This window comes from Erwinia sp. PME.40.26/001 (assembly GCF_055556675.1).
Genome location: NZ_JBVHNP010000005.1, coordinates 113,252 through 228,594 on the forward strand (window position 1 = coordinate 113,252; position 115,343 = coordinate 228,594).

Annotated in this window: 97 protein-coding genes (2 of these 97 running past the window's edge); 59 read left to right on the forward strand and 38 right to left on the reverse strand. The window is 55.5% G+C overall.

Features of this window, described 5'->3' with window-relative positions; genetic code table 11:
- Positions 1-252 carry the end of an outer membrane protein OmpX gene (gene ompX / locus ACZ3HG_RS15575; protein ID WP_062746618.1) on the forward strand. 258 nt of this gene lie to the left of the window's left edge, so only the last 252 of its 510 coding nucleotides appear in the window; its start codon lies beyond the left edge, outside the window; its stop codon occupies positions 250-252.
- A 91-nt stretch (positions 253-343) separates the two neighbouring features.
- On the opposite strand, the gene ACZ3HG_RS15580 is transcribed toward ompX, so the two are convergent.
- Both ACZ3HG_RS15580 and ACZ3HG_RS15585 read right to left on the reverse strand, forming a co-directional pair.
- Entirely contained in the window at positions 344-1,924 is a 1,581-nt protein-coding gene (locus tag ACZ3HG_RS15580) for a phosphoethanolamine transferase (RefSeq protein WP_465333308.1), read from the reverse strand.
- Positions 1,925-2,155: 231 nt separating this feature from the next.
- Positions 2,156-2,263, reverse strand: coding sequence for a hypothetical protein (locus ACZ3HG_RS15585; RefSeq protein WP_465333310.1), 108 nt, complete (start codon positions 2,261-2,263; stop codon positions 2,156-2,158).
- 187 nt (positions 2,264-2,450) lie between these two features.
- Here ACZ3HG_RS15585 and mntR point away from each other — a divergent pair, with 187 nt between their 5' ends.
- The 7 genes from mntR (at position 2,451) to ACZ3HG_RS15620 (ending at position 12,319) form a co-directional block, all read left to right on the forward strand.
- Positions 2,451-2,900 carry a manganese-binding transcriptional regulator MntR gene (gene mntR / locus ACZ3HG_RS15590; RefSeq protein WP_062746622.1) on the forward strand — a complete coding sequence of 150 codons (450 nt, stop codon included), beginning with the start codon at positions 2,451-2,453 and terminating at the stop codon, positions 2,898-2,900.
- Between the two features lie 117 nt (positions 2,901-3,017).
- Positions 3,018-4,133 (forward strand): SLC13 family permease, encoded by a 1,116-nt coding sequence (locus ACZ3HG_RS15595; protein ID WP_191933352.1) that lies wholly within the window; start codon positions 3,018-3,020, stop codon positions 4,131-4,133.
- A 109-nt stretch (positions 4,134-4,242) separates the two neighbouring features.
- Entirely contained in the window at positions 4,243-5,373 is a 1,131-nt protein-coding gene (locus ACZ3HG_RS15600; protein ID WP_191933351.1) for an HlyD family secretion protein, read from the forward strand.
- Positions 5,370-6,938, forward strand: a complete 1,569-nt coding sequence (locus ACZ3HG_RS15605) for a DHA2 family efflux MFS transporter permease subunit (RefSeq protein ID WP_062746629.1) — start codon at positions 5,370-5,372, stop codon at positions 6,936-6,938. The genes ACZ3HG_RS15600 and ACZ3HG_RS15605 overlap by 4 nt, the downstream gene beginning before the upstream one ends.
- 1 nt (position 6,939) lies before the next feature.
- Positions 6,940-8,490 (forward strand): efflux transporter outer membrane subunit, encoded by a 1,551-nt coding sequence (locus ACZ3HG_RS15610; RefSeq protein ID WP_191933350.1) that lies wholly within the window; start codon positions 6,940-6,942, stop codon positions 8,488-8,490.
- A gap of 606 nt (positions 8,491-9,096) precedes the next feature.
- Positions 9,097-10,587 carry a sugar porter family MFS transporter gene (locus ACZ3HG_RS15615; protein ID WP_191933349.1) on the forward strand — a complete coding sequence of 497 codons (1,491 nt, stop codon included), beginning with the start codon at positions 9,097-9,099 and terminating at the stop codon, positions 10,585-10,587.
- Between the two features lie 139 nt (positions 10,588-10,726).
- The gene (locus ACZ3HG_RS15620) at positions 10,727-12,319 is read left to right on the forward strand and encodes an ABC-F family ATPase (protein ID WP_062746635.1); all 1,593 of its coding nucleotides are present in this window, start codon (positions 10,727-10,729) and stop codon (positions 12,317-12,319) included.
- 98 nt (positions 12,320-12,417) lie between these two features.
- On the opposite strand, the gene ACZ3HG_RS15625 is transcribed toward ACZ3HG_RS15620, so the two are convergent.
- Genes ACZ3HG_RS15625 through moeA form a run of 3 tightly spaced genes read right to left on the reverse strand, consistent with a single transcriptional unit; the run spans position 12,418 to position 16,008 of the window.
- Positions 12,418-13,965 (reverse strand): sensor domain-containing diguanylate cyclase, encoded by a 1,548-nt coding sequence (locus ACZ3HG_RS15625; protein WP_465333315.1) that lies wholly within the window; start codon positions 13,963-13,965, stop codon positions 12,418-12,420.
- Positions 13,966-14,000: 35 nt separating this feature from the next.
- Positions 14,001-14,771, reverse strand: a complete 771-nt coding sequence (gene moeB, locus ACZ3HG_RS15630) for a molybdopterin-synthase adenylyltransferase MoeB (RefSeq protein WP_465333317.1) — start codon at positions 14,769-14,771, stop codon at positions 14,001-14,003.
- A 1-nt stretch (position 14,772) separates the two neighbouring features.
- Positions 14,773-16,008 carry a molybdopterin molybdotransferase MoeA gene (gene moeA, locus ACZ3HG_RS15635; RefSeq protein ID WP_465333319.1) on the reverse strand — a complete coding sequence of 412 codons (1,236 nt, stop codon included), beginning with the start codon at positions 16,006-16,008 and terminating at the stop codon, positions 14,773-14,775.
- Between the two features lie 262 nt (positions 16,009-16,270).
- Here moeA and ACZ3HG_RS15640 point away from each other — a divergent pair, with 262 nt between their 5' ends.
- The 6 genes from ACZ3HG_RS15640 (at position 16,271) to ACZ3HG_RS15665 (ending at position 23,275) form a co-directional block, all read left to right on the forward strand.
- Positions 16,271-17,212, forward strand: a complete 942-nt coding sequence (locus tag ACZ3HG_RS15640) for an isoaspartyl peptidase/L-asparaginase family protein (RefSeq protein WP_465333321.1) — start codon at positions 16,271-16,273, stop codon at positions 17,210-17,212.
- Positions 17,212-19,062: a glutathione ABC transporter ATP-binding protein GsiA gene (gene gsiA, locus ACZ3HG_RS15645; protein ID WP_191933344.1), complete on the forward strand. Its 1,851-nt coding sequence runs from the start codon at positions 17,212-17,214 to the stop codon at positions 19,060-19,062. The genes ACZ3HG_RS15640 and gsiA overlap by 1 nt, the downstream gene beginning before the upstream one ends.
- A 33-nt stretch (positions 19,063-19,095) precedes the next feature.
- Positions 19,096-20,634 (forward strand): glutathione ABC transporter substrate-binding protein GsiB, encoded by a 1,539-nt coding sequence (gene gsiB / locus ACZ3HG_RS15650; RefSeq protein WP_191933343.1) that lies wholly within the window; start codon positions 19,096-19,098, stop codon positions 20,632-20,634.
- A 42-nt stretch (positions 20,635-20,676) separates the two neighbouring features.
- Positions 20,677-21,597: a glutathione ABC transporter permease GsiC gene (gsiC, locus tag ACZ3HG_RS15655; protein WP_465333324.1), complete on the forward strand. Its 921-nt coding sequence runs from the start codon at positions 20,677-20,679 to the stop codon at positions 21,595-21,597.
- Between the two features lie 9 nt (positions 21,598-21,606).
- Complete coding sequence (gene gsiD / locus ACZ3HG_RS15660; protein WP_191933341.1) at positions 21,607-22,512, forward strand: glutathione ABC transporter permease GsiD; 906 nt, start codon at positions 21,607-21,609, stop codon at positions 22,510-22,512.
- A 97-nt stretch (positions 22,513-22,609) separates the two neighbouring features.
- Positions 22,610-23,275 carry a DUF3313 domain-containing protein gene (locus tag ACZ3HG_RS15665; RefSeq protein ID WP_191933340.1) on the forward strand — a complete coding sequence of 222 codons (666 nt, stop codon included), beginning with the start codon at positions 22,610-22,612 and terminating at the stop codon, positions 23,273-23,275.
- A gap of 48 nt (positions 23,276-23,323) precedes the next feature.
- Here ACZ3HG_RS15665 and ACZ3HG_RS15670 read toward each other — a convergent pair whose 3' ends face one another.
- Complete coding sequence (locus ACZ3HG_RS15670; RefSeq protein ID WP_465333327.1) at positions 23,324-24,049, reverse strand: DUF3053 domain-containing protein; 726 nt, start codon at positions 24,047-24,049, stop codon at positions 23,324-23,326.
- A gap of 139 nt (positions 24,050-24,188) precedes the next feature.
- Here ACZ3HG_RS15670 and ACZ3HG_RS15675 point away from each other — a divergent pair, with 139 nt between their 5' ends.
- Positions 24,189-25,301, forward strand: coding sequence for a PQQ-dependent sugar dehydrogenase (locus tag ACZ3HG_RS15675; RefSeq protein WP_465333329.1), 1,113 nt, complete (start codon positions 24,189-24,191; stop codon positions 25,299-25,301).
- Between the two features lie 38 nt (positions 25,302-25,339).
- Here the strand turns inward: ACZ3HG_RS15675 and ACZ3HG_RS15680 are convergent, their stop codons facing one another.
- Complete coding sequence (locus tag ACZ3HG_RS15680; protein WP_191933658.1) at positions 25,340-25,996, reverse strand: HAD family hydrolase; 657 nt, start codon at positions 25,994-25,996, stop codon at positions 25,340-25,342.
- A gap of 273 nt (positions 25,997-26,269) precedes the next feature.
- Here ACZ3HG_RS15680 and ACZ3HG_RS15685 point away from each other — a divergent pair, with 273 nt between their 5' ends.
- Positions 26,270-27,475, forward strand: a complete 1,206-nt coding sequence (locus ACZ3HG_RS15685; protein ID WP_465333331.1) for a serine hydrolase — start codon at positions 26,270-26,272, stop codon at positions 27,473-27,475.
- 40 nt (positions 27,476-27,515) lie between these two features.
- Here the strand turns inward: ACZ3HG_RS15685 and ACZ3HG_RS15690 are convergent, their stop codons facing one another.
- The 4 genes from ACZ3HG_RS15690 to ACZ3HG_RS15705 form a co-directional block, all read right to left on the reverse strand.
- Positions 27,516-28,799 (reverse strand): HAAAP family serine/threonine permease, encoded by a 1,284-nt coding sequence (locus ACZ3HG_RS15690; protein WP_191933336.1) that lies wholly within the window; start codon positions 28,797-28,799, stop codon positions 27,516-27,518.
- 562 nt (positions 28,800-29,361) lie between these two features.
- Positions 29,362-29,967 (reverse strand): undecaprenyl-diphosphate phosphatase, encoded by a 606-nt coding sequence (ybjG, locus tag ACZ3HG_RS15695; RefSeq protein ID WP_191933657.1) that lies wholly within the window; start codon positions 29,965-29,967, stop codon positions 29,362-29,364.
- A 2-nt stretch (positions 29,968-29,969) separates the two neighbouring features.
- Positions 29,970-30,707, reverse strand: coding sequence for a phosphatase PAP2 family protein (locus ACZ3HG_RS15700; RefSeq protein WP_191933335.1), 738 nt, complete (start codon positions 30,705-30,707; stop codon positions 29,970-29,972).
- Between the two features lie 222 nt (positions 30,708-30,929).
- The gene (locus ACZ3HG_RS15705) at positions 30,930-32,618 is read right to left on the reverse strand and encodes an aspartate:alanine antiporter (RefSeq protein ID WP_191933334.1); all 1,689 of its coding nucleotides are present in this window, start codon (positions 32,616-32,618) and stop codon (positions 30,930-30,932) included.
- 309 nt (positions 32,619-32,927) lie between these two features.
- On the opposite strand from ACZ3HG_RS15705, the gene ybjM reads away from it, so the two are divergent.
- The gene (gene ybjM, locus ACZ3HG_RS15710; RefSeq protein ID WP_191933333.1) at positions 32,928-33,308 is read left to right on the forward strand and encodes an inner membrane protein YbjM; all 381 of its coding nucleotides are present in this window, start codon (positions 32,928-32,930) and stop codon (positions 33,306-33,308) included.
- Between the two features lie 186 nt (positions 33,309-33,494).
- On the opposite strand, the gene ACZ3HG_RS15715 is transcribed toward ybjM, so the two are convergent.
- Positions 33,495-33,758 (reverse strand): GrxA family glutaredoxin, encoded by a 264-nt coding sequence (locus ACZ3HG_RS15715; protein ID WP_191933332.1) that lies wholly within the window; start codon positions 33,756-33,758, stop codon positions 33,495-33,497.
- Between the two features lie 203 nt (positions 33,759-33,961).
- On the opposite strand from ACZ3HG_RS15715, the gene ACZ3HG_RS15720 reads away from it, so the two are divergent.
- From ACZ3HG_RS15720 to potI, 9 genes are all read left to right on the forward strand, one after another.
- Entirely contained in the window at positions 33,962-34,249 is a 288-nt protein-coding gene (locus tag ACZ3HG_RS15720; protein WP_191933331.1) for a YbjC family protein, read from the forward strand.
- Positions 34,233-34,955 (forward strand): oxygen-insensitive NADPH nitroreductase, encoded by a 723-nt coding sequence (gene nfsA, locus ACZ3HG_RS15725; RefSeq protein WP_191936437.1) that lies wholly within the window; start codon positions 34,233-34,235, stop codon positions 34,953-34,955. The genes ACZ3HG_RS15720 and nfsA overlap by 17 nt, the downstream gene beginning before the upstream one ends.
- A gap of 23 nt (positions 34,956-34,978) precedes the next feature.
- Positions 34,979-35,881: a 30S ribosomal protein S6--L-glutamate ligase gene (rimK, locus tag ACZ3HG_RS15730; protein ID WP_191933329.1), complete on the forward strand. Its 903-nt coding sequence runs from the start codon at positions 34,979-34,981 to the stop codon at positions 35,879-35,881.
- Between the two features lie 113 nt (positions 35,882-35,994).
- Entirely contained in the window at positions 35,995-36,570 is a 576-nt protein-coding gene (locus ACZ3HG_RS15735; RefSeq protein WP_465333336.1) for a YceI family protein, read from the forward strand.
- A 141-nt stretch (positions 36,571-36,711) separates the two neighbouring features.
- A complete protein-coding gene (locus tag ACZ3HG_RS15740) occupies positions 36,712-37,191 on the forward strand; it encodes a YbjN domain-containing protein (protein WP_191933327.1) in 480 nt (159 codons plus the stop codon).
- A 457-nt stretch (positions 37,192-37,648) separates the two neighbouring features.
- Entirely contained in the window at positions 37,649-38,755 is a 1,107-nt protein-coding gene (gene potF / locus ACZ3HG_RS15745) for a spermidine/putrescine ABC transporter substrate-binding protein PotF (protein ID WP_191933326.1), read from the forward strand.
- 119 nt (positions 38,756-38,874) lie between these two features.
- The gene (gene potG, locus ACZ3HG_RS15750; protein ID WP_191933656.1) at positions 38,875-40,008 is read left to right on the forward strand and encodes a putrescine ABC transporter ATP-binding subunit PotG; all 1,134 of its coding nucleotides are present in this window, start codon (positions 38,875-38,877) and stop codon (positions 40,006-40,008) included.
- Positions 40,009-40,011: 3 nt separating this feature from the next.
- On the forward strand, positions 40,012-40,974 hold the full coding sequence (gene potH / locus ACZ3HG_RS15755; protein WP_118664369.1) for a putrescine ABC transporter permease PotH: 963 nt from the start codon (positions 40,012-40,014) through the stop codon (positions 40,972-40,974).
- On the forward strand, positions 40,971-41,816 hold the full coding sequence (gene potI / locus ACZ3HG_RS15760) for a putrescine ABC transporter permease PotI (RefSeq protein WP_465333339.1): 846 nt from the start codon (positions 40,971-40,973) through the stop codon (positions 41,814-41,816). The genes potH and potI overlap by 4 nt, the downstream gene beginning before the upstream one ends.
- A gap of 168 nt (positions 41,817-41,984) precedes the next feature.
- Here the strand turns inward: potI and ACZ3HG_RS15765 are convergent, their stop codons facing one another.
- Entirely contained in the window at positions 41,985-43,088 is a 1,104-nt protein-coding gene (locus ACZ3HG_RS15765; RefSeq protein ID WP_191933324.1) for an amidohydrolase, read from the reverse strand.
- Positions 43,089-43,857: 769 nt separating this feature from the next.
- Here ACZ3HG_RS15765 and ACZ3HG_RS15770 point away from each other — a divergent pair.
- Together ACZ3HG_RS15770 and rlmC are read left to right on the forward strand one after the other, a co-directional pair.
- Positions 43,858-44,319: a YbjO family protein gene (locus ACZ3HG_RS15770; protein WP_191933323.1), complete on the forward strand. Its 462-nt coding sequence runs from the start codon at positions 43,858-43,860 to the stop codon at positions 44,317-44,319.
- Between the two features lie 55 nt (positions 44,320-44,374).
- A complete protein-coding gene (gene rlmC, locus ACZ3HG_RS15775) occupies positions 44,375-45,502 on the forward strand; it encodes a 23S rRNA (uracil(747)-C(5))-methyltransferase RlmC (RefSeq protein WP_191933322.1) in 1,128 nt (375 codons plus the stop codon).
- 131 nt (positions 45,503-45,633) lie between these two features.
- On the opposite strand, the gene ACZ3HG_RS15780 is transcribed toward rlmC, so the two are convergent.
- From ACZ3HG_RS15780 to ACZ3HG_RS15805, 6 genes are all read right to left on the reverse strand, one after another.
- Complete coding sequence (locus ACZ3HG_RS15780) at positions 45,634-46,365, reverse strand: arginine ABC transporter substrate-binding protein (protein WP_191933321.1); 732 nt, start codon at positions 46,363-46,365, stop codon at positions 45,634-45,636.
- Positions 46,366-46,504: 139 nt separating this feature from the next.
- The gene (gene artM, locus ACZ3HG_RS15785) at positions 46,505-47,173 is read right to left on the reverse strand and encodes an arginine ABC transporter permease ArtM (protein ID WP_191933320.1); all 669 of its coding nucleotides are present in this window, start codon (positions 47,171-47,173) and stop codon (positions 46,505-46,507) included.
- Positions 47,173-47,889, reverse strand: a complete 717-nt coding sequence (gene artQ / locus ACZ3HG_RS15790; RefSeq protein WP_191933319.1) for an arginine ABC transporter permease ArtQ — start codon at positions 47,887-47,889, stop codon at positions 47,173-47,175. Before artQ ends, artM begins: the two co-directional genes overlap by 1 nt.
- 3 nt (positions 47,890-47,892) lie before the next feature.
- Positions 47,893-48,624 (reverse strand): arginine ABC transporter substrate-binding protein, encoded by a 732-nt coding sequence (artJ, locus tag ACZ3HG_RS15795; protein ID WP_191933318.1) that lies wholly within the window; start codon positions 48,622-48,624, stop codon positions 47,893-47,895.
- A gap of 15 nt (positions 48,625-48,639) precedes the next feature.
- On the reverse strand, positions 48,640-49,368 hold the full coding sequence (gene artP / locus ACZ3HG_RS15800; protein WP_191936440.1) for an arginine ABC transporter ATP-binding protein ArtP: 729 nt from the start codon (positions 49,366-49,368) through the stop codon (positions 48,640-48,642).
- 213 nt (positions 49,369-49,581) lie between these two features.
- Positions 49,582-50,112, reverse strand: a complete 531-nt coding sequence (locus tag ACZ3HG_RS15805) for a lipoprotein (protein ID WP_191933316.1) — start codon at positions 50,110-50,112, stop codon at positions 49,582-49,584.
- 100 nt (positions 50,113-50,212) lie between these two features.
- Between ACZ3HG_RS15805 and ACZ3HG_RS15810 the strand changes: the two genes are divergently transcribed.
- Both ACZ3HG_RS15810 and ACZ3HG_RS15815 read left to right on the forward strand, forming a co-directional pair.
- Positions 50,213-50,536 carry a heavy metal-binding domain-containing protein gene (locus tag ACZ3HG_RS15810; protein ID WP_191933315.1) on the forward strand — a complete coding sequence of 108 codons (324 nt, stop codon included), beginning with the start codon at positions 50,213-50,215 and terminating at the stop codon, positions 50,534-50,536.
- Entirely contained in the window at positions 50,536-51,378 is an 843-nt protein-coding gene (locus ACZ3HG_RS15815) for an N-acetylmuramoyl-L-alanine amidase (protein ID WP_191933314.1), read from the forward strand. Before ACZ3HG_RS15810 ends, ACZ3HG_RS15815 begins: the two co-directional genes overlap by 1 nt.
- A gap of 1 nt (position 51,379) precedes the next feature.
- Here the strand turns inward: ACZ3HG_RS15815 and ltaE are convergent, their stop codons facing one another.
- The 4 genes from ltaE to hcp all read right to left on the reverse strand — a co-directional run bounded on the left by ltaE (position 51,380) and on the right by hcp (position 56,936).
- Positions 51,380-52,384, reverse strand: a complete 1,005-nt coding sequence (gene ltaE, locus ACZ3HG_RS15820) for a low-specificity L-threonine aldolase (RefSeq protein ID WP_465333345.1) — start codon at positions 52,382-52,384, stop codon at positions 51,380-51,382.
- 65 nt (positions 52,385-52,449) lie between these two features.
- Complete coding sequence (gene poxB / locus ACZ3HG_RS15825; RefSeq protein ID WP_191933312.1) at positions 52,450-54,171, reverse strand: ubiquinone-dependent pyruvate dehydrogenase; 1,722 nt, start codon at positions 54,169-54,171, stop codon at positions 52,450-52,452.
- Between the two features lie 128 nt (positions 54,172-54,299).
- On the reverse strand, positions 54,300-55,280 hold the full coding sequence (hcr, locus tag ACZ3HG_RS15830; protein ID WP_465333347.1) for an NADH oxidoreductase: 981 nt from the start codon (positions 55,278-55,280) through the stop codon (positions 54,300-54,302).
- A 3-nt stretch (positions 55,281-55,283) separates the two neighbouring features.
- Positions 55,284-56,936, reverse strand: a complete 1,653-nt coding sequence (gene hcp, locus ACZ3HG_RS15835; protein ID WP_465333349.1) for a hydroxylamine reductase — start codon at positions 56,934-56,936, stop codon at positions 55,284-55,286.
- 200 nt (positions 56,937-57,136) lie between these two features.
- Between hcp and ACZ3HG_RS15840 the strand changes: the two genes are divergently transcribed.
- Positions 57,137-58,804: a DUF2813 domain-containing protein gene (locus ACZ3HG_RS15840; RefSeq protein WP_465333351.1), complete on the forward strand. Its 1,668-nt coding sequence runs from the start codon at positions 57,137-57,139 to the stop codon at positions 58,802-58,804.
- A 154-nt stretch (positions 58,805-58,958) separates the two neighbouring features.
- Here ACZ3HG_RS15840 and cspD read toward each other — a convergent pair whose 3' ends face one another.
- On the reverse strand, positions 58,959-59,186 hold the full coding sequence (gene cspD / locus ACZ3HG_RS15845) for a cold shock-like protein CspD (RefSeq protein WP_133841057.1): 228 nt from the start codon (positions 59,184-59,186) through the stop codon (positions 58,959-58,961).
- A gap of 321 nt (positions 59,187-59,507) precedes the next feature.
- On the opposite strand from cspD, the gene clpS reads away from it, so the two are divergent.
- Together clpS and clpA are read left to right on the forward strand one after the other, a co-directional pair.
- The gene (gene clpS / locus ACZ3HG_RS15850) at positions 59,508-59,828 is read left to right on the forward strand and encodes an ATP-dependent Clp protease adapter ClpS (RefSeq protein WP_062746725.1); all 321 of its coding nucleotides are present in this window, start codon (positions 59,508-59,510) and stop codon (positions 59,826-59,828) included.
- Positions 59,829-59,856: 28 nt separating this feature from the next.
- Positions 59,857-62,133 carry an ATP-dependent Clp protease ATP-binding subunit ClpA gene (clpA, locus tag ACZ3HG_RS15855; protein ID WP_191933309.1) on the forward strand — a complete coding sequence of 759 codons (2,277 nt, stop codon included), beginning with the start codon at positions 59,857-59,859 and terminating at the stop codon, positions 62,131-62,133.
- 57 nt (positions 62,134-62,190) lie between these two features.
- Here clpA and ACZ3HG_RS15860 read toward each other — a convergent pair whose 3' ends face one another.
- The 7 genes from ACZ3HG_RS15860 to trxB all read right to left on the reverse strand — a co-directional run bounded on the left by ACZ3HG_RS15860 (position 62,191) and on the right by trxB (position 71,788).
- Positions 62,191-63,018, reverse strand: a complete 828-nt coding sequence (locus ACZ3HG_RS15860) for an alpha/beta fold hydrolase (RefSeq protein WP_191933308.1) — start codon at positions 63,016-63,018, stop codon at positions 62,191-62,193.
- 7 nt (positions 63,019-63,025) lie between these two features.
- Entirely contained in the window at positions 63,026-65,680 is a 2,655-nt protein-coding gene (locus ACZ3HG_RS15865) for an autotransporter family protein (RefSeq protein ID WP_465333354.1), read from the reverse strand.
- Positions 65,681-65,872: 192 nt separating this feature from the next.
- Positions 65,873-66,091: a translation initiation factor IF-1 gene (infA, locus tag ACZ3HG_RS15870; RefSeq protein WP_002211347.1), complete on the reverse strand. Its 219-nt coding sequence runs from the start codon at positions 66,089-66,091 to the stop codon at positions 65,873-65,875.
- Positions 66,092-66,451: 360 nt separating this feature from the next.
- Positions 66,452-67,144 carry a leucyl/phenylalanyl-tRNA--protein transferase gene (aat, locus tag ACZ3HG_RS15875; protein WP_191933306.1) on the reverse strand — a complete coding sequence of 231 codons (693 nt, stop codon included), beginning with the start codon at positions 67,142-67,144 and terminating at the stop codon, positions 66,452-66,454.
- A 31-nt stretch (positions 67,145-67,175) separates the two neighbouring features.
- Complete coding sequence (gene cydC, locus ACZ3HG_RS15880; protein WP_191933305.1) at positions 67,176-68,909, reverse strand: heme ABC transporter ATP-binding protein/permease CydC; 1,734 nt, start codon at positions 68,907-68,909, stop codon at positions 67,176-67,178.
- The gene (gene cydD / locus ACZ3HG_RS15885; protein WP_191933304.1) at positions 68,906-70,675 is read right to left on the reverse strand and encodes a heme ABC transporter permease/ATP-binding protein CydD; all 1,770 of its coding nucleotides are present in this window, start codon (positions 70,673-70,675) and stop codon (positions 68,906-68,908) included. Before cydD ends, cydC begins: the two co-directional genes overlap by 4 nt.
- 147 nt (positions 70,676-70,822) lie before the next feature.
- Entirely contained in the window at positions 70,823-71,788 is a 966-nt protein-coding gene (gene trxB, locus ACZ3HG_RS15890; protein WP_191936446.1) for a thioredoxin-disulfide reductase, read from the reverse strand.
- On the opposite strand from trxB, the gene ACZ3HG_RS15895 reads away from it, so the two are divergent.
- The 7 genes from ACZ3HG_RS15895 to ACZ3HG_RS15925 all read left to right on the forward strand — a co-directional run bounded on the left by ACZ3HG_RS15895 (position 71,787) and on the right by ACZ3HG_RS15925 (position 81,330).
- Positions 71,787-71,966 carry a hypothetical protein gene (locus tag ACZ3HG_RS15895; protein ID WP_191936447.1) on the forward strand — a complete coding sequence of 60 codons (180 nt, stop codon included), beginning with the start codon at positions 71,787-71,789 and terminating at the stop codon, positions 71,964-71,966. The two genes, trxB and ACZ3HG_RS15895, sit on opposite strands and share 2 nt — an antisense overlap.
- A 350-nt stretch (positions 71,967-72,316) precedes the next feature.
- Entirely contained in the window at positions 72,317-72,811 is a 495-nt protein-coding gene (lrp, locus tag ACZ3HG_RS15900) for a leucine-responsive transcriptional regulator Lrp (protein WP_006118610.1), read from the forward strand.
- Positions 72,812-72,930: 119 nt separating this feature from the next.
- Complete coding sequence (locus ACZ3HG_RS15905) at positions 72,931-76,341, forward strand: DNA translocase FtsK 4TM domain-containing protein (protein WP_465333357.1); 3,411 nt, start codon at positions 72,931-72,933, stop codon at positions 76,339-76,341.
- Positions 76,342-76,538: 197 nt separating this feature from the next.
- Complete coding sequence (gene lolA / locus ACZ3HG_RS15910; protein ID WP_191933301.1) at positions 76,539-77,150, forward strand: outer membrane lipoprotein periplasmic chaperone LolA; 612 nt, start codon at positions 76,539-76,541, stop codon at positions 77,148-77,150.
- Between the two features lie 7 nt (positions 77,151-77,157).
- The gene (locus ACZ3HG_RS15915) at positions 77,158-78,501 is read left to right on the forward strand and encodes an AAA family ATPase (RefSeq protein ID WP_191933300.1); all 1,344 of its coding nucleotides are present in this window, start codon (positions 77,158-77,160) and stop codon (positions 78,499-78,501) included.
- Between the two features lie 96 nt (positions 78,502-78,597).
- Positions 78,598-79,890, forward strand: a complete 1,293-nt coding sequence (serS, locus tag ACZ3HG_RS15920) for a serine--tRNA ligase (RefSeq protein ID WP_191933299.1) — start codon at positions 78,598-78,600, stop codon at positions 79,888-79,890.
- A 288-nt stretch (positions 79,891-80,178) separates the two neighbouring features.
- A complete protein-coding gene (locus tag ACZ3HG_RS15925) occupies positions 80,179-81,330 on the forward strand; it encodes an MFS transporter (protein ID WP_191936449.1) in 1,152 nt (383 codons plus the stop codon).
- Between the two features lie 84 nt (positions 81,331-81,414).
- On the opposite strand, the gene pflA is transcribed toward ACZ3HG_RS15925, so the two are convergent.
- The 4 genes from pflA to ycaO all read right to left on the reverse strand — a co-directional run bounded on the left by pflA (position 81,415) and on the right by ycaO (position 87,650).
- A complete protein-coding gene (gene pflA, locus ACZ3HG_RS15930) occupies positions 81,415-82,155 on the reverse strand; it encodes a pyruvate formate lyase 1-activating protein (RefSeq protein WP_062743878.1) in 741 nt (246 codons plus the stop codon).
- Positions 82,156-82,293: 138 nt separating this feature from the next.
- Positions 82,294-84,576 carry a formate C-acetyltransferase gene (gene pflB / locus ACZ3HG_RS15935; RefSeq protein WP_191933297.1) on the reverse strand — a complete coding sequence of 761 codons (2,283 nt, stop codon included), beginning with the start codon at positions 84,574-84,576 and terminating at the stop codon, positions 82,294-82,296.
- An 89-nt stretch (positions 84,577-84,665) separates the two neighbouring features.
- The gene (focA, locus tag ACZ3HG_RS15940) at positions 84,666-85,523 is read right to left on the reverse strand and encodes a formate transporter FocA (RefSeq protein ID WP_191933296.1); all 858 of its coding nucleotides are present in this window, start codon (positions 85,521-85,523) and stop codon (positions 84,666-84,668) included.
- Positions 85,524-85,892: 369 nt separating this feature from the next.
- A complete protein-coding gene (gene ycaO, locus ACZ3HG_RS15945) occupies positions 85,893-87,650 on the reverse strand; it encodes a 30S ribosomal protein S12 methylthiotransferase accessory factor YcaO (RefSeq protein ID WP_465333361.1) in 1,758 nt (585 codons plus the stop codon).
- Between the two features lie 309 nt (positions 87,651-87,959).
- On the opposite strand from ycaO, the gene serC reads away from it, so the two are divergent.
- The 12 genes from serC (at position 87,960) to ACZ3HG_RS16005 (ending at position 101,995) form a co-directional block, all read left to right on the forward strand.
- A complete protein-coding gene (gene serC / locus ACZ3HG_RS15950; protein WP_191933294.1) occupies positions 87,960-89,045 on the forward strand; it encodes a 3-phosphoserine/phosphohydroxythreonine transaminase in 1,086 nt (361 codons plus the stop codon).
- Positions 89,046-89,134: 89 nt separating this feature from the next.
- Entirely contained in the window at positions 89,135-90,421 is a 1,287-nt protein-coding gene (aroA, locus tag ACZ3HG_RS15955) for a 3-phosphoshikimate 1-carboxyvinyltransferase (protein ID WP_191933293.1), read from the forward strand.
- 148 nt (positions 90,422-90,569) lie between these two features.
- Positions 90,570-91,253 carry a (d)CMP kinase gene (gene cmk / locus ACZ3HG_RS15960; protein ID WP_191933292.1) on the forward strand — a complete coding sequence of 228 codons (684 nt, stop codon included), beginning with the start codon at positions 90,570-90,572 and terminating at the stop codon, positions 91,251-91,253.
- 153 nt (positions 91,254-91,406) lie between these two features.
- Positions 91,407-93,083, forward strand: a complete 1,677-nt coding sequence (gene rpsA / locus ACZ3HG_RS15965) for a 30S ribosomal protein S1 (protein WP_062743872.1) — start codon at positions 91,407-91,409, stop codon at positions 93,081-93,083.
- An 80-nt stretch (positions 93,084-93,163) separates the two neighbouring features.
- Positions 93,164-93,451 carry an integration host factor subunit beta gene (gene ihfB / locus ACZ3HG_RS15970; protein WP_062743871.1) on the forward strand — a complete coding sequence of 96 codons (288 nt, stop codon included), beginning with the start codon at positions 93,164-93,166 and terminating at the stop codon, positions 93,449-93,451.
- Positions 93,452-93,669: 218 nt separating this feature from the next.
- Positions 93,670-95,925 carry a ComEC family protein gene (locus ACZ3HG_RS15975; RefSeq protein ID WP_465333365.1) on the forward strand — a complete coding sequence of 752 codons (2,256 nt, stop codon included), beginning with the start codon at positions 93,670-93,672 and terminating at the stop codon, positions 95,923-95,925.
- 44 nt (positions 95,926-95,969) lie between these two features.
- A complete protein-coding gene (msbA, locus tag ACZ3HG_RS15980) occupies positions 95,970-97,718 on the forward strand; it encodes a lipid A ABC transporter ATP-binding protein/permease MsbA (RefSeq protein WP_191933290.1) in 1,749 nt (582 codons plus the stop codon).
- Entirely contained in the window at positions 97,715-98,695 is a 981-nt protein-coding gene (gene lpxK / locus ACZ3HG_RS15985; protein WP_465333368.1) for a tetraacyldisaccharide 4'-kinase, read from the forward strand. The genes msbA and lpxK overlap by 4 nt, the downstream gene beginning before the upstream one ends.
- 58 nt (positions 98,696-98,753) lie before the next feature.
- Positions 98,754-99,965, forward strand: a complete 1,212-nt coding sequence (locus ACZ3HG_RS15990; protein WP_423244815.1) for a winged helix-turn-helix domain-containing protein — start codon at positions 98,754-98,756, stop codon at positions 99,963-99,965.
- A gap of 96 nt (positions 99,966-100,061) precedes the next feature.
- Positions 100,062-100,244, forward strand: coding sequence for a Trm112 family protein (locus tag ACZ3HG_RS15995; RefSeq protein WP_062743866.1), 183 nt, complete (start codon positions 100,062-100,064; stop codon positions 100,242-100,244).
- Positions 100,241-100,987, forward strand: a complete 747-nt coding sequence (gene kdsB / locus ACZ3HG_RS16000; protein ID WP_465333371.1) for a 3-deoxy-manno-octulosonate cytidylyltransferase — start codon at positions 100,241-100,243, stop codon at positions 100,985-100,987. The genes ACZ3HG_RS15995 and kdsB overlap by 4 nt, the downstream gene beginning before the upstream one ends.
- Positions 100,988-101,101: 114 nt before the next feature.
- On the forward strand, positions 101,102-101,995 hold the full coding sequence (locus tag ACZ3HG_RS16005) for a YcbJ family phosphotransferase (protein WP_191936453.1): 894 nt from the start codon (positions 101,102-101,104) through the stop codon (positions 101,993-101,995).
- Here the strand turns inward: ACZ3HG_RS16005 and elyC are convergent.
- On the reverse strand, positions 101,975-102,760 hold the full coding sequence (elyC, locus tag ACZ3HG_RS16010; RefSeq protein ID WP_465333373.1) for an envelope biogenesis factor ElyC: 786 nt from the start codon (positions 102,758-102,760) through the stop codon (positions 101,975-101,977). The two genes, ACZ3HG_RS16005 and elyC, sit on opposite strands and share 21 nt — an antisense overlap.
- 223 nt (positions 102,761-102,983) lie before the next feature.
- On the opposite strand from elyC, the gene cmoM reads away from it, so the two are divergent.
- The 7 genes from cmoM to ACZ3HG_RS16045 all read left to right on the forward strand — a co-directional run bounded on the left by cmoM (position 102,984) and on the right by ACZ3HG_RS16045 (position 113,666).
- The gene (cmoM, locus tag ACZ3HG_RS16015) at positions 102,984-103,772 is read left to right on the forward strand and encodes a tRNA uridine 5-oxyacetic acid(34) methyltransferase CmoM (RefSeq protein WP_191933286.1); all 789 of its coding nucleotides are present in this window, start codon (positions 102,984-102,986) and stop codon (positions 103,770-103,772) included.
- Positions 103,765-105,087, forward strand: coding sequence for a chromosome partition protein MukF (gene mukF, locus ACZ3HG_RS16020; RefSeq protein ID WP_062743861.1), 1,323 nt, complete (start codon positions 103,765-103,767; stop codon positions 105,085-105,087). Before cmoM ends, mukF begins: the two co-directional genes overlap by 8 nt.
- Positions 105,068-105,787: a chromosome partition protein MukE gene (gene mukE / locus ACZ3HG_RS16025; RefSeq protein ID WP_191933285.1), complete on the forward strand. Its 720-nt coding sequence runs from the start codon at positions 105,068-105,070 to the stop codon at positions 105,785-105,787. The genes mukF and mukE overlap by 20 nt, the downstream gene beginning before the upstream one ends.
- Positions 105,788-110,236 (forward strand): chromosome partition protein MukB, encoded by a 4,449-nt coding sequence (mukB, locus tag ACZ3HG_RS16030; RefSeq protein ID WP_191933284.1) that lies wholly within the window; start codon positions 105,788-105,790, stop codon positions 110,234-110,236.
- A gap of 235 nt (positions 110,237-110,471) precedes the next feature.
- A complete protein-coding gene (gene ldtD, locus ACZ3HG_RS16035; protein WP_465333435.1) occupies positions 110,472-112,259 on the forward strand; it encodes a L,D-transpeptidase in 1,788 nt (595 codons plus the stop codon).
- A 187-nt stretch (positions 112,260-112,446) separates the two neighbouring features.
- Entirely contained in the window at positions 112,447-112,995 is a 549-nt protein-coding gene (gene mepK / locus ACZ3HG_RS16040) for a peptidoglycan L,D-endopeptidase MepK (RefSeq protein ID WP_191933282.1), read from the forward strand.
- Positions 112,996-113,036: 41 nt separating this feature from the next.
- Positions 113,037-113,666, forward strand: a complete 630-nt coding sequence (locus ACZ3HG_RS16045; protein ID WP_465333377.1) for an MBL fold metallo-hydrolase — start codon at positions 113,037-113,039, stop codon at positions 113,664-113,666.
- Positions 113,667-113,717: 51 nt separating this feature from the next.
- Here ACZ3HG_RS16045 and ACZ3HG_RS16050 read toward each other — a convergent pair whose 3' ends face one another.
- Both ACZ3HG_RS16050 and ompF read right to left on the reverse strand, forming a co-directional pair.
- Complete coding sequence (locus ACZ3HG_RS16050) at positions 113,718-114,908, reverse strand: amino acid aminotransferase (RefSeq protein ID WP_191933280.1); 1,191 nt, start codon at positions 114,906-114,908, stop codon at positions 113,718-113,720.
- Positions 114,909-115,096: 188 nt separating this feature from the next.
- Positions 115,097-115,343 carry the final stretch of a porin OmpF gene (gene ompF / locus ACZ3HG_RS16055; protein ID WP_274604283.1) on the reverse strand. The gene runs 857 nt beyond the window's last position, so only the last 247 of its 1,104 coding nucleotides appear in the window; its start codon lies beyond the right edge, outside the window — the gene reads right to left on this strand; the stop codon is at positions 115,097-115,099.

The window sequence follows — 115,343 nt, forward strand, 5'->3', positions numbered from 1 at the left end:
ACTGGTGGTCCAGCTTACCGTCTGAATGACTGGGCAAGCATCTACGGTGTTGTGGGTATCGGCTATGGCAAATACCAGTACAACGAACCAAACCGTGAGCGTTATAATTCAAGCGACGTAGGCTTCTCCTACGGTGCTGGCCTGCAGTTCAACCCAATCCAGGACATCGCTCTGGACGTGGGCTACGAGCAGAGCCGTATCCGCAACGTTGACGTTGGCACCTGGACTGCTGGCGTAGGTTACAGCTTCTAAGTTGCTAACCGCAAGTCCGGTTTCCGGACTGACGTTGAAGAATCCGCCCCCCGGGGCGGATTTTTTTTGTCTGATGGTCAGGGTTTTCTGCTTATTTTGCAAAAGGGTCCTGCTGTAGCTGGCTAAACGGCAGGCGCTTCAGGGCAAAGTTGGTCACCTGAATGGCCGGTGCTTTCTCGGCAGAGACAAAGCGATAGGCTGGTACAATTTCCTGACTCTGGATGCCCGTCCACTGCGAGAACAACATCATAAAGTCATTGGCCGAACGGGGCGTATCAATCTTCTGATGGCGGCGGTCATTACCTGAGCTGATAAACAGGGGCACCTCAAAGTTCTGCCGGTATTTATCATCATGGGTCAGGTATTCATTGCGGGTGCCTTTTTCTTTAAAGGCCAGCCCGTGATCGGAAAAATAGATCATCGAAAAGCTCAGTCCGCTGCTGTGCAACTGCTGCCAGAGCTGCTGCAGGAAGCCGTCGGTCTGCGTCACGCTGTAGAGGTAGCAGGAGGTCTCCAGCGAGTGCAGGCGCTCCACATAGCGCCCCCGCGTCCGGTCGCAGGCTTTTGGGTGAGAACCGACCAGGTGATAAACCAGCAGGCGGGGACGATCGACCGGTCGGGTCAGTGCCGCCGGAGTAAAACTGAGCAGATCTTCATCGCGGGTGGCTTTGTCGGCCTCGAAGTCTCCGCTTTTAAGGAAATGCACATGTTTCGCCCGGCGGGCAATGCTGGCTATCGGGGTATCAAACTGGCCAATCTGCCCCTGATTCGACAACCACCAGGTATCAAAACCGGCGCGATTGGCCAGGGTAATAATATTGTTCTGATATTCGGGCTGACCGTTGACGACCTGGGTCAGCGTCAGGCCCAGGGATTTTTGCGTGGACGATGCCGCTGAGGTGTAGCGGGTAAAAAATTGTCCGTTCAGCTGGCTGGCAAATGGCGTGTTATCCCAGCGCCCGCCAAACGCGCCCAGCGCATCTCGCCTGGCGCTTTCACCAATGACCACAACGTAAATTTGCTGTTGTGGCTTTACCCCGGTCACATGCCAGTCATCTTTCAGCGTGGCCAGCTGGTTCATACGGTCAATCTCTTTATCGACCGACAGCTTGCTTTCAATCGTATCTTTTACGAAGCGCGCCACCGGGAAGCCGGTATCCTTCAGGTTAAATACCCCCCCGGTAAGCTGATTCATTACGGGCTGAGTCAGCAAGGCAACCAGCACAAAGGCAAGACAGGCGCTTTCCGGGTGTCCCCATGCCTGTTTCACCAGCGCTTTACGCGTCAGGGCTACCGCACCTGTGATAAGGATCGCCAGCCCGATAAAATAGTCGTGCAGCGGGAAGATCAGCAGTATTTCACTGGCTTCCTCAACGTTTGTCGCGTGCAGTGCCAGCAGGGTATTAAAATTAGGCGGGCCGTAAACCTGACCAAAGGGATAGTAGAAGCCTGCCGTCACCGCACAGGCGGCGATAAGTATTTTGTGTGACGTCGGCGCGACGGCAGCCAGCAATACCAGCAGCGCGGTAAAGGCCAGCGTGTATAACCCGCTTAGCGGGTAGCCAAAGGCCAGGTTAATCAGGGCGGACAGTAGCAAATACAGCCCAAGGTACGGGCTAATCCAGGCACGATAACGGCCTGCGGTCGCAGTTTTAATTAATGTCAGATTCATTATTGGTTCTTATTAGGGAGATCTATAGCGGCCGCTCAGTTCGACGCTGAAGTGGCAGACTGCCTGATACAACTCGTCAGATAAGGGGGGATGGGGTGGGGTGGTGCCCAATCGGCCTGCACTCTTAACGAAAGGCTGGCACGATAATCGCTGTTTTACTGAAAGGCAACCAGCAATATCAATAAGTTCTGTGAAGTCGCTGACAAAATAGTCAGTTACGGTGGTGGCGGGTTAAGAAGCCTGACCGGCAGGCTTCGAATTGACCAGCATTTCCAGCAGCATCAGCCGCAGTGTAAACGGCGAACGGCAAAATAATCTTAATAACAGTGGTAATTTCATCTGATGTCCCTCCGGGCTGTCAGGATATGAACGAATTATCATCAGGTATAGCACAGGCTATACCCTATAGCCATAGCTAAGATGCTAAATTTTGTGCTGGCCTGTGGTTCGTTTACACTGTGTGCCACAACAGACTGGTGCGGCTTTTCGGTATATAATGCGTCGGTTGATAAGAAGAGGAAGCTTAATGAGTCGTCGCGCAAAAATTGCAGTGCCCGCGCCACTGAAAGATATAGAAGAGCATGTCGAAGGCTTCCGCCAGGTGCGGGAAGCGCACCGCCGTGAATTAATCGATGACTATGTCGAGCTGATCTCCGATCTGATCCGTGAGTTTGGTGAGGCCCGTCAGGTGGATATGGCTGCCCGTCTGGGCGTGTCGCAGCCGACGGTGGCCAAAATGCTGAAACGTCTGGCAACCGGGGGGCTGGTTGAACAGGTACCTTATCGCGGCGTGTTCCTGACGCCGGAAGGTGAAAAACTGGCAGAAGAGAGCCGTGAACGCCACCATATTGTTGAAACGTTCCTGCTGGCGCTGGGGATCAGCCCCGACACCGCCCGCCGTGATGCCGAAGGTATTGAGCACCACGTCAGTGATGAAACACTGGCAATCTTCAAAAAATTTAGCGAAAGTCGTTAACCCCCCTTTATCCCCCGATCGCTGACGCTGTCTGCAACCGCCCTGAGAAGATAACCCGCAGGCCGGATTCACTGTGACACAGCGTCAGTTCGTCGGGACACTACATGGCGCGTCAGCATGACCTCATTGCTAAGACCTTTTTTGCACGATCATTTTCTGCATCTGTTAGTAGTTTTGGGGCTGATACTGGCCTGTTTTGTTCCCTTCCGGCTGGCGGAACTGCCAGCTACCGTTGACTGGCCGACAATTATCACGCTTTCTGGCCTGCTGATGCTGACCAAAGGCATCGAAGCCAGCGGCTATTTTGACGTACTGGGTCGACGCCTGGTGCAGGGGTTTAGCCATCAGCGCCAGCTGGCACTGTTCCTGGTCGCGGCGGCGGCGCTGCTTTCCACCTTCCTGACGAACGATGTGGCGCTGTTTATTCTGGTGCCGCTCACGCTGTCTCTGCGGAAATACTCTGCGTTACCGGTTGCCCGGCTGATTATCTTTGAAGCACTGGCGGTGAATGCCGGCTCGCTCCTGACGCCAATCGGTAACCCGCAAAATATTTTGCTGTGGCGTCATGGTGAAGCAGGGTTTGCCGGCTTTATTGTTCAGATGCTGCCGCTGGCCGGCTGGCTGGTTGCCAGCCTGCTGCTGCTGACCGTCTTCTGTTTTCGTGCAAAGAAAATTGAGCGTCATCAGGAGCAGGCAGCGGCGACGTGGCAGCGTTCTCTGCTGTATACCAGTGCGATACTGTATCTGGTGTTTATCGTCGCGCTGGAGCTGAATGTCGCCGTCTGGGGGCTGCTGTTGGTGTTCGCGGTTTTCCTCGTCATGGCCCGCCGTATCCTGCTGGAGATCGACTGGAGCCTGCTGGTGGTGTTTATCGTGATGTTTGTTGATGTCTTTCTACTGACCCGGTTGCCGTTCATTCAGTCGTTGCTACAGACGACAGGGCAGTTATCACCGGGGGGGCAGTTCCTTATGGCGGCGGGGCTGTCTCAGGTCATCAGCAATGTACCTGCCACCATCCTGTTACTGAGCAGTCTTCCTCCCTCCGTGCTGCTGGCCTGGGCGGTGAATATTGGTGGCTTCGGCCTGCTGCCGGGGTCGCTGGCCAATCTTATCGCGCTGCGGATGGCAAAAGACCGCGCCATCTGGTGGCACTTCCATCTCTATTCTGTGCCGATGCTGTTCTGGGCACTGCTCACAGGATGGGGATTGTTTTTGCTTATTCATGCTTCCTGACGTCAGGCAATTCTGCTTTTGTCAGGAAACCCTGGCATTTGTCAATTTTAGCCCTATGGTTATACCAGACTGAAAAAATTGCGTCCCCTGAACAGGGGACCTTTTACTGATGGATACTATGGCTAATCAAACACCTTCCGCACCCGATGATGAAAATCAGCATCAAAATGGCTCTTCACATGAAGATGAAGAAGTTCAGCGTAAACGTCCCGGCAAAAAGCCGCTGGTCATTCTGGCGATTGTTATCGTCCTGATGCTGGTGGTGGCGCTGTGGTTCTGGCTGACGACCCGAAATATTGAAACCACCGACGATGCTTTTACTGAAGCTGATGCTGTGACTATTGCGCCTAAAGCATCGGGCTATGTTACCGAATTGAGAGTGAAGGATAACCAGCGGGTGAAGAAGGGCGATCTGCTGGTCGTGATTGACCCCAGAGATACCACCGCCCAGCGCGAACAGGCGCAGGCGCAGCTCGGTCTGGCTCAGGCACAGCTGCATCAGGCGCAGGCACAGTTGGCGCTGGCTAAAGTGCAGTATCCGGCACAGAAAGACCAGGCGCTGGCACAGTTAGCACGCGCCCAGGCAAATTACATGAACGCCCAGGCGGATGATAAACGTCAGCGCGGCGTCGACCCCCGTGCGACCTCCCAGCGCAATATTGATACGGCGAACGCCCAGCTGCGCAGCGCCAGAGCGGAACTGGCGAATGCCCAGGCTCAGGTTGAGGTGGCTTCTCAGGTCGCACTGCAAATCCGTCAGCAGGAAACCAATGTTGAGGCGCGTCAGAGCCAGGTGGAACAGGCCCAGGCGCAGCTCAATACCGCTAACCTTAACCTCTCTTACACTGAGGTTCGTGCCCCTTACGACGGTTTTGTCACCAAGCGTAACGTGCAGGTCGGTACACTGGTTCAGGCCGGATCGTCATTATTTTCACTGGTGTCTCCGGACGTATGGATTGTGGCTAACTTTAAGGAGTCACAGCTGGCGCGGATGAAACCGGGTGACAAGGTTGAAATCGGCGTCGACGCCTGGCCGGACATGAAGCTGGAAGGACACGTCGACAGCGTGCAGATGGGCAGTGGCTCGCGATTCTCTGCTTTCCCTTCTGAGAATGCTACCGGCAACTATGTGAAGATTGTCCAGCGCGTGCCGGTGAAAATCGTCATTGATAAAGGCCTCGACCCGAACCGTCCGTTGCCGATTGGCCTGTCGGTTGAACCGAAGGTCACGCTGGAATGAATTCCGCGCAGAGCTGGAAGCCCGCCAGTAACCCGTGGCTGGTGGCGATGACGGTGACGCTGGCGGTGTTTATGGAGATCCTCGACACCACCATCGTCAATGTTGCCCTGCCGCACGTGGCGGGGTCACTGTCGGCCAGCTACGACGAATCCACCTGGGTGCTGACCTCTTATCTGGTCGCCAACGGCATCGTCTTGCCCATTTCAGCCTTCCTCAGCCGGCTGCTGGGAAGAAAACAGTTTTTCCTGATCTGTATCGTGATGTTTACCGTCTGCTCTTTTCTCTGCGGTATCGCTACCGAGCTGTGGCAGATCATCCTGTTCCGTATTTTGCAGGGTTTTTTTGGCGGTGGCCTGCAGCCGGTACAGCAGTCGGTGCTGCTGGACTATTTCAAGCCTGAGGATCGCGGTAAGGCGTTTGGCCTCTCTTCGATTGCCATCATCGTAGCCCCGGTGCTGGGCCCGACGCTGGGCGGCTGGATCACCGATAACTACAGCTGGCGCTGGGTATTCTTCATTAATATTCCGGTGGGGATTCTCAGCGTGCTGGCCATTTATCAACTGCTGGAAGATCCGCCGTGGGAGCGTAAATGGGCGAAGGGCAAGCTGCGCGTTGACTATATCGGTATCAGCCTGATCACTCTGGGCCTGGGGTGTCTGCAGGTGATGATGGACCGGGGCGAAGATGAAGACTGGTTCCAGTCCAGCTTTATCGTCACCTTTGCTCTGCTGGCGCTGACCGGCATCGTCGGGGCGATTTACTGGCTGATGTACGCTAAAAGGCCGGTGGTTGACCTGCACGTGCTTAAGGATCGCAACTTTGCGGTGGCCTGCCTGCTGATGGCTGGCATGGCGGCCATTCTGTATGGCAGCTCGGTGGTCATCCCGCAGCTGGCGCAGCAGGATCTGGGTTATACCGCCACGCTGTCGGGGCTGGTCCTCTCCCCCGGAGCCGTGTTGATCGTGCTGTCGATCCCGCTGGTACTGAAGCTGATGCCCATTATCCAGACGCGGATCCTGATCGCCTTCGGCTTTTTGCTGCTTGGCGTATCATTTATCTACTCGTCAACGCTGACCCCGGATATCGATTTTACCTCGCTGGTGATCATGCGCAGCTTCCAGACCATCGGTCTGGGTTTCCTGTTTGTGCCGCTGACGACCATTGCCTTTGTCACCATCCCGCAGCGGCTCAATGCGGACGCTTCGGCGCTGTTTACCATGTTTCGCAACGTGGCCGGGTCGATTGGCATTTCGCTGTCTACCGCGATGATCACCGAGCGTTCGCAGGCGCGTAGCGCACAGCTGGTGGATAACATGACCCCGCTCAATGAGCCGTTTAATCTGGCGGTGGAGCGCTGGGCCCAGGGGGTGAGAGATTTTGTGCATATGGCGGGCGATCCGGTCACCATCGCCACCGGGCAACTCTACAAGCAGATGATCGTCCAGGCGCGTTTCCTCGCCTACATTGATGTCTTTATGGGCCTTAGTATTGTTGCCCTTGTCCTTATTCCATTTTGTCTGCTGCTGGCCCCGATCAAAAGCCAGGGCAGTGCGGGAGCACACTGACATGAACGTTCCTTTTTCTTCTTTGCGTTCGCGCAGTCGTGTACTGCTGGCCGTGACGCTGGCGCTGAGTGGCTGCGCCGTTGGCCCGGACTATCAGTCGCCGAAGCCGGGCACGCCGTCGCGTTTTAACAGCATGCAGCCTGACGGCGGGTCTGCACCGCTGGCGGCGTCGACCAACCCGAACTGGTGGAAAACATTTAACGATCCGCAGCTGGACAGCCTGATTGAACGGGCGGTAAAAGGGAATTTATCCCTGCAGCAGGCGGTCTTACGCATCGCCGGGGCGCGACAGCAGCTCAATCAGGCGCGTGGTGCCTGGGCGCCCTCGGTCAACGGTAACGCCCGCTTTACCCGTCAGCAGTTAGGCATTAAAGGTGAGCTGGAGTCTGAGGGCGTGTATGACCAGATAGATCAGGCGAACGGCGAAACGGATCTGCGTCCGGCGCTCGACAGCCTGTCGAAACCGGTTGGCTTGTATCAGGGCAGCTTTGACGCCTCATGGGAGCTGGACCTGTGGGGCAAAGTTCGCCGTCAGGTGGAGATGGCTGACGCACAGCAGCAACAGTCGGTAGAAAACCGTAATGATGCGCTGGTGTCATTAGAAGCCGAAGTCGCCAGGGCCTACCTGCAGCTGCGCGGTGCGCAGGCTATCACGCAAACCCTGCAGACCCAGATCGACGTGGCGCAGCAGACGCTGGAGCTGACGCAGAGTCAGCAGCGTAACGGGCTGGCCCCGCAGACAAATGTGGAAAATGCCCGCGCGCAGGTCAACTCGCTCCGGGCCCAACTGCCGCAGTATCAGGCGCAGATCCATCAGGCAATGAACGGTCTGGCCGTATTAACCGGCAGAGTCCCGGGGGCACTGGATGCCGAACTGATGACGGTGAAACCGCTGCCCGCGTTGCCTAAAGCGATCCCGGTTGGCGTGCCGTCGGAGCTGGCGCGCCGTCGCCCCGACGTGCGCCAGGCGGAAGCCAGCCTGCATGCCGCTACGGCGAATATCGGTGTCTCCGTGGCACAGCTCTTTCCCAGCTTCTCTCTGACCGGGCAGTTTGGCATGCGCAACAGCGACGCCAGTTACCTGGATAACTGGAGCAGTAATTTTTACAGCTATGGCCCCTCGGTGACGATCCCCATCTTCCAGGGGGGCAGGCTGGTCTCCGGCGTGAAGCTGGCGCGGGCGCAGCAGGCCAGCGCGGCGCTGGGCTACCGGCAGACGGTGCTGACGGCACTGCAGGACGTAGAGAATGCGCTGGTCAGCTATCGTAGCGATCAGCAGCAGGTGGAAGGGCTGGACGATACGGTGGCAGCGTTGCAGAACGCCTTCAGACTTGCCAGCGACAGCTATCGCCAGGGGATCTCAACCTTTATTGAGGCGCTGGATGCCCAGCGGCAGCTGGCGCAGGCGCAGCAGCAGGCCGAACAGGCGCGGGTGCAAAGCACGCTTGACCTGGTGGCGCTGTATAAAGCACTGGGCGGCGGCTGGGAAGCGTACCAGAATGTGACATTGCCGAATTATTCGGTGTTTGGCCCGGCTGAAAACCCGCAGTAAGCCGGCCCTGTTAATCACCCGGTGTGGCTGTTGTCAGACGGCCACGCTTTTTTATTCCCCCCCTTCATCTGAAGTCACCCCCCCATGAGTCACCCTGCTTTTTATCTCACTGAGGCTTTCTTATCAGTGCCCGATTGCCAGTGCCTGTAATTTCATGCCGGGGCGGCGGGAATGAGAGCGCTATCCTCAATACTGATAGCTGAATCCTCCACAATGAAAATAACCTATCATTAAATTAACTCACTGATAATTAATGTTTTATTAAGTTTTTAATGATATTTTTCTTTCATGAAAATGATTTATTCCTTTCATCATAACTCTAAAAATGAAATGAGAGGGAAGTGATTTTGATGAGATGAAATGTTCTCAACATATATTTGCTGCATTTGGATCACACCATTACAACGTTATTGGCGTGTTTATGTGATTTGTATCGCAAATATAATGAAATAATGGGATGCAAGCCTCAAAATTTAATTTTCATTGTTAATTAAAATGAAAAAAATGATCTAAATTAGTTCGCAGAGGCGGTGAACGGTCAATAACATAATGATTCACCACTCTGTACCCCACTAACCAGGTCGATGAGAGGTCACTGTAGTCACCATGGCAAAAGAACAATATATCACCCCGAACCGGGCATCAGGGCCCAACAGCGATACCAAAACAGAACCTTTTGTTAAGGTCATTGCGTTGGTTGCCACCCTCGGCGGATTACTTTTCGGTTACGACACCGGCGTTATTTCTGGCGCGCTGCTGTTTATGGGCGACGAATTACACCTAACTCCCTTCACCACAGGACTGGTGACCAGTTCACTGTTGTTTGGTGCCGCATTTGGCGCGCTGTTCTCCGGGCATTTCGCCGCGTCAGCCGGCCGTAAAAAGATCATCATCATTCTGGCGATCATCTTCGCTGTCGGCGCTATGGGAACCGCCCTGGCACCGAATGTGGAATGGATGATCTTCTTCCGACTGGTATTAGGCGTGGCTGTCGGCGGCGCTTCGGCTACCGTGCCGATCTACATTGCGGAAATCGCCCCGGCGAATAAGCGCGGTCAGCTGGTCACCATCCAGGAGTTGATGATTGTCTCCGGGCAGATGCTGGCTTACATTTCTAACGCCGGTTTTAACGCCGCGTGGGGCGGGCATGAAACCTGGCGCTGGATGCTGGCCGTCGCCACTATCCCTGCGGTACTGCTGTGGTTTGGCATGATGTTTATGCCGGACTCGCCACGCTGGTATGCAATGAAAGGGCGTCTGGCCGAAGCGCGCCAGGTGCTGGAGCGTACCCGCGCCAAAGAGGATGTCGAGTGGGAGCTTGAAGAGATCACCGAAACGCTGGAAGAGGAAGACAAGCAGCAGACACGGACCAGTCTCCGCGAACTGAGAAAGCCCTGGCTGTTTAAGCTGTTTCTGATCGGCATTGGCGTAGCGGTGATCCAGCAAACCTCCGGCGTGAACACCATCATGTATTACGCCCCGACGATGTTAAAAGCGGTGGGAATGAGTACCGATGCCGCGCTGTTTGCCACCATCGCTAACGGTGCCATCTCGGTAATCATGACCTTTGTTGGGATCTGGTTACTGGGTAAAATTGGACGACGGACGATGGTGAAAATCGGCCAGTTTGGCTGTACCGCCTGCCTGTTCTTTATTGGTGCCGTCAGCTATTTCATGCCGGAAACTATTAATGGCCAGGTGGATGTCTTACGCAGTTATATGGTGCTGCTGGGAATGCTGATGTTCCTGAGCTTCCAGCAGGGGGCGCTGTCGCCAGTGACCTGGCTGCTGCTGTCCGAAATCTTCCCGACGCGCCTGCGTGGCATCTTTATGGGCGGAGCCGTCTTTGCTATGTGGATCGCCAACTTCCTCATCTCTCTGGCGTTTCCGATGCTGCTGGCCAGCGTGGGGCTGTCGGGCGCGTTCTTTATCTTTGGCTTAATCGGCATTGTCGGGGCAATATTCGTGATTAAGTGCATCCCGGAAACCCGCAATCGTAGCCTGGAGCAGATCGAACATTATCTGCATGACTGGCTGAGCAACGAAGAAGAGAGCAAAGCGCTCAGTGCATCGAAGCGTAAAGCGGCAAGTCATTAATCTGCCGGCCGGGGAATGCCCCGGCCGCAATGTGCTCCCTGACCCTCCCTCCTGCCAGACCACTGTATGCCGCGCGCCTTTTTTTTGGCATAATGCGCGCTGACTCACATACTCACATCGCAAATTAAAGGCTATCTCTGTGCTAGTTTCCAGCAACGTCACCATGCAGTTTGGCAGTAAGCCGCTGTTCGAAAACATTTCTGTCAAATTTGGCGGCGGCAACCGCTACGGTCTGATCGGTGCCAACGGCAGCGGTAAATCCACCTTTATGAAAATTCTTGGTGGCGATCTGGTGCCGTCCGGCGGCAACGTCGCCCTCGATCCTAACGAGCGTCTCGGTAAGCTGCGCCAGGATCAGTTCGCCTTTGAAAAGTACTCGGTGCTGGACACGGTGATCATGGGCCACGGTGAGCTGTGGGCAGTGAAAGAACAGCGCGATGCCATTTATGCGCTGCCGGAAATGAGCGAAGAGGACGGCTACAAAGTGGCCGATCTCGAAGAGAAGTATGGCGAAATGGACGGCTACACCGCAGAAGCGCGTGCCGGTGAACTGCTGCTGGGCGTGGGCATTCCGCTGGAACAGCACTACGGCCCGATGAGTGAAGTCGCGCCCGGCTGGAAACTGCGTGTGCTGCTGGCACAGGCGCTGTTCTCTAACCCGGAAATTCTGCTGCTTGACGAACCGACGAACAACCTGGACATCGATACCATCCGCTGGCTGGAGCAGGTGCTGAACGAACGTAACAGCACCATGATCATTATTTCGCATGACCGTCACTTCCTGAACATGGTGTGCACACACATGGCGGATCTGGATTACGGCGAACTGCGCGTGTATCCGGGTAACTATGACGAATATATGACGGCGGCCACCCAGGCCCGCGAACGCCTGCTGTCCGATAACGCGAAGAAAAAAGCGCAGATCAACGAACTGCAGTCCTTCGTCAGCCGCTTCAGCGCCAACGCCTCGAAATCCCGTCAGGCCACCTCTCGTGCCAAGCAGATTGATAAAATCAAGCTCGACGAAGTGAAAGCCTCCAGCCGCCAGAACCCGTTTATCCGTTTTGAGCAGGATAAGAAGTTGTTCCGTAATGCGCTGACGCTGGAAGCCGTTACTAAAGGTTTCGATAACGGTCCTCTGTTTAAAAACGTCAACATGCTGCTGGAAGTGGGCGAGAAGCTGGCAATTTTAGGCCCTAACGGTATCGGTAAAACCACGCTGCTGAAAACGCTGATTGGTGAGCTGCTGCCGGATAACGGCACGGTAAAATGGTCTGAAAATGCACAGGTCGGTTACTACGCGCAGGATCACGCGCATGACTTCGCAGACGATCTCACCGTGTTTGACTGGATGAGCCAGTGGAAGCAGGAAGGCGATGACGAGCAGGCGGTACGCGGTATTCTGGGTCGCCTGCTGTTCAGCCAGGACGACATCAAGAAGCCAGCTAAGGTACTGTCCGGCGGCGAGAAGGGCCGCATGCTGTTCGGTAAGCTGATGATGCAGAAGCCTAACGTGCTGATCATGGATGAGCCAACTAACCACCTCGACATGGAATCTATCGAAGCGCTGAACATGGCGCTGGAAATGTACGAAGGGACGCTGATCTTCGTTTCTCACGACCGCGAGTTCGTCAGCTCACTGGCGACCCGCGTAATTGAAATGACGCCGGGCAAAATTAACGACTTCACCGGTGACTACGAAGATTACCTGCGCAGCCAGGGCATCGTTTAACGTTCTGCCGGTTGGGATATCTGTCCGTGTTGTGGAGCGCCACGACACGGGGGACGTTATCCCGCAGGGGTGATCGGTTCACCGGTCGCCCCTCTCCCTTACCGATTTTCCGCTACCCGGTTTTTTCCCGCTTTTTTCGCCGCATAAAGGGCTTTATCGGCCTCTGCAATCAGGGCCAGCCCCGCATCAACATTACGTTCAGCATTCATCACATGCATTCCCACGCTGATGGTCACCACACTGCCTGTGACCTCTGCCTGTCCGTGAGGGATTTTCAGCGCGGCTATGGCCGCCACGGCCTGGCGGGAAAAGCGCAGCGCAGCTTCACGATCGGCTCCCGGCATAATCACGGCAAACTCTTCTCCCCCATAGCGCGCGACCAGATCCTCCGGGCGACGGGGCAGGTGTGCCAGCGTATCACCGATCAGTTTCAGGCACTCATCGCCGGCCAGATGGCCGTATGTGTCGTTAAACAGCTTGAACGAATCCACGTCGATCATCAGCAGCGCCAGCGGCGAGTGCAGCTTTGCCGACCGTTCGGCACTGCGCTGCAGATAGAGGTCAAACTGCCTGCGGTTTGCCAGCCCCGTCAGACCATCCACCAGCGCCAGCGTTTGCAGAGTGCGGTTAACTGAAGTGAGCCGATCGCGCACCTCTCTCAGCTCATACTGGTTTTTCAGGTTGAGGGAGATGTGGCGCAGCACCAAAAACCCCAGCAGTGAGATTACGATCAACAGAATGGTGCAGAGCAGGGCATAAACGCTGATATCGGAGAACCAGGCTTCCAGCAGCAGTTCTTTATCATAACCGGCGGCCACCACCAGCGGGTAGCGCCGCAGGCTGGAATACCCAAAGACCCTTTCAATGCCGTCAAAGGCTGATTTATAAATGGCCGTGCCGCTGGTGGCGTTTTTCAGCAGGTTGGTAAACAGCGGGCTTTGAGAGATATTGCGGTTAATCGCATCGTTGGTGAACGGACGGATGTACAGAATGGTGCCGTCTTTCAGCATCAGGGCCAGCACGTCGTGCTCGTTCAGATTGTAGTAATTATAAATTTGTTTAAAAAAATCCAGCCGCACGGAGGCCAGTAGCACGCCACGGAAAGAGCCGTCGTAGTTATCCAGCCGCATTGAGACCGGAATAATTAAATCGCCGGTGGTTCTGCTGCGGATCACTTTACCGATATGAACCTCGCTCCCCGGATTCTGCTGATGGAAGTGGAAATATTCCCGATCGCCGTTGTTGGCATGCCTGGGCATATTACCGTCAGAGGTCACCAGCCAGTTGCCTTCCGCATCAAAGATAAACAGCCCGTGTAGCTGGGGCAGACTGGCTTTACGATTGGTCAGAATCTCACGCAGGTAGTCGCTCTGATCCTCTCGCAGGCCGATCAGGGAGATGCGATCGCGGAGATCCTGCAGGGTAAGATCGACCTGCAGAAAGGTATCTTCCGCCTGGCGGGAGAGTGACTGCGAAAGATTTCTGGCATCAACCTGCGAGGTGGAAATCATGCGGTTCCATGATGTCCAGATCACCCAGCCGTTGATGGTAATAACCGCCGCGATAATCACTAACAGAAAGATGATCATCAGCTGGCGCAGAGACGATTTTTCGCTCTCAGCTATCGCGTTGTGCTCATCGATCATGGGCTTAACAATCCTTTAGGCATCCAGGCACTGGCTTAACTATAGTGCTCGCTGGCAATGCCGCACACTTCACACTCAGGATCTTTGGACAACGTCATAGTACGGAACTGTAAGGTCATGGCATCGTACAGCAGGAGCTTACCCGCCACCGGTGTGCCGTAATGGGTCAGGGTGCGAATCGCCTCCATCGCCTGGAGCGAACCGATAACACCAACCAGTGGCGCCATCACGCCCGCCTCTACGCAGCTCAGAGTGGCGGCCCCGAACAGGCGGCTGACGCAGCGGTAACAGGGCTCATCCTCTTTCCAGGTAAAGACGCTGATCTGGCCCTCCATGCGGATGGCCGCACCGGACACCAGCGGCACTTTGCGGGCGTGGCACAGGCGGTTGAGTTGTTCGCGTGTCTCCACGTTATCACAGCAGTCGACCACCATCTGATGTGATGCGATGACGCCGTCCAGCTGCGCATCCGTCAACCGGGCGTTGATCGTCTCAAGGGCGATCAGTGAGTTGATGGCGGCGAGGCGCGTACGTGCGGAGTCGACTTTGGCCATGCCGACCTGGGCTTCGCCGTGCAGCACCTGCCGCTGCAGGTTGGAGCTTGATACGTGGTCAAAATCGAGCAGCGTCAGATGGCCCACCCCGGCGGAGGCCAGATACTGGCTGGCGGCACAGCCCAGACCACCAAGCCCAACGATCAGAGCGCGGGACGCTTTCAGCCTCTCCTGGCCCTCAAAGTCAAAGCCGCGCAGGACAATCTGGCGATTGTAGCGCAGCATCTCCTCGTCGCTCAGTTCCGGTAACATATCAGCCTGCCAGCAGTGCATTGAAAGGTTCTATCTCTACCCATTCTCCGGCTGCTACGTTTCCGCGATCCTGCTCCAGAACAATAAAGCAGTTAGCCTGGTGGAAAGAGCTGAAGATGTGTGATCCCTGGTGCCCGGTGCTGCTGACTTCCAGCTCACCCTGCGCATTGCGTTGTACCCACCCACGCTGGAAATCGAGACGGCCAGGTGATTTTTTCAGCGCGCTGGTACAGCGCACACGCTGGCGGGGCGGTAGGGCAGGCCCATCCTGTCCGGACAGCCTGGCCAGCAGCGGCTGTACCAGCTGATAGAAGGTCACGACCGCCGACACCGGGTTACCGGGCAGGCCGCAGAACCAGCTGTCTGGCAGGCGACCAAAGGCGAAAGGTTTGCCGGGCTTCATCGCCAGCTTCCAGAAGCCGACTTCACCCAGCTCTTCCAGCATGTTTCGCGTGTAGTCGGCTTCACCGACCGACACCCCGCCGCTGCTGATCACCACATCGGCGAGGCGGTCGGCCTGAATAAAAGCCGACCGGAGTGCGTCAGGATTGTCACGGATAATGCCGAGGTCGAACACCTCACAGCCCAGTTTTTTCAGCATCAGGCTGACGGCGAAGCGGTTTGTATCATAGGTCTGCCCCGGGGCCAGCGGCTGACCCACCGGTTGTAGTTCGTCACCGGTGGAGAACAGGGCAACGCGCAGCCTGCGTACTACACTCACCTCCGCAATACCCAGGGATGCCAGCAGCGGCAGTTCTGCCGCACCGAGCAGGCATCCGGCGTCAAGCACCCGGCTGCCCTGACGAATATCTTCGCCCACCCGGCGAATATTCTGCCCGGCGCTGACGCGGGCCGTAACGCGGATAGCTTCGCCATCCGGTTCGGTCTGCTCCTGCATCACCACCGCTTCACACCCCGCAGGCAGTGCGGCGCCGGTCATGATCCGAATGCAGCTCCCGGCAGGCCAGCTGCCGGTGAAAGGGGCTCCGGCAAAGGATTTGCCTGCCACGGGTAGCGCATTCCCGGATGCGAGGTCGGCCAGACGCAGGGCATAGCCATCCATCGCGGAGTTATCGAACGAGGGAACATCGATCGGGGAGGTAACCGCGCAGGCGGTGATCCGCCCGGCGGCATCGGGCAGAGCCACTGATTCCTGCTCCTGCACTGGGGTGATGCCAGCCAGCAGGGTGTGCAGTGCGTCATCAAGCGAGATCAATCCCGCAGTAAAAGCATCCATTTTTCTTATGTCCTCCACGATACGTACAAAATCTGATGGGCTTATTATGGCGCGAATCCCTCCCAGGGTCACGTCTGCCCGTGTAACCGCCTCCTGACCTTACTTCAGACTCTATCTTAGAATCATTCGTTATTATCAGGGTGCGAACTTTCCGCTTTACATCCCTATATTGCCTGCCTATAGTCAAAAACTGCTATTTTTCGACAAATACATTCTAACTCAGTGTTTTTCATGCTGATTTGTTACACAGGGAAAATGAATCATGGCCAGAGCGACGATTGCAATTCACGGTGGTGCAGGAGCTATCGCGCGTGCCAGCATGGATGCAGATAAAGAGCTGCTTTACCGTCAGGCGCTGCTGCAGATTGTGGCCAGCGCGCAGGCACTGCTGGCAGCGGGAAGCAGCGCGCTGGATGTGGTCACCGAGGCGGTGCGCCAGCTGGAGGCGTGTCCGTTGTTCAATGCCGGCGTCGGTGCGGTTTTCACCCACGAAGGTACGCACGAACTGGATGCCTGCGTGATGGATGGCCGCACGCGCGAAGTCGGGGCTGTCGCGGGAGTCTGCCGGGTACGCCATCCGGTTCTGGCAGCCCGTTCGGTGCTGGAAAACAGCCCCCATGTGCTGTTTATTGGCCAGGGTGCGGAATCGTTTGCGGAAAAACAGGGGCTGGAAATGGTCAGCAACGATTTTTTTTCCACTCCGGAGCGCCGCGCCCAGCTTGAACACGCGCTGAGCACACAGCAAATGCTGCTGGATCACGACGGCGGCCTGCCCCCTGACCGCAAATTTGGCACTGTGGGGGCCGTCGCATTGGATAGCGCAGGCAACCTTGCTGCTGCTACCTCGACCGGGGGAATGACCAATAAACAGGTCGGGCGGGTAGGGGATTCGCCGCTGCCCGGGGCTGGCTGCTACGCCAGCGATCGCGTAGCGATCTCCTGCACCGGCACCGGAGAGGTCTTTATGCGCACGCTGGCCGCCTATGATATCGCCGCACTGATGGAATATGGCGGGCTGTCGTTGCAGCAGGCCAGCGATAGGCTGGTCCACGAAAAAATTCCTGCGCTGGGCGGCAGCGGCGGTCTGATCGCCATTGATACTGAGGGCAATCTGGCCCTGCCCTTTAACAGCGAAGGAATGTATCGCGGTTATGCGGTGGCCGGCGAGCTTCCGGTCGTTGCCATCTATCGGGAGGAGCCCTGATGAGCGCCTTTTCCCATCAGGATGATGTGGTGCTGTCGGTGCGCAATCTCAGCGTCAGTTTTCAGCATGAAGGCCAGCACACTCAGGCGGTGAATAAGCTGTCGCTGGACGTCCGCCGGGGGGAAACCCTGGCCATTGTCGGAGAATCCGGCTCCGGGAAGTCCGTCACCTCGCTGGCGCTGATGCGGCTGGTGGAACAGGGCGGTGGGGTTATCGAAAGCGGTGAGATGTGGCTGCGCCGCCGTAATCAGCAGCAGGTCAACCTTGCCACGCTGTCACAGTCGCAGCTGCGTCGCATTCGCGGTGCCGATATGGCGATGATCTTTCAGGAGCCGATGACCTCGCTTAACCCGGTGTTTCCGGTGGGGGAGCAGATTGCTGAATCCATCCGCCTGCATCAGGGAAAAAGCCATGCCGGGGCGCTGGCTGAGGCACAGCGAATGCTTGATCTGGTGCGGATACCGGAGGCTAAAAACGTGCTGGGACGCTACCCACATCAGCTCTCCGGTGGAATGCGTCAGCGGGTGATGATTGCCATGGCGCTCTCCTGCCGTCCTGCCCTGCTGATTGCCGATGAGCCGACGACGGCGCTCGATGTCACTATTCAGGCGCAGATCCTGCAGCTGATCCGCGTGCTGCAAAAAGAGATGCAGATGGGGGTGATTTTTATCACTCACGATATGGGGGTGGTGGCCGAAATGGCCGATCGTGTGCAGGTGATGTATCGCGGTGACGTGGTGGAAACCGGCAGCGTTGATGCCATTTTTTCCGCACCCGGGCAACCCTATACCCGTGCGTTGCTGGCTGCAGTACCCAAACTGGGCGCGATGACCGGACGACACTGGCCGGCGAAATTCCCGCTGCTGCGTGACGGCGAACCGGTGGATGAACAGCCCCAGGATACAGTAGACCCGCAGGCGGAACCCATTTTGCAGGTACGCGATTTGGTCACCCGGTTTGATATCCGTAGCGGGTTGCTGAACCGCGTACACCGGCGGGTGCATGCCGTGGAGAAGGTGAGCTTCGATCTCCGGCCCGGCGAAACGCTGGCGCTGGTGGGGGAGTCCGGCTGCGGTAAGTCGACCACCGGCCGCTCTTTGCTGAGACTGGTCGAGAGCCAGGGAGGCAGTATTACCTTTAACGGTCAGCGCATTGAGACGCTGGCTGGCAGCGCGCTGTCGCACCTGCGGCGGGATATCCAGTTTATCTTTCAGGACCCCTACGCCTCGCTCGACCCGCGCCTGACGGTGGGCTTTTCCATTATGGAACCGCTGCTGGTGCATGGTATTGCCCGCGGCGAGGAAGCCGCGCAGCGCGTCGCCACTCTGCTGGAGCGCGTCGGCCTGCTGCCGGAACATGCCCAGCGCTACCCACATGAGTTCTCCGGTGGGCAGCGTCAGCGCATCTGCATTGCCCGGGCACTGGCGCTTAACCCGAAGGTGGTGATCGCGGATGAGGCGGTCTCTGCGCTGGATGTATCTGTTCAGGCGCAGATTATCAATCTGATGCTCGATCTGCAGCGCGAGTTCGGCATTGCGTTTCTGTTTATTTCCCACGATATGGCGGTGGTGGAGCGCATCAGCCATCGCGTGGCGGTGATGTTCCTCGGGCAGATTGTGGAGATCGGGCCCCGGCAGGCGGTATTCGAACATCCCCAGCATCCTTACACCCGCAAGCTGATGGCGGCGGTGCCCGTAGCCAATCCGGCACACCGTCGGCGTGAACGGGCACTGTTAGTTGATGAAATACCCAGCCCGATACGTGCTGTCGGCGACGAGCCGGAGGTGGCCCCACTGGTGGAGGTGAGCGCCGGGCACTACGTGGCGCGCCATGCCATTCACCGCACCTGAATTCTGCATAACGACAACAAGGGATGACGTAAGATGATGAATCAATACACGCGTAAGTTGCTGTTAACCGCTGGCCTGCTCGGTAGCGCCGTCGCACTGCCCGCCTGGGCGGCGAAAGACGTAACCATTGCTGTTGCCTCCAATTTCACCACGCTCGATCCGTACGATGCCAACGATACGCTGTCGCAGGCGGTGGCAAAGTCCTTCTATCAGGGGCTGTTTGGCTTTGATAAAGCCATGAAGCTGGAAAATGTGCTGGCGGAAAGCTATCAGGCCAGCCCGGACGGATTGATTTACACCATTAAGCTGAGAGAAGGCGTGAAGTTCCAGGACGGTACGCCGTTTAACGCGGCCGCGGTCAAGGCTAACCTCGACCGTGCCAGCAATCCGGATAACCATCTCAAACGTTATAACCTGTTCAAAACCATCGCCACGACGGACGTAGTGGACGACAGTACGGTAAAAATTACCCTTAAGCAGCCGTTCTCGGCCTTTATTAATACCCTGGCCAGCCCGGCAGCGGCGATGATCTCGCCGGCTGCACTGAAAAAATACGGCAAGGACATCGGCTTCCACCCGGTCGGCACCGGTCCGTACGAGTTTGTGACCTGGAATCAGACCGAGTTTGTGAAGGTGAAAAAGTTCGCCGGCTACTGGAAAACGGGTTATCCAAAACTGGACAGTATCACCTGGCGTCCGGTGGTGGATAACAATACCCGTTCCGCTATGCTGCAAACCGGGGAAGCGAACTTTGCTTTCCCGATCCCGTTTGAGCAGGCCAGACTGCTGGAAAAAAACAGCAAGCTGGATCTGGTCACCTCACCGTCCATCATGCAGCGTTACATCAGCTTTAACGTGACGCAAAAGCCGTTTGATAATCCGAAGGTGCGTGAAGCAATTAATTACGCCATCAACCGACAGGCCCTGGCGAAAGTGGCCTTTGCCGGCTATGCCACCCCGGCAACGGGGATCGTGCCGCCGTCGATCCAGTATTCACAAAGCTACCCGACCCCGGAATACAACCCGGCCAAAGCGCGTGAGCTGCTGAAAGAGGCGGGCTATCCCAACGGCTTTACCACGGCGCTGTGGTCTTCTCACAACCACAGTACGGCACAAAAAGTGTTGCAGTTCACCCAGCAGCAGCTGGCGCAGGTCGGTATCAAAGTCGAACTGACAGCCATGGATGCCGGCCAGCGCGCGGCGCAGGTGGAAGATAAAGGCCAGAAAGAGAGCGGTGTGAGAATGTTTTACACCGGCTGGTCTGCGTCGACAGGGGAAGCCAACTGGGCGCTGACGCCGCTGTTTGCTACCCAGTCCTGGCCACCGACCATCTTTAATACCGCCTTCTACAGCAATCCGCAGGTTGATAAAGACCTGGCTGATGCGCTGAATACCACCGACGGCGAGAAAAAAGCTGCGTTGTACAAAGACGCTCAGGATCGTATCTGGAAAGATCAGCCCTGGGCTCCGCTGGTGGTGGAAAAGCTGGTGTCAGCCAATACCAAAAATCTGACCGGATTTTATGTGATGCCGGATACCTCGTTCAGCTTTGACGATGCCGACCTGAAGTAACCGACTGGCGCGCCCCCTGAAAAGGGGGGCGCAGGGTGCAAGATGCTTAATTACTTTTTAAAACGTTTACTGGGTCTGATCCCGACGCTGTTGATTGTCGCGGTGCTGGTCTTCCTGTTTGTCCACCTGCTGCCGGGCGATCCGGCGCGGCTGATTGCCGGACGCGAAGCCGATGCCGAGGTAGTGGCAATGGTCCGCCAGCAACTGGGCCTGGATCTGCCATTACCGCAGCAGTTCTGGCACTACATTACCCACGTTGTGCGCGGCGATTTTGGTATCTCCATGGTGTCAAAGCGCCCGGTCGCTGAGGAGATCGCCCAGCGTTTTCTGCCCACCCTGTGGCTGACGCTGACCAGCATGGTGTGGTCGGTTATTTTTGGTATGGCGATTGGTATTGCCTCTGCCGTGTGGCGCAACCGCTGGCCCGACCGGCTGGGCATGACGCTGGCCGTATCGGGGATTTCGTTCCCGGCATTTGCGCTGGGTATTCTGCTAATGCAGATTTTCTCTGTTGAACTGGGCTGGCTGCCGACGGTCGGTGCCGATAGCTGGCAGCACTACATTTTACCCTCTATCACTCTGGGGGCGGCCGTGGCGGCCGTGATGGCACGTTTTACCCGCGCCTCATTCGTTGAGGTAATGCAGGAGGATTACATGCGTACCGCGCGTGCCAAAGGCGTGCGTGAATCGGTGGTGGTGATTAAACACGGACTGCGAAACGCCATGATCCCGGTGGTGACCATGATGGGGTTGCAGTTTGGCTTCCTGCTCGGCGGGTCGATCGTGGTGGAAGTGGTCTTCAACTGGCCGGGTCTGGGACGACTGCTGGTGGATTCGGTGGCCATGCGCGACTACCCGGTGATCCAGGCCGAGGTGCTGCTGTTTTCGATGGAATTTATCTTGATTAACCTGGTGGTCGATATGCTGTATGCGGCTATCAACCCCGCCATTCGCTATAAGTAAGGATGCACGATGATCAACTGGCGACGTAACGCCGTTCTTTCTGCGCTGCCGGGTGTCAGCCCCCATCGCGTCCGTACGCCGTGGCGGGAGTTCTGGCGACGATTCCGCCGCCAGCACGTGGCGATGATCGCCGCTGTTTTTGTGCTGCTGCTGATCCTGACGGCGCTGTTTGCTCCGCTGCTTGCGCCGTTTGATGCGGAAAACTTTTTTGATTACGACCGGCTGAATGAAGGGCCGTCGCTGATCCACTGGTTTGGGGTAGATGCGCTCGGGCGGGATATTTTCAGCCGCGTGCTGCTGGGCAGCCGGCTCTCTCTGGTGGCGGGATTTTTCTCCGTGGCAGTCGGTGCGGCGATTGGCACATTGCTGGGACTGCTGGCGGGCTATTACGAAGGCTGGTGGGATCGCATCATCATGCGCATTTGTGACGTGCTGTTTGCGTTTCCCGGGATCCTGCTGGCGATAGCCGTTGTGGCGGTGATGGGCAACGGCATGTCGAACGTGATTCTCGCTGTGGCGATCTTCAGTATTCCGGCTTTTGCCCGGCTGGTGCGGGGGAATACGCTGGTCCTGAAGCATCTGACCTATATTGAGTCGGCGCGCAGCATCGGGGCATCGGATCTGACGATTATCCTGCGCCACATCCTGCCCGGAACGCTGTCATCGATCGTGGTGTATTTCACCATGCGTATTGGTACATCCATTATTTCTGCGGCCAGTCTGTCGTTCCTTGGGCTGGGGGCACAGCCCCCGACGCCGGAGTGGGGGGCCATGCTCAATGAGGCGCAGGCTGATATGGTGATGGCTCCGCATGTGGCGATTTTCCCCAGTCTGGCAATCTTCCTCACCGTGCTGGCTTTTAATTTGCTGGGAGATGGCCTGCGTGATGCGCTGGATCCGAAGCTAAAAACCTAGCCATCAGTGCAGCCAGAACAAATATTGTGCACATTGTCTGGTGATTGATGACAGGCGCTCTATGCTTGAATAACCTTCACCCTGTAAGGATATGGCAATGCATTCTGCACGTTTACCTCTGGTCGCCGGGCTGGCAACGTTGTGTTTAGTGCTGGCGGGCTGTTCGTCTAAAGTGGCTAATACCACTCAATATTCCGGTTTCTTATCGGATTACTCAAAACTGAAACCGTCCGAATCGCCCAGCGGCCATCAAACGCTGCGCTGGATTTCGCCGGACTACAAGCTGTCCGACTATCGCGGGATCTATTACACCCCGGTCGTTTACTATCCTGCCGCAAAGCCCAATAACCGGGTCAGCCAGGCAACACTTGACCAGATTCGAATGTACCTCGATAACCAGCTCAAAACCGCGGTTGCGCAGCGCAAGCCGCTGGTGAGTCAGCCGGAACCCGGTACGCTGGTGATGAAAACCGCCATCACGGCAGTGAACGCGGAAAATCAGGACATGAAATTTTATGAAGTGGTTCCGGTGGCCGCAGTGGTAGCCAGCACCATGGCCGCATCCGGCCACCGGACGCAGAACAGCGTGCTGTTCCTCGAGGCCGAGCTTCTGGATGCGAAAACAGGGAAACCGGTGATGGAAGTGGTGCGTAAAGCTTATGGTAAAACGGTGGCAAACAGCAGCGCACCGATTAACCAGGCCGAGCTGAAAAGTGCTATTGACGAGATGGTTCGTGACGTGGTCGCACTGCCCGCAGAATAAGGCATTGGGTCAGTGGCGACCGCTGTTGCGGTCGCCACCGTTTAACTGTTAACGCATCATATTTTCTAATTTACTCACCGTATTCGACAGCTCAGTCACCAACGGCTGTAATTTTTGCTGAATGGCGTTGTACTGATCCAGTGCCTTCTGATCGGTGAACTGAACGCTGTTACCGATAATCTTCACCTTATCACCCTGCTGTTTCAGCAGATCGACCTGACTGACCACCAGAGACAGTGTTTCCGGCACCAGCGTGGCGATCTGGCGGGCCACGTCATCAGGCTGTGCTACCAGTTTGGTATACACCTGATCGTAGACCGCTTTCAAATCTTCCGGCTGCTTCAGCGCCTGGTGTTTCGCATCAGCGTCCGCGCGTTGTTTGGCAAGCGCAGGCTCCCATGCCTTACTGTCAGCGGCCATTTTGCTCATTTCGTCGCGTTTAGCTATCAGCGTGGTGACCGAACCCACGTGGTTCAGGCTGGAAAAAACAGGCACCAGCGACGCGTTAAATATCTCACTCATTCCCTGGTGATAATCGGTCAGGATCGCATAGTCACTGGCATAAGGACCGAAAGCCTTTTTTTCATCGTCGGTCAGCTGCGGAACAGCCAGTTGAGATTTCGCCAGCACGCGGGTTTGCAGGAACTCAATAAAAGCCTTGCGCTGTTCAGGCTCTTTGTCGCCACAGCCGCTCAGTGTCAGCAGTAAAGCGAGCATGATAAAAGGCAACAGCAGAAAACGTGCGAAGCCTGTCTGTGTTAATCGTGAAGTCATCAGAACTATCCCTTGTCGTATTGAATGAAAGTATTGCAGGTCACAGCCGGAGAAATATAGCGCAGTGCGCCAGATAATTCGGCAATTACTGACAACTTAGCTAAATTTATTTAACAAATGGTTACAAGGAGCAATTACGATGAGGCATTACCTGGCGGCATTCGCGTTCCTTCCGGCGTTATTACTCAGCCCTTCAGTGCTGGCGAATAAGGTTCAGGTAGAGGTACTGCAGGACAGGCTTGACCATCCGTGGTCGCTGGCCTTTTTACCCGAAGATCAGGGACTGCTGATCACCGAGCGCTCCGGCCAGCTGCGGCGCTGGCAGGCGGGGAAGGGCCTGTCGCCTGCGATCGCTGGCGTGCCTGACGTCTGGGCGCAGCGCCAGGGGGGATTACTGGATGTGGTGCTGGCCCCGGACTTTACCAGCAGCCGCCGTGTCTGGCTCAGCTATACCGTAGGCGGGCATGATGGTCGCGCCGGGGCTGCGGTAGGCTATGCCCGCCTGAGTGATGATTCTCTTCGCTTAACCGATTTCCGTGAAGTCCTGCGTCAGCAGGGCGTGTCAACCGGGGCGAATCTGGGCACCAGGATGGCCTTTGACCGTACCGGCCACCTGTTTATCGCCTTTGGTGATAATTTCCAGGCGGAAAAAGCGCAGGATCTGTCAGCACTTCAGGGAAAAATTATTCGCCTGAATGCCGATGGTTCCGTACCGGCCGATAATCCACTGGCACATAAAGCGGGAGCGCGTTCAGAGATCTGGAGCTGGGGAATGCGTAACCCACAGGGGCTGGCTATGAACCCCGCCAGCGGTGAAATCTGGGAAAGTGAACACGGGCCGCGCGGCGGCGATGAAATCAACATTCCGCGCAAGGGTAAGAATTACGGCTGGCCGCTGGCGACCTGGGGCATTGATTACAGCGGTGATACGGTACCCGGTTCGAAAGGAGGACGGGTGGCGGGCACGGAACAGCCAGTTTTATACTGGAAAGTCTCCCCGGCAATCAGCGGCATGGCATTCTACAGCGGCAGCCGTTTTCCCCAGTGGAAAGACAGTCTGTTTATCGGCGCGCTGAAAGAAAAGAACCTGATCCAGCTGCGGGTGAACGGCGATCGGGTTGAAGAGCAGGCGCGCTTGCTGACCGAACGCGGCGAACGCATTCGTGACGTGCGCAGCGGGCCGGACGGCTGGCTGTATGTCCTGACCGATGAGCGCAACGGCAAGCTGCTCAGGGTGGGTCTGCAACCCTGATGTCAGCAGGGCTGACCTGCTACGGTCAGCCCTGAAGGCTATCTGGCCCAGCGGCAAATTTCCCAGCCGCGCTGCAGTGCCAGCTGATTCAGCGCTGCCGCGGGATTAATCACACAGGCGTGATCCGCATGTTCCAGCATGGCCAGATCATTTATCGAATCACTGTATGCCCAGATGTGGGAAAAAGGGGCGGTCTGCTGAGCGGCCTGCCACTCTTTTAGCCGGGTCACTTTCCCTTCTTTATAGGTCAGCGTGCCGTAGATCTGTCCACTGTAGCGGTCATCGATAACTTCTACGCCTATCGCCAGTGCCCCACATGCCCCCAGCTGTTCAGCTATCGGTGCGACCAGATGCTCGCCGCTGGCGGAGATAACCAGAATGGTGTCCCCCCGCTGCCGGTGCCAGGCCATGCGCTCCCGGGCGGCAGGGTAGACACGGGGCAGAATATCGCGATGAATAAACCGGCGGATCCAACCAGATACCGTCGAGGCCGCCATGCCATTCAGCGGTGACAGTGTGGTGTGCATATACTCTTCCATCGACAGAGAACCCTGATAGTACTGCTCCATCAGGGCCCGCTCCTCATCGATCAGTCCGTCGGGGGCAAACCCCTGCGCAACCAGCCAGCGCAGCCACAGACCGGTACTGTCTTCGCAAATCAGTGTCTCGTCGAGATCGAACAGCGCTAAATCCATCATCAAACTCCTCGGGCAGTGGCGTCTCAGAGTAGCGGAATTTTGTGACAGGCTTAACTGTTCGCGGCAAATTCGGATTTTCGCCCGTTTTAATCCCGTTAAAAATGACGAAAAATCAGCCAGAGAGTCGGGCAAATTCTGCCAGATTGAATAAACTCTAAGAAACTTTACGGTTAAGTTGTTCATTTTCAGGATATAACGCCTTAGTGTAGGACAGTTAAACACCTGGTTTCACTTTTATAATTGCCTTTCAAATGGATAAGCGGTCACCCCATGAAAAATACGTCTTTCTCTTCCCGTGTTTTTGCACTGGCTACCCCCACCACTTTGCTGTTGCTGTCGCTGTCACCTGCGCGGGCTGAGCAGGCACCCGCGGCCCCGCAGATCGCGGCGAAAGCCTGGGTGCTGATGGACTATCACAGTGGAAAAGTGCTGGCCGAGTCCAATGCCGATGAACGTCTTGATCCGGCCAGTCTGACCAAAATGATGGCCAGCTACGTGACCGGCCAGGCGCTGAAAGCGGGTAAGATCAGCAAAGACGATATGGTCACCGTCGGGAAGGACGCCTGGGCCACGGGCAATCCGATTTTGCAGGGATCGTCGCTGATGTTTCTTAAGCCGGGAGACCGCATCCCGGTATCTGAACTGAACAAAGGCATTGTTATACAGTCAGGTAATGATGCCAGCATTGCACTTGCCGACCATGTGGTAGGGAGCCAGGACTCCTTTGTGGGCCTGATGAACAATTATGTGCAGGCGTTGGGGCTGAAAAACACCCACTTCAAAACGGTGCACGGGCTGGATTCTTCCGGGCAGTACAGTACCGCACGCGACATGGCGCTGATTGGGCAGGCGCTGATCCGCGACGTGCCGGAGGAGTATGCGCTGCATAAGGAGAAAGAATTCACTTTTAACAAGATCCGTCAGTACAACCGTAACCGGCTGCTGTGGAGCACCAACCTCCAGGTTGACGGCATCAAGACCGGCCACACGTCCGGCGCGGGAAACAACCTTGTGGCCTCTGCCGTTGACGGCGATCAGCGGCTGATATCGGTAGTGCTGGGAGCCGCCACTGATGCTATTCGCTTTAAAGAAAGTGAAAAACTGCTGACATGGGGCTTCCGTTTTTATGAAACGGTGACACCGATTAAGGCAGGGAATGCGTTTGCCACCCAGCGTGTCTGGTTTGGTGAGCGAAAAGAGGTCAATCTGGGCGTGGCGAAGGATGCGGCGATCACCCTGCCCAAAGGACAGCTGAAAAATCTCAAGGCCAGTTTTACGCTTGCCCAGCCGCAGCTGACGGCACCGCTGGCAAAAAATCAGGTGGTGGGGACCATCGACTTCCAGCTGGACGGAAAATCCATCGCGCAGCGGCCGCTGGTGGTATTAGATGAGGTGAAAGAGGCGGGCTTCTTTGGGCGTATCTGGGACTACATCATGATGAAAATGAACGGCTGGTTTGGCAGCTGGTTCGCTTAATCAGTAAGGGGCCGACCCGTTTACCGGTCGGCCCACCCCGTCAGAACAGGTCGTAAGCGACGGCTGAAATCGCCACCAGGCCAACCAGCACCACAAAGACATTACTCAGTTTACCGCTGTATTTGCGCATTGCCGGCACTTTGTTGATGGCATACATCGGCATCAGGAACAGCAGGACGGCAATGATCGGGCCGCCCAGGCTTTCAATCAGACCCAGAATACTTGGGTCCAGCGTGGCGACAATCCAGGTGGTCACCAGCATAAACAATGCCGTAAAGCGATTCAGTTTATGTTCGGCAATGGATTTCCCACGGCTGCGCAGCATTTTGTTTACGGTGCCGTTAAAGCCTTCACGCGCGCCGAGGTAGTGACCCAGGAAGGATTTCGTAATGGCCACCATTGCAATGACGGGGGCCAGCCACGCCATCAGCGGGGTGTCAAAATGGTTGGCCAGGTAAGACAGGATAGAGATGTTCTGCGCTTTGGCTTCCGCCAGGTTGGCTGGCGACAGGCTGAGTACGCAACTGAACACAAAGAACATGACGGTGAGCACCATCATCACATGGCTGCGTGCCAGTATCCGTGAGCATTTAGGCTCAGCCTGATCGCCATACTCTTCGCGCTTGGCAACGGCAAAGGCAGAGATAATCGGTGAATGGTTGAAGGAAAAAACCATGACCGGGATAGCCAGCCACAGGGTCATCATCAGCCCTTTTCCTGTTCCGCTCATGCTGACATTATCAAAAATCGCGCTGCTCCAGTGCGGGATCAGATAGAGCGCCAGCACCATCAGCACCAGGACAAACGGATACACCAGCACGCTCATGGTTTTGACGATAATCTCTTTGCCAAAACGCACAATAGTCATCAACCCGACAATCAGAATCAGCGCCAGCAGGGCGCGTGGCGGTGCCTGCAGGTGCAGCTGATGGGTCATAAAGCTTTCTACGGTATTAGTGATCGCCACGCTGTAGACCAGCAGGATCGGGTAGATGGCAAAGAAGTAGAGCAGGGTAATAAGTTTACCGGCCCCGACGCCAAAATGCTCTTCAACTACCTCCGTGATATCTTCACCCGGCTGACGGCCGGAGAGCACAAAACGGCACAGGCCACGGTGAGCAAAAAAGGTCATCGGGAAGGCCAGTATCGCCATGATAACCAGCGGGATCAGCCCGCCAATCCCGGCATTGATCGGCAGAAACAGCACGCCGGCACCGATAGCTGTGCCGTACAGGCCGAGCATCCACATGGTGTCAGTTTTACGCCACGCGCTGGCATCCTGTGTTGCTTCGGGGCTCAACACCGCCGTTTGGGATGTGTCCATGATTTCTCCAGGTTAAAAGGTAAAAACAATTAACTAAATCGTATTTCATTCGCCTCTACAGAATTCGCTTCTGATTACGGCTTTAATTAATTACTTTGATTTAATGGCGCACACTCTACCACCAGAAAAAATAGATGAAAGCACTGTCTTTGTGGTTACCGGTGATCGTAATCACACTTTCATCACCTTTTTTAGTGTGAATGTCTGCAAGGCTGTTTTTTCAGGGCGTTAATCACCAGCTAAATGGTGTTTAAACAGCTATTTACACTGCTTTTTTTGTTTTTTAACTGGGTAAGTAGTGAGCTATTCTGGTTATAATAGTGGCGTTTTTTATTAAATAATACTATTTATCAGTGGGTTGTGTTTTTGGGGTGGCAGGGATTTTTTCCGGCAGGGGGCTATTGCGCAACAGGGAAAATAACGGGCGTGATTAAAGCGCGTGTTGCGCAATAAATAACGCCCCGCTGTCTGAAATAACAGCAAAGTTTTCGTGTTTTAAAAGAAGATACGATGATCTGCATCAATGCAAAAAGGGCCTGAATAATCAGGCCCTAAATAAAGATTAATCGCGAACCCAACCTTTACTGATGGGAAAGGCAAAGACGGTGCGATAAAGCGAAGAGAGTCGGGGCAGCAACGCGCCGCCGCAGAACTGCCAGAAAATTTGCGCAAACAGGCACGAGAGCAGCCCGACCAGCATGCCACCCAGCATATCCAGCGGCCAGTGTATGCCAAGGTAGACGCGCGACCAGGCAATGGCTACGCCGGTGACCAGTAAAATGGCACCTGACCACATCCGGTGCCAGCAAATAAAGGCGATGGCAAAGGTAAAGATAACCGTGCCGTGATCGCTGGGGTAAGAATCATCAGGCGCGTGCGACAGGAACTGATTACCAAGACCGATGGCAAAAGGCCGTGGATGGGGGAACAGATGGGCAAGGCACCAGGAGATGGCCAGAGCATAGAGCAGAGCCACACCTGTTTTCACCACCAACACACGCTGTGAGGTGAGCTGGCTGCGTGGTCCCCACAGCCATAGCCCGACAATCAGCAGGGGCACAATGGCAATAAGATCGCGGGCAATAAACGTCGCCAGGGCAATCAGCCATTCAGGCGAATCAGTACTGGCGTTAACCCAGAGAAACAGCACCCGGTTTAACTCTTCCATCATCAGAATTTCCTCGTTCTTTTCAGCAGGTACGTTACGCACCCAAAAATCACACACTGCGTCAGCCAGACCCACCATGCCGCCCACAAATTGTGAGAGAGAAAGTGGGCGCCGCGCATAATCTGGCCAAAACCCATGACCATGCCGAGGGCCAGGGCGGACCACCAGCAGACCCAGGCCAGGCGCGGCTGGCGCGGGTAAAACAGAAAAAACAGCGCCAGTGCGCTAAACCCGCTGGAGGCATGGCCGCCCGGGAAGCAGTGCCCGGGCCCGCTGTTGAGCGGCACCGCACCGAACAGCGGGTAGGAGACCGCCTTCCCACCAAATTCCACCAGGTCCCACGGGCAGGAGTGGGCACTGGTGGCTTTCAGCACGCCCACCACCAGCGGGCCAATGCCCATCAGCAGCGCCACCAGTACCCAGCGCGGCTGACGGCGGATAAACCCGGCCAGCAGCAGCAGAACGCCCATGACGATAACGCCCTGCTTCAGCAGACGATGGTTGATCGCATCCAGCCAGACATTATCTTTCCACGGAAACTGTCCGGTCAGCGGATCGAACCACATCCGCGTTATCGCCATATCCCAGCGTTCACTGCGCGACAGCCAGATAAACAGCATCGCACTGAGAATTAACAGCACGAATTGCTTAAGGTAAAAGCCAGCAGGTAAGGGGTAAAGAGTTTCGCTCTTAATTGCATGGCTCGTTTGGCTTTTGTTGAGGATTAATGACGATTTCATGAAAATTTAACTGTCTGACGAAGGACCAGGCTGTCAGTTTGCCGGGGAGGGCTTAAGGAAACATTAAGGAGAAGGGGGGATCAGCAGGGGGAGCACAAAAGAAAAAAACCCGATAATCATAAGATTAACGGGCTCCACAATCAGGGGATTTCAAAGAAAAGCAGTGGCACTAATTAAGACTTCAGCCCACAACAAAAGTTCTCTGAAATCGATTAATTTTTTTTACCCACCAAGGATCGGCCAGATTATCACAATCAGCGTCCCGGCCAGTGTCAGCAAAACGTTAGCAATAGCATAGGTTCCTGCATAGCCGAGTGCCGGGATATTACTGCGCGCGGTATCACTGATGATCTCCATGGCTGGCGCACAGGTACGTGCGCCCATAATGGCACCGAACAGCAGGGCGCGGTTCATTTTCAGCACCCAGGCTCCGAACAGGAAACAGATAATCACCGGCACCAGGCTGACGACCAGACCGGCTCCCAGCATCAGCAGACCGGTTTCACCCAGCCCTTTAGTGATACCGCTACCGGCGCTCAGCCCTACGCCCGCCATAAAGACCATCAGACCAAACTCTTTCACCATGGTCAGTGCGCCCTGGGGGATATAGCCAAATGTCGGGTGGTTGGCGCGCAGGAAGCCCAGCATAATCCCGGCAAACAGCAGCCCGGCAGCGTTACCAATGCCAAAGTTAAAGCTGCTGAACTGGAAGGTGATCATGCCGATCATCAGGCCGATAATAAAGAAAGCGCAGAAAGCCAGCAGATCGGTCATCTGGCTGTGAATGGAGATAAAGCCGATGCGGTCTGCCACCGCCTTCACGCGCCTTGCCTCACCGCTGATATGCAGCACATCGCCTTTATTGAGAATAATGCTGTCGTCGATCGGCATCTCAATCTGGCTGCGGATCACCCGGTTCAGAAAGCAGCCGTGATCGGTCAGCTTCAGCTGGCTCAGGCGTTTATTCACCGCATTGTTATTTTTAACCACGATCTCTTCATTGACGATGCGCATATCCAGCAGGTCACGATCGAAGACTTCTTTACCGTTACGAAAGCTGGGGTCGAGGCGGGAGTGTGCGTCAGGATAGCCCACCAGAGAAATTTCATCTCCCGGCTGAAGCACTGCGTCACCATCCGGGTTGGCCAGGATACCGTTGCGTCGAATACGCTCAATATAGCAGCCCGTCTGGCGGTAGATCCCCAGCTCACGCAGATTTTTACCGTCAATCCACGCCACCAGTTCCGGCCCAACGCGGTAGGCGCGGATCACAGGCAGATAGACTTTCCGCTGGCTGTCAGGATCCAGACCGCGCTCGCGGGCAATCTGTTGGGCGCTGGTGGGCAGATCCTGATGCTGCAGTTTTGGCAGATAGCGTGCGCCAAAAATCAGGCTGACCAGACCAATCAGGTAGGTCAGTGCGTAGCCCAGGCTCAGGTGATCCTGTGCCTGACTCAGGCTCTGGCCGTCAGTCAGCGTCTGGCGTAGAGTATCCCCCGCGCCAACCAGTACCGGGGTGGAGGTCATTGAACCCGCCAGCATCCCGGCCGTCAGGCCGATATCCCAGCCGAACAGTTTCCCCAGGCCCAGTGCAAGGATCATCGCGCTGGTGACCATCACAATGGCCAGCATCAGATAATTTTTCCCGTCGCGGAAGAAAATAGAGAAAAAATTGGGACCGGCTTCCACGCCAACGCAAAAAATAAATAACATAAAGCCTAAATTGAGGGCGTCGGTATTAATCGAGAAATGCTGCTGGCCGAGCAGTAAAGAAACAACTAAAACGCCAATAGAATTACCGAGTTGAACAGAACCTAACCGAAGTTTGCCTAAACATAACCCCAGCGCCAGTACGACAAATAATAACAGAATGTAATTTCCACTTAACAAATCTGCGACGTTTATATTCACGGTTTAACTTCTTGTTTACCAGTAACCTATTGATGGGAAGGGGTTTATGCGCTAAATTTCACTGCGTAACGGTAGCCATGCCTGTTGCCTGTTAAGAGAGGTCTTAGCCGACTGCCAGATAAAGCGCGACTCATTTTAGTCGCTATGGTGGATGACAGCCAGCACCTGGCAGGCTTATTTGTTACGGGTTTTGTTTTCGGCAAATACTCAGGATAAAAAGCGGTTACTCAGCGTCAGTGGGCTGACTCATTGATTCGTCGAAATGAATTGAATTGGGTTGATAATTACCCGGAGAAAATTCTCGTGTGGATGAAAGGTATCCGTTGGTCAGGCCTTATCGCTTGCAGCGTACTCTATGGTGCAATCTACATTGCCGTACGTTTTCCGCTACCCGCAGGGTACAGCGGCCATGCCCAACTGGGGCTGTTGCTGTTTGTCTTACCCGGAGCGCTGGCCGCCTTAACTTCCCGTGACGCCCCGCTGACGGCGATGGCCGTTGCCATTGCCCTGGCGTCACCGCCCTGTCTGCTGCTGATGCAGTCAGACGGGTTTAACCGTTTGGGACTGGGTCAGGAGATCGCCTTTATTGCCAGCGCCGTATTCTGGTGCGGGTCGGGGACATTAACGGTGATGTTGTGGCGAACGCTGATGGAGATGCATCAGCAACAGGACAGGAAAAGGCAGTTATAGCGGGCGCATAATGCGGCTGGTCGATAAGCGATCGGCTACCGTCGCTCAGGGAGCCTGTTACGCGCCATGCCCCTATCCCGGTTATCAGGTTGCAGGGAAAACGAAAGCTCCCCGGCAGCTTACCGCGATCGGTGACCGGGGCGACCAGGGACAGCTTACGTGCGGTGCTATATCAAACAGTGGGTGTTACTGGAACAGACCCAGGTTTTCTTTCGCGTAGGCTTCGAATTCTGTGCAGCCACCGATGTGCGTCTGGTCGAGGAAGATCTGCGGCACGGTTTCAACCGGCTTGCCCACGGTCTTCTCTAAGTCAGCCTTGCTGATCCCTTCAGCGTGAATATCCACATAGCGGAAATTAAAGTCATCACGTTCTTCCGTCAGTTTTTCAGCCAGCTCTTTCGCGCGGACACAGTACGGGCAGGCAGGACGTCCAAAAATCACTGCAAACATAGGTTTCTCCTCAAAGGGTCAGAACTTTTATGTGATACAAGTCACATATCATGGCTTATTGGCGCTTATGATGCCCGCATCCCAGGCTGAAAGGAAGAAGGAATTACCTGTTAGTCTGATTCGCTGCACCTATGCACAAACGCACATTCTGCGCTTTAATATCCTCACCCGGTCAGAATAATGCCGTCAGCAGGAGAGCCATTATGCGTGCATTTACTCAACTTCCCCGGGCAGTGCTGGTTCTTGAAGTCCTTGGCATAGTGCTGCTCATCCTCTCTTACCTGACGTTACATGAAATGCTACCCTTGCCGTCGCCATTAACCGGTAAACTTGCCGCAACAGTAATGATTTTTGCCGGGATTGCTCTGATGCTGCCTGCCGCCACGGTCATGATGTGGCGGACGGCAAGGGTCATGGCACCCGACCTTTTTAACACGCGATCTTCGCGTGACAAGCCCAAACCAGGAGATCCCCATGACGCCGACCATTAAGCTAATGTGTTCGCACCGTTCGATTCGTGCCTTCAGCGACCAGGCGATGACCGCAGAGCAGCGCGCAGCGATCCTGGATGCTGCCCAGTCGGCCTCTACGTCCAGTTTTTTGCAGTGCTCTTCCATTATCCGCATTACCGATCCGGAGATGCGTAACGCGCTGGTGACCCTCAGCGGTGGACAGAAATATGTGGCCCAGGCGGCAGAATTTTGGGTCTTCTGCGCCGACTTTAACCGTAATCAGCAAATCTGCCCTGATGCGCAGCTGGGGCTGGCAGAGCAGCTGCTGCTGGGCTGTGTCGATACGGCACTGATGGCGCAGAATGCAATGGTGGCTGCAGAGTCGCTGGGCTTTGGTGGCTGCTATATTGGCGGTATCCGTAACAACATTGCGGAAGTCACTGAACTGCTTGGCCTGCCGAAATTTGTCCTGCCGCTGTTTGGCCTGTGTCTGGGCAGTCCTGAGCAGGACCCGGACACCAAACCGCGTATGCCAGCGGCCATGCTGGTGCACGAAAACCACTATCAGCCGCTCGACCCTGTGCTGCTGGCGGAATATGACCGTGAGCTGGTGGCTTATTATGAGTCACGCGACAGCAATCGCCGCTCGGAAAGCTGGAGTGAGCATATCCAGAAAACCATCATTAAAGAGAGCCGCCCGTTTATCCTTGACTACCTGCATCAGCAGGGCTGGGCAACGCGCTAACCCTTTCGCCCCGGAGGCTTCTGGTGAAAATTGCCATTCTTTCCCGTGATGGTTCGCTTTACTCGTGTAAGCGTTTGCTGGAGGCCGCGCGGGCACGCGGGCACAGCGTTGAGGTCATTGATCCGCTCTCCTGCTATATGAATATCAATCCGGGCTCATCGGCGATTCATTATCAGGGGCGTCAGCTGGCGCACTTCGATGCGGTGATCCCGCGTATAGGATCCGCCACCACGTTTTACGCGACGGCAGTCCTGCGCCAGTTCGAAATGTGCGGCAGTTATCCGCTCAATGAATCGCTGGCGATTGCCCGGGCGCGGGACAAACTGCGCTCACTGCAGCTGCTGGCAAGGGCGGGGATTGCCATGCCGGTGACGGGTTTTGCTCATTCACCGGATGATACCCGGGATTTGATCGAGATGGTGGGGGGCGCACCGCTGGTGGTCAAGCTGGTTGAGGGGACGCAGGGCATTGGCGTGGTGCTGGCGGAAACTCGTCAGGCTGCGGAAAGCGTTATAGATGCCTTTCGCGGCCTCAATGCCCACATCCTTGTGCAGGAGTTCATCAAAGAAGCCCGCGGCTGTGACGTGCGCTGTCTGGTGATTGGCGGAGAGGTGGTCGGGGCGATTGAACGCGAGGCGAAAGAGGGCGATTTCCGCTCGAATCTGCATCGCGGCGGCCGGGCCCGGCGGGTAACGATCAGCGCTGCTGAACGGGCAATAGCGATCAAAGCTGCCGCGACGCTGGGACTGGATGTGGCTGGTGTGGATATCCTGCGCGCTCACCGTGGTCCACTGGTGATGGAAGTGAATGCGTCTCCCGGACTGGAGGGGATTGAAAAGACCACTGGGCTGAATATAGCCGCTAAGATGATTGGATGGATTGAAGAGCAGGCCCAGCCCGGTTTTTGTCTGAAAACCGGTGGATAAAGGGCATCGTTAGCGTCGGGCAATCCGGCGCTGTAGCCATCATGCGGATAAATCGGTGAATAGAATGGCGTGGTCAGGTGTTTACGCTATGACTGCTAAACGGAGGTTTACCGATGACTCGCCCTGTGTATTTACTGAGTTTTTTATTGCTGATGAGTACGGCGCTGTATGCGGCCCCTGCAACCTATGCTATTTCAACGGATAAAACGGCTATAGGCCTCTCCTGGCGCGCGTTTGGTCATGCTTTTTCTCAGGCCCGCCTGCAGGGGGTAACGGGGACCGTAACGCTCGATCCCGCCGCCGACTGGCAGGACCATATCGAGGTGAAAATCCCGGTGGCCACGCTGGTGGCGTCCAATATTCTGCTGACCAGCCAGCTTAAAGGGGCGCTGTTTTTTGATGCGGCGCACTACCCCTGGATACTTTTTACCAGCAGTCGGGTGGTCGCGTTGGGTCAGGGGCAGTTCAGAATTTTTGGTTTGCTTTCAGTGAAAGATGTGCGTCGCCCGGTGGTGATGGAGGCCACGCTGGATAATCATGGCGTGCTGGCTACTGGTGCGCAAAGCCTGGCGCTGCATGCCTCTACGGCCATCTCCCGCAGTGCCTTCAGGGTAGACCGTCTGGTCGGCGTAGTGGATGACCGGGTGGCGATTGACCTGACCATTGCCGCGCATTCCGCGCCCCCCTGAAACCCTGCGGCCGGCGATGCTATCCCTGGGTTAATCCTTAAAAGGCAGCGCCTGGCGTCATATTTCTGTCGTATTTATGGTTTTTAGCAGCGTTTTTACGTAAGCTAGGTCGCAATTTTATTGCGGCAAGAGATAAAGAATATGGATTCACTCGTCGTTCCGGATCTCGACGTATTGCGACGTTGGCTGGATCAGCAAAGCATTACCTGGTTTGAGTGTGATTCATGCCAGGCCCTTCATCTGCCGCATATGCAGAATTTTGACGGGGTGTTTGACGCCAAGCTTGATCTGGTGGACAACGTGATCCTGTTTTCGGCGCTGGCCGAGGTGAAACCCACGGCGCTGATCCCGCTGCTGGCAGACCTGTCGCAGATCAACGCCAGTTCTCTGACGGTGAAGGCGTTTCTCGACATTCAGGATGATAATTTGCCGAAGCTGATTGTCTGCCAGTCGGTCACGGTGACCGCCGGACTGACCTACGGCCAGTTTGTTCACTTTATGAAGCAGAGCGAAGAGCAGATCTCCATGATTGTGATGGAAGCCTTTGCCAATCATCTGCTGATGCCCGGTGAAGATGACGATCGTACCCCCATTGCCGATGGGCATTCCGTCCTGCATTAACCCCATCTTTGACCTTCAGTTTACCCATCAGGCGGAGACATACTCCGCCTGTTTTGATCCTGTCAGCGCTTTCCAGCGCATTCTTCGCCTCAACCGCAGTTTTTAGCGGCCTTTCTTACTCCGTGTGAACGATGTTTTATTCTGCATTTTGCCCTTTAATGCCAGATATTAGTCGCTGTTTATGCCATGAATGGCATATCACAGAGAGGAAACGTGCATAAAAAATCGATAAAAGGCGTTTTTTACCCTGAGGGCTGGCCTGGACCTGATAGTGCGGCTATTCTTGCGTGGCTGCATCATGCGTGCAACGTCCCCAGATATATAGGTTTTTAGTATTAACAACAGAATGAATATTGATTCACTCTGCTTCTTTGAAGGTACTAACCTGTATTAACAGGCAGGTGTTCACCGGTTCGCCTGCCCGGCATTAGTTTATCTCTGTTCAGGAGGATGGAAAATGTTCAACCAACGTAAAAAATGGTTGTCAGCTGTGGTCGCGGGTGCGCTGATGGCGGTCTCTGCGGGTTCACTGGCTGCAGATAAGACGCTGCACGTTTATAACTGGTCTGATTATATTGCGCCGAATACCGTCGCGGATTTTGAAAAGCAAACCGGTATTAAAGTGGTGTATGACGTCTTCGACTCCAACGAAGTGCTGGAAGGCAAAATGATGGCGGGTAATACCGGCTACGATGTCGTGGTGCCTTCCTCCAGCTTTCTGGCACGCCAGCTCCAGTCAGGCGTGTTCCAGCCGCTGGACAGAAGCAAGCTGCCAAACTACAAAAACCTTGACCCGGAGCTGATGAAAAAGCTCGAGCAGCACGATCCGGGTAATAAGTACGCCATTCCATACCTGTGGGCCACCACGGGCATCGGTTACAACGTTGAAAAAGTGAAAGCGGCGCTGGGCAAAGATGCCCCTGTTGACAGCTGGGATCTGGTACTGAAGCCGGAAAACCTGGAAAAACTGAAAAGCTGTGGCGTATCCTTCCTGGATGCACCGGAAGAAATCTTTGCCACCGTGCTGAACTATCTGGGCAAAGATCCTAACAGTAGCGATCCGAAAGATTATACCGCCGCGACTGACCTGCTGTTGAAACTGCGCCCCAGCATTCGCTACTTCCACTCCTCTCAGTACATCAACGATCTGGCGAACGGAAACACCTGCGTGGCCATTGGCTGGGCCGGGGATATCCTGCAGGCAAAAAATCGTGCAGTCGAAGCTAAGAACGGCGTGAATATTGCCTACAGCATTCCCAAACAGGGAGCGCTGGCGTTCTTCGATATGCTGGCGATTCCTAAAGATGCGAAAAACGTCGATGAGGCCTATCAGTTTATTAACTATCTGATGGAGCCAAAAGTGATGGCCCAGATCTCCAATACGGTGTTTTACGCCAGTGGCGTAAAAGCGTCTCTGCCGTTTGTCGACCCGGCCATCCGTGACAACCCGGGGATCTATCCGACACCAGACACCATGGCAAAACTGTTTACCCTGAAGGTGCAGGAGCCAAAACTTGACCGTGTGCGTACGCGTGCATGGACTAAAGTTAAAAGCGGTAAGTAACGCACCCTCGTTTTACACTTGTTAAGCAGCAGAGGCGCGGTAACCGGCCTCTGTTTTGTCATTTTTAGGGGTGGGGCACCGCACCGTTCCCCCCCTTTTAGCGCCGGAGTATCATGGTCGTGAACGACGCAATCCCCCGTCCTGAAGGCAAAGCAGATAAGGCGTTAACGCCGCTGCTGGAAATCCGCAACCTGACCAAATCTTTTGACGGTCAGCACGCGGTGGATGATGTGAACCTCACCATTTATAAAGGCGAGATCTTTGCCCTGCTTGGCCCGTCTGGCTGCGGTAAGTCAACGCTGCTGCGCATGCTGGCTGGCTTCGAGTCCCCTAGCCAGGGGCAGATTGTGCTGGATGGTCTGGATCTCTCCCATGTGCCGCCCTATCAGCGTCCGATCAATATGATGTTCCAGTCCTACGCGCTGTTTCCCCATATGACGGTAGAGCAGAACATTGCGTTCGGCCTGAAGCAGGATCGCTTAGCCAAAGAGGTGATTGCTGAACGCGTGGCGGAAATGCTTGCTCTGGTTCATATGCAGGAATATGCCAGACGCAAACCGCACCAGCTTTCCGGCGGTCAGCGTCAGCGCGTGGCGCTGGCCCGCAGCCTGGCCAAACGCCCGAAGCTGCTGCTGCTCGACGAACCGATGGGGGCACTGGACAAAAAACTGCGTGACCGGATGCAGCATGAAGTGGTGGATATTCTTGAGCGCGTCGGGGCGACCTGCGTCATGGTGACCCACGATCAGGAAGAAGCGATGACGATGGCAGGCCGTATTGCGATCATGAACCGGGGCAAATTCGTGCAGATGGGCGAGCCGGAAGAGATTTATGAGCATCCGACCACGCGCTTCAGCGCTGAATTCATCGGGTCGGTTAATCTGTTCGAAGGCCTGCTGCGTGACCGTCAGGACGATGGTCTGATTATTGACTGCCCGGGGCTGATCCATCCGCTGAAAGTCGCCTCGGATGTCTCGGTGGTCGATGGCGTACCCGTTTCCGTGGCGCTGCGTCCGGAAAAAGTCATGCTGTGCGAAGCCGTTCCGGCGGATGGCTGTAACTTTGCCGTCGGGGAAGTCGTGCATATCGCCTACCTCGGTGACCTGTCGATTTATCACGTTCGCCTGCGCAGCGGACAGATGATCAGCGCCCAGTTGCAAAATGCCTATCGCTTTCGTAAGGATACCCCGACCTGGGGTGACGAAGTGCGTCTCTGCTGGGATGCCGATAGCTGTGTGGTCTTAACGGTGTAAATCATGAACCCATATTCTGAACGTAAGACCAAACCGCCTAGCGGCCAGCAAACCGGCTTTAAAGGGCTGCTGACGCGCCTGCAAACGGCACACGGACGTAAGCTGATCATCGGCCTGCCTTACCTCTGGCTGGCACTGCTGTTTCTACTGCCGTTTCTGATTGTTCTGAAGATCAGCTTTGCTGATATCGCCCGTGCCAGCCCGCCGTATACCGACCTGTTAAGTTGGGCCGACGGCCAGCTGACCATGGCGCTGAACTTCGGCAATTACCTGACGTTGACCGACGATCCGCTGTATATCCTCGCCTATCTGCACTCGCTGAAGGTGGCCGGGATTGCCACCATTGTCTGCCTGCTGATTGGTTATCCGCTGGCCTGGGCCGTAGCGCATGCATCGCCCTCAACGCGTAATATTCTTCTGTTGCTGGTGATCCTGCCCTCGTGGACCTCGTTCCTGGTGCGGGTGTACGCCTGGATGGGCATCCTCAATAATAACGGCTTACTGAACCGGTTCCTGATGTGGACGGGGATCACCGATCACCCACTCACCATTCTTTACACCGACCTTGCCGTTTATATCGGGATTGTGTACTGCTATCTGCCGTTTATGGTGCTGCCGATCTACACCGCCCTGACGCGGATTGATTACTCACTGGTGGAAGCGTCGCTCGATCTGGGTGCCCGCCCGCTAAAAACCTTCTGGAGTGTCATTGTGCCACTGACCAAAGGCGGGATTATTGCCGGATCGATGCTGGTGTTTATTCCGGCGGTGGGGGAGTACGTGATCCCTGAACTGCTGGGCGGCCCTGACAGTATTATGATCGGGCGCGTGGTGTGGATGGAGTTCTTTAATAACCACGACTGGCCGGTGGCTTCGGCGCTGGCGGTGATTATTCTGCTGATCCTGATCCTGCCCATTATCTGGTTCCATAAACATCAGAACAAAGAGATGGGGGAAAAAGCGTGAGTCAGTTACCGGTTATTCGCTCAAAATGGCGTACGGCCATTCTCGTGGTCTGTTTTGTGTTTCTTTACGCGCCGATGCTGCTGCTGGTGGTGTACTCCTTTAACTCATCTCAACTGGCGGCGTGGGAGAGCTTCTCCCTGCACTGGTATCACGTGCTGTTTAATGATGATGCGATGATCCGCGCCGTCACCCTCAGCCTCTCTCTGGCCGGGTTGTCGGCCACGGCGGCGGTGATCCTGGGAACGATTGCGGCCATGGTGATTGTGCGCTTCGGGCGCTTTAAGGGCTCCACCGGTTTTGCCTTTATCCTCACCGCGCCGCTGGTGATGCCGGATGTGATCACCGGGCTGTCACTACTGCTGCTGTTTGTGGCGATGAGCAATGCCTTTGGCTGGCCTGCAGAGCGTGGAATGCTGACCATCTGGCTGGCACATGTGACTTTCTGTACTGCCTACGTTGCGGTGGTGATCAATTCTCGCCTCCGCGAGCTGGATCGCTCCATCGAAGAAGCCGCGATGGATTTAGGGGCCACGCCGCTGAAGGTGTTCTTTGTCATCACCGTCCCGATGATCGCTCCGGCGATTGTCACCGGCTGGCTGCTGGCCTTTACCCTGTCGCTGGATGACCTGGTGATCTCCAACTTTGTGACCGGGCCGGGGGCTAATACCTTACCGATGCAGATTTTTGCCACTGTTCGCCGTGGGATAAATCCGGAGATCAACGCGCTGGCAACGCTGATCCTGCTGGTGGTCGGGATTGTCGGGTTTATTGCCTGGCGGCTGATGGCGGGGAAGGAGAAGCAGCGGATGAAGGATATTCAGCGGGCGCGCAGCGGGCATTAATGGCGGCAGTAAGCGGAGCGCGATAAAGGACTGCACCCCGTGCTGTGCATCTTCTCTGCAGGGGACGGCCTACACAAAAGGTTGCACCCTGCGGGGACGCTGTGATGGCTGACCTTTTGTTCTGGTCAGCCCGTTTTTCCCCTCAGCCAGGGGGTGCGGGAGGAGGGACTACCCCAGCACCTTCTTGACGCAGGCTTTAAAAATGTTTATCCCCACCGGCAGTGAATTCAGATCAAAGTGCATATCCGGATGATGCAGGCCGGGAAGTAATCCGGTGCCCAGCCCCCAGAATCCCGCTTTTACCGAGGGGCGCTCGACCGGATAGTGGAAGAAATCTTCACTGCCCGGCGTGGCACGGGGAGCCATCAGTGCCTCCTTACCCAGCACGTCAACAATCGCCCCGGCAATCAGCGCGCTCATCTCGTCATCAATTTCTGCTGCAGGCATCGCCTTAAGAACCTGCACTTCTGCCTGCGCACCATAGGCCGCCACGCTGTGCTCGATGGCACGTCGGACGCGGTCCTGCAGCACCAGCATATCCTCATTTTTTGCCGTCCGCAGATCGAACACCACCCGCGCTTCATCCGGGATGGAATTGGTCACGCCCGCATCGCAGAGGAAGCGTGTCGCTTTGACGCTCCACATGCTGTCCGCTGCCATATGGATGGCGTTGACCGCCTGTACCGCACTGACCCCGGCATCCAGGGCGTTGACGCCGAGATGCGGGCGGGCACCGTGCGCAGTCTGGCCGCGAATAATCGCCTCAACGGTGACGCAGGCCGAATAGTAAACGGCTGGGATCGCCGTGCCAACGGCACACTCCTGCGCCGGACGCACGTGGAAACCGAGGATCATATCCACATCATCGATCGCGCCGCCGGCAATCATCGCCAGTGCACCGGTACCCAGCTCTTCGGCCGGCTGGAAAATCAGTTTGAGACGGCCTTTTTTAATGGCCTGTTCGGCCATCAGCTCCTGTGCGGCCGTCAGGACAACGGAGGAGTGACCATCGTGGCCGCAGGTGTGGCGTGCGCAGGGGACGCCGTCAATGATATGCCCCAGTGCATCCATATCCGCGCGTAATGCCAGGGTCGGTCCCGGCACACCGCTGTCCAGTACCGCCACGATACCGGTAGTGGCATTAAAATTATCCTGTACGACGTATCCGGCGGCCCTGAGCTGCTGGCTGATGTAGGCCGAGGTTTTAAACTCCTGGAAACCCAGCTCCGGGATCTCATGAAGGTAGTGGTAATGTTCTAATACTTTTGACACGTTATTTCACTCCGTTCAGCTTGTGTTACGCAATGACTCTCATTACTCACATCGCCACTGAGGCATTCATCATGCGGGGCAATATCCGCAGCGGCCATTATGTCGTCGCTACGTCAGAGACGCCAGGCAGGTATTGCCTTAACTGTACCGGGATCCCATTAAAAAGAGGGAATCTTTACGCAGCGCCGCCGCAACACCCGGGAAGGGATTATTCATCATCCTAAGCTGAGATTTATTTTGCGACAGGCGTCAGGCTGCTTAGCGCTATTGTGCAAACCCTCACCGGAAAAATACATCTGGCTGACAACCCTTAGCGGCAGGCCGATGAGCCGGTTGCGTGCTCTTCAGCGGATGCGCTAATTTTATTTGCAGGCACAGCGATTAACTTCCTCACGGCTATCAACAATCAGGCAAAATAGCCTGCGGGTGCTTTTCGCTCCCGGCAGTGGAATTATTCTGTTACCCAGGCTAAAAATAAGGGGGGTGACTGCCGATAAACAGTGATCTGCCGGATGAGTACGGCAGATATCATGCCAGGATGTATTAAAGAAATTAATCTTTAAGATAACAAGTCGTGTCGTCGGTTAATCTGGCGAACGTCATCCCGTTATCAGGCTATTATTTATTGGCACAGTGAATTTAAAAGACACTTTTTTCTCTTTCTAGTGGGAATATTCTGGTGAGCGCAATTGTAAAACACCAAAACGGGTCAGCTGTTCGCCTTCAGGGCATACCTCCGGCAGAGCGGGAGAGAAAAAAGTCAGCACTGTTGAGAGAGGATAAGATCCTGTTGCGCGATGCGGGGCCTGTCCCGGTCCCGGTGTGGATTGCCGGTATTGCCATTATTGCCACCCGCTGTCTGGGCGTGATGCTGCTGTTCAACGAGCTGGGATTTCTGGAACTGATGAATTTTATTCACCGCAGCGCACAGGCCTGGGATTCCACGCTGATTTTTATTGCCAGCCAGCTGATTTTTTTTATTGAACTGCGCTGTGCGATAGCGCTGATGCGCGGGCGTAGCTGGGGACGCTGGGGATTTTTGCTGGCGCAGCTGGTGGTGGTAGTTTATATGTTTATTGCGTCGATGGGCTGGATCTATCCGGAGATATTCAGTATCAATCGGGACAGTGGCCGCCAGGTCATTCAGTCTCTGCTGGGGCAGAAACTTCCTGATATGCTGATCCTGCTGCTGCTGTTCGTGCCGCAGAGCAGCCGGCAGTTTTATCGGTAACCCCTCGCTGCTATACTGTCTTCCTGCATTTCGCTTCCCTTATCAGGCTTTCATCATGTATTGCGCGCTTTACGACGCCGGCCGCTGCCGCTCCTGCCAGTGGCTGGAGACGCCTTATCCCCGGCAACTTGCCCAAAAACAGTCCCACCTGCAGCAGCTTCTGCAAGCCCATCCGGTCGGGCAGTGGCTGCCTCCGGCGGTGTCGGCGCAGCAAAAATTTCGCAATAAAGCCAAAATGGTGGTCAGCGGCAGCGTGGAACGTCCGCTGCTGGGTATGCTGCACCGCGATGGTACGCCAGTGGATCTGGCCGACTGCCCGCTTTATCCCGACAGCTTTGCCAGCGTATTTGCTGAACTGCGTCCGTTTATTGCCCGCGCCGGATTAACGCCTTACAACGTGGCGCGCCGGCGCGGTGAACTGAAATTTATCCTGCTAACGGAAAGTCATCATACCGGCCAGCTGATGTTGCGCTTTGTACTGCGATCGACCGCTAAGCTGGCACAGCTGCGCGCTGCGCTGCCTGAACTGCAGCGTGCGCTGCCGCAGCTGGTGGCGATCTCTGCCAATATACAGCCTGTGGCTATGGCTATCCTTGAGGGGGAGGAGGAGATCCCGCTGACTGAAAACCAGGTGCTGGCCGAGCAGCTCAACGATGTTCCGTTGTCGATCCTGCCCAAGAGCTTCTTCCAGACCAACCCGGAAGTGGCTGCTGCGCTGTACGCGACGGCCCGTGAGTGGGTCGGCGCACTGCAGGTGAGTACGATGTGGGATCTGTTCTGCGGCGTCGGTGGTTTTGGCCTGCACTGTGCCACGCCTGAAATGACGCTAACCGGCATTGAGATAAGTCAGGAGGCGATCGCCTGTGCCCGGCGTTCTGCCGCGCAGATGGGACTGGAAAAAGTCAGCTTTGCGGCGCTGGACTCGACCGCTTTTGCCACCGGAGAGGGCAGCGTGCCCGGTCTGGTGCTGGTCAATCCTCCGCGTCGGGGAATGGGGGCGGAGCTGTGTGACTATCTGGATAAGATGGCGCCGCCGTGGATACTTTACTCCAGCTGCAACGCAGAGACGATGGCTACGGATATAGGCCGTCTGCCGGCTTACCGTATTGTCAGGGTGCAGATGTTCGATATGTTTCCACACACCGCGCATTACGAGGTGCTGACGCTGTTACAGCGGGTGTAAACGGCTTAGGGGCAGTGCGACCAGAAAAATTTTCATTACCGCAGATGAAAAACCCTGACAGAGTTAGACCGGTGCAACCGGGCGACCTCTGCCAGGAAGGGCTGGCCTGCTACTGCGGCCAGCTCGTCCGATTATTCAGGGAACCACTGCTTATTAAGTTTCTCCACCGTCCCGTCGGCTTTCAGCGCGTCCAGAGCGGTGTTCAGCTTATTCAGTAACGCCTCGTTATCCTTACGCACGGCAATGCCGAGACCCGTACCAAAGTAGCTGCTGTCAGTGATGTGTTCCCCGACGGAGCTGAGGTCAGGGTTGGTCTTCAGCCAGGCACCGACGACGGCTGTATCGCCGAGGATACCATCCAGACGGTTATTTTTCAGATCGAGGATGGCGTTCTGATAGCTGTCATAAGCCACCGCCGTGATCTCAGGATGCTTATCCTGCAGATATTTTTGGTGTGTCGTGCCGTTTTCCATCCCGACGCGTTTTCCTTTCAGCTCCTCAAGGCTGGTGAAACGGCCCTTTTTGGCAATAATTATCGCTGAGTTGGCGTAATACGGCTGCGTAAAGCTGACCTGCTTACTGCGCTCTTCGGTGATGTCCATTCCGGAGATCACGGCATCATAGCGGCGGAACTTCAGCGCGGGAACCAGGCTGTCAAAAGGGTTATTGGTGAAGCTGCACTCCGCCTGCATCTGCTTACACAGCGCGTTGGCCAGGTCGATATCAAAGCCGACAATCTGGTTATCGCTGTTCAGGGATTCAAAAGGAGGATAGGTCGCGGAGGAGGCGAAACGGATCTTCTCTGCGGCCTGGGTTCCAAAGGCAACGCTGGCGAGCAGGGCTGCCAGAACGAGTTTTTTCATCGGTTTATTCCTTGCGGTCTCATTGTCCAGACCAGTATCCATGACAAACAGGCCGGTCTATCGGCTGATTAAAGGGCTGTGAGGGCTTTTTTCTGCGTTGCAGGTGAGACTGCGCCTCACCTGTCTGTATTCGCCCGTTTCAGTTACGCCGTTCAAACGCCAGGGCGTGGCGCTCAATCAGACGCATCATCAGGGTCAGCAGCCCGTTGACGCACAGGTAAATCACTCCGGCTGCGGCGAATACCCCAATGTCATACGTACGGCCATACAGCAACTGGCCGTGCCCCATCACCTCCATCAGCGTGATGGTGTAGGCCAGCGATGTACTTTTAAACACCAGCACCACTTCGTTGGAATAGGAAGAGAGTGCGCGTTTAAAGGCGTAAGGCAGCAAAATACGCAGCTGATCGCGGTGATTCATGCCTAATGCCGCACAGGACTGCCATTGCCCGGCGGGAATGGCACGCACGGCACCGTGAAAGAGCAGCGTGGTATAAGCCGCGCTGTTCAGGGACAGCGCCAGTAGCGCACAGAGCCAGGGTTCAGAAAGCAGGGCCCATAGCCAGTGTATATTCTGGATCGCCGGGAACTGCCCCGGGCCGTAATAGATCAGGAAGATCTGCACCAGCAGTGGCGTTCCGGTAAACAGGGTGATATAGCCCCGCGTCACCAGGTTCAGCACCGGCACTTTCAGCGCCAGGATCACAGTAAACAGCAGTGCCAGAACCAGCGCCAGCAGCAGGGACGTCACCGTCAGCAGCAGGCTGGTATTCAGTCCTTTCAGGAGCTCGGGGAAATAACTCAGCATCAGCAGTCTCCCCGTTCAAAGCGGGTGGTTCGCCGCTCAATCCGCTTCAGGACTGCCTGGCTGACCAGGGTGATCAGCAAATAAATCCCGGCCGCAATCACGTACCAGGTAAACGGCTCCTGGGTACGGGTGGCGATACTTTTTGTCTGTAACATAATATCGTTCACGCTAATCAGCGACACCAGCGCGGTATCTTTCAGCAACACCAGCCACTGGTTGCCCAGACCCGGCAGCGCGTGGCGCCACATCTGCGGCATAATCAGCCGGAAGAAGATGGCGGTTTTTTTCATACCCAGAGCCTGCCCGGACTCCCACTGGCCTGACGGTACGGCCTTCAGCGCGCCGCGCAGGGTTTGTGAAGCATAGGAGGCGTAGAGCACGGCCAGCGCGATCACACCACACAGGAACGGGCTGACGTCAAAATTCTCAATGGCGACCTGGATCGGGATCTGCACGATACCCAGATTGACGGTAAAGCCATCTGAGAGTGTGAGCAGCAGCTGCGAAGCGCCAAAGTAGACAAACAGCACCACGAGAATTTCCGGCAGGCCGCGAAACAGCGTGACCAGTCCGGTGCCGAGCCAGGCGAGCGGACGCCAGCGCGCTGACTCCCAGACAGCGAAAACCATCGCCAGGACTAACCCGGCGACCAGTGCACAAACGGCCAGGCCGACGGTCATTCCGGCGGCGCTGGCAAGCGTATAAAGTTCGTTCATTAATTACTGCGCAAACCACTTGCTGTAGATTGTTTTATAGGTGCCGTTGGCTTTCACCTTATCCAGCGCCGCGTTGAATTTACCCTGCAGTTCGGTATTGCCCTGACGGATCGCAATGCCCAGACCGGTGCCAAAGTAGGCTTTATCCGTCACTTTATCACCCATCGGGGCGAGGTTCGGGTTCTGCTTCAGCCATTCGTTTACCACGGCGGTATCGCCGAATACGGCATCGATACGACCATTTTTCAGGTCAAGGATCGCATTCTGATAGCTGTCGTAAGGGACAACCTTAATGTCTTTCAACTTCTCGTTGAGGTATTTCTGGTGCGTGGTGCCGTTCTGCACGCCGACACGTTTGCCTTTCAGGGCATCGACGCTGGCCACTTTATCTTTCTGCGTGATAAACAGGGCGGAGTTTTCGTAATACGGTTGGGTAAACAGCACCTGCTTTTCGCGCTCAGGCGTGATGTCCATCCCTGCCATTACCGCATCGAAACGCCGGAATTTCAGGCTGGGGATCAGGCTGTCAAACGCCTGGTTAGTGAAAGTACACTCAGCACCGATCTCGCGGCACAGCGCGTTGGCCAGATCGACGTCGAAGCCCTGGATCTTATTATCTGAATCCACGAACTCAAAAGGAGGGTATGACGCCTCGGTGGCAAAACGAAGGGTCTGGGTCGCGCTGGCGCTCAGGCTGAAGCCGGCTAACAGCGCGGCAATGACAATTTTTTTCATCGTTATGTCCTGCAATTAATGCGATAGATAGTGGGCAAACGCCTCGGTTTGCGGCTGTGTAAAGCGGCTGGCATCGCCCTGTTCGACGATGTACCCGTTCTCCATATACACCACGCGGCTGGCCGTCTTACGCGCCACCTCAACTTCATGGGTGACAATTACCTGCGTAATTTGGGTCTGTGCCAGTTCCCGAATAATGCTAACGATCTGGGCGGTGATTTCAGGGTCCAGCGCCGCAGTCGGTTCGTCGAACAGCAGCACGGCCGGTTCCATCATCAGCGCACGGGCAATTGCCACGCGCTGTTGCTGACCGCCAGAGAGGTGAAGCGGATAGCGGTCAGCAAAAGCGGTAAGGCGCAGGCGCTCGAGCAGCCTGGCCGCACGATCATGGGCCTGTGCCTTGCTGAGACCCAGCACGCGGCAGGGTGCTTCGATCAGATTCTGAACGACGGTCAGGTGAGGCCAGAGATTGTATTGCTGAAAGACCATTCCCACGTTCTGACGTAGTTCGCGTATGGCGGCGTCGCCCGGCGGGCGGGTGAAGTCAAAGCGATTACCGGCGATCTCCAGCGTACCGGAACGCGGCATCTCCAGCAGGTTTAACACGCGCAGGAGTGAGCTCTTCCCGGCACCACTCGGGCCCAGAAGAACCAGCGTCTCACCCTGAGGGCAAGCCAGCTGAATGTCGAACAGTGCCTGGTGGGCACCGTAATAGCAGTTTATACCGTTTAGTTGAATACTCATGCGCAAAAAGTGAATAGCAATTGATGCCGCGAATCTTAACGTCGACAGCATAGTTATGCAATCATTGTGCGTTAAAATTTATTTATGCGGGCAGGGTGATTGAATAGTAGCACAACATAGCGTGATGTAACGGTTTTGGCTTCGTTGTATCGATACTGTTATGCAAATGTGTGCGCAAGATCGTGCCGCTGACGGGCGGCACGCACAAAGTGCTTATTTTTGCAGCAGCTGACCCAGCGATCCCCCGGGCAGATGGGGATTATTACCGAGATAACGCACATCGTTGACCGTCCAGCAGGTCCCTTCACGGACCATATGAACTTCATCCTGCCAGCGGACATCGCCACGCTGCAGGGTCACGCGCAGAGGGATATTGCGTGCGTCGGTATTCGGAATGGTCGAGGCATCCGCCACGCTGGCTTCCGTCGCCCCCTGGCTCTGGCTGGAGAAGATATCCCCCGTCAGCTGTGCGTTTTTATTCGGTTCACTCTGCGCTTTAATCAGCGACTGATAGAGTTTGTTACTGAGCAGAGGCCGGTATTTCGCCAGCAGTTGTGCATCCGGTACGCCCTGAGAGGGCTGCTGATCGCGCAGATCGTAGAACTGTTGCGCTACGCTGTCCGGGCCGCCGCTGGCACAGGGCCCTACCCGGGTACCAATATCCTTGTAAGCGGGTTCAACGGTAGTACAGGCACTCAGCAACAGTGCCAGGGGTACCACGACAGCAAAGGGCTGGTATTTCATTTTGATTTCCTTATTGTTATCAGCGGGTGTGCTTTATCATTAAGTATAGCCGCTCAGTTTAGTGATAAGAACGAAGCGTACATGACACATGGAGAGCTGTATGAAATTTTCGACTACCCCGACGCTGGAAGGCCAGCCCATTACTGAATATTGCGGCGTTGTGACCGGAGAAGCCATCCTCGGTGCCAATATTTTTCGCGACTTTTTTGCCGGCATCCGCGATATCGTCGGCGGCCGGTCCGGGGCGTATGAGAAAGAGCTGCGTAAAGCCCGTGAGATTGCTTTTTCTGAACTGGAAGCGCAGGCCAAAGCCCTCGGGGCGGATGCGGTAGTGGGTATCGACATCGATTATGAAACGGTAGGGAAAGACAGCAGCATGCTGATGGTGAGCGTCAGCGGTACTGCCGTTAAACTGCGTCACTGATGCGTCCGGTTGCTGTTATCCGGCCGCTGCTGGTGCTGCTGGCTGTCTTTATTTATACCTCGATTACGCCAAAAGGGCTGCTGCCGCAACAGGGGTATACCGTGGATACGCGGCAGGAAGCCTGGGGCGCACGGCCGCGCGTGAAAGTGCTGGTTATCCACTACACCGCCGGGGATTTTCCGCGTTCGCTCAATACGCTCACCGATCGCAGCGTCAGTGCCCACTATCTCCTGCCGGCAAAACCGCCGAAATATGACGGTCAGCCGCTGGTGTGGCGTCTGGTGCCGGAGTCCATGCTGGCGTGGCACGCCGGAGAGAGTTACTGGCGCGGGGCCACCCGGCTGAATGACACCTCAATCGGCATTGAACTGGAGAATCAGGGCTGGCATCGCGAAGGCCGCACGATCGTCTGGCAGCCTTTCCCGCAGTCGCAGATGGATGCGCTGCTTCCGCTAATGCGCGATATTATCAGGCGTTACGGTATTCTGCCGCAGGACGTGGTTGCGCACAGCGATATTGCTCCGATGCGCAAACAGGATCCCGGGCCGAAATTTCCCTGGGAAGCGTTTGCCCGTCAGGGGATTGGTGCCTGGCCGGATGCTGCGCGGGTGAACTTCTGGCTGGCTGGACGGCCACCGGCGCAGCGGGTGGATAAGGCCCGCCTGTTGAGCCTGCTGTCCAGCTACGGTTACGAGGTAACGCCGCAGATGAAACCGTATCAGCAGCAGGCGCTGATCGCGGCGTTTCAGATGCACTTTCGTCCTGCCGACTACAGCGGCATTGCCGATGCCGAAACTGAAGCGATCGCCGCCGCGCTGGTGGAAAAATACGGTGCCGGATAGTTTACGACGAGGCTAAAAATGCCTGCCACTGGCTGACCAGCTGCTCCAGGGCAGGGCGGTCAGTGTCCAGATGCGTCACCAGCCGCGTCACCGGACCGGGGCTGACAAGAATACCGTGTTCCCGCATCCAGGGGCCCAGCGTGGCAACCTGTGCCTCTGGCAGGCGCAGGAACACCATGTTGGTATCCTGGCGGGTAACGTCAACCCCAATATCCCGCAGCGCAGCCGCCAGCCAGGCGGCATTATCATGGTCATCTTTTAAGCGCGCAACGTGATGTTCCAGGGCATACAGCCCCGCAGCCGCCAGTATTCCCGCCTGGCGCATTCCGCCCCCAGTCATCTTACGCCAGCGTCGGGCCCGCAGAATAAAGGCCTCACTGCCGCACAGCATGGCTCCAACCGGAGCACCCAGCCCTTTCGACAGGCAGATCGTCAGCGTATCACCATAGCGGGCGAGGGCCTCCAGCGGTACGTCCAGCGCGACGGCCGCGTTGAAAATGCGCGCACCGTCAATATGTAGCGCCAGATGACGTTCACGGGTAAACGCCCATGCCTGCTGTAAATACGCCAGCGGCAGAACCTTGCCGTTATGCGTATTTTCCAGGCTTAACAGGCGGGTGATGGCGAAATGTATATCATCCGGCTTGATAAACTGTGCCACAACGTCCAGCGGTAGCGTGCCGTCAGCGGCCGCGAGGATCGGCTGAGGCTGAATCCCCCCCAGCACCGCAGCGCCACCTGCTTCGTATTTGTAGTTATGTGCCAGCTGGCCGACGATATATTCCTCGCCGCGCTGACAGTGGCAGAGCAGGGCGACCAGGTTGGCCTGGGTTGCACTGGGAAGAAACAGGGCGGCGGGTTTACCGCTCAGGCGGGCAACTTCCGCTTCCAGTTTGTTGACTGTGGGGTCGTCGCCGTAAACATCGTCTCCGGTTTCGGCTGACATCATCGCACTCAGCATGGCCTGAGTGGGGCGTGTCACGGTATCACTACGCAGGTCAATCACGCTTGTTCTCCTGTCAACGGTAAAACGGACGCCGCAGCGTCCGTCAAAAAGAGCCTTTCACTCTTTTACCGTAGCCAGTTGGTTTTAGCCAGATCAACCAGTTCATCACCGCGCCCGTTAATGATGGCGCGCATCATGTACAGGCTGAAGCCTTTGGCCTGTTCCAGTTTGATCTGCGGCGGCATGGCCAGCTCCTCCTTGGCGGTGACCACGTCTACCAGCACCGGACCGTCGTGCGCCAGGGCCTCCTGCAGCGCCTCATCCAGCTGGGATGCCTGCTCAACGCGGATGCCTTTCACCCCACAGGCGTTGGCAATGGCGGCGAAGTTGGGATTTTCCAGGTCGGTGCCATCGGTCAGATAACCGCCGGATTTCATCTCCATGGCCACAAAGCCCAGCACGCTGTTGTTGAACACTACGATTTTCACCGGCAGTTTTAACTGCGCCAGCGAGAGGAAGTCACCCATCAGCATGCTGAAGCCACCGTCCCCGCACAGGGCAATCACCTGGCGGTTGGGATCGATCGCCTGGGCACCAATCGCCTGCGGCATAGCATTGGCCATCGAGCCGTGGCTGAAGGAGCCGAGCAGGCGGCGCTTGCCGTTCATTTTCAGATAGCGGGCGGCCCACACGGTTGGGGTGCCGACATCACAGGTGAAGATCGCATCCTCGCTGGCGTAGCGGCTGATCTGCTGCGCCAGGTACTGCGGATGAATAGGCTGCTTGTCGTTGGCCGTGGCCAGGTCGTCGAGCTCTTTCCGCGCTTTGGCATAGTGCGCCAGCGCCTTGTCCAGAAAGCCGCGCTCCGTCTTAACCGTCAGCTGCGGCAGCAGGGCACTGAGCGTCGATTTAATATCCCCGACCAGTGCCATATCCAGATGACAGTGGCTGCCCAGGCTGCCTGGGTTGATATCAATCTGAATGATTTTTGCATCGGCCGGATAAAACGCACGATAAGGGAACTGGCTGCCCAGCACCAGCAGCGTATCGGCATTCATCATGGCGTGGTAACCGGAGGAGAAGCCGATCAGCCCGGTCATGCCCACATCGTAAGGGTTATCATATTCGATGTGCTCTTTACCGCGCAGGGCATGAACGATGGGGGCCTTCAGGGTTTCTGCCAGCGCCACGACCTCACTGTGGGCGCCGGCACAGCCACTGCCGCACAGCAGGGTAATATTGCCTGACGCATTGAGAACCGACGCCAGCTTAGTCAGTTCGTCACTGACCGGCTGCACCTGCGGCAGATGAGGGGGGTACCAGTCCGCCGTCGCTCCTTCCGGGGCCAGCTGGAGGGCAATATCTCCCGGCAACACCACCACAGAAACGCCTTTGTTCAGGATCGCTTTGCGCATGGCAATGCCGAGCACCTGCGGCAGCTGCTCGGGGTTGGAAACCAGTTCGCAGTAGTGACTGCACTCGCGGAACAGCTCCTGAGGATGGGTTTCCTGGAAGTAATTACTGCCGATCTCTGCCGAAGGAATATGGGCGGCGATGGCCAGTACCGGCACGTGGTTACGGTGGCAGTCGAACAGGCCGTTAATCAGATGCAGATTACCGGGGCCACAGGAGCCGGCACATACCGCCAGCTCGCCGGTGAGGTGCGCCTCAGCACCCGCCGCAAAGGCGGCGACCTCTTCATGGCGGGTTGGCATCCAGCGGATGGTGTCCATGCGGTTGAGACTGTCGCTCAGGCCGTTGAGCGAGTCACCAGTAACCCCCCAGATACGTTTTACGCCTGCACTTTCCAGTGTTTTCGCTACCAGGGCGGCAACAGTTTGCTTCATGCTTCTCTCCTCAGTGGTGGGGATGTCCTTTAACAGAAAGGTCAAATTGGCTGAGACAAGCTTAGTTTAGGATGCAGAAAACGGGGTAATCCCGTGTGAAACCGTTTGTTTCACACGGCAGCAGGACATCAGGCGAGGACAATATCACTGCGAGGGTAACAGCTGCAGGCCAGTACATAGCCTGCGTCAATTTCACTGTCACTCAGGGTCTGCACGCTGGTGGTGCGGTAGTCTCCTTCGGCAACGCGGATTTTACAGCAGCCACAGACGCCCGAACGGCAGGCCGCTGCCACTGGCTGTTTATGCTGCTCCATTGCCGCCAGCAGCGACCACCCGGCGGGGAAAGCGCCCCCCTGCATCATCGCCGGGCTGCGCAGGGTGAACTGAGCCGATCCCACAGGCGCTTCGCTCACCGGCGTAAACTGTTCGGTCAGGATTTTTTTTGCCCCCAGCGCCTGCGCATCCTGCGCGAGTGCATTCATATATGCCTGCGGACCGCAGATCATCACCGTACGTCGGGCAATATCGGGTACCAGTGCCGCCAGGCGGCCACGGTCAAGTCGGCCGGGCAACATCTCTGCCGTGGCGGCATTTTCTGCACACAGGGTCAGGGTCAGCCACGGCCGCATGGCACTGAGTTCCCGGGCAAAAATCACATCCTGTGGCGAACGGACGCTGTAAATCAGCTGTACGCTGCAGCCGGGGCGTTGCGCCTGCAGCCAGCGGCACATCGACATCACCGGCGTGATGCCGCAGCCCGCAGCGAGAAACAGGTAGTGGCTGGCGGGGTGGCGCTGACAGCTGAAATCTCCCTGTGGATCGGACAGCCAGATATCATTGCCCGGGCGCACCTGCCGGGTCAGCCAGTCCGACCCTTTTCCCTTTTCAATGCGCCGTACCGTCAGCGTGATTAATGCGCTTTGTCCGGGGGTGGATGACAGCGTATAGGCGCGCATTTCATCGCTGTTGCCGATTTTGACCAGTGCAAACTGACCCGCCTGCCAGCGATAAAAATCGTGATTAATTAACGCCAGTGTCCAGACGTCCGGCGTTTCCTGTTGCACATGATGCACCTGCATACGCCAGGAGCAGAGAATCGGTGATTTCATTCGTTACTCCGCGTTGCCAAGGATGTCAGCCAGATCGTTTTCCACACTGCTGACCGGGATCATGCCGAACTCTTTCTGCAGCAGCGCCATCAGATTGTCGGTGAGGAACGCGGGTGCTGTTGGGCCGGTACGGATATTTTTTACCCCAAGAGAGAGCAGCGTGAGCAGTACCACGATAGCTTTCTGCTCAAACCAGGACAGCAGCAGTGATAACGGCAGGTCGTTCACGTCGCAGTTCAGTTTCTCCGCCAGTTTTACCGCCAGCATAATGGCCGCATAACTGTCGTTACACTGGCCAACGTCCAGCAGGCGGGGCAGCCCCTCAATTTGGCCAAAATCGAGTTTGTTAAAGCGGTATTTCCCGCAGGCCAGCGTCAGGATCAGACAGTCATCGGGGATCGCCAGCGCCATATCGGTGTAATAGCTGCGCTGGTCGCGGCTGCCATCGCAGCCGCCCACCAGAAACACATGGCGCAGCTTTTTCCGGCTGACCAGGTCAATGACGCTGTCGCAGGCCTCCATCAGCACTTTACGGCCGAAACCGACGGTGATTTCATGGGGGATTTCACTCCACGGGAACCCCGGCATGGATTCCGCCTGGTCAATCACCGCCGAGAAATCATCCTCCTCCAGGTGGTTTACGCCGGGCCAGCCGACAATACTGCGCGTCCAGATACGATGCTGATAATCGCCCACCAGCGGATCGATAATACAGTTGGAGGTCATCACTATGGGGCCAGGGAAACGGGCAAATTCCGTTTGCTGGTTCTGCCAGCCGCTACCGTAATTGCCTGCCAGATGCGGATATTTTTTTAACGCGGGATAACCGTGTGCCGGAAGCATTTCGCCGTGAGTGAAAATGTTAATCCCGCGGCCAGCGGTCTGCTCCAGCAGGATCTGCAGATCTTTCAGGTCGTGGCCGGAAATCAGAATGGCTTTACCGGCCACCGGCCGGACGTTGACGTTGACGGGCTGCGGATCGCCATAGGCGGTGGTTTGCGCTTCATCAAGCATGCCCATGATGGTGAAGTTCATTTTGCCAATCTGCATGGCGCAACTGACCAGATCAGCCATCTCTGATGGCTGCGTTCCCAGCCAGGCCATAATCTGATGATATTCAGCGTAGATACCCGTGTCGAAGCGACCGTGGACGTGGGCATGCTCCATATACGCTGCGGCCCCTTTCAGCCCGTAGAGGCAGAGCAGGCGCAGCCCGAGAATGTCGGCGCTGACGCCGGCAGCATTCAACGCAAACTGCGCGGCCTGCTGCTGCAATCCAGCTGGTTCGCGGCTGGTCATAGAAAGTGAGGCCAGCGGATGGTCCAGTACCAGGCTGCCGCCCGCGTCTACGCAGCGCAGCTGCAGGCGATCGCGAAGCGCAATGGCCTCAACCGCATAATCTACAATACGCAGTGAATCAAAGTTGACGTTCGTCAGCGTGGAGAAAAACGCGCGTGGGGCAAAGCTGTCCACTTCATGGTCGATAATCCCCAGACTGCGTGCCTGCAGCGCCCAGGCTGACAGCCCCTGAAGGACTGCGACCAGCAGGTCCTGTAAATCAGAGGTCTCCGCTGTTTTACCGCACATCCCCTGCGCGTAGGCACAGCCGTCACCGGCCGGTGTACGCATAGTTTGCTCACATTGAATACAGAACATGATCTCACCTTTTATAAGATGTATTTAATATACATCTTATGTAAGAGATCCCGGCGACGGATACAAGGGGCTCGTGCCGTTAACCCACCTGGGTTTGATCTGGCGCAAAGGGGACGGCCTAAAAAACGATTTTTCCCCGCAGCTTGACCGACAGGCACTGGCCGACCATTCTGATTAAAACAGGGATAACAGGGGCGAAGATGATTCTGGAAAATATGGCCGTTACCGGCTTTCGTGGCATCAGTCAGCTGTCGCTGCCGCTGGAAGGAACCAATGTCCTGATCGGCGAAAATGCCTGGGGGAAATCCAGCCTGCTGGATGCACTGACTCTCCTGCTGGCACCTCAACCCGATCTTTATGCCTTCAGGCCCAATGACTTTCATTTCACACAGGGCGATGCAGCACGCCGCGAACGGGATCTGCAGGTGGTTTTTACCTTCTGTGAACGTGAAGCGGGGGAGGCAGATGCCCCTCACTATCAGGTTTTTTCCCCACTGTGGTGGCGCGGAGAAGACGGGTTCCGGCGTCTGACGCTGAAAATGGCGGGACACCAGCCGGACACCGGGGAGGTGATCACCCACCGGCAGTTTGTTAATGCCCACAGTCAGCCGCTGCTTGCGGATGAGCGCGCGCTGACGGCGATCAAAACGCTTATCCGCCTGCACCCGGTACTGCGCCTGCGCGATGCGCGTTTCAGCCGCCGTCAGCCTCATGACGCGGCAGCGGCCTTGCCCGCCGCACCGTTTGCCGAACTGACCAGTATCATGGAAGATCTGCTGCGCGACGGGGGGGCCAGCCCGCAAAATCTGTCGGACAGCGCTCTGCGCGAAGGCGTCAACACGCTCCGGCAGCTGGTGGAACACTATTTTTCCTTTCAGTCACCGCAGGCCTCACTGCCGGGTAGCCGGCTTTCTCACCTGCAGCGTGAGTCCGGGAGCGGCTGGCGTCACCTGGGGGAGATGAACCATCTGATTGCCGGAGGCGACCGCAGCCGTCGGCTGATCCTGCTGCGTCTGTTTGCGCTGCTGGTACAGGCGCGCGATGCCCGGGAGCTGGATGCCCAGGCTCGTCCGCTGCTGGTGCTGGAGGATCCGGAGACCCGGCTGCACCCCATCATGCTGTCCGTTGCCTGGGAACTGCTGTCCCTGCTTCCACTGCAAAAAATGGTGACCACCAACTCTGGCGAACTGCTGTCACAGGTACCGGTAGAACAGGTATGCCGTCTGGTACGTGAGCCCGGACGCGTGGCTGCGTGGCGCATTGGTCCGTCAGGCATGAGCGCCGAAGACAGCCGCCGTATTGCTTTCCATATCCGTTTTAACCGCCCGTCGTCGCTGTTTGCCCGCTGCTGGCTGCTGGTTGAAGGCGAGACGGAAGTCTGGGTGATGAACGAGCTGGCCAGGCAGTGCGGCTACCACTTTGCCGCAGAAGGGATAAAGGTGATTGAGTTTGCCCAGTCAGGCTTACGGCCGCTGTTAAAATTTGCCCGGCGCATGGGCATCGCATGGCATGTCCTCACCGACGGTGACGATGCGGGCCGGAAGTATGCCGCCACCGCCCGCAGTATGCTGGAGCAGGGGGATCGAGGCGAAGATCATTACCTGACGCAATTACCCGCACTGGATATGGAGCATTTCCTGTACAAGCAGGGATTCGCAGCAGTTTATCATCGTATGGCCCGGCTGCCTGCGGGTGCACCGCTGAACCTGCGGCGCATTATTGCTAAAGCTATCCAGCATGCGTCCAAGCCAGAGCTGGCGATTGCGGTGGCCTCAGAGGCCGCCTCGCGCGGAACGGAGTCCGTGCCTGAACTGCTGCGCAGCATGTTCTCACGGGTTCAGCAGTTGGCGCGGGGCAATGCGGATTAGTCGCTGACGCCGTCGTTTTTAGGGGGGCGGTATTCAGAGCCTTGAAAAAGGCGTATAGCGACCCATATAGGTTAGTAGTCAGGGTTAAGCATAAAAATGCCAGCATTGCTGGCTGGCATTTTATCGTAGGGTTGTACAGAATAAAGGAAGGGGGTTACGCACTGATGGCGATGGCCTCTTCCACAGGGACGATGAGGCTGGCATGATTGCCTTTGGGCCCCTGATGCAGATCAAACTGGACTTGTTGCCCGGCTTTCAGTGTTCTGTAGCCGTCCATCTTAATCGTTGAGTAGTGTGCGAAAATATCTTCGCCGCCGCCCACCGGACAGATGAAACCGAAGCCTTTGGCGTTATTAAACCACTTAACAGTACCCGTCTCCATGCTTCTACATCCCTCGCAAGACATTCAAAATTGAGTGAGGTGTTCAGGCTTTTGACCTGAGGGCTGGTCAAATCGCATCCAGCCTGTGCTTGTACTGTAGAGAATTCGCTTCCACGGTCAAGCAAACGGGACGCAGAGACGGGGATGAAATTATCAAAATTTGAAGCAGTTAACGCTATTGCAAATTTTGTGATGAAGGTCGCGATTGATGATTTCAGTACACCATTTCAACCGCGCGGCACAACATTATGTTCATGTTATTCCTAACCTGAATAATGGTAGTGTGGCGTAAGTAAGTCATGTTGATCACTCTGGACAGGTATGGGAAAGACTAACGATTGGCTGAATTTTGAAAAACTTGCAGACGACAAAGTCCGCGAGGAGCTCAAGCCACCCTCGATGTATAAAGTTATTCTGAACAATGACGATTATACGCCTATGGAATTTGTTATTGACGTTCTGCAAAAGTTCTTTTCTTATGATGTTGAACGTGCAACGCAACTGATGCTCGCAGTTCACTACCAGGGAAAGGCGATTTGTGGTGTATTTACTGCGGAAGTCGCAGAGACCAAGGTCGCGCACGTGAACAAATATGCCAGGGAAAATGAGCATCCGTTGCTTTGTACGCTGGAAAAAGCCTGAATAAGGCGATCTAATGGGGGAGGTGCCTATGCTCAATCAAGAACTGGAACTCAGTTTAAATATGGCTTTCGCCAGAGCGCGCGAGCACCGACATGAGTTTATGACCGTCGAGCATTTGTTACTGGCTCTGCTCAGTAACCCGTCGGCCAGAGAGGCACTGGAAGCCTGTACGGTGGATATCGTGGCTTTACGCCAGGAACTCGAAGCCTTCATTGAACAAACCACCCCGGTCTTGCCGGTCAGTGAGGAAGAGCGCGACACACAGCCGACGCTCAGTTTCCAGCGCGTACTGCAGCGTGCCGTCTTCCACGTGCAATCATCCGGCCGCAGCGAAGTGGCGGGCGCAAATGTTCTGGTCGCCATCTTTAGCGAACAGGAATCGCAGGCGGCTTATCTGCTGCGTAAACATGAAGTCAGCCGCCTGGATGTGGTGAACTATATTTCTCACGGTACGCGCAAAGATGAACCGGGTCCGGCTTCGGGTGCGGAAAATCCGGTCAATGAAGAGCAGGCAGGCGGGGAGGAACGTATGGAAAACTTCACCACCAACCTTAACCAGCTTGCCCGCGTAGGCGGTATCGATCCGCTGATCGGCCGTGATAAAGAGCTGGAACGTGCTGTTCAGGTACTGTGCCGCCGTCGCAAGAACAACCCGCTGTTGGTGGGGGAGTCAGGTGTGGGTAAAACGGCGATTGCGGAAGGCCTTGCCTGGCGCATTGTGCAGGGTGATGTTCCCGAAGTCATGAAGGACTGCACCATTTATTCCCTGGACATTGGTTCACTGCTGGCCGGCACCAAATACCGCGGCGATTTTGAAAAACGCTTTAAAGCTTTGCTGAAACAGCTTGAGCAGGACACCAGCAGCATTCTGTTTATCGACGAGATCCATACCATCATCGGAGCCGGTGCGGCATCGGGTGGCCAGGTGGATGCTGCAAACCTGATCAAACCGCTGCTGTCGGGTGGCAAGATCCGCGTAATGGGATCCACCACCTATCAGGAATTCAGCAATATTTTCGAAAAAGATCGTGCGCTGGCACGCCGATTCCAGAAAATTGATATTACCGAGCCAACCGTCGAGGAAACTGTCCAGATCATCAATGGTCTGAAGCCGAAGTACGAAGCCCACCACGACGTGCGTTACACGGCGAAAGCGGTTCGTGCGGCAGTGGAACTGGCGGTGAAATACATCAACGACCGTCATCTGCCTGATAAGGCTATTGACGTCATTGACGAAGCCGGTGCCCGTTCTCGACTGATGCCGGTCAGTAAGCGCAAGAAAACCGTTAACGTTTCAGATATTGAAACGGTGGTGGCACGCATTGCGCGTATTCCTGAGAAGAGCGTATCGGCATCGGACCGCGACTCTCTGAAAACGCTGGGCGATCGTCTGAAGATGCTGGTATTCGGTCAGGACAACGCCATTGAGGTGTTGACTGAAGCGATCAAAATGAGCCGTGCAGGCCTGGGGCAGGATCGTAAACCGGTCGGTTCCTTCCTGTTCGCTGGCCCGACCGGTGTGGGTAAAACCGAGGTCACCGTTCAGCTGGCTAAGGCGCTGGGTATTGAGCTGCTGCGCTTTGATATGTCTGAGTACATGGAACGCCATACGGTCAGCCGCCTGATTGGCGCGCCTCCGGGCTATGTAGGCTTTGACCAGGGTGGGCTGTTAACCGATGCGGTGATCAAACATCCGCATGCGGTCGTACTGCTGGATGAAATCGAAAAAGCACATCCGGATGTCTTCAACCTGCTGTTGCAGGTGATGGATAACGGTATGCTGACCGACAATAACGGCCGTAAAGCGGACTTCCGAAACGTCGTGGTGGTGATGACCACTAACGCCGGGGTACGTGAAACGGAGCGTAAATCTATCGGGCTGATCCAGCAGGACAACAGTACGGATGCCATGGAAGAGATCAAAAAGATCTTTACGCCAGAATTCCGTAACCGCCTGGATAACATTATCTGGTTCAAACATCTGGATCAGGTGGTGATCCACCAGGTCGTCGACAAGTTTATTGTCGAACTCCAGGCGCAGCTGGATGCAAAAGGCGTCTCGCTGGAGGTCAGCGACGAGGCCCGGGACTGGCTGGCAGAAAAAGGCTACGACAAGGCAATGGGCGCACGTCCAATGGCCCGTACCGTGCAGGAGAGCCTGAAAAAACCACTGGCTAATGAGCTGCTGTTTGGTTCACTGGTTGATGGGGGATCAGTCTCTGTGGCGCTGGATAAAGATAAAAACCAGCTCACTTACCACTTCCTGAGTGCTGAAAAGCGCAAAGCAGAAGGCACAGTGCACTAATCAGCCCGCCCTGCGTTAATAAAAAAGCCTGATGGTTACCCATCAGGCTTTTTTTATCTATTCGCAGTCTGGCGGCTGCATTAACAGCGTGGGCCAGAGTCTGTCCCAATCCCCTCCATGGGTCATTCCGGGCACGCTGATCCACTTTACACAGGGCGAATGGCTGGCACTGACGTAGCCCTCAGTCACACGCTGAAGAATGATGCGATCGGCACTGCCGGAGTAATGGATTTGCGGCAAGCCAGCCAGTGCAGGCGCAACCGATTTTGCATTCAACGACAGCGGCATCGGACTGGCATGATGAAGGCGATTCACTTCGTCCATATCCAGATTGCCAGCCACGGTGCGCAGCGACTGCACATCACTCCGCCGTGCGGCCACCAGGGCCGCGATGGCTCCCCCGCCGGAATATCCTACCAGTATCAGCGGCTGTCCGGGGGCTGAGCGCATGACCTGGCTGATGGCATTATTCATTGCGGCGACCGCCGCCGGAGCGAAACGACGGTCAGTCCACCAGCTCTGATTGCAGGCAGGGTTGCGGCCCATGGGGACGTACTGACATGGGCGTGCCAGATAGGCCACGTTAACCGCGTTATCCGCAGCGGCCAGCTTGAGTGCAACCGGGTTCAGCGGGGTAGGGTCGCGCGAGGGCTGGCCGGGCGTCACCCAGGCAAATCCGTCCCCTTCGATATACAGATGAACCGGCTGATGGGGATCGTAAATCCGTTTCCACCCGCGCAGGACAAAAGGGCCGGCAGGGATGTCGGCCGGTTTTAAATCCGCCTGACGCGCAATGGCGTCGGCGGTAGCAACCCGGTTCTCTGCCATACAGCCTGCAAGTAACAGGCTGCAACACACCGGCACCAGACTTAGCGTGAGTTTCATCGGCTAATCAAAACAGCTTACGGACTTGCAGGCTGATGATCTGGCCCTGGAAGTGTGGCGCTGTCTGCAAATCATAACGGGCTTCCAGCGTCAGGTCATCAGCCTGAGACAGGGCGAGACCCACACTGGTGTCCGCGCTGTCAGCCGCCGGGCTGGCCCCCTGGGAAGTAAAGCGAGTTTCGCCCAGACTGTCCGCGCTGAACCCTGAGGTGGTGGTCATACGGCTGCGATCGTACTGGTGCGTCCACATGACTTGTACAAACGGGGACAGATCGCCGGCACTGGTTGACCAGCTGTGCGCGAGTTTCGCGCCCAGACTGCTCTCCACCGACTGGCTGTGTGCGCTGTCTACCGTCAGGGCGCTGCCGCTGCCGCTGTTTTCCTGATAGCCTTGCTGATGCAGGTAGCTGTAGCTCAGGCTCGCCAGCGGGGTTACCGTCGTGTTTTCTCCCAGCAGGAAGGGGTAGCCTGCTTCAGACTTCACGGCGACCTGCTGTCCGTGGAAGTGGCCACTGGCACTGTCGCTAAAGCCGCTAAAGTTAACGGAACGCTGACTGTCATAGACCTGACGCGTCAGGCTGGTGCTGAGGTTAACAAACCAGGGATCACCGCTGTAGGTGGCATAAAGGATACCGCCCCACGCGTCCACATCGCTGTTACTGCCCTTCAGGTTATCCGCGCCTTTGACTGAAGTACGGCTGTAGCTAAGTGCCACACCGGCACGCCAGCTATCAAGGAACTGACGATCTGTGCCCAGTACCAGGCCGGCATAGTGTGCACGATAACCGCTAACGTCATCGACTCTCCCCTGGCGCGCACTCCCGTAAAACGGTTTGCCCCACGCCGCCCACTCCAGGCTGTCGTCTCCGGTGGCAATCCCGCGCGCGCTGGCCCCGGGGGTGAGGCGCAAGCCATCCAGATGCCCCCCTATCACTCCCAGCGCATCCATCGATGCCGCAGAGGTGGCCGCTGATGCCATGCTGTTTTGTGACGGGGTCAGCTGCTCGCCAACGCGATTGGCTTCTGCCTGCGTATCGATGGTTTTTGAGGCGTTAAACAGGTCAAGTAAACCAGCAGAAAAACCGCTATACCCCGAAAGACCGTTGATTGAAGCGATCGCGTTACCCGTGTTCGGCAGTGGCTGCGTAGCAACAGGGTTATCAGGCGTCACAGGCGGCGTGACCGGTGGTGTCACGGGCGGCGTGACCGGTGGTGTTACAGGCGGCGTGACCGGTGGTGTTACAGGCGGCGTGACCGGTGGTGTTACAGGCGGCGTGACCGGCGGTGTTACAGGCGGTGTTACAGGCGGCGTGACCGGTGGTGTTACAGGCGGCGTGACCGGTGGTGTCACGGGCGGCGTGACCGGTGGTGTGATCGGTGGGGTAACCGCATCATCAAGATAGAGCGCGAGATCGTTGCTGTTGCCGTTGTCGATCACTCTGGCAGAGACCTTACCGTTATAGTTATCTGCAACATAAGTCAGGCTGTTTTCGTTGTAGGTGGCATTGCCTGCACTGATCACCAGATAGCGCTGACCACTGGCAAATCCATAGCTGCTGCCCGTGTTGCTCAAACGCACTGTCGACCCGGCGTCAATCAGAGCATTGCCGCTAACATTCAGGCGACCGTAGTGGGTGTCGAGCTGGGTGCCTGTCGTCGCGGTCGTGTCCGTAACGCCGATATTGAGGATCGCCTCCGCGGTCTGATGGTAGTTGCCATTAATGGTCAGTGGCTGAGTAATTAATACGTCGGCATTGTTGGTCAGTGTATGGCTGCCACCCAATTCGGCGTTGTCATTCAGGTGCAGCATCCCCTGCTGTAAACGCACGTCGGCAGCGTTACTCAGGATGGTACCTACAGGGGACGCAAACGGTGAGCCAAATGACATCCCCATCAAATTTTGGCTACCGGTCAGGATGCCCCGCTGAAGGCTGCCACCCGAAATCGACAGGACATTAATCGTGTTATTCCTGATATTACCCGCAATCGTCCCACTGTTAATAATGCTGCCAATGATGCGATTGTTGATGATGGCATCAGTGGCCTTGTTCATAAACCCGTTATTTGTGGTGGTGATAATACCCGCATTGTTCAGCTCTGTGATGAGACCGCTGTTCAAAATGCCAGCACGACTACCTGAAATATAACCTCTTTCATCATTGATCAACTTACCAAGGGTGCCGGCATTGCTGATACCCGACAGCGTTTGCGACATCATGGGGTCATTACTGAAGCCAGTCGAGATAACGCCACTATTGAGCAGGGTACCTATAGTGGCCCCGTTTCTGTTGATAATGGCGCTTTTCCCCACTCCCGCGTTGCCACTCTCTCCCATCCTGATGGTGCCAGAATTGCGCAGAGTATCGATCGTCGACTGGTTGTTCAGTGCATAGGAATCTTGCGAGACGATCGTACCCATGTTATCGACCAGCAGGGTATTCAGCGTGTTAGTCACCGCATCCGAGGCGGTATAAATGCTGCCATCATTATTGATGAACAACGTCTCGGTGGTAATGTTTAAGGGGATGTTGCTGGCATAAGTGGCATCAATTGTTTGAGACATTTGTTGCGGTGTTGCATTTGCCAGAGAGAGAAAACTTTGAGCAGCAGCCAGCGCGATAACCAGCGGCTTTAACGGGAAAGAGTACAACGCTTTGTTCATTGATTTGCCACCATCAGAGTAAGCCAGACTGATTTATTCAGTCGTTTTTTAGGATTATTCTGATTTATCGGCAGGAGGGAAAGGCACTTTAGTCGTCAAAAAAAATACATAAAAAAAACCGGACTGAATGAGTCCGGTTTGGATTAAGGGTGCTGCGGGCGATCAACGCGGCAGCACGACAGAATGCGTTACTTAGCGACTACGGAAGACAATGCGGCCTTTGCTCAGGTCGTACGGGGTCAGCTCTACAGTGACTTTGTCGCCCGTCAGGATGCGGATGTAGTTTTTGCGCATTTTACCGGAGATATGAGCGGTAACCACGTGACCGTTTTCCAATTCAACGCGGAACATGGTGTTAGGTAACGTATCAAGTACGGTACCCTGCATTTCAATATTGTCTTCTTTGGCCATCGAATCCTCTAGGTGGACTACCTTAGTTTTGAACCGGCAAGATAATGCCGAATTTCACGTATTAAGTAAAGAATTGCGGATGAATTCATCCACATCAATCCCTCTCACGCGCACCTTGCGCAGACGGATTACGAATAAATCTGGAGTCAGAGACGTCAGCGTGGGGGAACAGCGGGCTAAGAATCTGTTTAAATATATGCTTTGTCGCACGATTAAAACAGTTCTGAAAAGGTGCGTTGAGATTCCCAGCCTGGTATTCCGCATCACCATCTTGTACCGGTGAAAGGCGGACGACATACCAAACGCGCATATTATATCACTGTTCTCACGGTGTTGCGTGGAAAACATCGAACGAATCCATTAAAAAAGCCGTCGGGGCAGCCAGCAGTCTGCTGAAAGCGGCAGATGCGCCAGTGAGGAGACAGACTGAAGATAGGCCGCCCGGGAGATTTCCTCTGCGCCCAGGGAGAGCGTGTGCGGATTGAGCACCTGACAGTCAATCAACCGACCACCCCGCTGGCGGAAATAATCACTGAAGACCAGCAGTGCGGTCTTCGACGCATTTTCACCTCGGCTGAACATCGATTCACCGCAAAAAATTTGCCCCAGCGCCAGCCCATACATCCCGCCAGCCAGTTCCCCTTCACGCCACACTTCAACTGACTGAGCATGGCCCAGTTCGTGCAGCTTTTGCCAGGCGCGTTTCACTTCATGTGTGATCCAGGTGCCTTCCTCGCGATCGCAGGCACAGCCTTCGATGACCTGCTGAAATCTCTGGTTCAGGGTGACCTGATAGGGCGATTTTTGATGGAAGCGTTTCATACTGCGACTAAGATGGAAACGTTCCGGCAGCAGCACGGCGCGGGGGTCGGGTGACCACCATAGGATCGGATCCCCAGGGGAGAACCAGGGGAAAATACCCCGGTGATAAGCATTAAGCAGGCGCTGCGGGCTCAGATCCCCGCCCATGGCAAGCAGGCCGTTAGGTTCCCGCAGCGCCATTTCTGGCGGCGGGAAATTCAGCGATTCACGGGAAAGTTGGATCAGGCGCATAGGGTGTTCTCAGCAGCATGAGAGCTAATGACTATAGCGCAAAGCGCTGCAGAAATGTCCAGTAACGCCCCTGTTTTGAGACTAATTCCTGATGATTTCCCTGTTCAATGATTTGTCCGTTGTCCATAACACAAATACGGTCAAAGTGTGCCAGCCCGCGCAGTCTGTGGGTCACCATAATCAGCGTTTTCCCTTGGGCAACATCCCGCAGCAGGGTCAGGATCTGCTGCTCGGTTTCCGCATCCAGCCCTTCCGTCGGCTCATCCAGCAGCATCAGATCTCCGCCATGCAGCAGTGCGCGGGCCAGTCCCAGCCGACGTAGTTCACCACCGGAAAGCTGTCGGCCGCCTTCGCCGAGCCAGGCATTGAGGCCCTGATCGTTATCCAACAGTTTTTCCAGACCTACCTGCAGCAACGCGTCACACAGTGCCTCATCGCTACTGCCGGGTGCCGCAAGGATCAGGTTGTCCCGCAGGCTGGCGCTGAACAGATGGACACGCTGAGTGACCACGCTGGTGCGGGCGCGCAGCTCGGCTTCACTCCAGTCAGCCAGCGGCTGGTCATTGAGCAAAATGGCACCTTGCTGCGGGTCCCAGGCACGGGTGAGGAGCTGCAACAGTGTTGACTTACCACAGCCTGTACGACCGAGCAGGGCAATGTGTTCGCCAGCGCGAATATCCAGTGTCACTCCTGCGATAGCGAATGTGCCCTCATCGCCGTAACGGAAACTGACATCCTTCAGGCCAAGCGCGGCACCGGCACGCTGTGGCTGGTCGCCTTGACAGGAGAAGTTGACGGCTGGACGTTGTTCGATAATTTGCGAAACGCGCTGTGCTGACGCAATCACATGGCCCAGATGCTGGAAGGCGGTGCCGACCGGCCCCAGCGCCTCAAAGGCCGCCAGCGCACAGAATACAAACAGCGCAATATAGGCCCCGGGATACGGGTCGCCGCCAATGCCGCTGGCGCTTAACCACAGCAGCAGGGTCACGGCTATCCCTCCCATCAGCATGACAAGCCCCTGAGAAAGACCGGTGAGACTGGCCTGGCGCTGTTGTGCGGCCAGCCATCCCTGTTCGGTTGCCTCCATCGCGCTGCGGAACGAGCGCGCGGCACCGTACAGGCTTAATTCAGCCTGCCCCTGTAACCAGCGTGTCAGGCCGCTGCGGTACTCCCCGCGCAACCGGGTTAAATCAGCACCTACTGGCAGCCCGGCACGGTAAAATACCGGCGGGATCGCGATAAGCGTCAACAGCATTAGCGCACCCAGCGTCAGCGCCAGCCCGCTATCGAGCCAGCTCAGGCCAGTGGTCACCACTACGATCACTGCCAGCGCACCGGCCAGCGGTGAGATCACCCGCAGATAGAGGTGATCCAGCGTATCGACATCTGCCACCAGACGGTTGAGCAACTCTCCTTCGCGAAAGCGGGCGATACCGGCTGGCGAGAGGGGCATGAGCTTACTGAAGGTAAACACGCGCAAATGTTGAAGCACGCGGAAGGTCGTGTCATGGCTGACCAGACGCTCTAAATAACGTGCCACCGTGCGGCTGATGGCCGCGCCGCGCACGCCTGCGGCAGGAAGCATATAATTGAAGCTGTAAATGCCTGCCACACCAGCGAGGGAGGTAGCGGCAAGGAACCAGCCGGAGAGCGTGAGCAGGCCAATGCTGGCCAGTAGCGTCAGTACCGCCAGCACGATACCGGCCAGCAGCCGGATAATATGACGGCGATACAGTTTTAAAAACGGCAGCAGGGTTTTCATTCGAGCGATCCTCCTCGCTGGGCCAACAGGTCGGCAAAGGGGCCCGGCTCATGGGCCAGGATCTCGTGGCTTCCGGTCTGGACAATTTCGCCATCACGCATCAGCCAGATTTCATCCCACTGATCCAGACGGTCCAGCTGGTGGGTGATCAGCAGTGTGCTCTGAGTGTGCGATGCCTGAAGCAGCGCGTGGTTCACATGCTGTTCACTTTGCGCATCCAGGCTGGCATCCGGTTCATCGAGCAGCAGCAGCTGGCAGGGTTTCATCAGGGCGCGTGCAACGGCCACACGCTGCGCCTGGCCGACGGAAAGGCGTGCGGAGCGATCACCGGTTTCATGATCCAGGCCCGCGGGCAGGGCGGGCAGGAATTCACTGACCCCGGCCAGGGCCAGCACCTCTTGCAGGCGGGCGTCATCGTGGTGACCACTCAGCAAAATATTCTGCCGTAAGGTGCTGGCAGGGAGGTGGGGGTTTTGCCCTACCCAGGCAATCTGCTGCTGCCAGTGCGGCAGATCGATATCGCGCACCTCAACGTCATTCACCTTCAGAGATCCGCGATAGGGCAGATAGCCCAGCAAGACATTCATCAGTGAGGTTTTGCCTGCACCGCTTTGTCCAACCAGCGCGATACGCTGTCCGGGGTGCAGTGTGAAATTCAGTGGCCCGGCCAGCGGGGTGCCATCGGCCGTCATTATTACCAGGTCCTGTGCCACCAGACTGAAGCCGTGGCTCAGGTCAGGAGTCAGTGTGCCCCGTTCCACGGAGGCCGCTTCACTCTCTTCAAGGAACGTTTGCAGAGCATCTGCGGCACCAATGGCCTGCGCTTTGGCATGATAGTAAGTCCCGAGGTCACGCAGCGGCTGATAAAATTCAGGGGCGAGGATCAGGACGAGGAATCCGGCAAATAGCGTGACCGGAGCACTGTAATGGCCAAAGTCGAAGACGCCGAGATAAGAGAAACCAAAGTAGACTGCGATCAGAGCTATAGAGATCGAGGCGAAGAATTCCAGCACGGCGGAAGAAAGAAACGCCATGCGCAGCACTTCCATCGTGCGCTGACGAAACTGATCGGAAGCTTCTGCGATGGTTTCCGTTTCAGCCCGGGCACGGTGGAACAGACGCAGGGTCTCCAGCCCGCGCAGGCGGTCGAGAAACTGGCCGCTGAGACGTGCCAGTGCCTGGAAATTTCGGCGGTTTGCATCTGCCGCACCCATGCCGACCATCGCCATAAACAGGGGAATAAGGGGCGCAGTAGCCAGCAGGATAAGGGAGGCCGCCCAGTTTACCGGGAACAGCATAATGAGCACCAGTAATGGGATCACACCAGCCAGCATCATCTGTGGCAGATAGCGGGCGTAGTAATCCTGCATCTCTTCAATCTGCTCCAGCAGCAGCGTGGCCCAGCTTCCGGCCGGTTTACCCTGTATCCATGCCGGGCCCAGATCAGATAAGCGATCCAGTACCTGGCTCCTTAACGTCTGGCGAATCACCTGTCCGGTTTTAAAGCCGACTTTTTCGCGTAGCCATGCCAGCAAAGCACGGCCAGCGAAACAGGCCAGCAGCAGGGCAAAAGAGGTCAGCAGCGTTTCCCTGGGCTGGTGGTCCACCAGCAACGCCTGCAGTAACGAGGCAAGGAACCAGGCCTGGGCCAGGATGAGCAGGGCGCTTAATGTACCCAACATGAAGGAGAGGCGCAGCCAGCGATGGCCATGCACACTCTGACTTTTCAGCCAGCGGGTGAGGTGTTGTTGTCGTGTTTTATTCATCTGTTGCCGTATTGCCCTGACGTAAACAGTAGTGAGGCAAAGCCCTCAGGAAGATAGGTGTTAAGCGTGGCAATGGTACAATGAGAAGGGTAAAAAGGCGACAATTGCTCGTCGCCTAAGGCAAGATTAGCTCAGAATTTTAACAACTTACTGATTGTTTTTAACTAAACCATCCAGATAACGTTCAGCGTCCAGCGCGGCCATACAGCCCGTCCCGGCAGAAGTGATTGCCTGGCGGTAAATATGATCCATAACGTCACCCGCCGCGAATACGCCAGGGATACTGGTTTGCGTTGCATTGCCCTGAATACCGGACTGGACTTTGATATAGCCATTTTCCAGTGCCAGCTGACCGTTAAAGATAGCGGTATTCGGACTGTGGCCGATGGCGACAAACAGACCCGCCACCTCCAGGGTTTTCGTTGCATCGTCTTTCGTCGAGCGCAGACGCAGGGAACTGACCCCCATCTGATCGCCCAGCACTTCATCCAGGGTATGGTCAGTGTGCAGAACAATGTTGCCGTTTCTGACCTTTTCGTTCAGGCGGTCAATCAGAATTTTTTCCGCACGGAAGCTGTCACGGCGGTGAATAAGATGCACTTCAGCGGCGATATTCGCCAGATAAAGCGCTTCTTCCACCGCGGTATTACCGCCACCAATTACCGCAACTTTCTGATTGCGATAGAAGAAACCATCACAGGTTGCACAGGCTGACACGCCGCGACCTTTAAATGCCTCTTCAGAAGGCAGGCCCAGATAGCGGGCCGATGCCCCGGTCGCAATGATCAGTGCATCAGCCGTGTATTCACCTTCGTCGCCGGTCAGACGGAATGGACGATTTTGTAAATCAACGCTGTGGATATGATCAAAGATGATCTCAGTATTAAATTTCACCGCATGTTCGTGCATGCGTTCCATCAGCAGCGGGCCGGTCAGCTCATTGGCATCGCCAGGCCAGTTTTCGACGTCGGTGGTGGTGGTCAGCTGACCCCCTTTCTCCAGGCCGGTGATCAACACCGGGTTCAGGTTAGCGCGGGCTGCGTAGACGGCAGCGGTATAGCCTGCCGGACCCGAGCCCAGAATCAGTAATTTACTGTGTTTAGCCGTACCCATGAAACCCTCATTAATTAACTGGCAAACCTATACCCGGATTGTAGGGAATTTGGCGGGGCAAAAAAAGCATTCTGCGATTTTGTTAACAATTAATGAAAAAGGTTTTACCAATCGTCTGGCTGCATGGGGGGCTGGCGTACTTAAAAAAGCACTTCTTGCTATGTATTGGCCTTTTTAACGGTAAAATTGTCATTGAAAAACAGAGAGACAGGCTCTGGTTTGGCATGTTGTACTGATTTTGTTTGTTTTGCTTTGACAATCGGCTACGCATTTGCGAAAACATTATAAGAAGCAGAGTGTATCAGGTTGCGAAGGGCAGGAGTTCATCCCGCGTTTTGCGCTTATGGCCGGATAGACTCAGCCTGTTATCTGGAATGACGCATGGTGTGGACAGACAACATGCTTCATGCAGATAAGGCGGTTTTTAACTGCCACAGGCTCTATGTCTTCGCTGAGATCAACCCTGTTACATTGATGTCGTTCAGGGTATGGCAGGTAGAGGGAAGGATTTTTAGAGAGACAATAATAATGGTAGACAATAAAAAACGACCGGGTAAAGATCTCGACAGAATTGACCGTAATATCCTGAATGAATTACAAAAGGATGGCCGTATTTCGAACGTCGAACTCTCGAAGCGCGTCGGATTATCTCCGACACCTTGCCTGGAGCGAGTTCGTCGTCTGGAGCGACAGGGCTTTATTCTGGGTTACACCGCGCAGCTCAATCCTCATTATCTGGATGCCTCGTTACTGGTTTTCGTTGAGATTACTCTGAATCGTGGTGCGCCGGATGTGTTTGAGCAATTTAACGCCGCTGTGCAAAAACTTGAGGAAACTCAAGAGTGTCATCTTGTTTCCGGTGATTTCGACTATCTGTTGAAAACCCGCGTGCCCGATATGTCCGCTTATCGTAAATTGCTGGGTGAAACCTTGCTACGCCTGCCGGGCGTGAACGATACCCGTACCTACGTGGTGATGGAAGAAGTGAAACAAAGTAACCGGTTAGTGATTAAAACCCGGTAACACAGGACAGGTGCAAAACCTGTTGGGTTTCGGTACACTCCTGTGAATTCATACAGGTTCAGCGCCGGGGAGACCCGGCGCGATTACCTTCATAGTTTACAGGCACCTGGAGAGTACTCTTGAGCCAGGAATACACAGAAGATAAAGACGTTTCGTTACAACCGTTGAGCAGCGGCCGTCGTCTGCTTGAAGCACTACTTATTGTGGTTGCTCTTTTTGCCATTTATTTGATGGTGGCATTGGTCAGCTTCAACCCTTCCGACCCCAGCTGGTCACAAACGGCCTGGCATGAGCCCATCCACAATTTAGGGGGAGGGGTAGGGGCCTGGCTTGCCGATACGCTATTCTTCATTTTTGGCGTGATGGCTTACGCCCTTCCGCCGGTGATTCTTGGCCTGTGCTGGATCACTTTCAGTCAGCGTCACGTTCAGGATTACATCGACTATTTTGCCGTCGCACTGCGCATGATTGGCGTGCTGGCGTTGGTCGTGACCTCGTGTGGACTGGCCGCAATCAACGCTGACGATATCTGGTATTTCGCATCCGGCGGAGTGATCGGCAGCCTGTTAAGCAATGCGATGGCACCGTATTTTAGCGGGCCGGGCGGCACGCTGACACTGCTGTGTATCTGGGCTGCCGGCCTGACGCTCTACACTGGCTGGTCATGGCTGACGATTGCTGAAAAAATTGGCGGCGTGGTCATGGGGGTTCTCACTTTTGCCAGCAACCGATCACGTGCTGAGGACGAGTGGCATGAAGAGGGGGACGAGGATCAGCAACGGGATACTCCGGTCGTCAGGCGCAGCGTGGCGCAGGATGCGGACGACAGTGATGATATTCTGCTGAAAAAAACGCAGCCTCTCTATGCGGAAGAGGATGATGAGCAGGACGATCCACTGCTGGCATCGCCAGCGGTGAGAGCGGTCGTGCCGGAACCTGCCGCCGCGGTTGCCGTTCCTGCGCCACCTGTTCAGGTTCAGCCTGCACCTGCACCTGCACCTGCTGCTCCTACACCTGCATCTGCTGCCGAAGCGCAGACCGCTGCACCGCAGCCGTCGCTGTATCGTTTTGAAATGCCCACTGACGTTCATACCCCGGCACCTTCTGTGCCGGTTGAGGACGATGAGGGGCCGAAGATGGGGAACTGGCAGGATAGCTCCGCGTCGTCGCCGTTTGATTTCTCTACGCCGCATGCGTCCCACCCTGCCAGCGTTGCTGCCGCCGCTACGGGTGCGGCCATTGGTGCCGTGGCTCAGTCTGCCACCAGCAACACGCCATTTATGCCAGGCTTTACTGCCACCAGTGGAGAAGATCTTAACCCGCAGGTTAAGCAGGGTATTGGTCCCGAACTGCCGCGTCCGAATCCGGTAAAATTACCGACTCGCCGTGAGCTGGCTTCGTATGGGATCAAATTGCCTTCTCAGCGTATAGCTGAAGAAAAAGCCAAAGAGCAGGATCAGCGTCAGCCTGAAGTAACGGCCTCAGACCCGGTTAACGGGCAAATGGCCACCCCTGAAGAACAGGATGATGCAGAGCAGAATCAACTGCGGGAAGCTTTCCTGGCGCGCGAACAGCAGCGCTACGGTGAGTCATTTGCCTCTGAGGATGAAGATGCACTGCAGCAGGCTGCGCTGGCACGCCAGTTTGCTGAACAGCAGCAGCAGCGCTATACCGGTGAAGAGCAAACCCACCGGCCGGCCTTCACTCTCGACACGGCGGGAGCATTTGACTTCTCACCGATGGACGATCTGGTGGATGATGGCCCGGTTGAACCCCTGTTTACCCTGCCGCCTGTGGCCGAAGTTGAACCGGATGCCCCTGCAACGCCTTCATGGCAGCAGCCTGCTGCCGTACAACAACCCGTGGCGGTGCAACAGCCTGCCGCTGTACAGCAGCAGCCAACGCCGCCTTCCGCTGCCGCGACCCCTGCCTGGCAGACCGCTGCAGCACCCGCAGCGCAGCCGGTGAAACCGCAGGAGCCGGATATGGAAAGCCTTATCCATCCGTTCCTAATGCGTCATGAGCAGCCAACGTACAAGCCGACGACACCATTACCTACGCTCGATCTGCTTTCATCGCCACCGGCAGAAACAGAGCCGGTCGATCAGTTTGCGCTGGAACAGACCGCCCGTCTGATTGAGGCGCGTCTGGCAGATTATCGCGTTAAAGCAGATGTCGTGGGCTACTCGCCGGGACCGGTGATCACCCGTTTCGAACTGGATCTGGCACCCGGCGTGAAAGCGGCACGTATTTCTAACCTCTCCCGGGATCTGGCGCGTTCACTGTCTGCCGTAGCGGTGCGTGTGGTGGAGGTTATTCCCGGGCGTCCGTACGTGGGGCTGGAGTTACCTAATCTGAAGCGTCAGACGGTGTATCTGCGTGAAGTGCTGGACTGTCCCGCCTTCCGCGATAATCCGTCACCGCTCTCCATTGTGCTCGGTAAGGATATCTCGGGCGATCCGGTTGTCGCCGACCTGGGCAAAATGCCTCACCTGCTGGTTGCCGGTACGACCGGTTCCGGTAAGTCGGTGGGGGTAAATGCCATGATCCTCAGTATTCTCTATAAAGCCACGCCGAAAGAAGTGCGCTTTATCATGATCGACCCGAAAATGCTTGAGCTTTCCGTTTATGAAGGTATTCCTCATCTGCTGACCGATGTGGTCACCGATATGAAAGATGCGGCAAACGCCTTGCGCTGGTGCGTGGTTGAGATGGAGCGACGTTATAAACTGATGTCTGCACTGGGTGTGCGTAATATCGCCGGTTATAACGAGAAAGTGGACATGGCTGAGGCGATGGGCAGGCCGATCCCTGATCCATTCTGGAAGCCAACGGACAGTATGGATATGACGCCGCCGGTTCTGGAAAAAGAGCCTTACATCGTCGTGATGGTGGATGAGTTTGCCGACCTGATCATGACTGTCGGTAAAAAGGTGGAAGAGCTGATCGCGCGTCTGGCGCAGAAAGCGCGTGCTGCGGGTATCCATCTGGTACTGGCGACACAGCGTCCATCGGTTGATGTCATCACTGGCCTGATCAAGGCCAATATTCCGACACGTATCGCCTTTACCGTATCCAGTAAAATCGACTCGCGTACTATCCTCGATCAGTCCGGTGCTGAGTCACTGCTGGGGATGGGGGACATGCTGTATCTTGCACCGAACTCGTCGATTCCGGTTCGTGTTCACGGTGCTTTCGTCCGGGACCAGGAAGTCCATGCCGTCGTGAAAGACTGGAAGGCGCGTGAACGTCCTCAGTATAAAGAGGGCATTCTCAGCGGTGGTGAAGACGCAGAATCGGGCTCCGGCGGTGTGGACGGTGATGAAGAGCTTGATCAGCTTTTCGATCAGGCCGTGGAGTTTGTAGTTGATAAGCGTCGCGCCTCTATCTCAGGCGTACAGCGACAGTTCCGTATCGGTTATAACCGCGCTGCGCGCATCATCGAACAGATGGAAGCGCAGGGAATCGTTTCGTCACCGGGGCATAACGGTAACCGCGAGGTGCTGGCACCTCCGCCGCATGAGCGATAATAACGTGGTTTGAATACTGCCCAACAGGCCAGGCTCTGCCTGGCCTGTTGAATTTAAGACGGTTGCCCCCATATTGGCATGATGTGGCCGGGAGAATTCAGTTTTTTCTCCTGTCGCTGTCTTCAGCGCCTGGCTAAAGTTATTCCTGTCACGCTCAACCCGGACCGGGATAAAAGAGTTTTAATAAGGATGCCGTAATGAAAAAATTAATGATTTCCTGCTGTCTGCTGGCCGCGTTCTCTTCTTCTGCGGTGTGGGCTGATGCCTCCAGCGATTTGCAACAGCGCCTGGATAAGGTGAAAAGCTTCCATGCCACCTTTAATCAGAAAGTCACCGACGGCAGCGGGGCTTCAGTACAGGACGGTGAAGGTGAGATGTGGGTTGAGCGTCCCAACCTGTTTAACTGGCATATGACCGCGCCGGACGAAAGCACGCTGATTTCTGATGGTAAAACACTGTGGTTCTATAACCCGTTCGTTGAACAGGTTAGCGCCAGCTGGCTGAAAGACGCCACCAGCAATACGCCGTTTATGCTGATTGCGCGTAACCAGTCGAGCGACTGGAAGCAGTATAATGTTGCGCAGAAAGGGGACGATTTCTCCCTGACGCCGAAAAATGCGGACGGTAATCTGAAGCAGTTTACGATTAATGTCTCTACTAACGGCACCATTAACCAGTTCAGTGCGATTGAACAGGACGGCCAGCGCAGTAGCTATACGCTTAAGAGCCAGCAAAACGGCAGCATCAGCGCCGACAAGTTCAAGTTCACGCCGCCAAAAGGCGTCACCGTGGACGACCAGCGTCAGTGAGGTTTGCGTGAGTAACCTGTCCCTCGACTTTTCCCGTAATGAATTCCAGCCTCTGGCCGCGCGTATGCGGCCACGCACGCTGGCTGAGTATATCGGCCAGCAACATTTGCTCGCAGCCGGTAAACCCCTGCCGAGAGCGATTGAGGCAGGACATCTGCATTCGATGATTTTATGGGGTCCGCCAGGGACGGGAAAAACGACGCTGGCAGAGATTATTGGTCACTATGGCCAGGCCGACGTCGAACGTATTTCCGCCGTCACCTCCGGGGTAAAAGAGATCCGTGAGGCGATCGAGCGCGCGAGGCAAAATCGTAACGCGGGTCGTCGCACCATCCTTTTTGTCGATGAAGTCCACCGCTTCAATAAAAGCCAGCAGGATGCCTTTCTGCCCCATATTGAAGATGGCACCATCACTTTTATCGGTGCTACAACCGAAAACCCTTCTTTTGAACTTAACTCTGCACTGTTATCACGTGCGCGGGTCTATTTACTGAAGTCCCTGACCAGTGAAGACATTGCGGCCGTTCTCGATCAGGCGATGAACGACAGCGAGCGGGGATACGGTAACGACAATATCGTGTTGCCTGATAATACCCGCAATATGATCGCCGAACTGGTCAACGGTGATGCGCGCCGTGCGCTGAATACGCTGGAAATGATGGCGGACATGGCGGAGGTGAACAGCAAAGCCAAACGTGAGCTTACGCCGCAGTTGCTGAATGAAGTTTCGGGTGAGCGCAGCGCACGCTTCGATAATAAGGGCGATCGCTTCTATGACCTGATCTCCGCGCTGCACAAGTCGGTACGGGGGTCGTCGCCGGACGCCGCCCTGTACTGGTATGCGCGCATTATTACCGCCGGTGGAGACCCGCTTTATGTGGCAAGGCGCTTGCTGGCGATTGCCTCGGAAGACGTCGGCAATGCCGATCCCCGTGGAATGCAGGTGGCGATTGCCGCGTGGGACTGCTTTACCCGCGTAGGGCCGGCAGAAGGTGAACGGGCTATCGCTCAGGCGATCGTTTATCTTGCCTGCGCGCCGAAAAGCAATGCGGTCTATACCGCCTTTAAAGCGGCCATGCGTGATGCCCGCGACAGTCCGGATTATGATGTCCCTGAACATCTGCGCAATGCGCCAACCAAACTGATGAAAGAGATGGGGCTGGGTGCTGAATATCGCTATGCCCATGATGAACCCCATGCTTATGCCGCCGGAGAGGACTATTTTCCTCCACAAATGGCGCAAACGCGTTATTACCAGCCGACCTCGCGCGGGCTGGAGGGCAAGATTGGCGAAAAGCTGTCCTGGTTGCATGAACAGGATCAAAATAGCCCGACAAAACGCTACCGCTGACACGGACGTTGCGGTAAGGTTAGCAATGAATTCAACGCATCCGGCATACCGGTGCGTCCCTTCTTTTTACACTCAATCAATCATCACAGGACAAGCATGCTCGATCCCAATCTACTGCGTACTGAGCCAGACGCAGTCGCTGAAAAACTGGCACGCCGTGGCTATAAGCTGGACGTTGATACGCTGCGCGCACACGAAGAGCGTCGTAAAGTATTGCAGGTAGAAACTGAAAACCTGCAGGCAGAGCGTAACTCGCGTTCCAAATCCATCGGGCAGGCCAAAGCACGTGGGGAAGATATCGAGCCATTGCGTCAGGAAGTGAATGTTCTGGGCGAACGCCTGGACGCTGCAAAGGCAGAGCTGGATGCTCTGCTGACCAGCATCAACGACTTTTCAATGGCTATCCCTAACATCCCTGCTGAAGGGGTTCCACTGGGCAAAGATGACAGTGAAAACCAGGAAATCAGCCGCTGGGGTGAACCGCGCAAATTTGATTTTGCCGTGCGTGATCACGTTGAGCTTGGCGAAATGGCTGCCGGACTGGATTTTGCGGCTGCGGTGAAGCTGACCGGTTCCCGCTTTATCGTTATGCGTGGTCAGATTGCGCTGATGCATCGCGCACTGAGCCAGTTCATGCTCGATCTGCATACCGAACAGCATGGCTATCAGGAAACCTACGTGCCTTACCTGGTAAACCATGCCAGCCTGTACGGTACCGGCCAGCTGCCGAAGTTTGGTGAAGATCTGTTCCATACGCGCCCGCTGGAAGAAGAAGCATCCAGCAGCAACTATGCGCTGATCCCGACGTCGGAAGTTCCGCTGACCAACCTGGTGCGCGACGAGATTCTGGAAGAAGAGTCTCTGCCGATCAAAATGACCGCCCATACCCCCTGTTTCCGCTCAGAAGCCGGGGCCTATGGTCGTGATACGCGCGGCCTGATCCGCATGCACCAGTTCGACAAAGTTGAAATGGTGCATATCACGCGCCCGGAAGATTCAATGGATGCGCTTGAAGAGCTGGTGGGCCACGCAGAGAAAGTGCTGCAACTGCTGAACCTGCCTTATCGTAAGGTGCTGCTGTGTACCGGAGACATGGGCTTTGGTTCGCACAAAACGTACGATCTGGAAGTATGGTTGCCAGCTCAGGATACTTACCGTGAGATCTCGTCCTGTTCCAATATGGGCGATTTCCAGGCGCGCCGCATGAAAGCCCGCTGTCGTCCTCGCGGTGAAAAGGCTACGCGCCTGGTTCACACGCTGAACGGTTCTGGCCTGGCCGTTGGCCGCACGCTGGTGGCGGTACTGGAAAACTATCAGCAGGCAGACGGGCGCATTGAAGTGCCGGAAGTCCTGCGTCCGTATATGAAAGGCCTGACCTCTATTGGCTAAGCCCGATATACCGTACCAGAGGAAACCCGCCGCCGGCGGGTTTTTTTACGTCTGAGTTCGAACAAAAAATATGATGGATGTTGCAGAGACCAGCTTAGCAGTAATGAATAAATTCAACGAGATAATACCCCACCGAAGCCGTTGCCCGTCAGAGCTAACCCTTCGTAGATAAAAATATTAAATCGGTGTTCTGCAAATCGTGCGCATCACGATTTATTGTGCTTTTCCAAATGCTTGCGCAGTGGCATGATGCGCGCAAAATCTTCCTCGTTTCGGTTCTCCAATACTATGTCCACCTGGTCACGTCCCGTTCTGGTGCTGCTGTGCGGCTTACTGCTGCTCACGGTTTCTATTGCCGTGCTGAATACACTGGTGCCGCTCTGGCTGACGCATGATGCGCTGCCGACCTGGCAGGTTGGTATGGTCAGCTCCTCGTACTATTGTGGCAATCTGCTGGGAACGTTACTGGCCGGATGGGTCATCAAGCGCTACGGGTTTAATCGCAGTTATTATCTGGCCTCACTGGTATTTGCCCTGGCGACGGTAGCCCTTGCGCTGGGGACGGGGTTCTGGTCATGGACGCTCTGGCGTTTTGTGGCGGGTATTGGCTGCGCTCTGATCTGGGTGGTAGTGGAAAGTGCCTTGCTATGCAACGGCACCCTGCGCAACCGCGGGCGGCTGCTGGCAGCCTATATGATCGTCTATTATATTGGCACGGTCATTGGCCAGCTGCTGGTAAGTAAAGTCTCCACCGAACTGATGCATGTCCTGCCGTGGGTCAGCAGCATTATTCTGGCGGCAGTCCTGCCGCTTGTCTTCTGCCGCGTCACGGCAAGCCAGGAAGACGAAGAGACCCCGCCAGGGCGTATGTGGCCGATGCTGCGCCGTCGTAATGCCCGCCTGGGCATCAACGGCTGCATTATTTCCGGGATTGTACTGGGTTCATTGTATGGCCTGATGCCGCTGTATCTCTCCCATCAGGGGATGAGTGACTCAACGGTGGGCTACTGGATGGCGCTGCTGGTCAGTGCGGGGATTATCGGTCAGTGGCCGATAGGGCGACTTGCGGATCGTTATGGCCGGCTGCTGGTTCTGCGTGTTCAGGTGTTTGTGGTGATCCTCGGTGCACTGGCAATGTTAAGTAATGCTGCCATGGCTCCGGCGCTGTTCATCCTCGGCTGCGCCGGTTTCACTCTTTACCCGGTGGCTATGTCCTGGGCCTGTGAAACGGTGGCTCATCACGAACTGGTGGCAATGAACCAGGCGCTGTTACTGAGCTATACCGTTGGCAGCCTGGTGGGCCCGACCATGACCTCGATGCTGATGCAGAACTATTCAGACCGGTTGTTGTTCGTAATGATTGCCGGAGTGGCGCTGATCTATCTGGTGATGCTACTGCGTAAAGCCGATCATCACGCAACACCGGTGGCGCACGCGTAAATGAAAAAAGGCTGACCGGGAAAGAAGGTCAGCCTCTGCGGTGCAGAATCGATCGGCATCAGTGGGGTAAAGGAGGGCTGACCATTAGTACATTACGTGATGGCCGTAACCTTCCAGAATATGTTTTACCCGCTCCATTGTTTCTGCTTTTGGTGGATGAACACCGTCCAGCTTGTACTCCTCGCCCATTGCGATCCACTTATGCTTGCCCAACTCATGATAGGGCAGCAGTTCAATCTTCTCCACGTTACCCATATCGCGAGTGAACTCACCCAGGCGGTGCGCTGATTCATCATCATCAGAATAGCCGGGCACGACCACGTAGCGGATCCAGGTACGGATCCCGCGTTTGGCAAGATAGCGGGCAAAATCAAGGGTACGGTGATTAGAGACACCGACCAGAATCTGATGGACGTCATCATTAATCTGTTTCAGGTCGAGCATCACCAGGTCAGTGACGTCCAGTAGCTCGTCGATAACCGGATCGTAGCGGCGCACAAAGCCATTGGTATCAAGACAGGTATTAATGCCTTCCGCCTGACAGGCGCGGAACCAGTCACGGACGAATTCTGCCTGAAGGATCGCCTCACCGCCGGAAGCCGTTACACCGCCTCCCGAGGCATTCATAAAATGGCGATAGGAGACAACGTCCTTCATTAATTCTTCAACGGTGATTTCTTTGCCGCCGTGAGTATCCCAGGTATCACGGTTATGGCAATACAGGCAGCGCATCAGGCAGCCCTGGAAGAAGGTGATAAAACGGATGCCGGGGCCGTCAACGGTCCCGCAGGATTCAAAAGAGTGGATGCGACCGGTTACTGACATTGCGATGAGTTCTCCACGGTGACACAGTCTTTAGCTGTGTTAAGTCTGTTTTGGCAGTGATCCGAATCAGACAACTGACAAAACCGGCTGGTGGCAGGCAGGCTCCCCGGAGGAAGCCTGCACAATGCACTGACTGTATTACATGCTTTGCGTAAAGGTACGTGTAATCACGTCCTGTTGCTGCTCTTTAGTCAGCGAGTTAAAGCGAACGGCGTAGCCAGAGACGCGAATGGTCAGCTGCGGATATTTTTCCGGATCTTCCATCGCTTCCAGCAGCATTTCGCGGTTCATCACGTTGACGTTCAGGTGCTGGCCGCCTTCGATGCTGGCCTCATGATGGAAGTAACCATCCATCAGACCGGCAAGGTTGGTTTTACGCACATCATCGTTTTTACCTAGCGCGTTTGGCACGATAGAGAAGGTGTATGAGATACCATCTTTTGCGTAAGCAAACGGCAGTTTAGCCACGGAGGTGAGTGAGGCAACGGCACCTTTCTGGTCACGACCGTGCATTGGGTTAGCACCTGGTCCAAACGGTGCGCCAGCGCGACGGCCATCCGGGGTGTTACCGGTTTTCTTGCCATACACCACGTTAGAGGTAATGGTCAGAACAGACTGAGTTGGTACCGCGTTACGGTAGGTCTGCAGCTTCTGAATTTTCTTCATGAAACGTTCAACCAGGTCGCAGGCAATATCATCAACGCGTGAATCGTTATTACCAAACTGCGGGTATTCGCCTTCGATTTTGAAGTCAACGGCCAGACCATCTTCATCACGAATGGTCGACACTTTTGCATATTTGATTGCAGACAGTGAGTCAGCCGCCACCGACAGGCCCGCGATACCACAGGCCATTGTACGGTAAACGTCACGGTCATGCAGTGCCATCAGCGAGGCTTCATAGCTATACTTGTCATGCATGTAGTGGATAACGTTCAGCGCGGTCACATACTGTTTGGCCAGCCAGTCCATAAAGTGATCCATACGGTCCATCACTTTATCGTAATCCAGCACTTCATCCATCATTGGCGCTTCTTTCGGGCCAACCTGCATTTTCATTTTTTCATCCACGCCGCCGTTGATGGCATACAGCATGGTTTTAGCCAGGTTAGCACGGGCACCGAAGAACTGCATCTGTTTGCCGACGATCATCGGGCTGACACAACAGGCGATGGCGTAGTCATCATTGTTGAAGTCAGGACGCATCAGATCATCATTTTCATACTGCAGAGATGAGGTGTCGATAGACACTTTGGCTGCGTATTTTTTGAAGTTCAGTGGCAGTTTTTCTGACCACAGGATAGTCATGTTAGGCTCTGGTGAAGGACCCATGGTGTAGAGCGTGTTCAGGAAGCGGAAGGTGTTTTTAGTCACCATGGTCCGGCCGTCAACGCCCATACCAGCAAGGGATTCGGTTGCCCAGATTGGGTCACCAGAGAACAGCTCATCATATTCTGGCGTACGCAGGAAGCGCACCATGCGCAGCTTCATCACCAAGTGGTCAATCAGTTCCTGTGCTTCCAGTTCGGTGATTTTGCCCGCCTTCAGGTCGCGTTCAAAATAGATATCCAGGAAGGTCGACACGCGTCCAAAGGACATCGCTGCGCCATTCTGTGATTTCACCGCAGCCAGGTAACCGAAGTAGGTCCACTGAACGGCTTCTTTAGCACTGGTTGCCGGGCCAGAGATATCACAGCCATATTTCGCCGCCATATCTTTAATCTGCTGCAGAGCGTGATGTTGATCGGCAATCTCTTCGCGCAGGCGGATAGTGGCTTCGAGGTTAACGCCATTTTCCATGTCGCTCTGCAGAGAGGTGAACTGAGCAAATTTGTCTTTCATCAGCGCATCGATACCGTACAGCGCGACGCGACGATAGTCCCCAATGATACGACCACGGCCATACGCATCTGGCAGACCGGTCAGTACGCCTGACTTACGGCAGCGCAGAATATCGGGGGTATAGACATCGAATACACCCTGATTATGGGTTTTGCGGTATTCGGTGAAGATTTTTTTCACTGTCGGGTCGAGTTCACGGCCATAGACTTTGCAGGAGCCTTCGACCATTTTGATGCCACCGAACGGAATCAGGGCACGTTTTAAGGGGGCTTCGGTTTGCAGGCCGACAATTTTTTCCAGGCTTTTATTAATATAGCCTGCGTCATGAGAGGTGATGGTTGATGGCAGATCGGTATCAAAATCAACAGGCGCATGGGTGCGGTTTTCCTGTTTGATGCCTTCCATGACGGTATCCCACAGAGCCGTCGTTGCCTCGGTGGCGCCGGCCAGGAACGCTTCGTCGCCTTCATACGGTGTGTAGTTTTTCTGGATGAAGTCACGGACGTTGATGCTGGTCTGCCATTCACCCTGTGCAAAGCTTTCCCAGGCTGTCGCCATTTTTTGATTAAGCTCGGTCATTTGATACCTACCTTATAACGTGAAGTTCGTTGTACGTTCCCGCCGGGTGACATCACACCGACAGTTGCAAGAATCTGTTCATGGGCCTGTCAGTGATGGTCGCCATCACGCAGATAAATCACCCAATACGTCAAGCCCACCAGTAACCCGCCACCGATAATGTTGCCCAGCGTCACCGGGATAAGGTTATCGGTAATAAAGTGGCTTACGGTCAGGTGTGTAAACTGGTCCGCACTCGCTCCGGTTGCCTGCCAGAATTCGGGTGTGGCGAAATCTTTGATAATAATGGCCATGGGGACCAGAAACATGTTGGCGATGCTGTGCTCAAAACCGCTGGCCACAAACATGGCGACAGGCAGTACCATGGCAAACATTTTGTCCAGCAGGCTGCGTCCGGAGTAGCTCATCCACACGGCCATGCATACCATCAGGTTCGCCAGGATGCCAAGGCAGACGGCTTCAATAAAAGTATGGTGCATCTTATGGTCCGCGGTTTGCAGGACATTCAGCCCCCAGGCTCCGTTGGCCACCATGTATTGTCCGGCAAACCAGATCAGTGCGACAAAGAAGATAGCGCCGATAAAATTCCCGATATAAACGATGATCCAGTTGCGGGCGAGCTGTAACCAACTGATGCGACCGCTGGCTTTAGCCACGACGGTGAGAACGGTAGAGGTGAAAAGGTCCGCACCACACACGACCACAAGCATCAGCCCTAGTGAAAAGCAGATGCCACCTACCAGTTTGGCCAGTCCCCAGGGAACGGCTGCGGTGCCTGTCGTTGCCGTAATATAGAAAGCAAAAGCGATGGAGATAAATACCCCAGCGGTTATCGCCAGAAAGAAGGTGGTGAAGGGATGTTTTGTCGCTTTATAAACGCCAGCGTCTTCGGCAACTTTTGCCATTTCGGATGGTAATAACAGATCAAAGGGGTTGCCAGCTTTCACACTAACGTCCTCTCAAAAGTAGTCGGCAAGGAAAGTCTAGCAAACGAGTATAGGAGAGAAATTGACGTGGATCATACAGGCCCGGCAAAGTAGCTGCCAATGACTTGTTTTTAATAAGGTTAATATGCGTAACTTGCTGTTTTTAATCATGTAAAACTTTTTTAATAATTAAAAAAATATTTGATTCTCACACAATAGAAATAAAGTGAAGCGTGAACATATCACAGTAAATATAGCGTAATTGTGACAATAAAAAAGGTAACAGCCTGCGCCGTTACCTTTTTTTAACCTGCCGCGAATGATATGGCAGAAATAAATAAAAATTAATCTGAAATGACACAGCGATACGGTGTCATTTTTCTCGCAGCATTATTTCCAGTACAGACGTTTAGCCGCCTGCAGTTTTTCATAAGCCGCCAGCAAAGACTGATGCGCAGGGAACGCGTTAAGATCGCTGTCAACGCTCTGCAAACCATAGAAAGGTGCTTCACCGCTGATTGCCGCAGAAGCATTGTCTACGGCTTCCTGACCATACATGCGTACAAACGCCGTATGATACTGAAGGGGATCGCGGCCTTCTTCCTGGCTCAGTAACAGCAGCGTTTGCAGGCAGCGATAGTAGTTGGCACGCTCCGCACTAAAGATTGACTGGTTAAACTCCATTGTCCATTCTGTCCAGATCAATGCCTGCTCCAGGTCGCCTGCGGCCAGCGCCAGCATCGCTTTCAGCTCACCGATACGCAGTGTGTACCAGCCGTTATCTTTACCCGTCGCCAGACCCAGAAGCTCACGTACGCGGGTGAAATCGTCATGGCCATCTTCATCTAACTGCTCCAGCAGAGAAAGATAGTCTGCTTTTTCCCAACGGCTTTCTGGCAGACTGAGCAGCGTATCACGCAGATAGGCACCCATGCTGTTGTTGGCCAGCAGCAAATCTTCGGCCGGATAGATATCTGACATGCCGGGAACGATAATGCGGCACGCATAAACGTCCAGGTGCTCGTAGTCGGCGATATAAACTTCCTGCTCTTCAGCGTTGAAGATCGCCATCAGAGTGGCAAACTCTTCTTCTGTACTGCCTTTGAAGCTCCAGTCCACAAAGGGATAATCTGCATCGTCTTTAAACATATCCCACGAGATCAGGCCGCTGGAGTCGATAAAGTGTGTTTCCAGGTTGGCATGTTCTGCGACTTCTTCATCATCGAAGGTGGGTGGGGTGAAGACATCCAGATCTTTCAGGCCACGGCCCTGCAGAAGTTCTGTGACGGTACGCTCCAGGGCAACGCCAAAATCAGGGTGCGCACCGAATGAAGCAAAACAGGTTCCATTGGCAGGGTTAAACAGCACCACGCAGATGACCGGGTATTTACCGCCCAGGGAAGCATCATAGGAGAAGATAGGGAACCCTTCTGCTTCCAGCGAAGCGATAGCCTCGACAACGCCCGGATAACGGTTTAATACATCCTGCGGGATCAGCGGCAGGCTGATGGATTCCGCGATAATTCGGTTTTTAATGTAACGTTCAAATACCTCAGACAACCCCTGAACGCGCGCTTCGTTAGCGGTGTTACCGGCAGACATCCCGTTCGACACATACAGGTTACCGATAATATTCATCGGGATATAAACGGTTTGCTGATCTGACTGACGGGTAAACGGCAGGCCACAAATGCCGCGTGCGGCGTTGCCTGACTGAAGATCAATCAGATCGCTGGCGCTGACCTCATTTTCCGGGTCATAGAACTCACACAGGCGGGCATCAAGAATCCCCTCCGGTAGCTGATCGTCTTCCGGCAGCGGGAACCACTTCTCGTTAGGGTAATGGACAAAATCGCCCTTGGCGATCTTCTCACCCAGCCAGAAGTCGGCAAAGAAATAGTTAGTAGACAAGCGTTCAAAGTATTCGCCCAGCGCAGAGGCCAGAGCAGCTTTTTTACTGGCACCTTTACCGTTGGTAAAACAGAGCGGGCAGTCGCGGTCGCGAATATGGACTGACCAGACATTTGGCACCGGGTTCAGCCAGGAGGCCTCTTCAATATTGAAGCCGAGATCCTGCAGTTTTTGCTGAAAGCGTGCGATGGAAACTTCCAGCGCGGCGTCTTTGCCTGGTATATAAGTTTGAGTCATTTTGTCCACTCGTGATTGATTGTGCGGAAAGCGCGCAATGATACGGGGTTTCTGCCGGAATCGCTATCCGGCACGGCTAATTTCATCATGGCAAGAATGCCATTTTTCAGCGAAAAGAGAACCGGTCTGTTTTTCTATTGGGAAAACGCCTCACAAAATATCGTCTGCTTTTGCATTTGCCCTACAAGCTGTTGCGGCAGGTCGCAGTAAACTGGCCAGCTGCCCGGATAAATCATTGCAGCATGAAGGTGGCAGTGATAAAACCGATAGAGGAATCAAAACCGATTGATCTGAAAGTGGTGAGGGGAAATGAGTCAGGTTTTCAATTTTAGCTCAGGCCCGGCTATGTTGCCGGTAGAAGTGCTTCGTCGCGCTGAACAGGAACTCTGCAACTGGCAGGGACTGGGAACCTCCGTGATGGAGATCAGCCACCGTAGTAAGGAGTTTATTCAGGTTGCCGAAGAGGCAGAAAAAGATTTTCGCGATCTGCTGAAAATTCCCTCTAACTATAAAGTTTTATTCTGTCATGGTGGTGCGCGGGCGCAGTTTGCAGCCATCCCGATGAACCTGCTGGGCCAGCATACGACAGCGGATTACATTGATGGTGGCTATTGGGCTGCCAGCGCCGTTAAAGAGGCGCAGAAATACTGCACGCCAAACGTCATTAATGCGAAAACGACCATTGAGGGGCTGCGTGGCATTACCCCAATGAGCCAGTGGGCACTGTCTGATGAGGCCGCTTACGTTCATTACTGCCCGAATGAGACCATAGACGGTATCGCTATTCCGGAAACGCCTGACTTTGGTGACAAAGTTGTGGTCGCGGATCTCTCCTCCACCATTCTGTCCTCCCCCATTGATGTTAATCGTTTCGGCGTGCTGTATGCCGGTGCGCAGAAAAATATCGGACCGGCGGGGCTCACGCTGGTCGTGGTGCGTGAAGACCTGCTGGGACAGGCGCGTAAAGAACTGCCTTCCATTCTTGACTACAAGGTGCTGGCCGAAAACGAATCCATGTTTAATACGCCGCCGACATTTGCCTGGTATCTCTCCGGGCTGGTCTTCAAGTGGCTGAAAGAGCAGGGCGGTGTTGCCGAGCTGGATAAACGTAATCAGGCCAAAGCAGACCTGCTGTATGGCACCATCGATAACAGCAGCTTCTACCGTAATGATGTAGCCGCGGCTAACCGCTCTCGTATGAATGTGCCTTTCCAGTTAGCGGATGCCTCATTGGATCAGCTATTCCTGGAAGAGTCTTTTGCGGCGGGCTTACATGCATTAAAAGGCCATCGTGTCGTCGGTGGGATGCGTGCCTCGATTTACAATGCTATGCCGCTGCAGGGTGTGAAGACGCTGACCGACTTTATGGTCGACTTCGAACGTCGTCACGGCTAAGGTACATCTGCGCTATGCAGTAAGCTTTGCATCTGAAACCCCGCGCCCAGCGGGGTTTCATCGTAATTATTTTGGAGAATATGTTTCACATGCAGGATTCCCTGACGTTACAACCTATCGCCCTGGTCGACGGTACCGTTAACCTTCCCGGTTCCAAGAGCGTGTCTAACCGTGCACTGCTGCTGGCAGCGCTGGCAAAAGGCACGACCCGCCTGACCAATCTGCTCGACAGTGATGATGTCCGCCACATGCTGAATGCGCTTCAGGCGCTGGGCGTACATTTTTCGCTGTCTGACGACCGCACGGTGTGTGAAGTTGTCGGTCAGGGGGGGGCACTGAAGGCGGAAGGTCCGATAGAACTGTTTCTCGGTAATGCCGGCACGGCCATGCGTCCACTGGCGGCGGCGCTGTGTCTGGGCGCGAACGATATCGTGCTGACGGGTGAACCTCGCATGAAAGAGCGGCCCATCGGGCACCTGGTGGATGCCTTACGTCAGGGAGGCGCTGAGGTCGATTACCTTGAGCAGCCAGACTATCCGCCGCTGCGCCTGAAAGGGGGATTCAGGGGGGGCGAAGTAGCCGTGGACGGCAGCGTTTCCAGCCAGTTCCTGACAGCACTGCTGATGACCGCGCCTTTAGCTGAAAGTGATACCCGTATTGTGATCAAAGGTGATCTGGTTTCAAAACCCTACATCGATATCACGCTTAACCTGATGGCAACCTTTGGCGTTCAGGTAGAAAATGAAGAGTATCGCGCCTTCCACATCCGCGGCCAGCAGCAGTACCAGGCTCCGGGTGAATATTTGGTTGAAGGCGATGCGTCGTCTGCCTCTTATTTCCTCGCCGCTGCCGCGATTAAAGGCGGTACGGTCAAAGTGACCGGTATCGGACGCAACAGCATGCAGGGTGATATTCGTTTTGCCGACGTGCTGGAAAAAATGGGTGCCAGCGTGGAGTGGGGCGATGATTTTATTGCCTGCACGCGTGGCACACTTAACGCAATCGACCTGGATATGAACCATATCCCGGATGCGGCAATGACCATTGCAACGGCCGCCTTGTTTGCGAAAGGCACAACGGTGATGCGTAATATCTATAACTGGCGCGTGAAAGAGACGGATCGTCTTGCGGCTATGGCCACTGAGCTTCGCAAAGTGGGCGCGGAAGTTGAAGAAGGGCATGACTTCATTCGTATTACACCGCCAGCGCAGATCCAGTTTGCTGAAATCGGCACCTATAATGACCACCGTATGGCGATGTGTTTCTCGCTGGTGGCACTTTCCTCCACGCCAGTGACTATTCTTGATCCTAAATGCACGGCCAAAACGTTCCCTGACTATTTTGAACAACTGGGTCGTATCAGCCAGCTGGCGTAGCGGGCCTCTGTTTGGTTAGGTGTACCGCTAATCAGCCACAAAGGTGCACCGACCAACGCAGTTGCAGCTTCATGCGTGAAGGGTATAATGCGCGTCGATATTTGCCCGGGCACTGGTTGCCCCGGCATCCCACCGACAGGAGAACGACATGACGGCAATAGCCCCAGTGATCACCATTGATGGCCCAAGTGGTGCAGGGAAAGGCACTTTGTGCAAAGCGATGGCCGAGTCGTTGCAGTGGCACCTGTTGGATTCCGGCGCAATTTATCGCGTTCTGGCGCTGGCTGCGCTGCATCATCAGGTGGATATCACTTCAGAAGAGGCTCTGGTGCCGATCGCTGCCCATCTTGATGTTCGTTTTGTATCCAGTAATGGCGAAATGGAAGTGATCCTGGAGGGAGAAGATGTCTCCAGTGAAATCCGCACTCAGGACGTCAGTAATACAGCCTCGAAAGTGGCAGCGTTCCCCCGTGTGCGTGAAGCCTTATTGCGCCGTCAGCGCGCTTTCCGTGATTTCCCGGGTTTAATTGCCGATGGCCGCGATATGGGAACGGTTGTTTTCCCCGATGCGCCGGTGAAAATTTTCCTGGATGCGAGTTCTGAAGAGCGTGCCCATCGCCGCATGCTACAGTTGCAGGAAAAGGGCTTTAGTGTTAACTTTGAGCGCCTTTTATCTGAGATAAAAGAGCGTGATGAGCGTGATCGCAATCGTGCCATCGCACCTCTGGTGCCGGCAGATGATGCTTTAGTCCTTGATTCAACGACGATGTCGATTGAAGAGGTGATTGAAGTTGCGTTAAATTATGCGCGGGAAAAACTCACGCTGGCTTAAAAATAAGCTACGCTTAATGACCTCTGTATGAGCCCTTGCTCACAGAACGATTTATCTAACCCTGTGACATGGATGTCATGGGGCATGTGAAACAACCCCACCCGGCAGGATGTCAGGTGGACGTTAAATTGAAGAATCCTGAAGATTATCAATATGACTGAATCTTTTGCTGAACTATTTGAAGAATCCTTAAAAACAATCGAAACCCGTCCGGGTTCCATCGTTCGTGGCGTTGTTGTCTCTATCGACAAAGACGTCGTCCTGGTTGATGCGGGTCTGAAATCTGAGTCTGCAATCCCTGCAGAGCAGTTCAAGAACGCAGCCGGCGAACTGGAAATTCAGGTTGGCGACGAAGTAGACGTTGCTCTGGATGCAGTAGAAGACGGCTTCGGTGAAACCCTGCTGTCTCGTGAAAAAGCTAAACGTCACGAAGCATGGATCACGCTGGAGAAAGCCTACGAAGAAGCTGAAACTGTTACCGGTGTTATCAACGGTAAAGTGAAAGGCGGCTTCACCGTAGAGCTGAACGGAATTCGTGCGTTCCTGCCAGGTTCACTGGTAGATGTACGTCCAGTGCGCGATACGCTGCACCTGGAAGGCAAAGAGCTTGAGTTCAAAGTCATCAAGCTGGATCAGAAACGTAACAACGTGGTGGTTTCACGTCGTGCGGTAATCGAATCCGAAAACAGCGCAGAGCGCGATCAGCTGCTGGAAAACCTGCAGGAAGGCATGGAAGTTAAAGGTATCGTTAAGAACCTTACTGACTACGGTGCATTCGTTGATCTGGGCGGCGTTGACGGCCTGCTGCACATTACTGATATGGCATGGAAACGCGTTAAGCATCCAAGCGAAATCGTGAATGTTGGCGATGAAATCACTGTTAAAGTGCTGAAATTCGACCGCGAGCGTACCCGTGTTTCTCTGGGTCTGAAGCAGCTGGGCGAAGATCCATGGGTTGCTATCGCGAAACGTTACCCAGAAGGCACCAAGCTGACTGGTCGTGTAACCAACCTGACCGACTACGGCTGCTTCGTTGAAATCGAAGAAGGCGTTGAAGGCCTGGTACACGTTTCTGAAATGGATTGGACCAACAAAAACATTCACCCATCTAAAGTTGTTAACGTGGGCGATGTTGTTGAAGTTATGGTTCTGGACATCGACGAAGAACGTCGTCGTATCTCCCTGGGTCTGAAGCAGTGCAAAAACAACCCATGGCAGCAGTTCGCAGAAACCCACAACAAGGGCGACCGTGTTGAAGGTAAAATCAAGTCTATCACTGACTTCGGTATCTTCATCGGCCTGGACGGCGGCATCGACGGCCTGGTTCACCTGTCTGACATCTCCTGGAACGCTACCGGAGAAGAAGCAGTTCGTGAATACAAGAAAGGCGACGAAATCGCTGCTGTGGTTCTGCAGGTTGACGCAGAGCGCGAGCGCATCTCCCTGGGCGTTAAGCAGCTGGCAGAAGATCCGTTCAACAACTACATCTCTCTGAACAAGAAAGGTGCCATTGTTAACGGTAAAGTGACTGCAGTTGACGCTAAAGGTGCTACAGTTGAATTGGCAGACGGCGTTGAAGGCTACCTGCGTGCTTCTGAAGCATCGCTGGACCGCGTAGAAGACGCAACTCTGGTTCTGAACGTTGGCGACGATGTTGAAGCTAAGTTCACCGGTGTAGACCGTAAAAACCGCGTTGTTAGCCTGTCTGTTCGTGCGAAAGACCAGGCTGATGAGAAAGAAGCTATCAATACGGTTAATACGACTAAACCGGAAGAAGGCAACTTCTCTAGCGCAATGGCTGAAGCTTTCAAAGCAGCTAAAGGCGAGTAATCGCTCTCAGGGCAGCGCAAGCTGCCCTGTACCGTCGTTACTGTCAGAACTTTTCCTAACAGGGATAAACCGGAGGTTACATGACCAAGTCAGAACTGATTGAAAGACTTGCCGGCCAGCACTCTCATATTCCGGCGAAAGTCGTTGAGGATGCGGTAAAAGAGATGCTCGAGCATATGGCAACGACGTTGTCAGACGGCGAGCGTATCGAAATCCGGGGATTTGGCAGCTTCTCTTTGCATTATCGTGCACCTCGTACCGGGCGTAACCCGAAAACGGGCGACAAGGTTGAGTTGGAAGGTAAATACGTTCCACACTTCAAGCCTGGTAAAGAACTGCGCGATCGCGCCAATATTTACGGCGGTTAATACCTCAGGGTATAGCGATGAATCGATAAAACGACACTCCGGTGTCGTTTTTTTTTGCCTGAAAAAAGTTCCTCTGATTGAGGGATATCGCATAAAAGCCTGCTGGCCTGTTGCCGCAGCAGCGATAGTTTGTGTGACATTATCCAGATCCTTTCCAACCCCCCTGAACCCTGATGCGGATTGCTGCACACTGGTGATAACTGCAACAGGGAGGTGCTATGGTTCTGACCGTCAACCGGCTGTCATGGAGTGTGATAGCGGCGACGCTGCCGCTAAGCTTTTTACCCCAACTGCCAGGCACTGCCTTCGACCTTGCCGCATTGTGCGTTGCTTTGCTAATGGCGCTGTCCGGCTGGCGCGCTGCCAGGTACGTGGCACTGGTTCTGGTACTTTTCATCAGTGCTGTCAGCGTCGGGCGCACCATGCTGGCCCAGGCTGAGCAGCTAACGCAGTCGCGGGTAAAAACAGATATACGGGTGGAAGCCGTTCACCCCGACGGTAAAACAATCACAGTCCGCCTGTTGCGCTTTCGGGACCGGATCCTGTTCCCCCCCCTGTATGCCCGTTTGCGGATCCAGCCGCAGGAGACCGCTTTTTGTGCCGGACAACGCTGGCAGATGCAATTAGCACTGCGCCCGGTTCACGCGCAGCTAAATGAGGGGGGCTTTGATCGTCAGCGCTTTGCCCTGGCGAACCATACCCCACTGACCGGAAGGGCGCTGTCAGCGCGGGTCATGGACACAACCTGTAGCCTGCGTGACAGAGTGATGACGGCCGTGAAAAAAAACACGGTAAACCTCAGCCGGCAGGCGCTCATTTCAGCACTGACCTTTGGCGACAGATCGGAGGTCGACCGCGAAACCAGTCAGCTGCTGCGTGAAACAGGTACCGCACACCTTATGGCGATATCCGGCATGCATATTGCGCTTGCTGCCAGTTTCGGCTGGCTGCTGGCACGTATGGTACAGTTCGGTTTACCGGCATGGTGCATCGGTTACCGTCTGCCTGTATTCAGCGGGTTACTGGCCGCGCTGGCTTATTGCTGGCTTGCAGGGGGAAATCCACCTGCGCTGCGGGCTGTTCTGGCATTACTGGTCTGGAGCGGGATCCGCCTGCGGGGAATGAACTGTCAGGGCAGCCAGGTATGGGCACTGTGTATTGGTATCATCCTTTTTTTTGACCCGCTGAGCGTGCTGTCCGACAGTCTTTGGCTTTCAGCCCTGGCCGTAGCTGGCCTGCTGCTCTGGTATCATTTTTTTCCTCTGCCTCATCGTTTTTCGCGGCAAAAACGCTGGTTGCTGCTGCGTCTGCTGCATCTTCAGGCAGGGATGTTATTACTGCTGATGCCGCTTCAGGCCGTGCTGTTTCATGGCATCAGTGTGAGTGCTCTGGTGGCTAACTTGTGGGCCGTACCGCTGATTTCCTGCGTTACCGTTCCACTGATCCTGGTGGCAACGGTTGTGAATCCTATCCCCGTGATCAACCATGTGCTGTGGGAGTGGGTTAACCATTCTCTGGCGCTGGTCTTTATTCCCCTGCAGCATATCCCCCGCGGCTGGTTCGCGCTTGACCACACCATGGCTGCGGCCAGCCTGTCAGTCTGGCTGGTGATGTTAACCCTGCGTTTTGGCTGGTGGCGCACCTCTCCCGTGACTCTGTTAAGTGCGGTGCTGGTGCTGTGCAGCTGGCGCGAGGTGGCATCTTCCCCGCGCTGGCGGGTTGATATGCTGGACGTCGGGCACGGGCTGGCCGTTGTCATCTCCCGCCACGGAGAAGCCATACTTTACGACACGGGTAATCGCTGGCCCGGCGGCGATTTTGCACGCAGCCAGATCCTGCCGTGGCTTGCCTGGAAGGGGTTAAACGTGACCGGTATTATTCTCAGCCACGGGCATATAGACCACACCGGCGGTCTGGAAAGCATGCAGAGGGCGTTTCCTGACGCCACCGTGCGCAGCGCTCTCGCCCGCCCCGGGCACTTACCCTGCCGGAAAGGCGTACACTGGCGATGGCAGGATCTCCAGTTTAAGGTCCTCTGGCCGCCGCCAGGAGAAGTGCGGGAAGGGAATAATCAGTCCTGCGTGGTGACCGTGACTGATGGGAAATGGCGCGTGCTGCTCACCGGGGATATTGAAGCGCCCGCAGAGTTAAAGCTGGTTGCCGGACAGCGTGCCGGCCTGCGGGCCGATTTACTTCAGGTACCGCACCACGGCAGCAAAACTTCCTCATCGCCCCCCTTCCTGCGCGCCGTCTCTGCTTCTGTGGCGATGGCCTCCGCAGCGCGCTACAGCGCCTGGCGTCTGCCCGCCGGAAAAATTATTCAACGCTATGCTGAATACGGTGTTGAATGGCGTGATACGGCGCTTTCCGGCCAGCTTAGCGCCCACTTTTTTGTTGATTACTGGCAAGTAAAAGGATTAAGAGAACAAATAATGAACCGTTGGTACCATCAGTGGTTTGGCGTAGTCAGGTAATCCAGGTAGAATAAGCGGCTATTTCATTCAAAGCTGGTTAAATAATGCATCTGGATAAAGATCTCTCCACCTGGCAGACCTTCCGTCGACTCTGGCCTATGATCGTGCCATACAAGACGGGATTGATTGTGGCAGCCGTCGCACTGGTTCTGAATGCGGCAGGCGATACACTCATGCTGTCACTGCTGAAGCCTTTACTTGATGATGGTTTTGGCAAAGCGAATAACGCCGTTCTCCTGTGGATGCCGCTTGCGGTTATGGGCCTGATGTTAGTTCGCGGCGTGACCAGCTATGTCTCCAGTTACTGTATCTCCTGGGTGTCCGGTAATGTGGTCATGGGTATGCGTCGTCGCCTGTTCAGCCATATGATGGGCATGCCGGTCGCTTTTTTTGATCAGCAATCCACCGGTACGCTGCTGTCGCGCATCACCTATGATTCTGAACAGGTAGCCTCATCTTCCTCCGGCGCACTGGTGACCGTGGTGCGTGAAGGTGCCTCCATCATTGGCCTGTTTATTCTGATGTTTTACTACAGCTGGCAGCTGTCGCTTATCCTGATTGTCCTGGCACCTATTGTGTCGTTCGCCATCCGTACCGTCTCTAAGCGTTTCCGCAACATCAGTAAAAATATGCAGAACACAATGGGACAGGTGACAACCAGCGCAGAACAGATGCTGAAAGGGCATAAAGAAGTGCTGATCTTTGGTGGCCAGGAAATCGAGAGCAAGCGCTTTAACGCGGTCAGTAACCGCATGCGCCAGCAGGGCATGAAACTGGTTTCAGCTTCCTCTATCTCCGACCCGATTATTCAGCTTATTGCCTCACTGGCGCTGGCTTTTGTCCTTTACGCGGCAAGCTTCCCGAGCGTGATGGAAACCCTGACTGCAGGGACGATCACCGTGGTCTTCTCCTCCATGATTGCCCTGATGCGCCCGCTAAAGTCACTGACTAACGTCAATGCGCAGTTCCAGCGCGGTATGGCGGCCTGCCAGACATTGTTCTCTATCCTCGACAGTGAGCAGGAAGTGGATACCGGTAAGCGCACGGTTGAGCGTGTCAAAGGGGATATTGAATTCCGTGATGTCACCTTTACCTATCCTGGTCGCGAAATTCCTGCGCTGAAGAACATTAATCTGGCTATCCCGGCGGGTAAAACCGTGGCGCTGGTTGGACGCTCAGGGTCGGGTAAATCAACCCTGGCAAGTCTGCTGACGCGTTTTTACGATATCCAGCAGGGAAACATCCTGATGGACGGTCACGACCTGCGCGATTATACGCTGGCATCGCTGCGTAGCCAGGTGGCACTGGTATCACAGAACGTGCACCTGTTTAACGACACGATAGCTAACAACATTGCTTATGCGCGCCATGAGAAATACAGCCGCGAAGAAGTAGAAAAAGCCGCGACAATGGCCCATGCCATGGACTTTATCAACAAGATGGAAAATGGCCTGGATACCATGATCGGTGAAAATGGCGTGTTACTTTCAGGGGGGCAGCGTCAGCGTATTGCTATTGCCCGCGCCCTGCTGCGCGACAGCCCTGTTCTGATCCTGGATGAAGCCACCTCCGCACTGGATACCGAATCTGAGCGTGCCATTCAGTCTGCACTGGATGAGCTGCAAAAAAACCGTACATCTCTGGTGATCGCGCACCGTCTTTCCACCATTGAAAAGGCCGATGAGATTGTGGTGGTTGAAGATGGCCAAATCGTGGAGCGTGGCAGTCATGAGATGTTACTGGCTGAGCGCGGCGTCTATGCACAGCTGCATAAGATGCAATTTGGCCAATGATTGAACGCATCTGGAGCGGTCGCTCGGCGCTGTATCTTCTGTTGCTGCCCTTCAGTCTGCTCTATGGGCTGGTCAGTAACCTCCTGCGCCTGACCTACTGTTGGGGCTGGCGCAAGGCGTGGCGTGCAACGGTTCCCGTGGTGATTGTGGGCAATCTCACTGCAGGAGGAAATGGCAAAACGCCGGTGGTGATCTGGCTGGTGCAGGCACTGCAGCAGCGAGGATTTCGCGTGGGTGTGGTGTCGCGGGGCTACGGCGGTAAAGCCGAACGTTATCCTCTGGTGCTGGGCCCAGACGTTACCACCCGCGAAGCGGGTGACGAGCCGGTACTGATTTATCAGCGCACCGGCGCGGCAGTCGCTGTAGCACCGCAGCGCCGTCTGGCCGTCGAAGCTCTGGTTAACGGCGGTGATATTGATGTCATCATCACAGATGATGGCCTGCAGCATTATGCGCTGGACCGTGATATTGAAATTGTCGTAGTGGACGGCGAACGACGTTTTGGTAATGGCTGGTGGCTGCCCGCCGGCCCGATGCGGGAGCGCGCTGCTCGTCTGAAAAAAGTCACTGCCGTGATCGTTAACGGTGGCACGGCACAGCAGAATGAACTGGCGATGCGTCTGGTGCCGGGTCTGGCTGTGAACTTGCTTACCGGGGAGCAGCGTGCAGTGGGTGAGCTGAAGAACGTTGTCGCCATGGCGGGCATCGGTCATCCGCCGCGTTTTTTCAACACGCTGCGTCAGCAGGGCGTAGCGATCGCTAAAGAGGTGGCTTTTGCTGACCATCAGAACTACAGCGCCGACACGCTCAATACCCTGACGATGCCGGAACAGACCCTGCTGATGACCGAAAAAGATGCGGTAAAAGCAAAATCCTTTGCCAGCGCTCACTGGTGGTATTTGCCGGTCGATGCGGTCCTTCCCTCAGAACAGTCCGCTGCGTTGCTTAACAAAATCAGTGCATTAATCCCTCGTTAATGTCTGCCTGCCTGTCCGACAGGCGCTACACTTTAGCCATCTGATTTTAAGGGATGGTATGATGACGGCGGAAAAACTCTCTCTGGTTCAGGCCCGTCAGCTTCAGCTGGCGGCGCAGGGCCTGCTGCGCCCACCTTCACGTAAAGCCTGTTTTGACGATCTGCTTGCTGCCGTGCGACGGATGTCGTTGTTGCAAATCGATACGATCCACGTGGTCGCTCGCAGTCCTTATCTGGTGCTGTTCAGCCGGCTGGGTGAGTACCCCCCGGTCTGGCTCGATCAGGCCCTGGCGGAAAGACAGCTGTTTGAGTACTGGGCGCACGAAGCCTGCTTTATTCCTGTGGCCGATTACGGCCTGCTGCGTCATCGCATGCTTAACCCGTCTGCACTGGGCTGGAAGTTCAGTCAGGCATGGCGGGATCAGCATCAGCAGGAGATCGGCGATTTGCTGGCCCATATCAGCGAAAATGGCCCTGTCCGTTCTGCTGACTTTACCGCCCCCCCGGGCCAGAAGCCCGGCTGGTGGGCATGGAAACCGCACAAGCGCCATCTGGAAAATTTATTTACGGCCGGTGAACTGATGATCAGTGAACGGCGCAATTTCCAGCGTGTTTACGATTTGCGTGAGCGGATATTGCCCGACTGGGATGACCAACAACATGCTCTGAAGGAAGAGGACGCTGTCCAGCGTATGCTGGACAAGAGTGCGGCCAGCCTGGGGATTTTCCGCCTCTCCTGGCTGGCAGATTATTACCGTCTGAAACGGGCTCCCGTGACGGTTGCTCTTGCACGCTGGCGCGAAGAGGGAACAGTCCGTGAAGTACAGGTCGAAAGTCTGGGTACGCTGTACCTCCATCACTCACTGTTTGGGCAACTTGCCAGCCCGCAGGCCGCTACGCATACGGCGATCCTGTCACCTTTTGACCCGCTGGTCTGGGACCGCAAGCGCGCACGGGAGCTGTTTGATTTTGACTATCGCCTGGAGTGCTATACGCCAGAGGCAAAACGGCAGTATGGCTATTTTGTCCTGCCCCTTTTGCATCGCGGTGCGCTGAAAGGCCGCCTGGATGCGCGCATGTTGCGTAAAGAGAAAACGTTGCAGGTCAACGCGATCTGGCTGGAGGCGAACACGCGCGTCAGCCAGCAGATGGTCGGCGACTTAAGGCTGGCTCTGACACGTTTTGCCCGCTGGCAGGGCGCAGAAATGATCGAGGTCAATAAACTCCCTGAGGCCATGACTGCCTGCTGGCCCACGCGTTGGGAAATATAGCCGCCAGGGCATTTTTTCGCGGTGTGCAGGTAACCGCGCCCGTACAGCTATGATATTCTTAACCCATTGCAAAACTGGGTTCATCGCGGAGGAACCATGGATCATCGTTTACTTGAAATCGTTGCCTGCCCGGTATGTCACGGCAAACTGTATTACAACAAAGATCAGCAGGAACTCATCTGCAAACCGGATGGGCTGGCTTACCCGGTGCGTGACGGCATTCCCGTCCTGCTGGAGGTGGAGGCCCGTGCCTTAACCCTCGAAGAGAGCCATCCATGAGTTTTGTTGCCATCATTCCTGCGCGTTTTGCCTCTACCCGTTTGCCAGGTAAGCCGCTGGTCGACATTCACGGCAAGCCCATGGTGGTGCATGTCATGGAGCGGGCGCTGGAGTCAGGTGCCGATCGGGTGATCGTGGCGACTGACCATCCTGATGTGGCGCGCGCCGTTGAAGCGGCCGGTGGTGAAGTCTGCATGACCCGCCCTGACCATCAGTCCGGCACAGAACGTCTGGCTGAGGTAATCGATCATTATCAATTCCCCGATGATACGGTGATTGTGAATGTCCAGGGGGACGAGCCAATGATCCCCCCGGTGATCATTCGCCAGGTGGCGGATAACCTGGCGCAAAGCAGCGCGGGTATGGCAACGCTGGCCGTGCCGGTGGACTCAGCGGAAGAGGCGTTTAATCCGAATGCCGTGAAGGTAGTGCGCGATGCTAACGGCTATGCACTCTACTTCTCACGCGCTACTATCCCGTGGGATAGGGAGCGGTTTGCGGCCTCCCGTGACACCATCGGCGACCATTTCCTTCGTCATATTGGTATTTACGGCTATCGTGCAGGGTTTATTCGCCGCTATGTTGGCTGGGAAGCCAGCCCGCTGGAACAGATCGAGCTGCTTGAGCAACTGCGCGTGCTGTGGTACGGCGAAAAAATCCACGTCGATGTGGCAAAGGCTATTCCCAGCGTAGGCGTTGATACGCCAGAAGACTTACTGCGCGTACGCGAAGCCATGCGGTAACCCGCGATGGGGCCGTTCACGCGGCCCCGTCATTTCTGCTGCAGCCGTGTCCGTCACGAAGCACATTTCCGCGTTCAGCACCCTCATTAGACCTCTTGCCTGAAAGGAGGGCAGATGGAACACCTGCGATCTGAACTGGCACTGGTTCTTGGCGAACCGGTCAGTCGGGTGGAATGTATCAGTCAGCAACCCTTCGCCAGTCTGTATACCCTTTACGATGACCACGGCCATTCTCTGCCGCTGGTGGCGAAATACTTCAGTATGAAGGGCATTGCTGCCCAGGAAGCGCACAAGCTGTCAATGCTGATGCGTGAAGGCAAAGTGCGCGTCCCTGCCGTGTATGGTCTGGTTATCAGCCAGCAACCTCCGCTGCATGAGGTCTTGCTGATTGAACGTACGGGTGGCGTCTCTGTTGAAGCGCCAACGCGGACGCCTGAGCGCTGGCAGCAGCTCCAGGAGCAGATCGTAGAGGGAATGCTTGGCTGGCACCGAATTGACAGCCATGGACTGGTAGGCACTGTTGACAGCACGCAGCAGAATCACTGGCCGGCCTGGTACGCGCAGCGGGTCGAAGTCCTCTGGGCCACACTTGGCTACCTGCGTCCGGCGCAGCTGAGTATGGATGCCCGACAGCTGCTTTTCCGCAGCCGTCAAAGTCTGTCCACGCTGTTCAACGGGTTTGACGATCCCTGTGTTTTAGTCCACGGAAATCTGGCACCGACCAGCATCATGAAAGAGGCCTGGGCAGACCAGCTGCTGGCGGTGATCAATCCCGGCACCGTACTCTGGGCTCCGCGTGAGTTCGATCTCTATCCCCTTTGCGCAACCGGCGTCGGTGATGACATCCTCAGTTGCTACCTGCAGCGTGCGCCCGTCGCAGAGGGGTTTGTTGCACGCCGCTGGTTGTATATTGTCTGGGAAGAGATTGCCCGACTGATCCACACCGCACAGTTTGACGCTCAGCGCTTCAGCCTGGCCAGTCGCTCACTACTGCCCTGGCTCGACTGACTCCTTCGCTGCCGGATGCAGCCACTGCCAGACCAGGCCAAGGCTCTCGTAAACGGCACGTTCGCTATGCCCCAGCCAGAATGATGACGGCAGGGCCCGCTCCCAGAAATTCAGGGGAGAAGCGATCGCCAGCTGATTGGCCGGAGCAGGCCAGGGTTTGAGCCCCTGACGCTGGAAGAAGATCATGGCGCGTGGCAGATGGTTGGCTGAAGTGACCAACGCCAGCGGCCGCTGGCCCACTATTTTTGCTACTTCTTCTGCTTCCTGGCCGGTATCCCGTGGCTGATCAAGGGTGATAATATCCCCCGCTGGTACTCCGAGAGACTGGGCAACGCGTGATGCCACACTGGCCGAACTCACTGGATTTCCCTGAGCATGACCACCCGTCACAATCAGTTTCGACCCCGGGTTAGCCCGCCAGATGCGGATACCTTCAGCCAGACGGGGCAGGCTGTTATTAAGCAGGTTAGAACTGGGCGCCCACTGTGGATTCCAGGTGTAGCCGCCGCCGAGAACCACGATATACTCTACCGGGTACTGATTCTGCCAGGTCGGATAGCGATCTTCCAGCGGTGCCAGCAGGCGGTCGGCGACAGGCTGCAGGCTGATCAGAAGGAGCAATCCCCAGGCAAGGGAAATCAATGTTTTGCCACTTTTCTGCCACCGGCTAAACCAGAGCAGCATAATGCCAACTGCCATGATCAACAGCAGCATCGGCAGCGGTAGCAGCAGGCCACCAACGACTTTTTTTAGGGCGAAAAACATGAAAACAGGTTCCTTTTGTCCGAAAAAACATCACCCAAACACTAAGCGGTGACCGAAAGCTTCATTATTTGCCAGTGTATGCCAAAATACCCCGCAACTTTCAAGCCGCAACCGTTGCAGCTCATTGAATACGTCTGCTGGCGAAGAAAATGAGAGGCAGTCTGTCCGTGCGGAATAACCGGGTGACCCCCGTAGAATCATGCCCTGAACCCGGAGCCGCTGTATGCAGGATCGCAACTTTGATGATATCGCAGAAAAATTTTCGCAAAATATTTACGGTACCACCAAAGGGCGTATTCGCCAGGCCATCCTCTGGCAGGATCTTGATGCGCTGTTAGCCACCTACCCCGAAGGCGTGCTCTCCGTGCTGGATGCAGGCGGAGGAGAGGGGCAGACGGGCTGTGGCATCGCCGCTCGGGGTCATCATGTTCTGCTGTGCGATGTTTCAGAAGAGATGTTATCGCGTGCGCGCCGCCTGGCCGATGAGAAAGGTGTGAGCGGTAACATGCAATTCGCACAAATTAGCGCCCAGCAGGTTGGTCAACATTTGGATAAGCCAGTTGATCTGGTATTGTTTCACGCTGTGCTGGAATGGGTGGCAGAGCCGCAGGAAGTGCTGGCCGCGCTGTATGATGCGCTGAAGCCTGGCGGGGTGCTGTCACTGATGTTTTACAACCTGAATGGTCTGCTGATGCAGACAATGGTGCTGGGTAATTTCGGCTACCTGCAGGCAGGCCTGGCCAAGCGTAAAAAGAAAACGCTGTCTCCGGACTATCCCCGTGACCCGCAGCAGGTTTACGGCTGGCTGCAGGACTGTGGTTTTACCATTGAAAGCAAAACCGGCATCCGGGTTTTTCATGATTATCTGCGCGATAAAACCCGGCAGATTGAGCGATTTGATGAGGTTCTGGCCCTGGAAAAGCAATACTGCCGCCAGGAGCCTTTTTTAAGTTTAGGGCGTTACATCCACGTCACAGCGCGGAAACCCATAAGGCAGACGAACTATGAGTGAATTTTCCCAGACTGTACCGGAACTGGTGGCCTGGGCGCGAAAAAATGATTTTTCCGTCTCGTTGCCAACCGAACGTCTGGCTTTTTTGCTGGCGATTGCCACCCTTAACGGTGAGCGTATGGATGGCGAAATGAGTGAAGGCGAACTGATTGACGCCTTCCGCCATGTCAGCGAAGGTTTTGAGCAGACCAGTGAAACCGTGGTGGTGCGCGCCAATAACGCCATCAATGACATGGTGCGCCAGCGTCTGCTTAATCGCTTTACCAGCGAACACGCCGAAGGCAATGCTATCTACCGGCTGACTCCGCTGGGCATCGGCATCACAGACTACTACATTCGCCAGCGGGAATTTTCCACGCTGCGCCTTTCGCTACAGCTGTCGATCGTGGCCGGTGAGTTGAAGCGGGCAGCGGATGCCGCCGATGAAAATGGCGATGAATATCACTGGCACCGCAACGTGTTTGCGCCGCTGAAATACTCCGTCGCGGAAATTTTCGACAGCATTGATATCACCCAGCGCATCATGGATGAGCAGCAGCAGGCGGTAAAAGACGATATTGCCCAGTTGCTCAACAAAGACTGGCGTGCGGCTATCTCCAGCTGCGAACTGCTGTTAAATGAAACGTCCGGCACGCTTCGCGAGCTACAGGATACCCTGGAAGCCGCAGGCGATAAGCTGCAGGCTAACCTGTTGCGTATCCAGGATGCGACGATGAACAGTCCCGATCTGGGGTTTGTTGACAAGCTGGTGTTTGACCTGCAGAACAAACTGGATCGTATTATCAGCTGGGGCCAGCAGGCGATTGACTTGTGGATTGGCTACGACCGCCATGTGCACAAATTTATTCGCACGGCGATAGATATGGATAAAAATCGCGTCTTCGCCCAGCGGTTGCGGCAGTCGGTACAGAATTACTTCGATCAGCCCTGGGCTCTCACCTATGCGAATGCTGACCGCCTGTATGACATGCGTGATGAAGAACTGACCCTGCGCAGCGAAGAGGTGACGGGTGAACTGCCTTCAGAGCTGGAATACGAAGAGTTTAATGCGATTCGCGAACAGCTGGCGGCGATGATTGAAGAGGCGCTGGCCAGCTACAAGACCCAGCAGAAACCGCTGGATCTGGGCGAAGTCATTCGCGATTACCTGACACAATACCCGCGAGTTCGTCACTTTGACGTGGCGCGTATTGTCGTCGATCAGGCTGTACGCTTAGGCGTGGCCGAAGCAGACTTCTCTGGCCTGGCTGCAAAATGGCAGGCTATTAATGATTACGGAGCCAAGGTGCAGGCACATGTCATCGACAAATATTGAACAAGTGATGCCGGTTAAGCTGGCGATTGCTCTGGCAAATCCGATCTTCCCGGCGCTGGACAGCCAGTTACGCGCAGGGCGGCATATTGGTATCGACGAGTTAGATCAGCATGCCTTTCTGATGGATTATCAGGAATTTCTCGAAGAGTTTTACGCCCGTTATAACGTTGAACTAATCCGTGCGCCAGAAGGGTTCTTTTATCTGCGGCCACGCTCCACCACGCTGATCCCGCGCTCGGTGCTGTCTGAACTGGATATGATGGTCGGTAAAATACTGTGTTACCTCTATCTCAGCCCGGAGCGTCTGGCCAATGAGGGGATTTTCACCCAGCAGGAACTGCACGATGAACTGATGTCGCTGGCCGATGAAAGTAAGCTGTTGAAGCTGGTCAACCAGCGTTCTACCGGTTCTGATCTTGACCGCCAGAAACTCCAGGAAAAAATGCGCGCGTCGTTAAACCGCCTGCGCCGGCTGGGAATGGTGTGGTTTATGGGCAATGACAGCAGCAAATTCCGCATCACCGAATCGGTCTTCCGCTTTGGTGCCGATGTGCGCAGCGGTGACGATCCGCGCGATGCGCAGCTGCGCATGATCCGGGATGGCGAAGCGATGCAGCTTGACGGTGGCCTGACGCTGAACGATGAGAACGAAGAGCGTGAAGCGGATAACAACGCGCCGGATAGTGCGGAGGAAGAATAAATGATTGAACGTGGAAAGTTTCGCTCGCTGACGCTGATTAACTGGAATGGCTTCTTTGCCCGCACCTTCGACCTTGACGAGCTGGTGACTACGCTGTCAGGCGGTAACGGTGCCGGTAAATCCACCACCATGGCGGCTTTTGTTACTGCGCTGATCCCCGATCTGACGCTGCTGCACTTCCGTAATACCACTGAAGCCGGGGCTACCTCCGGTTCGCGGGATAAAGGCCTGCACGGTAAACTGCGTCCTGGCGTCTGCTACGCAGTACTCGATGTGGTTAACTCGTTGCACCAGCGTGTGCTGGTCGGGGTACGTTTGCAGCAGGTTGCCGGTCGTGACCGTAAAGTAGATATTAAACCGTTCAGTATTCACGGCCTGCCAACGTCGATTAACCCCACTGAAATTCTCACGGAGACGGTCAACGCGCGTCAGGCGCGCGTGGTGCCCATCAGTGAGCTGAAAGACCGCTTTGAAGCGATGGAAAGCGTACAGTTCAAACAGTACAACTCCATTACGGACTACCATTCGGTGATGTTTGACCTCGGTATAGTGGCGCGTCGTCTACGTTCCGCTGCTGACCGTAGTAAATATTATCGTCTGATTGAGGCCTCGCTGTATGGCGGGATCTCCAGCGCGATTACCCGCTCCCTGCGCGACTACCTGCTGCCGGAAAACAGCGGCGTGCGAAAGGCGTTCCAGGATATGGAAGCCGCTCTGCGTGAAAACCGCATGACGCTGGAAGCGATACGCGTAACGCAGTCTGACCGCGATCTGTTTAAGCATCTGATTTCCGAAGCCACCAGCTACGTGGCGGCAGACTACATGCGTCACGCGAATGAGCGGCGCATTCATCTTGATGCGGCCATGCAGGTGCGTAACGATCTGTTTACCAGCCGTAAGCAGCTTGCCGCCGAGCAGTACCGGCATATTGAGATGGCGCGTGAGCTGGGTGAACATAACGCCGCTGAGAGCGATCTGGAAACGGATTATCAGGGTGCCAGCGACCACCTGAATCTGGTACAGACGGCCCTGCGCCAGCAGGAAAAAATTGACCGCTACGACGCTGACCTCGAAGAGCTGACCTTCCGCCTGGAAGAGCAGAATGAGGTGGTCGCCGAAGCGCGTGAAGTGCAGGAAGAGAACGAAGCGCGCAGCGAAAATGCCGAACTGGAAGTGGATGAGCTGAAAAACCAGCTGGCCGACTACCAGCAGGCGCTGGACGTCCAGCAGACGCGCGCGATTCAGTATCAGCAGGCGCTGACCGCATTACAGCGTGCTCAGGAAATCTGTCAGCTGCGCGATCTCAGTATTGAAAATGCCGACGAGTGGCAGGAAACGTTCCAGGCCAAAGAGCAGGAGGCCACCGACAGGTTGCTGATGCTGGAGCAAAAAATGAGCGTGGCGCAGGCCGCGCACAGCCAGTTCGAACAGGCGTTTGAACTGGTCAATAAAATTGCCGGTCCGGTCAGCCGCAGTGATGCCTGGCAGGTGGGGCGCGATCTGTTACGCGACGCCAGTAACCAGCGTTACCACGCTGAACAGCTCCAGCCGCTACGCAGCCGTCTGAATGAACTGACGCAGCGCCTGCGTGAACAGCAGGATGCCGAACGACTGCTCAATGACTTCTGCAAGCGGCACGGCCAGCAGGTGGATGCCGGTGAGCTGGAGTCCCTGCAGGCGGAGCTGGAAGCCCAGATTGAATTGCTGAACGAGAGCGTGGCTGATGCCGGTGAGCGCCGTATGGCCCTGCGCCAGGAGCTGGAGCAGCTGCGTGAACGCATCGCACGCCTCACTAAACAGGCACCGCAGTGGCTTGCCGCACAGGAGATCCTGTCGCAGCTGAGCGAGCAGACCGGACAGTCGCTGGAAAACAGCCAGCAGGTCACGGAGTTTATGCAGCAGCTGCTGGAGCGTGAGCGTGAAACCACCGTTGAACGTGATGAAGTTTCCGCGCGTAAGCGGGAAATTGAAAAACAAATCGAACGCCTCAGCCAGCCGGGCGGTGCCGAAGACGCGCGACTGAACACGCTTGCCGAGCGTTTTGGCGGCGTACTGCTGTCCGAAATCTATGACGACGTCACCATCGACGATGCCCCTTACTTCTCCGCCCTCTATGGTCCGGCCCGCCACGCGATTGTAGTGCCGGACCTGTCGCTGATCCGTGAGCAGCTGGACGGGCTCGATGACTGCCCGGAAGATCTCTATCTGATTGAAGGGGATCCGCAGTCATTTGATGACAGCGTGTTTAACGTGGAGGAGCTGGAAAAAGCGGTGGTAGTGAAAGCCGGTGACCGCCAGTGGCGCTATTCCCGTTTCCCTAAAGTACCGCTGTTTGGCCGTGCAGCCCGTGAGAACCAGCTTGAGGTCCTGCATGCTGAACGTGAAGCGCTGGCCGAACGTTACGCCACGCTGTCCTTTGACGTTCAGAAAACCCAGCGCCTGCATCAGTCCTTTAGCCGCTTTATTGGCAGTCACCTGGGCGTGGCGTTTGAGTCGGATCCGGAAGCGGAAATGCGTCTGCTCAATACCCGGCGTAATGAGGTTGAGCGTGCGCTGACGAACCACGAAAGCGAAAACCAGCAGCAGCGTCAGCAGTTTGAACAGGCGAAAGAGGGCGTTGCCCAGCTTAACCGCCTGTTACCGCGCGTCAGCCTGTTACTGGATGATACGCTGCAGGATCGCCACGAAGAAATTCAGGAAAAGCTGGATGAAGCGCAGGAAGCTGCACGCTTTGTGCAGCAGCACGGCGCGCACCTGACCCGGCTGGAGCCAATCCTCTCTGTGCTGCAGAGTGACCCGGAGCAGCACGACCAGTTGAAGCTGGACTACCAGCAGGCGCAACAGCAGCAGCGCGATGCCCGTCAGCAGGCCTTTGCCCTGACCGAGGTCGTGCAGCGTCGTGCGCACTTTGGCTATGTCGATTCAGCCGGGATGCTGAACGGTACCAGCGACCTCAATGAAAAATTGCGCCAGCGTCTGGAGCAGGCGGAAGGCGAACGTACCCGTGCGCGGGAAAAATTACGTCAGCATCAGGCTCAGTTAACCCAGTACTCACAGGTACTGGCCTCGCTGAAAAGTTCCTACGATGCCAAACGCGATATGCTGAAAGAGTTGCAGCAGGAGATGCTCGACATTGGCGTGCAGGCGGATGCTTCTGCCGAAGAGCGGGCAAAGCAGCGCCGTGATGAACTCTACAGCGCGCTGAGCAATAACCGTATGCGCCGCAATCAGCTGGAAAAACAGCTGACCTTCTGTGAAGCCGAGATGGATGCGCTACAGAAAAAACTGCGCCGTCTGGAGCGGGAGTATCAGGCAGGTCGTGAACAGGTGGTCAGTGCGAAAGCCGGCTGGGTGGCCGTCCTGCGCCTGGTGAAAGATAATGGCGTTGAGCGCCGTCTGCACCGCCGCGAACTGGCCTATCTGGGGGGCGATGAACTGCGCTCCATGTCGGATAAGGCGCTGGGAGCCCTGCGTCTGGCCGTGGCGGATAACGAACACCTGCGGGACGTTCTGCGTCTGTCGGAAGATCCGAAACGCCCTGAGCGCAAAATCCAGTTCTTTATCGCGGTCTATCAGCATCTGCGCGAGCGTATTCGCCAGGATATCATTCGCACTGACGATCCGGTTGAAGCCATCGAACAGATGGAAATTGAACTGAACCGTCTGACCGAAGAGCTGACGGCCCGTGAACAGATGCTGGCCATCAGTTCACGCAGCGTATCGAATATTATTCGCAAAACCATTCAGCGTGAGCAAAACCGTATTCGCCAGCTGAACCAGGGGTTACAGGCGGTCAGCTTCGGGCAGGTGAAGAGCGTCCGGCTTAACGTCAACGTGCGTGAAGCGCACTCTACGCTGCTGGATGTGCTCTCTGAGCAGCATGAACAGCATCAGGATCTGTTCAAGAGCAACCGCCTGACCTTCTCTGAGGCGCTGGCAAAACTCTATCAGCGCCTGAACCCGCAGATCGATATGGGACAGCGGACGCCTCAGACTATCGGGGAAGAGCTGCTCGACTACCGCAACTATCTTGAGATGGAAGTGGAAGTGAACCGCGGATCGGACGGCTGGCTTCGTGCAGAAAGCGGCGCGTTGTCGACGGGAGAAGCCATCGGTACCGGGATGTCAATCCTGGTGATGGTAGTGCAGAGCTGGGAAGAGGAATCGCGGCGTCTGCGCGGGAAGGATATTTCTCCGTGCCGCCTGCTGTTCCTTGATGAGGCGGCGCGTCTGGATGCTAAATCCATCGCCACCCTGTTTGAACTGTGCGACCGTCTTGAGATGCAGCTGATTATCGCCGCACCTGAGAATATCAGCCCGGAGAAAGGCACTACCTATAAACTGGTCCGTAAAGTGTTCAATAATACCGAGCACGTTCACGTTGTTGGCCTGCGCGGCTTTACGGCAGAACCCACTCTGACCGCTAAAGATGCCGGGGCTGAGGCATAGCACGCTTCATACTGTAAAAAATAATGTGACGCAGTGGTAATATTTCTGCGTCCAGATTACTCTGGACAACGGCATTTGCACGTATGAGGCAAATGCCGTTTTCTGTTTCTATACTTATAACAATGACTAATTACTGCTGGCTTCCCGTTCAGCAGACTAACAGGGAGCAAGGATGTTGCTGCAGAAATCGTTTTCCGCTCAGGCTGTCGCGCTGAGTTGTAGTCTGTTTTGCTGGATGGTCAGCGTAACGCCATCGGTGGCGGGCATCCCGCCTGTCTCAGCGTCGGTGACGCACCACGTCAGCGTGGCGCAAAGTGCGTCGCAGATTGCCGCACTGTACCCGCACGGCAGCGTGCCGTTCTATTTGAAAAATCTTGCGCCCCTTTATGCCAGCCGGAGTATGCAGCCGATGTGGCAGGACGGGCAGGCGGTACAGCAGTTTCAGCAGCAGTTAGCGGAAGTGGCTATTTCTGGCGTTCAGCCACAGTTTACCCAGTGGGTCAAACAGCTGACCGACCCCGCTATTACCGGGCTGGCGCGTGACGTGGTGCTGTCTGACGCGATGCTGGGTTATCTGCAATTCACCTCCAGCGTTCCCAGCAAGGGTGAAACCTGGCTCTACAGCAATGTGCCGTATAAAATGGAAGCACCGTCAGTGGCGGTGATCAATCAGTGGCAAAATGCGCTGGCGCAGGGGAACCTGAATGGCTTTGTCCTGTCTCTGGCACCCCAGCATCCGCAGTATGCGCGCATGCATCAGGCGCTGAAAACCCTGCTGGCCGAAAACCGGCCCTGGCCGCAGCTGACCGATAAGCAAACCCTGCGCCCCGGTCAGGTCAGCAATGACGTGCCTGCCCTCCGTGATATTCTGCAGCGTACCGGCATGATGTCACCGGCCAGCGAGCCGTCGACACCGGCAGAGGAAGTGGTGGGGCCGGTCGACGCTCCACTGGTGCATGATGATGACAATGCTCAGCCTGATGCGACAGCGCACCCCGCTAACGACAGCAGCGTCGTAGTCAGCCCATCCGCCGTGCAGACGGATAATCTGCCGCCTGCTGCCCCGCAAAACGTGGGTAACGTCGATGGTGTGGTAATACCGGTCAACAGCGATAATATTTACACCCCGGACCTGGTCGAGGCGCTTAAACGCTTTCAGACCTGGCAGGGGCTGGAAGCGGATGGGGCCATTGGCATGCGCACCCGTGACTGGCTTAACGTCTCGCCTCAGCGCCGGGCCTCCCTGCTGGCGCTGAATATCCAGCGTTTACGTCTGCTGCCGGACGATATGCACAACGGCATTATGGTCAATATTCCAAATTACTCTCTGGCCTACTACGTTAACGGCAATGAGATCCTCTCTTCACGGGTGATTGTGGGCCGTCCCGATCGTAAAACACCGCTGATGCGCAGCGCGCTGAACAATGTGGTGCTCAATCCGCCGTGGAATGTGCCGACCACGCTGGTGCGCAAAGACATTGTGCCAAAAGTGAAGCAGGACCCGATGTATCTGTATAAACACGGCTATACCCTGCTTTCCGGCTGGACGAGCGATGCGGAGGTGATTGACCCGTCCATGATCGACTGGAGCATGGTTTCGGCTGCCTCATTCCCTTATCGCATCCGCCAGGCACCCGGGCCGACCAATTCTCTCGGGCGCTACAAATTCAATATGCCGAGCTCGGATGCGATCTATCTGCACGACACGCCTAATCACGGCCTGTTCCAGAAAGATATTCGTGCTCTGAGTTCAGGCTGCGTCCGGGTCAACCGCGCCTCCGATCTTGCCAGCCTGCTGTTGCAGAACGTTGGCTGGGATAACTCGCGTATTTCCAGCACGCTGAAAGAAGGGGATACCCGCTTTGTTTCCATCCGCCAGCGCGTACCGGTGAACCTCTATTACCTGACGGCATGGGTTGCCGATGACGGACAGCCGCAATTTCGTACAGATATTTACAATTATGACAATACTGCCCGATCCGGTGCTCAGGCACTGACGCCAGCTGGTCAGTTATTGCTCTAACGGTTGATTAATCAGACATTCCCCTCGGGGGGCTGGCAGGAGATAAAACCGGTGGCGGGGTGATGACATCACACTCCGCGCCGGTTTTTCTTTTCGCGGGTTGACGTAGGTTTTTTCGCCGGGTAAGGTTCCGAACGGTGCGCCAACGTGCACTGTTCCGAATCATTAAGCCAGGTAATACTGATCCATGCATAAATTTGACTCTCATCGCCGTAAGTGGCTGACGTTAGGTGGCGCCGCACTCGGTGTAGCACTCCTCCCGGGGCAGGCTTTCGCCTCGCTTTCCACGTCCCGGCCGCGCGTATTGACGCTCAACAACCTCAATACCGGTGAAAACCTTAAAACGGAATTTTTTAACGGTAAAAGCTATGATAAGGATGAATTAGCCAGACTGAATCATTTTTTCCGTGATTACCGCGCAAATAAAAGTAAAAGTATCGACCCTCATCTCTTCGACCAGCTTTTCCGTCTGCAAACGCTGCTCGACAGTCGTAAACCGGTACAGCTGATCTCAGGCTACCGCTCCCTCGGCACCAACAATTCCCTGCGCTCTCATACCCGAGGGGTCGCCAAACACAGCTACCACACGCTGGGCCAGGCGATGGATTTCCATATTGAAGGGATCTCGTTAAGCAATGTTCGCAAAGCCGCACTTTCGCTGCGGGCGGGTGGTGTAGGATACTATCCGAGTAGTAACTTTGTGCATATTGATACCGGGCCAGTCCGGCACTGGTAAACGACATCCCGGCACCCTGTGGTGGCCGGTAACGGAGTATCATGGATTATCATATTATCCCGGTCACCGCGTTCGCACAGAACTGCTCGGTGATCTGGTGTACGCAAACGCGTGAGGCCGCGCTGGTGGATCCCGGCGGCGACCCTGAAAATATTAAGCAGCAGGTAGCAGCACTGGGTGTGACGCTGACCCGCATCCTGCTGACGCACGGGCACCTCGATCACGTCGGGGCCGCCGCTGAACTGGCCGCACATTATGCCGTTCCGGTGATCGGGCCTCATAAGGCTGATAAGTTCTGGCTGGACGGGTTACCGATGCAAAGTCAGATGTTTGGTTTTGCCGAGTGTCCGCCGCTGGAACCAGACCGCTGGCTGGAGGAGGGCGAAACTGTCCGGGTAGGGGAAACGGAACTGGAGGTTCTGCTGTGTCCCGGGCATACGCCGGGACATATCGTTTTCTTTGACCGTACCGGCCGCCTGCTGGTCTCGGGTGACGTGATTTTCAGCGGCGGTGTTGGTCGTTCTGACTTCCCGCAGGGCAGTCACAGTGACCTGATCGCCTCGATTAAGACTAAGCTGCTGCCCCTGGGTGATGACGTGACCTTTGTTCCGGGGCACGGTCCGATGTCCACGCTGGGACGTGAGCGCATCAGCAATCCCTTCCTGCAATAGCGAATAAAAAAGGGTGACCACCCGGTGGGTGGTCACCCTCAGCTCACCGAATCACAGTACCGCGACAATTGCCTCGCACAGCTGAGACATATTATCCGGCGTCATGCCTGCCACGTTGACACGTCCGGAATTCACCGCGTACACGCCAAACTCCTCACGCAGACGCACAACCTGATCTTTCGTCAGGCCGCTGAAGGAAAACATCCCGTTCTGATTAATGATAAAGCTGAAGTCGCCTTTTGCGCCTTTTTCCTGCAGGGTATTAACAAACAGCTGACGCATACGCTGAATCCGTTCACGCATGCTGGTCAGCTCCTGCTCCCACAGGGCACGCAGTGCGCTGTTGTCGAGGATCGTGGCCACGACGGCAGCACCGTGCGCAGGCGGGTTGGAGTAGTTAGCACGGATGGTGGCCTTGACCTGGCTGAACGCCGTGTCGACCACGGTGGCATCAGCGGCAACCAGCGTGAAGGCACCGACGCGTTCGTTATACAGCCCAAAATTCTTCGAGTAAGAGCTGCAAACGATCAGTTCCTGATGGCTGGCGGCGAATGCGCGCAGGCCTTCAGCATCTTCTTCAAGACCCCGGGCAAAGCCCTGATAGGCAAAGTCAAACAGCGGCAGCCAGCCTTTAGTCAGCGACAGCTCAGCCAGCTGGGCCCACTGGGCCGCCGTAGGGTCGATGCCGGTCGGGTTGTGGCAGCAGCCATGGAACAGTACGATATCACCGGCCTGCGCTGCGCTCAGGCTGCTTACCAGCCCGTCAAAGTCCAGCGTATGCTCAGCAGCATCATAGTAATCATATTCACACACTTCCAGACCGGCAGCGGCAAACACGTTTTTATGGTTTGGCCAGCTCGGATTGCTCACCCAGATGCGCTTTGCGCTGGTCTGGGTGGCAATAAAGTCGGCGGCAATGCGCAGTGCGCCAGTGCCGCCAGGGGTTTGCGCAGTGCGGGCACGATGGCCGGAAATCAGTGCACTGTCTGCACCGAACAGCAGTTCCTGGGTGCAGCGACCAAAGTCAGCAATACCATCAATGCTCAGATAGTTTTTAGTGGTTTCGTTTTCCAGCAGATACTGTTCAGCTTTTTTAACGCTGGTCAGTACCGGCGTTTTGCCGGTTTCATCTTTATACACGCCAATGCCGAGGTTGATCTTATTTGGGCGGTCATCAGCGCGGAACAGATCGGCTAAACCAAGAATAGGGTCGGCGGGTGCAGCTGCAATACGTTCAAACATAGTCGAAGTCCGTTAGCTTAAATTAAAGCGAAGTGAGGACTCAGGTTACCGCCAGTAAGGGTAAATTACCAACCGTTTGCGTCAAAAAAACAGCAGAAAGGGACAAGGGAGGGGAGAAAAACAAAAACGGAGCCGAAGCTCCGTTGAGTGCACGGTTAATCGCGACCTGAGCCGCGATTAAAGGGCAATTAGAACTGGTAAACCAGGCCTACTGCTACGGTATCACCTGAGCCTATGCCCAGTTTGTTGTCATCACCGATCTGGTTGATGATGTAGTCAACGTAGGTAGACATGTTTTTGTTGAAGTAGTAAGACGTACCCACTTCGAAGTATTTAACCAGGTCAACATCGCCAACGCCTTCGATATCTTTGCCTTTAGTCTGAACATAGGCAATGGATGGACGCAGACCGAAGTCGAACTGATACTGTGCAACA

What these genes read in the sequence shown, in the direction of transcription:
- ACZ3HG_RS15580 (WP_465333308.1), bottom strand. Translation starts at nt 1,924, where the DNA reads ATGAATCTGACATTAATTAAAACTGCGACCGCAGGCCGTTATCGTGCC.
- ACZ3HG_RS15585 (WP_465333310.1), bottom strand. Translation starts at nt 2,263, where the DNA reads ATGAAATTACCACTGTTATTAAGATTATTTTGCCGTTCGCCGTTTACA.
- mntR (WP_062746622.1), top strand. Translation starts at nt 2,451, where the DNA reads ATGAGTCGTCGCGCAAAAATTGCAGTGCCCGCGCCACTGAAAGATATA.
- ACZ3HG_RS15595 (WP_191933352.1), top strand. Translation starts at nt 3,018, where the DNA reads ATGACCTCATTGCTAAGACCTTTTTTGCACGATCATTTTCTGCATCTG.
- ACZ3HG_RS15600 (WP_191933351.1), top strand. Translation starts at nt 4,243, where the DNA reads ATGGATACTATGGCTAATCAAACACCTTCCGCACCCGATGATGAAAAT.
- ACZ3HG_RS15605 (WP_062746629.1), top strand. Translation starts at nt 5,370, where the DNA reads ATGAATTCCGCGCAGAGCTGGAAGCCCGCCAGTAACCCGTGGCTGGTG.
- ACZ3HG_RS15610 (WP_191933350.1), top strand. Translation starts at nt 6,940, where the DNA reads ATGAACGTTCCTTTTTCTTCTTTGCGTTCGCGCAGTCGTGTACTGCTG.
- ACZ3HG_RS15615 (WP_191933349.1), top strand. Translation starts at nt 9,097, where the DNA reads ATGGCAAAAGAACAATATATCACCCCGAACCGGGCATCAGGGCCCAAC.
- ACZ3HG_RS15625 (WP_465333315.1), bottom strand. Translation starts at nt 13,965, where the DNA reads ATGATCGATGAGCACAACGCGATAGCTGAGAGCGAAAAATCGTCTCTG.
- moeB (WP_465333317.1), bottom strand. Translation starts at nt 14,771, where the DNA reads ATGTTACCGGAACTGAGCGACGAGGAGATGCTGCGCTACAATCGCCAG.
- moeA (WP_465333319.1), bottom strand. Translation starts at nt 16,008, where the DNA reads ATGGATGCTTTTACTGCGGGATTGATCTCGCTTGATGACGCACTGCAC.
- ACZ3HG_RS15640 (WP_465333321.1), top strand. Translation starts at nt 16,271, where the DNA reads ATGGCCAGAGCGACGATTGCAATTCACGGTGGTGCAGGAGCTATCGCG.
- gsiA (WP_191933344.1), top strand. Translation starts at nt 17,212, where the DNA reads ATGAGCGCCTTTTCCCATCAGGATGATGTGGTGCTGTCGGTGCGCAAT.
- gsiB (WP_191933343.1), top strand. Translation starts at nt 19,096, where the DNA reads ATGATGAATCAATACACGCGTAAGTTGCTGTTAACCGCTGGCCTGCTC.
- gsiC (WP_465333324.1), top strand. Translation starts at nt 20,677, where the DNA reads ATGCTTAATTACTTTTTAAAACGTTTACTGGGTCTGATCCCGACGCTG.
- gsiD (WP_191933341.1), top strand. Translation starts at nt 21,607, where the DNA reads ATGATCAACTGGCGACGTAACGCCGTTCTTTCTGCGCTGCCGGGTGTC.
- ACZ3HG_RS15665 (WP_191933340.1), top strand. Translation starts at nt 22,610, where the DNA reads ATGCATTCTGCACGTTTACCTCTGGTCGCCGGGCTGGCAACGTTGTGT.
- ACZ3HG_RS15670 (WP_465333327.1), bottom strand. Translation starts at nt 24,049, where the DNA reads ATGACTTCACGATTAACACAGACAGGCTTCGCACGTTTTCTGCTGTTG.
- ACZ3HG_RS15675 (WP_465333329.1), top strand. Translation starts at nt 24,189, where the DNA reads ATGAGGCATTACCTGGCGGCATTCGCGTTCCTTCCGGCGTTATTACTC.
- ACZ3HG_RS15680 (WP_191933658.1), bottom strand. Translation starts at nt 25,996, where the DNA reads ATGGATTTAGCGCTGTTCGATCTCGACGAGACACTGATTTGCGAAGAC.
- ACZ3HG_RS15685 (WP_465333331.1), top strand. Translation starts at nt 26,270, where the DNA reads ATGAAAAATACGTCTTTCTCTTCCCGTGTTTTTGCACTGGCTACCCCC.
- ACZ3HG_RS15690 (WP_191933336.1), bottom strand. Translation starts at nt 28,799, where the DNA reads ATGGACACATCCCAAACGGCGGTGTTGAGCCCCGAAGCAACACAGGAT.
- ybjG (WP_191933657.1), bottom strand. Translation starts at nt 29,967, where the DNA reads ATGGAAGAGTTAAACCGGGTGCTGTTTCTCTGGGTTAACGCCAGTACT.
- ACZ3HG_RS15700 (WP_191933335.1), bottom strand. Translation starts at nt 30,707, where the DNA reads ATGAAATCGTCATTAATCCTCAACAAAAGCCAAACGAGCCATGCAATT.
- ybjM (WP_191933333.1), top strand. Translation starts at nt 32,928, where the DNA reads ATGAAAGGTATCCGTTGGTCAGGCCTTATCGCTTGCAGCGTACTCTAT.
- ACZ3HG_RS15715 (WP_191933332.1), bottom strand. Translation starts at nt 33,758, where the DNA reads ATGTTTGCAGTGATTTTTGGACGTCCTGCCTGCCCGTACTGTGTCCGC.
- ACZ3HG_RS15720 (WP_191933331.1), top strand. Translation starts at nt 33,962, where the DNA reads ATGCGTGCATTTACTCAACTTCCCCGGGCAGTGCTGGTTCTTGAAGTC.
- nfsA (WP_191936437.1), top strand. Translation starts at nt 34,233, where the DNA reads ATGACGCCGACCATTAAGCTAATGTGTTCGCACCGTTCGATTCGTGCC.
- ACZ3HG_RS15735 (WP_465333336.1), top strand. Translation starts at nt 35,995, where the DNA reads ATGACTCGCCCTGTGTATTTACTGAGTTTTTTATTGCTGATGAGTACG.
- ACZ3HG_RS15740 (WP_191933327.1), top strand. Translation starts at nt 36,712, where the DNA reads ATGGATTCACTCGTCGTTCCGGATCTCGACGTATTGCGACGTTGGCTG.
- potF (WP_191933326.1), top strand. Translation starts at nt 37,649, where the DNA reads ATGTTCAACCAACGTAAAAAATGGTTGTCAGCTGTGGTCGCGGGTGCG.
- potH (WP_118664369.1), top strand. Translation starts at nt 40,012, where the DNA reads ATGAACCCATATTCTGAACGTAAGACCAAACCGCCTAGCGGCCAGCAA.
- rlmC (WP_191933322.1), top strand. Translation starts at nt 44,375, where the DNA reads ATGTATTGCGCGCTTTACGACGCCGGCCGCTGCCGCTCCTGCCAGTGG.
- ACZ3HG_RS15780 (WP_191933321.1), bottom strand. Translation starts at nt 46,365, where the DNA reads ATGAAAAAACTCGTTCTGGCAGCCCTGCTCGCCAGCGTTGCCTTTGGA.
- artM (WP_191933320.1), bottom strand. Translation starts at nt 47,173, where the DNA reads ATGCTGAGTTATTTCCCCGAGCTCCTGAAAGGACTGAATACCAGCCTG.
- artQ (WP_191933319.1), bottom strand. Translation starts at nt 47,889, where the DNA reads ATGAACGAACTTTATACGCTTGCCAGCGCCGCCGGAATGACCGTCGGC.
- artJ (WP_191933318.1), bottom strand. Translation starts at nt 48,624, where the DNA reads ATGAAAAAAATTGTCATTGCCGCGCTGTTAGCCGGCTTCAGCCTGAGC.
- artP (WP_191936440.1), bottom strand. Translation starts at nt 49,368, where the DNA reads ATGAGTATTCAACTAAACGGTATAAACTGCTATTACGGTGCCCACCAG.
- ACZ3HG_RS15805 (WP_191933316.1), bottom strand. Translation starts at nt 50,112, where the DNA reads ATGAAATACCAGCCCTTTGCTGTCGTGGTACCCCTGGCACTGTTGCTG.
- ACZ3HG_RS15810 (WP_191933315.1), top strand. Translation starts at nt 50,213, where the DNA reads ATGAAATTTTCGACTACCCCGACGCTGGAAGGCCAGCCCATTACTGAA.
- ACZ3HG_RS15815 (WP_191933314.1), top strand. Translation starts at nt 50,536, where the DNA reads ATGCGTCCGGTTGCTGTTATCCGGCCGCTGCTGGTGCTGCTGGCTGTC.
- poxB (WP_191933312.1), bottom strand. Translation starts at nt 54,171, where the DNA reads ATGAAGCAAACTGTTGCCGCCCTGGTAGCGAAAACACTGGAAAGTGCA.
- hcr (WP_465333347.1), bottom strand. Translation starts at nt 55,280, where the DNA reads ATGAAATCACCGATTCTCTGCTCCTGGCGTATGCAGGTGCATCATGTG.
- hcp (WP_465333349.1), bottom strand. Translation starts at nt 56,936, where the DNA reads ATGTTCTGTATTCAATGTGAGCAAACTATGCGTACACCGGCCGGTGAC.
- ACZ3HG_RS15840 (WP_465333351.1), top strand. Translation starts at nt 57,137, where the DNA reads ATGATTCTGGAAAATATGGCCGTTACCGGCTTTCGTGGCATCAGTCAG.
- cspD (WP_133841057.1), bottom strand. Translation starts at nt 59,186, where the DNA reads ATGGAGACGGGTACTGTTAAGTGGTTTAATAACGCCAAAGGCTTCGGT.
- clpS (WP_062746725.1), top strand. Translation starts at nt 59,508, where the DNA reads ATGGGAAAGACTAACGATTGGCTGAATTTTGAAAAACTTGCAGACGAC.
- clpA (WP_191933309.1), top strand. Translation starts at nt 59,857, where the DNA reads ATGCTCAATCAAGAACTGGAACTCAGTTTAAATATGGCTTTCGCCAGA.
- ACZ3HG_RS15860 (WP_191933308.1), bottom strand. Translation starts at nt 63,018, where the DNA reads ATGAAACTCACGCTAAGTCTGGTGCCGGTGTGTTGCAGCCTGTTACTT.
- ACZ3HG_RS15865 (WP_465333354.1), bottom strand. Translation starts at nt 65,680, where the DNA reads ATGAACAAAGCGTTGTACTCTTTCCCGTTAAAGCCGCTGGTTATCGCG.
- infA (WP_002211347.1), bottom strand. Translation starts at nt 66,091, where the DNA reads ATGGCCAAAGAAGACAATATTGAAATGCAGGGTACCGTACTTGATACG.
- aat (WP_191933306.1), bottom strand. Translation starts at nt 67,144, where the DNA reads ATGCGCCTGATCCAACTTTCCCGTGAATCGCTGAATTTCCCGCCGCCA.
- cydC (WP_191933305.1), bottom strand. Translation starts at nt 68,909, where the DNA reads ATGAAAACCCTGCTGCCGTTTTTAAAACTGTATCGCCGTCATATTATC.
- cydD (WP_191933304.1), bottom strand. Translation starts at nt 70,675, where the DNA reads ATGAATAAAACACGACAACAACACCTCACCCGCTGGCTGAAAAGTCAG.
- ACZ3HG_RS15895 (WP_191936447.1), top strand. Translation starts at nt 71,787, where the DNA reads ATGAAACCCTCATTAATTAACTGGCAAACCTATACCCGGATTGTAGGG.
- trxB (WP_191936446.1), bottom strand. Translation starts at nt 71,788, where the DNA reads ATGGGTACGGCTAAACACAGTAAATTACTGATTCTGGGCTCGGGTCCG.
- lrp (WP_006118610.1), top strand. Translation starts at nt 72,317, where the DNA reads ATGGTAGACAATAAAAAACGACCGGGTAAAGATCTCGACAGAATTGAC.
- lolA (WP_191933301.1), top strand. Translation starts at nt 76,539, where the DNA reads ATGAAAAAATTAATGATTTCCTGCTGTCTGCTGGCCGCGTTCTCTTCT.
- serS (WP_191933299.1), top strand. Translation starts at nt 78,598, where the DNA reads ATGCTCGATCCCAATCTACTGCGTACTGAGCCAGACGCAGTCGCTGAA.
- ACZ3HG_RS15925 (WP_191936449.1), top strand. Translation starts at nt 80,179, where the DNA reads ATGTCCACCTGGTCACGTCCCGTTCTGGTGCTGCTGTGCGGCTTACTG.
- pflA (WP_062743878.1), bottom strand. Translation starts at nt 82,155, where the DNA reads ATGTCAGTAACCGGTCGCATCCACTCTTTTGAATCCTGCGGGACCGTT.
- pflB (WP_191933297.1), bottom strand. Translation starts at nt 84,576, where the DNA reads ATGACCGAGCTTAATCAAAAAATGGCGACAGCCTGGGAAAGCTTTGCA.
- ycaO (WP_465333361.1), bottom strand. Translation starts at nt 87,650, where the DNA reads ATGACTCAAACTTATATACCAGGCAAAGACGCCGCGCTGGAAGTTTCC.
- serC (WP_191933294.1), top strand. Translation starts at nt 87,960, where the DNA reads ATGAGTCAGGTTTTCAATTTTAGCTCAGGCCCGGCTATGTTGCCGGTA.
- aroA (WP_191933293.1), top strand. Translation starts at nt 89,135, where the DNA reads ATGCAGGATTCCCTGACGTTACAACCTATCGCCCTGGTCGACGGTACC.
- cmk (WP_191933292.1), top strand. Translation starts at nt 90,570, where the DNA reads ATGACGGCAATAGCCCCAGTGATCACCATTGATGGCCCAAGTGGTGCA.
- rpsA (WP_062743872.1), top strand. Translation starts at nt 91,407, where the DNA reads ATGACTGAATCTTTTGCTGAACTATTTGAAGAATCCTTAAAAACAATC.
- ihfB (WP_062743871.1), top strand. Translation starts at nt 93,164, where the DNA reads ATGACCAAGTCAGAACTGATTGAAAGACTTGCCGGCCAGCACTCTCAT.
- ACZ3HG_RS15975 (WP_465333365.1), top strand. Translation starts at nt 93,670, where the DNA reads ATGGTTCTGACCGTCAACCGGCTGTCATGGAGTGTGATAGCGGCGACG.
- msbA (WP_191933290.1), top strand. Translation starts at nt 95,970, where the DNA reads ATGCATCTGGATAAAGATCTCTCCACCTGGCAGACCTTCCGTCGACTC.
- lpxK (WP_465333368.1), top strand. Translation starts at nt 97,715, where the DNA reads ATGATTGAACGCATCTGGAGCGGTCGCTCGGCGCTGTATCTTCTGTTG.
- ACZ3HG_RS15990 (WP_423244815.1), top strand. Translation starts at nt 98,754, where the DNA reads ATGATGACGGCGGAAAAACTCTCTCTGGTTCAGGCCCGTCAGCTTCAG.
- ACZ3HG_RS15995 (WP_062743866.1), top strand. Translation starts at nt 100,062, where the DNA reads ATGGATCATCGTTTACTTGAAATCGTTGCCTGCCCGGTATGTCACGGC.
- kdsB (WP_465333371.1), top strand. Translation starts at nt 100,241, where the DNA reads ATGAGTTTTGTTGCCATCATTCCTGCGCGTTTTGCCTCTACCCGTTTG.
- ACZ3HG_RS16005 (WP_191936453.1), top strand. Translation starts at nt 101,102, where the DNA reads ATGGAACACCTGCGATCTGAACTGGCACTGGTTCTTGGCGAACCGGTC.
- elyC (WP_465333373.1), bottom strand. Translation starts at nt 102,760, where the DNA reads ATGTTTTTCGCCCTAAAAAAAGTCGTTGGTGGCCTGCTGCTACCGCTG.
- cmoM (WP_191933286.1), top strand. Translation starts at nt 102,984, where the DNA reads ATGCAGGATCGCAACTTTGATGATATCGCAGAAAAATTTTCGCAAAAT.
- mukF (WP_062743861.1), top strand. Translation starts at nt 103,765, where the DNA reads ATGAGTGAATTTTCCCAGACTGTACCGGAACTGGTGGCCTGGGCGCGA.
- mukE (WP_191933285.1), top strand. Translation starts at nt 105,068, where the DNA reads ATGTCATCGACAAATATTGAACAAGTGATGCCGGTTAAGCTGGCGATT.
- mukB (WP_191933284.1), top strand. Translation starts at nt 105,788, where the DNA reads ATGATTGAACGTGGAAAGTTTCGCTCGCTGACGCTGATTAACTGGAAT.
- ldtD (WP_465333435.1), top strand. Translation starts at nt 110,472, where the DNA reads ATGGTCAGCGTAACGCCATCGGTGGCGGGCATCCCGCCTGTCTCAGCG.
- mepK (WP_191933282.1), top strand. Translation starts at nt 112,447, where the DNA reads ATGCATAAATTTGACTCTCATCGCCGTAAGTGGCTGACGTTAGGTGGC.
- ACZ3HG_RS16045 (WP_465333377.1), top strand. Translation starts at nt 113,037, where the DNA reads ATGGATTATCATATTATCCCGGTCACCGCGTTCGCACAGAACTGCTCG.
- ACZ3HG_RS16050 (WP_191933280.1), bottom strand. Translation starts at nt 114,908, where the DNA reads ATGTTTGAACGTATTGCAGCTGCACCCGCCGACCCTATTCTTGGTTTA.